Raw genomic sequence first — 111,569 nt, forward strand, 5'->3', positions numbered from 1 at the left:
TTGCGATGCTCCCCCACAGCCTGAACGGCGTGGGAGGTACCCCCAGCACCGGACGCCGCGAGCTTTCCGGCAAACCTTTCCGGTCACAGCACTAGGCGGCGCGGCTGGGCCGCGCGGCCCGGACTCACGGCTGCCACACGTACCGCACGTCCGGCTCCCGCTCCTCGTTCCCGCTGCCGTCGGTGTACTCGGCGGCCTCGAAGCCGTGGCGCTCGTAGAAGCGGTGGGCGGGACGGTTGACCTGGAAGGTCCACAGGGAAAGGCCCCGCGGCCTGCGCTCCTTGGCGAGGGTGACGAAGCGGTCGCCGAGGCCGCGCCCGCGCCAGTCCGGGGCGAGGTACAACTGCTCCAGCATGTCGTCGTCGAGCACCATGACCCCCACGACGCCGCTGCCATCGCCGGCCTCGGCGACCCAGGTCTCCCGGTGCGGCACCACCACCTCCCGGAACCAGGCGCGCACCGCGTCGTCGGAGTGCGGCCTCACGACGCCCGGCAGCGCGGCGGCGAAGGACCGCAGCCACACGTCGGCGGCATCCCGCGCATCCGCCGCACCGGCCCGCCGCAGCACGACACCACTCACCACACTCACGCTCACGCCCCGTCCCCTTCTTCCGCCTCCGGCACGACCGCCGACTTCCCGATCATGCGCGCCCGCCCTCGATGGCGCAGCCGAATTATCTGCGGGACCTGGACGTGGTTCACCGGAGCCGCGAAGGCCCCTGACCGGCATCACCGCCGGTCAGGGGCCCCTTCACGCGATCAAGCAGCCGTCAGCCGTCCGACTCCGGCGACGGGATGTACGCGCCCGGCACGTCCTCCGGCGTGAAGATCTTCTTCTCGCCGGGGTACGGCTTGCTCCACCCGTGCGTCTCGTACCACGTGAAGTGGTTCATCTGAGCGGGGTTCGCGAAGTCGGGCTTGGCGTTGGGACCGGTCAGCCGCTGCTTCGACTTCCAGTTGTCCCACTTCGCCGCGACCACCTGCTGGTCCGCCGGCACCGTCGCGGGCGCCACGGCCGCCGCCTTGGGGTTCTGCGGCGCCGGGGTGTCCAGGCCGCAGGAGGGTGCGGTCTTCACACCATCGGTCAGCGGGGTCCGGTTGGGCAGAGCGGTGAACGGCGTGAAGTCCGGCTGCTCGGTGAACGCCCCACGCATCGGGCTGGCCGCGCTGTCCTTCTGGTTCATCGGGTGGATCCCGAGGATCTGCTCGATGGTGCGGATCATCGTGATCTGCGAGTAGTAGCGGCTGTCGACGGCGCCGCGCTGGGCCCAGGGGCTGATGATCTGGATCGGGGCACGGTGGCCGTCGACGTGGTCGAGGCCGGCCTGGGAGTCGTCCTCGACAACGAAGATCGCCGAGTCCTTCCAGTACTTGCTGTGCGAGATCGTGTCGACGATCTTGCCGACCGCGAGGTCGTTGTCCGCGACCTGGGCGGACGCGCTCGCCGGACCGCCGGTGTGGTCGCTGGAGAGCCAGAACATGTTCAGGTTCGCCGGCCCGTTCTTCTCGAAGTCACGCTTCCAGATCTGGGCACGGTAGACGTCCGGGACGCTGAGGTCGTACTTCGGGAAGCCGGGCACCGACACGTCGTTGAGCGACGGGATCGGCGAGGACGACTTCAGGGTGTAGGCGGTGTCCTGACCGTTCGCCTCCATGTTCTTGCTGTCGCAGTACAGGTTCTGCCAGGTCGCGTCCGCCGGCTTGGTCAGGAACTGGTGGAACTCGCCGAAGTTTCGCACGGTCTTGCCCGCCGCCTGCGCACCGCTCCAGATGAAGCCGGTCCGCTGGTGGCCGAGCGCGTCGTCCTCGGTGTCGTAGCTGCGCACGTACTCACCGGCCGAGGACTCGGTGTACTCCGGGTTGTCGGCCTGCATCAGCCAGTTGTGACCCTCGGCGGAGTTGGTGCCGATGTCGTACGTGTTGTCGTACAGCCCGAACTGCTTGGCCAGCGCGTGCTGGTTCGGCGTCACGTTCTCGCCGAACTGCGTCAGCGACGGGTCGCCGTTGCCCTGCGGGATGTCGCCGAAGACCTGGTCGTAGGTCCGGTTCTCCTTGACGATCATGAAGACGTGCTTGATCGTCGAGGGGTCGCCGAGCTTCGTCGGGACCGGCACCGGGGTCCGGCCCAGGCCCTTGCCCTCGGCCAGCTTGACCGAGCCGTTGGTCCAGCCGTTCCGCTTGAAGATCTTGGCCGTCTCGGACTTGATGACGTGGTCGTCCGGCAGCGTGAACCGCTGCACGCTCGACGTCGTGTCGTGGGTGCCGTGCCCGGCGCTGTTGGTGGGGCGGCGGGCGTCGATACCACGGGTGTTGGAGACCACTACCTCGTTGCCGACGGTGGCGATCTCCGCGGGGACGTAGTCCGTCGGGAGCAGTCCGACATAGCTGACCGGCTCCTGCGGGGACGTGTACCGGTAGACGGCGACCGCGTTGGCGCCGCCGAGCGTCACCAGCAGATGACCGTCGTCGGTGAGCGTCACCGCGTTGGGGTGGTAGCCCACCGACGCCTCCGGCCACGGCTGGGTGGCAATGGTCTGCACGACCTCGTTGAGGTGCGTGTCGATGACCGACACGTCGTTGGTGGCGGTGTTGGTGACGAACACCGCCCCCTTCTTGGCGTACATGGCGGTCGGGTGCAGACCGACGTCGATGCTCCCGACGGCGGCGGTCGGGTCTGCCAGGTCGATGACGCTGACCGTGCCCGTGGTGGTGGCACCGGTCTTCGGGTCGGCCGGCACCTGGGTGCCGTACGAGTTGATCGTGGTGTCGCCGGACTTCGCCGGACGCCCGCCCTCGTTGCTGACGTAGAGCTTGGTGCCGACCTGGACCATGCCACGCGGGGCGTTGCCCACGGTCCAGCTCTGCTCGATGGCCCCGGTCGCCGCGTTGATGGCGACCACGCGGTTCTGGCCGTTGACCGCGGAGTACACGGTCTTGCCGTCGGCCGAGAACACCGCAGCACTCACGAGCGCGCGCTTGGACCCGTCCTTCGGGATCGGGATGAACGTCGGGTTGGCGACGGTGCCGTCCGGGTTCACGGTGAACTTGCGGTAGCCGTCAGCCTGGCCCAGCCACAGCTGCGAACCGTCGGGCGAGTACGTGGGGCCTTCCTGGCCCACGTCGTTGCCGCTGATGCGCAGGTCCGCGGCCGCGTTGTTGCCGACGAGCTGCTGCACCTTCCAGTTCTTCAGGTCCACGATGGCGAGTGCCATTCCACCGTCGGTGACCGAGGCCGCGACGTGGGTGCCGTCCGGGCTGACCGAGGACGACATGATCTTGCCGTTGTTGATGACGAGGCGCTCGCCGATCGGGTCGATGTACTGGTCGCTGGAGACGAGCTGGCCCAAGGCGGTCGTCTGGCCGACCTGGTCGGTGCCGAAGTGGTTTGTCGCGGCGAAACCGATGCCGGTGCTGACGGCGAGGACGACCGCGGTGGCGGCTGCCGTCATGACGGTTCTCCGGCTGCCGGTCTGTCGACCGAGAAGGCCTGAAGCGTTCTTCCCGACATGCACGCGGCGGCGTGTGACCTGCATTTGAGTTATCCCTTCGGGGTGGTGGAAAGAAGTTCGACGTTGCCGTCGAACTGCCAGAGCGGGTTCGGTGTGTCCCCGGTAGGGGTCCGCACCAGGAAGTAGCCGTTCACTTCCTTCGGTCCGTCGCCGTCAGCCACGAACCGGCCGTCCGCGGTGACGTCGAGCTGGTAGATGGCCGTCCCCGGGGCGTCGACGCCGGGGAGATGCCAGGTGACGACGCAGCGCCAGTCGTTGCCCGGCCCCTGTGCGGTGGTCTGGCCGCCGCCCTTGTCGCACGCCGCCGTGACCCGCAGCTGCGTCTCGGTGACCTCCGGGCGGTTGAGCTGCTCGGTCTGCATGCGGTAGAGGTGCGCGAACGCCGTGGCGACCGACCGCTGCACCTTGTCCTGCTCGATTCCGGAGCCCGTCGACGGCGTCGCCACGGCGACGACCGCGACCGTGAGGGCGGTCAGCCCGGCCAGCGGCAGGAGTCCGGTGGTGATCGCGCGGCGCCCGGAGCCGTCGTAGGCCGGGTTGGTGAAGTCGCGCCGCAGGAAGAGCAGATACGCCAGGGCCGTGGCGGCCACCGTCCATACCAGGGCGACCACGATGCCGATCAGGAGCGGGCCGAGCTGCGCCGGGCTGGTGAACAGGCCGTTCCAGGAGATGAAGGCGTAGCCGGGCAGGGCGAGGCGCACGGCGACGGGTAGTGGCAGCATCTGGGCGAGCTGCATCGCGAGCGCGGCGAGCGCGGGCAGCAGCAGCCCCATCGGGGACCGGCCCAGCGCGACGGACCCGAGCAGTCCGATCGCGGCGAGGGCCAGGGTGGGGGCGAGGACGCAGAGCCAGGCGAGGAGGACCTTGCCGGCGGCGTCCGCCGGAGTCAGCAGGTGGCCGTCGAGGCCGACCAACGGCTGGTTGCCGACCGCGAGGACGCCGCCGACGGTGCTGGAACAGGCCAGTCCGGCCACGAGCAGCAGGATGACGGTGAGGCCGGCCAGCGCCTTCGCCGCGAAGATCCGCCGGGGCGAACGGACCGCCACGAGCAGGTGGCGCCAGGTGCCGAGCCGGTCCTCGGCGGCGAACACGTCGCCGGCGACCACCGAGGTCAGCATCGGGAGCGCCCAGGTGCCCGCGAAACCGAGCATCACCAGCGGTCCGGCCCACCCGGTGGCGTGCATCCAGCGGCCGAAGAGGGTGTCGGAGGGGAGCGTGCTCTGCAGGCTCACCGCGGCGACGAAGAGCGCGGGCACGATCCAGCAGGCGAGGACCAGCAGGCGGATCCGCCATTGCGAGACCAGCTTGACCAGTTCGAAACGGTAGGCGCGGGTCACCGGGACGCGGCGGGCGCCGGTGGCGCGCTCGTGTGTGGCGGTCGCGGTCATCGGCCGGCCTCCTGCTGCTCGGTCAGGGCGAGGAACGCGGCCTCCAACGGCGACACCACGGGGGCGAGTTCGCGCAACGCGATACCCGCGCCCACGAGCCGCGCCACCAGTTCGTCGAGAGCGGGCACCGGCGCGCGTACGACGAGCGTCTCGGCGCCGTACCGTGCCCCGGCGCCGTCGACGACGCGGATCCCGGCCGTGTCGGCGGCCAGTTGGCGGGCGGCCTGCGGATCGGAGGTGAGCAGCCGGTAGTCGAGTTCGCGGTTCTCGGCGGCCAGCTTGCTCAGCGGGCCGGAGAAGACGACCCGGCCGGTGGCGAGGATGGTGACCTCGGAGCACAGCGCCTCCAGGTCCTCCATGCGGTGGCTCGACAGCACGACGCAGGTGCCGTCCGCCGCGAGCCGGCTGAGGACTCCGTGCACGTGGTTCTTGCCGGCCGGGTCGAGGCCGTTGGCGGGTTCGTCGAGGACGAGCAGCCGCGGCTTGGTGAGCAGGGCCGCGGCGAGTCCCAGCCGCTGACGCATCCCGAGGGAGAAGCCCCGGGTCGCGTCGTCGGCGACATCGGTGAGCCCGACCTGGTCGAGCACGTCGTCGATCCCCGCCGTCCGCGCGTCGAGGCCGCGCAGAGCGGCCAGCGCGGCGAGGTTCTGCCGTGCGGTGAGCGAGGGGTAGAGACCGGGCCCGTCCACGAACCCGGCGACACCGTCGGGAGCGGCGAGCGCCCGCCCGACCGGCGTGCCCAGGATCTCGAGGGACCCGCTGTCGGCGACGGCCAGGCCCAGCAGCAGGCCGAGCAGTGTCGTCTTGCCGGCGCCGTTCGGTCCGACCAAGCCGTGGATCTTGCCGCGCTCCACGGTCAGATCGACGCCGTCGAGTGCGACGACATCGCCGAAACACTTGGTCGTCCCGCGCGCCCGGATCGCGAGGAGTGTGTCCATGAGTCCCTTCCTTCGCAGACCTCAAGGACCGTAGGGACGGCACACGACCCGGGCGGGGACGGTGAGTTGAACGCTCATGGAACGGAATGCAGCGATCGCGTCCACGACAACTCCCGTCAAGTTGACACGTATGCTGCCCACTTGGGGCTCGCACGGCATGCCGGTCATACGGGGCAGGCGCACTCCGCCCATACGGTCTTGCCGGGACCGGCAGGCCGGGGAACCACACCCCAGTCGTCCGCCAGGGTCTCGATCAGGAGCAGACCGCGCCCCGACTCCCCGTCAGGACACGGCTCCCCGCGTGCGGGCAGCCGCTCGGTACGGGTGTCCGTGACTTCGACGCTCAGGATGCCCCGGCTCTCCGCGAGCCGGAGATGGAAGTCCCGCCTGGGGACATGACCGTGCCGGACGGCGTTCGCGGTCAGTTCCGCCGTGACCAGGGTGACGGTCTCGTTCACGGACGAGGCGTACGGGTGTCCCCAGTCGTTCAGCCGGTGCGCCACCAGCCGGCGGGCCAACCGCGCCCCTCTCGGTGTCGACGTGAACCGCATCGCGAACTCGCGCACCGCCGCCGGGTCCCGCGGCGTACGCCCTTGTGGGGATGTTGCTGATCTCATGGGGTAAACGTTCGCTGCCTGTGCGTAACGTCGACCAGGTATGACGCTGCCACCGGCACCGGCTGTACGCCGCCGGTACGCGGCTGTACGCGCGTGAGGCGTGACCGGCCCTCCGCGCGGCGCGTTGGTCCCGCGAGCGGTCGTGGCGCGGGTTCGGTGTTCGGCGGGAGCGGTACGAACGGGAGGTGCCGGGCGTGGAGGAAGCGCAGGCGGAGGACGAGCGGGAGCGCGAGTGCGAGCCCGGTTCGGGGATCCTGCACATCTTCGGACGGCAGTTGAAGCTGTGCCGTGAACGGGCGGGGCTCGACCGGGCGGAGTTCGGTGGCCGGGTCGGATACTCGGCCTCGACGATCGCCTCCTTCGAGCAGGGGAGGCGGATCCCGCCGCCCAAGTTCATCGACCAGGCCGACGACCTGCTGAACGCCGGTGGGGTGTTGAAGGCGGGGAAGGAAGGGGTGGCTCGGGCGCAGTATCCGGCGTTCTTCCGGGATGCGGCCAGGTTGGAGGCCAAGGCGGCGGCTCTCCACGTGTATGCGACGAAGGCGGTACCCGGGCTGTTGCAGAGCGACGAGTACGCGCGGGCGGTATTCACCATGTGGCGGCCGCTGCTGGACGAGGAGACCATCAACGAGCGGGTCGTCGCCCGCCTGGCACGGCAGGAGATCTTCTCCCGCACGCCCATGCCCACCATCAGCTTTGTCATCGAGGAGTACGTGCTGCGTCGCCCGCTGGGCGGATGGGGCGTCATGCGAGGCCAACTGGAGCAGATCCTGCTGTGCGGTCAGCGTCGCAACGTCGAAATCCAGGTGATGCCGATCGAGCGGGAAGAGCATGCTGCATTGGAAGGCCCGTTCACCTTGATCGACACGTTGGAAGGGCAGAGGATCGCGTACGTGGAGGCGTACAAGGACAGTCGTCTCTACACAGAGCGGAGCTTGGTGAGGGAGATCGAGGATCAGTACGGCATCCTGCGGGCGCAGGCCCTCACTCCGCGCGAGTCGCTGGCCCTCGTCGAGAAGTTGCTGGGAGAGAAATGAACGCTGTACCCGAGTCGGCTTGGTTCAAGAGCAGCTACAGCACAGGTTCGGGCGGCGAGTGCGTCGAGGTCGCCTCCTGGTCGGGCGCCACGCACGTGCGCGACTCGAAGGACAAGGCCGGTCCTGCGGTGATCGTCGCGCCGGAGGCCTGGGCCGAATTCGTCGGGTTCGCCGCTCGGCACTGAACGTGGCGGTGCCCCGTGACCCTCAACCTCGGGTCACGGGGCACTGGCGTGCCTACGGCGGCGCTCGCGTGAACACGGGGTGTACGCGGATCGGTGCGGATGGTGCTCGTACCGCCCGGAAATGTGAAGTGGGACGCACCCTTGGTGGTGAACTGGTGTCACGTACGTCTCAGTAGGGTCACCAGGAGAGGCGTTCGCCCCCTGCATGGCGTTTAAATCTGCAAGTACAGCATTGAACGTGGAGGTGCAGGGTGAACGGGCGAACGGTGCTCGAGCGCTTTCCCGCCGGCGGTCCGCGCGGGTCGTGGCCGGCGGAGGAGTTCGCGCATGCGCGGCGTCTGGAAGGCCTGCCCGCCGAGGTTGTCATGGACCTCGCGACAGACACGTTCCTGGTGATCGTCCGGGGCGGAGAGTCCGGCGGTGGCGCCACGGTGTGACCCGTCGGCTTACCGGCCCCTCCGGTTTCCTTACGCGCTGACGGTGCGGGACCAGGCCGGCGTCGTCCCGGTGATCCGGCACAGGGCCAGATAAAGGGGGATCGGCGGGGTGTAGGGGATCGTGCCCGCCGGGCGGTGCACGAGCGTGGGCGCCGTCGGTGAGGCGGGGAGCGTCGCGCCCGGGGAGTAGTGGGCCGGGGCGGGCCAGCGCAGGGCGTAGTCGGAGTCGGCGGGGACGATCCACCACCAGTGCGCGCGGTCGGCGTAGACGCAGCCGACGCGGGGCAGCCGGGGCATCAGCTGAGGCCCGAGGTGGGCGGGTATGGCGACCGCGTCGCAGCCCAGGGGGACGGTCATGCCCTCGGGCACGGAAAGCCGCCGGGGTGCGCCGTGGGTTCGCAGACTGCGCCCCAGGCGTACGAGCGTGTCCAGGTTGAGCGACTGGCCGGAGCCGCCCAGGGCACCGGAGCCGGTCACAGCCATGCGGCCCCCGTTCCGTGATGTGCCTGCCGATGCGTCTGCCGGTGCGCCTGGCTGTGAGCCTGCGCTTCGTTCTTGTCGCCCGTGTCGCGGGCGGGGGCCGGCTTGGGGCGGGCGCCCCAGCCCAGGTCGCTCCGGGCGGGCGCGGTGCGGCGCGGCAGCTCCGCCCACACCACCAGGCCGGTGCCCTGCTCATGGGCTCCCCAGGCCAGGCACATGGCGTCGACGAGGAGCAGTCCCCTTCCGTGCTCCTCCTCGGGCTGCCGCGGCGACGGCTGCGGCTCACCCGGCGCGCACCCCTCGTCGCGCACGGCTATGCGCACCAGCTCGTCCTCGTCCTGCAGCTCGCACACGATCTGCCTGCTGGCGGTGTGCACGATGGCGTTGGTAACCAGCTCGGAGACGACCAGGGCCGCCGCGTCGCAGGTGTCCTCGCACACGGACCAGCCGGTCAGCCGAGTCCGGGTCAGGCGCCTGGCCCGCGCGGGGGAACCGGGGTGCGCGGCCAGCTCGAAACGGAACCGACGCTCGGCGACGGCCCCGCCGGGGCCCGCTCCCGTACTCGCGCCGCGGCTCAACTGGCTCGCGGCGGCGTCTGTTCCTAAGGGCGGAGACGGAATCACGCTTGCCACTATCTCCCCGCCGTGAACACTTGGCAAGTGGCACTCTGAAAAATGCAGAGTGTTGCTGACGCGCTCAGGGGCCATGGCACACTGCTCGCAACAGCACGTCGAGCGGCGCCAGTTGAGACCGCCGGCTCCGCCGGATTTTCGAACGGGTCTTCGAACGGCTGCCGAGGGCAGTGCGGGATTCATGACGGGAACCTCCTGAATCCTCACGTCCGTCCGTACAGTTCGCTCTTGGGTCAGTGGAGGTGGAGTGTGAGCGAGCCGCGGTCCGCGCCGACCGTCGGGCAGGTCGTGCTCGGCCGGCGCCTGTTGGACCTGCGGGAGAGCGCGGGGCTCAAGCGTGAGGAGGCCGCCCGCATCCTGCACGTGGCCCCCGCCACCGTGCGCCGGATGGAGATGGCCGAGGTCGCCCTCAAAATCCCGTACCTCCAACTGCTGCTGAAGGCATACGGCGTCTCCGACGAGGAGGCCGAGGCCTTCATGCGGCTGGCCGAGGACGCCAACCAGCCGGGCTGGTGGCAGCGGTTCCACGACATCCTGCCGGGCTGGTTCTCGATGTACGTCAGCCTGGAGGGTGCCGCCGCCCTCATCCGGTCCTACGAGCCGCACTTCGTCCCCGGACTGCTCCAGACCGAGGACTACGCGCGCGGAGTGCTCAAGTCCGGCGCCGTCGGCCAGACCAGCCCCGAGGACATAGAGCGCCATGTCGCGCTGCGCATGCAACGCCAGGATCTGCTCACCCGTCCGGACGCCCCCAGGTTCTGGGTGGTGATGGACGAGACCGCACTGCGCCGGCAGGTGGGCGACCCCGAGGTGATGCGTGCTCAGATCGACAGGCTGCTGGAAGCCGCGAAGCTGCCCAACGTGACGTTGCAGGTCGCCCCGTTCTCCGCGGGGCCGCACGCCGGCACGTACGGGCCCGTCGTGCTGTTCCGATTCGCCATGCCCGAACTGCCGGACATGGTCTACAGCGAGTACCTGACCGGCGCGGTCTACCTGGACGCGCGTCAGGAGGTGGCGAGCCATCTCGAGGTCATGGACCGCATGGCGGCGCAGGCCGCTACTGCACATCGCACGAAGGAGATCCTCCGGGATTTCCGCAAGGAGCTGTGAATGGAACGCATCACGTCCCAGCCCAAGCCGCGGCTGCGCCGCGGGATCTACAACGGCATGCCCGCCGGTGAACTCGGCAGCGAGGGCTGGCACAAGCCGTGGAGCGGGGGCAATGGAGGCAACTGCCTGGAGGCCATGAAGCTGGACGACGGCCGGATCGCGGTCCGTCAGTCCACCGACCCGGACGGACCGGCCCTCATCTACACGACCGACGAGATGACGGCGTTCATCATGGGCGCGAAGGCGGGAGAGGCGGACTTCCTGCTGACCTGAATGCCCCTGTCTGTTGGCTATCTCAACTCCCTAATCTTGGTACCGACTTGATCATGACCACTGCTCATTCCAGACGCTTACGAGGTGCCGTATGACCGAGATCGACACCAGCAAGCCGCACCCCGCGCGGATGTACGACTGGTATCTCGGCGGCAAGGACAACTACCCGGTCGACGAGGAGCTCGGCCGGCAGATGCTGGCACTCGACCCGCGGGTGCCGGTGATGGCCAAGGTCAACCGCGCGTTCATGCACCGGGCGACGCGGTGGCTGGCCGGCCAGGGCATACGGCAGTTCCTGGACATCGGCACGGGCATACCGACCGAGCCGAACCTGCACCAGGTCGCCCAGTCGGTCGCGCCCGACGCCCGTGTCGTCTACTGCGACAACGATCCGATCGTGCTGGCTCACGCGGCGGCCCTGCTGCGCAGCGCGCCGGGGGGCATCACCGAGTACGTGCAGGCCGACGTCCGCGACCCGGCCACGATCCTGGAGGGTGCGGGGAAGGTCCTGGACTTCGGCCAACCTGTGGCCCTGTCCCTGGTGGCGCTGCTCCACTTCATCACCGACGAGGACGGCGCCCACGACCTGGTCGCGCGTCTCCTCGCCGAACTGCCCTCCGGCAGCTACCTGATGATGACCCACGCCACCTCGGACTTCACCCCGGAGGAGTCGGCGGCGGCCACGGCCAGGTTGAAAGCGGGAGGTGTCACCCTCGCCCTCCGCACCCGCGAGGAGTTCACCCGCTTCTTCGACGGCCTGGAACTCGTCGACCCCGGCGTGGAGGTCGTCCACAAGTGGCACCCGGAACTGGGCGAACCGGTCCCGGGCCAGGACGACGGAGTCATCCCGGGCTACGGGGCGGTGGCTCGGAAGCCGTGACGGAGTGATGTCCGCGGCGCCCCGCCTGCCAGGTGGGGCGCCGTCGGCCAGGGTGGGGCGCCGTCGGCATCACACCCGCATCGGACGGTCGTACGGGCCGATCGGGGACGGGAGGCTCCAGGCACCCGTCAGGTGGTGGTCCACGGCCGCCGCGACCGCGCGGCCCTCGGCGATGGCCCAGACGATCAGCGACTGACCGCGGGCGGCGTCCCCGGCGGCGAACACGCCCGGGACGTTGGTCGCGAAGGCGGGGTCGCGGGCGATCGTGCCACGCGGGGTGAGCCGCAGACCCAACTGGTCGATGAGGCCGTCCTCCTGGGACGGGCCGGAGAAACCCAGCGCCAGCAGCACCAGATCGGCCGTGAGCGTGCGCTCGGTGCCCGGCAGCGGGCGCCGCGCCGCGTCCACCTCGGTCAGGTGCAGCTCGCGGACATGCCCGCCGGCGTCACCGGCGAAGCGGAGCGTCGACGCGGCGAACAGCCGCGCGTCGGCGTCCGCGACCGGTGCCGTGCCCAGGTCGCCCGCCTCCTGGTGCGCGGGCGACAGCCGGTAGATCTTCGGGTAGGTCGGCCACGGCTCGAGGTCCTCGTCGCGCTCCGCGCCCGGCTGGGCGTAGATGTCCAGCTGGGTCACGGACGCGGCGCCCTGCCGCACCGCCGTGCCCAGGCAGTCGGCTCCCGTGTCCCCGCCGCCGACGATCACGACGTGCCGGCCGGCCGCGGACACCGGGGAGGTCTCCATGTCGCCCTCACACACCCGGTTGGCCAGCGGCAGGTACTCCATCGCCTGGTGGATTCCGATCAACTCCCGCCCTGGTACCGGTAGTTCACGCCAGGCCGTGGCGCCCGTGGCGATCACCACGGCGTCGTAGCGCGCCCGCAGCTCCCCGGCCCCGACGTCCCGCCCGACCTCCGTCGACGTACGGAACTTCGTCCCCTCGGCCAGCATCTGCTCCAACCGCCGCTCCAGATGGTGCTTCTCCATCTTGAACGCGGGGATGCCGTACCGCATCAGCCCGCCGAGCCGGTCGTCCCGCTCGTACAGGGCGACCGTGTGTCCCGCGCGGGTCAGCTGCTGGGCCGCGGCGAGCCCGGTCGGCCCCGACCCGACCACCGCGACGGTCCGCCCGGACAGCCGGTCCGGCGGGCGCGGCGGGGTGAACCCCTCCTCCCAGGCCCGGTCGGCGATCGCGCACTCGACGTTCTTGATGGTGACCGCGGGCTGGTTGATCGCCAGCACGCACCCCGCCTCGCACGGCGCCGGACACAACCGCCCCGTGAACTCGGGGAAGTTGTTCGTCGCGTGCAACCGGTCGGCGGCCGCCCGCCAGTCCTCCCGGGACACCAGGTCGTTCCATTCGGGGATCAGATTGCCCAGCGGACAGGCCTCGTGGCAGAACGGCACCCCGCAGTCCATGCACCGGTCGGCCTGCTTGCTGATGATCGGAAGCAGCCCGCCCGGCACGTACACCTCGTGCCAGTCCCGCACCCGCTCCTCGACCGGCCTGCGGGGCCACTCCTGGCGGGGTGTGGTCATGAAACCCTTGGGATCGGCCATGGCCGTCCCCCTTGCCTCGGGCACCACCTCTTTCCGGCCACGATACGACCGCCACGCCCCAGGTGCAGGGCCCGGAATGCCCGTGGTACGGGGCGCGTGGAGCCGGACGTGTCCGTGGTGCGGGGGCGTGGTGCGGGGGGCGTGGTGCGGGGGGCGTGGTGCGGGGCGTGCGGAGTCGGGTCTGTCCGTGGTGCGGGGGCGTGGTGCGGGGCGTGCGGAGTCGGGTCTGTCCGTGGTGCGGGGGCGTGGTGCGGGGCGTGCGGAGTCGGGTCTGTCCGTGGAGCGGGGGCGCGGAGTCGGGTCTGTCCGTGGAGCGGGGGCGCGGAGTCGGGTTTGTGCGTGGTGTGGGGCGCGTGGCTGGGTGTGTCCGTGGAGCGGTACGCGTGGAGCCGGGTGTGTCCGTGGAGCGGTACGAGCGGAGCCGGGTGTGTCTGTGGTGCGGGGCGCGCGGAGCCGTCGGCTCGGGTGGGTGCTACGCGTGCGGGTTCTGCTCCCGCCAGGCCCGCAGCACCGAGTCCACGGCGGCCCTGATCCGCTGCCGGGCCTCGGGCCGTGCCACCCCGCTCATCAGCAGCCGGTCGTACGGCGTGTCCAGGTGGCGTACGGAGGCCGCCACCGCCGAGATGAGCGCGGTCTCGGACAGCGCGCGCCCCGACGCGCTGCGGCCGACCCGTCCGCTGCCGCGCAGGGAGGCGTGCCCGGCGATGGCCCGCGCGCGGTCCGGCGGGCAGGCGGGAAAGAGCCGCAGGATCTCCGCCGCGAACGCGTCCGCGAACCGTATGTCCTCGGCCGCCCGCCGCCGTGCGTCGCGCGCGCGGCGACGGCGCCGCGCCTCGGCGTCCGCCAGGCACCGCAGCTCCGCGCGGGTGAGCGCCGCCTCCTCGACGAGGATGCCCTGCCGCTCGTACCGGCTTCTGCGCCGGTTGAACCGCACCACCACCGCCGACAGCGCGCTCTCCTCCCGCGACCGGCGCGTCAGCGCGGTGTCGCCGCGCGGCAGGAAGACCAGGTGCCCGAGGTCGGCGCAGTCCAGGCACCGCGGCATCCCTTCCTCCAGCACGAGCAGCGGCAGCGGGCCACGCCGGCACGCGGCGCAGTGCTTGCGCCGCAGCGGCTGGAGGACGAGGAGGCCGTCGGACGGCCGGGGGACCGGGAGCGGGGCCATACGCGAGGCCATACGACGTACATTCCCGGGTGCGTACCCGGACGCTCCTCCCGCCGCACCCCGCTTCCAACCTGACGCATCATGGGCCGTGTGCGTCTTCAAGCGATCACCTGGGAACGGCTCGGCGACCTCCTCGCCGAGCGCCTGCTCGACCTGAAGCCCGCCGATGGCAGCCCCTGGCCGCGCATCGCCTTCGACGGTGCCCCTGCCGCCCTCCCGGGCGACCTGGCCCACCGCGTCGCCGAGGCGTTGCGGCCCCTCGGCCGCCCCGCGTTGGTCGTGGGCACCGAAGGCTTCCTGCGTCCGGCTTCCCTACGGCTGGAACACGGCCACCGGGACGAGGAGTCCTACTACAACGGCTGGCTCGACACCGGCGCCCTGTGGCGCGAGGTCTTCGGCCCGCTCGAACCCGGTGGAGACGGACGCGTCCTGCCCGACCTGTGGGACCCGGTCACCGACCGCGCCACCCGCAGCGCCTACGTCCAGCTCCCGCCCGGCGCCCCGTTGTTGCTGCACGGCCCCCTCCTGCTGCGTCACTGGTTCCCCTTCGACCTGACCGTCCACGTCCTCCTCTCCCCGGGTGCCCTGCGCCGCCGCACCCCGGAGGCCGAGCACTGGACGCTGCCCGCCTTCGAGCGCTACGACGCCGAGACCGACCCCGCCCGCACCGCCGACGTCCTGGTACGCGCCGACGACCCCCGGCACCCGGCCTGGAACGGCTGAGCCCGGGCCGGCGGCTCAGAGCCAGCCGTTGCGGCGGAAGCCGCGATACAGCGACACGCACACGGCCGATATCAGGCAGATGACCAGCGGATAGCCGTACCGCCAGTGGAGCTCCGGCATCACCTGGAAGTTCATGCCGTACACCCCGCACACCATGGTCGGCACGGCGATCACCGCGGCCCATGCCGTGATCTTGCGCATGTCCTCGTTCTGCGCCACCGTCACCTGCGCGAGGTGGGCCTGGAGAATCGAGTTCAGCAGTTCGTCGAAGGCGGCTATCTGCTCCTTGGCCCGGGTCTGGTGGTCGAGGACGTCCCTGAAGTACGCCTGTATCTCCGCGCCGACCACCTGCATCGGCCGGGCGGAGAGCTCCTCCAGCGGGCGGCCCAGCGGCACGACGGCCCTCTTCAGCTCCAGCAGCTCCCGCTTGAGCTGGTAGATCCGCCCCGGATCGACCCGCGCGCCGTCCTCCGCGAACACCTCGGTCTCCACCTCGTCGATGTCCTCCTGGAACGAGTCGGTGACGCGCAGGTAGTCGTCGACCACATGGTCCGCGATCGCGTGCAGCACCGCCGCCGGCCCCTTGGCGAGCTGCCCCGGATCGGACTCCAGCTCCTCGCGCAGCGGACCGAGCGAGCCGTGCCGGCCGTGCCGCACGGTGATCACGAAGTCCTGCCCGGTGAACACCATGATCTCGCCGGTGCTGACCACCTCGCTGGTCGCCGTCAGCTTCTCGTGCTCGAGGTAGCAGACCGTCTTGAACACCGCGAACAGCGTCTCGCCGTACCGCTCCACCTTCGGGCGCTGATGCGCCTTGACCGTGTCCTCCACCGCCAGCGGGTGCAGGTCGAAGAGGTCCGCGATGCCCGCGAACTCCTCGTCCGTCGGCTCGTGCAGCCCCAGCCAGACGAAACCGGCACGGGCCTTGCGCACCCGCGTCACGGCCTCCACGAGATCGCCGGCCTCCGGGATCCGCTCGCCGTCCTGGTAGGCCACGCAGTTCACCACGGAGGAGCCCAGCGGGGACCGGGCGGGATGGCTCAGGTCGACCCGGCGCCGCCCTCGGGCCAGCCGAGCCACCTTCCGCAGATTCCCCGCCATGGACATCCAGATCTCCTCGCGTGCACCTTTTGCCGCCTGGTCGAGCCAGTCTGCCAGGCTCACGTGAGCGCCGGGTAAGCCTGTGGAAACCGCACATTCCGCTTTGTTCCCGCCTGTGGACGGGCACGGTAGGCGCAGAAGGAGGCTGGGATGATCCCGGTATGACGCACAGCGACGGGCACCCGGACGGGCATTCGGGCGCGCACACCGACCAGGACAAGGGCTGGGACAAGGACGGGGACGAGGGCCGGGACGCGGGGCGGGGCGAGGGCCCGGGTGGAAGCCGATATCTGCTCGAGAACCGGCAGACCGAGGCCGGCGAGCGCTTCGACGCCTTCGCGACCCTCTTCGATCCCACGACGTTCCGCCACTTCGAAGGACTCGGCGTCGGACCAGGATGGCGCTGCTGGGAGGTCGGCGCCGGCGGTACCTCTGTCGTCTCCTGGCTGGCCGAGCGGGTCGGCCCCACCGGCACGGTCGTTGCGACCGACATCGACACGTCACTGGTCGCCGGGGCCGCCCGCCCGCCGGTGGAGGTGAGGGTGCACGACGTGGGCGCCGAGGAGCCGCCGGGGGAGGGCTTCGACCTCGTGCACGCCCGGCTCGTCCTGGTCCACGTGCCGGACCGGGAACGGGCCCTGCGGTCCATGATCAAGGCACTGCGCCCCGGCGGACGGCTGCTGCTGGAGGACGCCGACCCCGCCCTCCAGCCCCTGCTCTGCCCGGACGAGCACGGCCCGGCGGAGGAACTGGCCAACCGGCTGCGCCGCGGCTTCCGCCGCCTGCTGGCCGACCGCGGCGCCGACCTGTCCTACGGCCGCAGGCTCCCGCGCCTGCTGCGCGAGGCCGGCCTGCGTCAGGTGGAGGCCGACGCCTATTTTCCGGTGACCTCCCCGGCCTGCACCGCCCTGGAGTCCGCCACGGTCCGGCAGATCCGCGCCCGCCTCGTCACCGCGGGCCTGGCCACCGACGAGGAGATCGACCAGCACCTGGCCAACGTGGCCTCCGGCACCATGGACCTGACCACAGCGCCGATGATCTCGGCGTGGGGCACCAAGCCGTAGCACCTCGGGGCCACCGACCGGAAGGTCACCGGCTCTCGGAGGCATCGGAATGCCACCGGGCTCTCGGAGGCCTCCCGCCCACCCGCGCCACCGCGAGCGCGCCCGCCGCGCAGCCCCGGGCTGCCGCGGTTTGGGGGTCGGCGCCGGCCAGAAGGGCGGCGAGGAAGGCGCCGGTGAAGGCGTCGCCCGCGCCGGTGGTGTCCCGCGCGGTGGCCGGCACCGCGGGTACGTGGGCGCGGACGGCACCCGCGTGCGCCACCCGTGCCCCGGCGGCGCCCTGCTTCACGACCACCAGCGGGACGTGGCGGCTCAGCTCGGCCGCCGCGTCCGCCGGGTCGGGCAGGCCCGTCAGCAGACAGGCCTCGTCGCGGCTCGGCAGCAGCACGTCCACCCCCTCGATGAGCGAGAGGAACCGGTCCACGCCCAGCGTCACGAGGAACCCGGCCGACGCGGGATCCAGGCTCACCGGCACCCCACGTGCGCGGGCCGCCGCGACGGCGCTCGCCACCAGCGCCCGGCCCGTACCGGAGAACAGCAGGTAGCCCGACAGATGCAGCCTGGCCACCCCATTGAGCAGCGCCTCGGACCAGTCATCTGCCTCAAGGCGCAGCGAAGCCCCGCTGTCCGTGAGGAACGTGCGCTCGGCCGCCGCCGAGGAGTCGACGAGGCAGACCACCGTCCCGGTCAGCGCCTCGGGATCGACGACCAGGTGGGGGCGTACTCCCGAGGCGACCAGCGCCCGTTCGTGCCAGACTGCCGACTCCGCGCCCACCCGCCCCAGCAGCCGGACCTCCCGGCACCCGCTGTGGGCCGCCCAGCAGGCCACGTTGGCCCCCGCCCCGCCGGGCAGCATCCGGACCGCGGCGGAGGTGTCGGTGCCGGTCGCGAGAGGGCCGCGATGCCGTACGACGACATCCGTCACGACGTCCCCGACCACCAGCAGCGCCCCGCCCCCGCCGTCCGTCTCGGCAGGGCCCGTCATGGCAGGGCCCACGCCGCCGCGATCCGCGCCGCCAGCCGTACGTTGCCGCGCACCGCCGCCAGGTTGGCGCGCAGCGAGGCGCCGTCGGTGTGCCGCACCAAGTAGTCGAGCAGGAACGGGGTGACCGCCTGCCCCGTGACACCCTGCTCCGCGCACGCGTGCAGCGCGTCGGCGAGCACACGCGCGTGCAGTTCGGGATCCAACTGCTCCTGCCGCGGCACCGGGTTGGCGACGATCAGCGCCGACTCCGGCGCCCGCAGCGCGTTCTGCGCCCGCATCACCGCGGCCACGTCCTCCGGCGTCCGCAGCGTCCAGTCCACCGGATGACCGGAGTCGGACAGGTAGAACCCGGGGAAGCGGTCCGTGCCGTACCCGGCCACCGCGACCCCCAGCGTCTCCAGCCGCTGCAACGTCGCCGGCACGTCCAGGATCGACTTGACCCCCGCGCACACGACCGTGATCCGCGTGCGCGCCAGCAGCCCGAGGTCGGCGGACTCGTCCTGCGTCACCGTCCACTCCCGGTGCACTCCGCCGAGCCCGCCCGTGGCGAACACGCGGATGCTCGCCAGCGAGGCCAGCAGCGCCGTCGCCGACACCGTGGTCGCCCCGCTCGCCCCCGCGGCCATCGCGAGCGGCAGGTCGCGGTGGCCGAGTTTGCGCATCCCCTCCTCGTTCGCGACCCGCTCCAACTGCCCCTTGTCCAGGCCGACGTGAGGATGGCCGTCCAGCACCGTGATGGTCGCGGGCACGGCACCCTCCTGCCGCACCGCGTCCTCAAGCTCCAGCGCCACCTGGAGATTGCGCGGGCGCGGCAGCCCATGGGCGATGATCGTGGACTCCAGGGCCACCACGGGACGACGCGCTGCCAGCGCCTTCCGCACCTCTTCGGACACCACCAGCACGTGCCTGCCTCCCGTCTGTCGCGCTCTCCCCTCATCTCTGGCGGGTGCCGCACCGGGTCAAACCCTTGCGGCCCGTACCGCACGGCACCAGCCTGGACGCATGACCGACAACACGCCACGCCTCGACCATGTCGTCCTCTGGGTGCGCGACCCGGTCGCCGCGGCAGGCTTCTACGAGCAGGTGGTCGGCCTGGAGCCGGTCAGGGTCGCCGAGTTCGCCGCGGGCGAGGTGTCCTTCCCCTCCGTACGCCTGAACGAGGAGACGATCCTCGACCTCGCCCCGCTCGACATGGCCGAGCGCATGAACATGGTCCCCGGCGCGGCCGGCAGCGCGGGCCACCCCGTGAACCACGTCTGCCTGTCCCTGCCCGCCGACGGCTTCGACGCCCTGCGCGCCCGCCTGGAGGAGCACGCCGTCCCCGTCTCCGGCTTGTCCCACGACTCCTTCGGCGCGCGCGGCAAAGCCAGGCGCAGCTTCTACTTCCGCGACCCGGACGGCAACGTCTTCGAGGCCCGGCACTACGACCAGCACACGCGCGGTGACTAGTGCCCCGACAGACAACGTTCGCCCCGTCGCGACGCCCGGCACACTCCCCCGAGCTCTTCGAGCAGGGGGGACCCCCACTCGCCGCATCGCCCGAAAGCCCAAGTACGTCCAGTACGAGGACTTCCGGTCGGCACTCCCCCGAGCTCTTCGAGCAGGGGGGACCCCCAGAGCACGCACCGGACGCCGCTCCTTCACGGGCAAACGTTGCCTGCCGCGGCACTAGCGCACGCACGGTCCGGCACCACGAGGAGGGCATGCCCGGCCAGGTACTACGAGCAGTGCGCCTCGCGCCCGGCGCCTCAGAACAGCGGCTCGGGCAGCACGCCTTCCAGCGCGAGCAGCCTGCGCTTGGCCTCCAGACCGCCGCCGAAGCCGCCGATGCCCCCGTCGCTCTCGACGACCCGGTGGCACGGCACGACCACCGGCAGCGGATTGGCGCCCATCGCCGCGCCCACCGCCTGGGCGGCACCCGGCTGCCCCACCCGGTCGGCCAGATCGCCGTACCCGACGACCGTGCCGTACGGCACGCCGGACGCCAGTTCGCGCAGCACCTGCCGGTTGAAGCCGGAGATCAGCGACCAGTCCAGCGGTAGCTCGAAGTCCTGCCGCTCGCCCGCGAAGTACGCCCGCACCTGGCGTATCGCCTCAGCGAGCAGCGGGGAGCCGGGCGCCTCGACCGGCTCGGTGCCCAGCCGGGACGCCAGCCGGTCCAGCGCGCGCTCCCGTATCGCGTCGGTGGCATGGAAGACGACGTTGACCAGGCCCTCAGGGGTCGCGGCCAGCAGCAGGGGGCCGATGCCGGTACCGACGACGGCCCACACGACCCGCTGCTCGTCCGGTACGACCCGTTGCTCGTCCTGCTCGTGGCTGTCCATGCGATTACGGTACGGCCCGCCACTGACAACGCCCTCTGACCTGCGCGGCCGATACCAGACGGTCTTGGGCGATCAGACGGTCTTGAGCGCCGCGCGCACCACCTCCGGCTTGTTCGTGATGATGCCGTCCACTCCATAGCCGGCGACGGTCCGGGTGCCGGCGGCGGTGTTCACCGTGTAGGCGAAGATCCCCAGCGGGACGCCGTGCGGTCCCCGGTGCGCGCGGACGGCCGCCGTGTAATGCGCCGACAGCGTGCGGTAGGAGGGGTTGATCAGGTCCACGAAGGCCGCGTACCGGTGCAGGTCCGCCGTGTCCGGGTGGCCGAGGAAAGCGGTGCGGACGGCGGGCTTCAGCGCGTGTACGGTCCGTACGCTGGCGGCGCTGAAGCTCTGCACGATCAGCCGGCTCGCCAGGTGCCGGTGGTCGAGCCAGCCGTCGTTGGCGAGCACCTTGAGGGTCTGTGCCTCGATCCCCGGATACAACTCCGGGTTCTTGATCTCCAGGAGCAGTTTCTCGTGGTTGTGTTCGAGCCGGCGCATGTACTGGTCGAGCGTCGGCACGCGCGTGCCCGCGAACCTGGGGGAGAACCAGCTACCCGCGTCCAGGCGGGCGATCTCGGCGGCGGTGAAGTCCTTCACCTTCCACGGGGCCCGGCCGGGAAAGACCTGCTCGACGTTGGTCGTCCGCTTCAGGGTGGCGTCGTGGATGACCACGAGCTCGCCGTCCCTGGTGCGCTGCACGTCGTTCTCCACCCAGGAGAAGCCCAGCGCCGCCGCCTTGTCGACGGCGGGCAGCGTGTTCTCCGGGGCGTGGGCGGAGGCACCCCGGTGGGCGACGACCACGGGCTGCGGCCGGTGGGCGTCCGCGGCCCGTACAGCCGAGCTGGGCTGGAACAGGGCGACGGCCGCCGCGAGGGCGGTGGTCAGGGCGGCGACTGCGCGCGCGTGCATACGTACTCCTCGCGACGGGTGGTCACAGACAGTGCAAGAGTGACAGCACAGAGTCAACGAGGCGCTCTCGGAAGGGCCACGGGTGGAGTCACGGTCCGCACAGAGTCGACCGCGCCCGCTCACGGGTGCCGCACATCTGCGACGAGGCCGTGCTTCTTTGCCGGAAAGTCGTTCGGCCATTCCGGTGGCAGTCATACTCTCAGCGTCAACCCTGATCGCGTGGCGGTCCTGGGACGGGGGCATTCACGGATTTCCGGGACTTCAAGAGGGCGGAAGGGCAACCGCGCATGCACGGCACCGTCGATGGATTCAGCTACGGGCTCGTCACCCCGCTGGTGGCCTGTCTCATGGCCTGCCTCGGTGGGGCCCTGGGCCTGCGCTGCACCACCCGCGCCCTGCTCGTCGCCCGCTCCTGGCGCCCCGGCTGGCTCGCCCTCGGCTCGGCCGCGATCGGCTCGGGCGTCTGGACGATGCACTTCGTCGCGATGACCGGCTTCACCATCGAAGAGGCGTCGATCGGCTACGACCGGCCGACGACGTACGCGAGCCTGGCCGTCGCCATCGTCATGGCGGGGATCGGGATCTTCATCGTCGGCTACCGGGGCGCGACCGGCTCCGCCCTGTTCACCGGCGGCACGATCACCGGCCTCGGCGTCGCCAGCATGCACTACCTGGGCATGGCCGGGATGCGGCTCGACGGCACGCTCGAGTACAACACCCTCACCGTCGCGGCCTCCGTGGTCATCGCCGTCGTCGCCGCGACCGCGGCCCTCTGGGCGGCCGGGCGCGCGAAAGGGTTCCTCTGGAGCGTCGGTGCCAGCCTCGTCATGGGTCTCGCCGTCGTCGGCATGCACTACACGGGCATGGCCGCCCTCAGCGTCCACCTGCACGAAACGGGCGCCGCCGCCACCGGCGAGTCGTCGGCCGCCCTGCTCACGCCGATGCTGATCGGCCCGCTCCTCTTCCTCCTGCTCACCGGCGCCGTCGTACTGTTCGACCCGCTGATGATCACGGGCAGCTCCGATTGGACTCCCGTCGAGTACAAGCCGGGCGTGCCGGCGCGTGAACTCGTCGCCCATTCCGCCGGCCGCCCCCCGGCCGGCGCCCACCGCGACACCGGCCGCGAGACGGTCCGCGAACGCCCCCGCGCTTCGCAGAACCGCTGATCCGGACCCGTTGTCAGTGGCGGGTCGTACGGTGGATGTCATGCGGCCCGTCTCTCACATCGAACGCACGGTGGCGCCCTTCGAGGTCGTCAGCCCCTACCAGCCCAGCGGCGACCAGCCGCAGGCCATCGCCGAACTCGCCCAGCGCATCGAGGCAGGGGAGCCGGACGTCGTCCTGCTCGGTGCCACCGGCACCGGCAAGTCCGCCACCACGGCGTGGATGATCGAGAAGCTTCAGCGCCCGACCCTCGTCATGGCGCCGAACAAGACGCTCGCCGCCCAGTTGGCCAACGAGTTCCGCGAACTGCTGCCGAACAACGCGGTCGAGTACTTCGTCTCGTACTACGACTACTACCAGCCCGAGGCCTACGTCCCGCAGTCGGACACCTACATCGAGAAGGACTCCTCGATCAACGAGGAGGTCGAGCGCCTGCGCCACTCGGCGACCAACTCGCTGCTCACCCGTCGCGACGTCGTCGTGGTCGCCTCCGTCTCCTGCATCTACGGCCTGGGCACCCCGCAGGAGTACGTGGACCGCATGGTGCCCCTCCGGGTCGGCGACGAGATCGACCGCGACGAGCTGCTGCGCCGCTTCGTGGACATCCAGTACACGCGCAACGACATGGCCTTCACCCGCGGTACCTTCCGGGTGCGCGGCGACACCATCGAGATCTTCCCGGTCTACGAGGAGCTGGCCGTCCGCATCGAGATGTTCGGCGACGAGATCGAGGCGCTGTCGACCCTGCACCCCCTCACCGGCGAGATCATCAGCGACGACCAGCAGCTGTACGTCTTCCCGGCCTCGCACTACATCGCCGGCCCCGAGCGCATGGAGCGGGCGGTCAGGGGCATCGAGAAGGAGCTCGAGGAGCGCCTGTCCGAGCTGGAGAAGCAGGGCAAGCTGCTGGAGGCCCAGCGGCTGCGGATGCGCACGACCTACGACATCGAGATGCTCCGCCAGATCGGCACGTGCTCCGGCGTGGAGAACTACTCGATGCACTTCGACGACCGCGCGCCCGGCACCCCGCCCAACACCCTGCTCGACTACTTCCCGGACGACTTCCTGCTCGTCATCGACGAGTCGCACGTCACCGTGCCCCAGATCGGCGCGATGTACGAGGGCGACGCCTCCCGCAAGCGCACCCTCGTCGAGCACGGCTTCCGGCTGCCGTCCGCCCTGGACAACCGCCCGCTGAAGTGGGAGGAGTTCCAGGAGCGCATCGGACAGACGGTGTACCTGTCGGCGACGCCGGGCACGTACGAGCTGTCCCGCTCGGACGGTCAGGTCGAGCAGATCATCCGCCCCACGGGCCTGGTCGACCCGCAGGTCGTCGTCAAGCCCACCGAGGGCCAGATCGACGACCTGGTGCACGAGATCCGCGGGCGCGTGGAGAAGGACGAGCGCGTCCTGGTCACCACGCTGACCAAGAAGATGGCCGAGGACCTGACGGACTACTTCCTGGAACTCGGCATCCAGGTGCGCTACCTGCACAGCGACGTCGACACCCTGCGCCGGGTCGAGCTGCTGCGCGAGCTGCGCAGCGGAGAGTTCGACGTCCTGGTCGGCATCAACCTGCTGCGTGAGGGCCTCGACCTGCCCGAGGTGTCGCTGGTGGCGATCCTCGACGCCGACAAGGAGGGCTTCCTGCGCTCGGGCACCTCGCTGATCCAGACCATCGGCCGCGCGGCGCGCAACGTCTCCGGTCAGGTCCACATGTACGCCGACAAGATCACCCCGGCGATGGAGAAGGCCATCGAGGAGACCAACCGCCGCCGGGAGAAGCAGGTCGCGTACAACAAGGCGAACGGCATCGACCCGCAGCCGCTGCGCAAGAAGATCAACGACATCGTCGCGCGGATCGCCCGCGAGGAGGTCGATACCGAGCAGCTGCTCGGCACCGGGTACCGCAAGGGGAAGGACGGCAAGGGCGCGAAGACCCCCGTGCCGTCCCGCGGCGAGAACGGCGCCAAGGCCGCCGGTGCCGCCAAGCCGGTCAAATCCGCCAAGGGCAAGGCGAAGGAGACGGTGCCCACCGACCGTCCCGCCGCCGAACTCGCCGAGCAGATCGAGGAGATGACGGAGCGGATGCGCGCCGCCGCCGCCGACCTCCAGTTCGAGGTCGCGGCCCGGTTGCGCGACGAGGTCGCGGAGATGAAGAAGGAACTGCGCCAGATGCGCGAGGCGGGGCTGTCCTGACCGACTGCGCTGTGTTGCAAGACCGACACAAAGTGCGGACCCGTATGCGGCGCTGCCACTGCCTCTGCGTAGGGTTCGTGGCAGCCGCGGAACCGGCGGCGACAGGGGTGTAGCTCGAGAGGGGAATCAGCCGTGACCGTCAACTTGACCAAGGGTCAGGCCATCAGTCTGCAGAAGAACGACGGAGGCAGCCTGACCGCGGTCCGTATGGGTCTCGGCTGGCAGGCGGCTCCGCGCCGGGGCCTGTTCGGCTCGCGCACGCGCGAGATCGACCTCGACGCCTCCGCCGTGCTCTTCGCCGAGAAGCAGCCGGTCGACGTCGTCTTCTTCCGCCACCTGGTGAGCGACGACGGCTCCGTGCGCCACACCGGCGACAACCTGGTCGGTGGCGCGGGCCAGGGCGGCGACGACGAGTCGATCCTCGTCGACCTCCAGCGCGTCCCGGTCCACATCGACCAGATCATCTTCACCGTGAACTCCTTCACGGGCCAGACCTTCCAGGAGGTGCAGAACGCGTTCTGCCGCCTGGTCGACGAGACCAACGGCCAGGAGCTCGCCCGCTACACCCTGGCCGGTGGTGGCAACTACACCGCCCAGATCATGGCGAAGGTGCACCGCGTGAACGGCGCCTGGACGATGACGGCTCTCGGCGTCCCCGCCAACGGCCGCACCTTCCAGGACCTGATGCCGACGATCCTGCCGCACCTGTAGAACGGTCCGAGCGGTTCGGGCTGTCCGGACGGTCCGGCGAGCGGCGCACGACAGCACATGACACCAGGGGGACGAAGGCGATGACGGCCGAGCTGGTGCGGGGGCAGAACCACCCGCTCTCCGAGGTCCGCCTGGAGATCCGGATCTCGGCCGGCCGTCCCGTCGTGGCGGTGGCCACGCTCAGCGACGACAGCGGCAGGGCGCGGGGTGCCGAGTGGGTGGTGCACCCCGGCGCCCCCGTCCTGCCCGGTCTGGAGGTCTCGCGCCAGGCCGCCGCCGACCACCGGCTCGCCGTCGACCTGGGTGCCATACCCGAGGTGGTGCACCGCGTCGACGTGCTGCTGGCCCTGCCCGCCGCGGGTGGGGGCCCGACCCGGTTCGGCGCGGTCGCCGCCCCCTTCGTCGCGGTCACCGGCCTGGACGGCACCGAACTCGCCAGCTACACGATCACTGGTCTGGACGCCGAGTCCGCCGTGATCGCGGTGGAGCTGTACCGCCGCCAGGGCGCCTGGAAAGTGCGCGCCGTCGGCCAGGGCTACGCGGGCGGCCTCACCGAACTTCTCACCGACCTGGGGCTGAACCAGGCCGCTGAACTGGCCGGCGCCGCCGAGGAGGCGGTGGCCGAGGGACTGGCCCGCTCGGTGGCGGTACCCCCGCCCCGCACAACGGATGACGCCCGTTCCCACCAGGCCTCCGCGCCCGCCCCGCCGAACCCGGCTGCTTCCGTTTCCGCGCACGAGGGTTCCTCCAATGAGGGTTCTTCCCACGAGGGACAGGTCTCCGGGACTGCCGCACCTTCGGCTCCGCAGCCCACGGGTCCGGGGGGATCCGGAGGCGGGACCCCCGCGGCCGGACCATCGACGTCGGTGCCCGCGGGCGGAACCATCGACTACCGGCACCCGCGGCGACAGCCCGCGCCCCTGCCCCGACAGCCTTCGGCCCCGTCCGGACAGCCGGCGCCGCCGCCGGCCGCACCGGCCGCGAGTCCCGGCCATGACGCGCAGCCCGCGCGGCCCGTCGCGGGGGACGCGACCGGGTGGTCGATGGAGGAGCGGCTCTACAACCAGGTCTGGGGGATGTTCGAGGACCTGGCCCGCACCACGGCCGCCTACCGCAGCGCCGTCGACTTCGCCGAGTCGCGCATGGAGAAGGAGCTGGACCAGGTCCTGTCCGACCCGCGCAGCCGCATCGGCGGTCAGGGCGATGCCGCCCGGGAGGCGGCCCGTGCCAAGCACGCGCAGCTCGTCGACCAGGCCAGAGCGGCGCTCGACAGAGACCTGGCCCAGCTCACCGACGAGTCCGAGGTCGTCGAGCCGGCCCTGCCGGCGGCGTACGCCCGCTGGGACAACCCGGTCTGGCACGGCTACCGCGTGCCGATGGAGATCCCCATGGCGGTACGCCTCGGCGATCTCCATCTGCCCGAGGACCCGTCCTTGCGCATCCCCATGCTGATCCGGCTGCCGCTGGAGCGCGGCCTGTGGATCGACAGCGGCCGCTGGGCGTCCCCCGCCGAATCCTTCGCGGACGCAGGCGAACGGCGCCGCCTGGCGATGGAGGCGGCCGTGGCGCACGCGGCCCGGCTGATCGCCGTCTACCCGGCGGGCGAGTTCGGCGTCCATGTCATCGACCCGGCCGGATCCGGAGCGCAGGCACTCGCGCCCCTGGTGCGCACGGGTGTGCTCGCGGGACCGCCCGCGGCCGGCGCCGCCGGGGTCGCGGACGTCCTGAGCCGGCTCACCCAGCGGGTCGACCTGGTGCAGATGGCCGTGCGCGGGGGCGCGCCGGACGCGCTGCCGCCCGGCTTCGACGCCGCCGAACAGCTCCTGATCGTCAACGACTTCCCGCACGGATTCGACGACCGCGCCGTGACCCAGCTGCGCTACCTCGCCGACGAGGGCCCGGCCGTGGGCGTCCACCTGATGATGGTCGCCGACCGCGAGGACGCCGCCGCCTACGGCCCGTTGCTCGACCCGCTGTGGCGTTCGCTGATGCGACTGACCCCGGTGCCCGACGACCACCTCGCCGACCCCTGGGTCGGACACGCCTGGATGTACGAGCCGCCGGTGGTGCCGCCGGGCAGCCAGGTGCTCCAGTTGGTGCTCACCGAGGTCGCGACGGCCCGTCGCGACTGGAACCGCTGAGCCGCCGCGACTGAACCCCGAGTCGTCACGACTGGACCGCTGAGCCGCCGCGACTGAACCCCGAGTCGTCACGACTGGACCGCTGAGCCCGGGTACACGCCCCGCATCGCCCCTTCCCGAGGAATCGTAAACTCCTCTGACCTGCGATTTTGATCTTTTCTTTGCCTTACCCTTTACCATCCCTTGGTGATTCGGGTACCGTTTTGTCCTGTGAATGTCTCGTTGTCCCTGTGGGTCCTGACCATCATCGGCCTGGCCGCCCTGATCGCCGTCGACTTCTTCATCGGCCGCAAACCTCATGACGTGTCGATCAAGGAAGCCGGGATCTGGACGGCAGTCTGGGTCGTCCTGGCCGGTCTCTTCGGGCTCGGTCTGCTCGTCTTCGGCGGCGGCCGGCCGGCCGGTGAGTTCTTCGCCGGCTTCATCACCGAGAAGTCGCTGAGCGTCGACAATCTCTTCGTCTTCGTCCTGATCATGGCCAAGTTCGCTGTGCCGTCGCAGTACCAGCGGCGGGTGCTGATGATCGGCGTCCTCATAGCCCTGGTGCTGCGGGCCGGCTTCATCGCCGCCGGAGCCGCGATCATCGCGAGCTTCTCGTGGGTGTTCTTCCTCTTCGGCGCCTTCCTGATCTGGACCGCCTGGAAGCTCGTCCAGGAGGCCCGCTCCGGCGGGGACGAGGAGGAGGATTTCGAGGAGAACAAGCTGCTCAAGGCCGTCGAGCGCCGTTTCGGCGTGGCCGACCGCTATCACGGCACCCGGCTGTGGATCCGGCAGAACGGCAAGCGGGTGATGACGCCGATGCTGGTCGTGATGCTCGCGATCGGCACCACCGACATCCTGTTCGCCCTCGACTCGATCCCCGCGATCTTCGGCCTCACCCAGGACCCGTACATCGTCTTCACCGCCAACGCCTTCGCGCTGATGGGCCTCCGGCAGCTGTACTTCCTGATAGGCGGCCTGCTCAAGAAGCTGGTCCACCTGTCCTACGGCCTGTCGGTGATCCTCGGCTTCATCGGCGTCAAGCTGGTACTGCACGCGCTGCACGAGTCCGGCGTGCACGTCCCCGTGATCAGCATCCCGGTCTCCCTCGGCGTGATCTGCGCGGTTCTGGCCGTCACCACCGTCACCAGTCTGCTGGCCGCCCGGAAGCAGGCCGCGGAGGAGGTGCGGGAGACGGAGGCACGGGAGGAAGGCCACGAGGACGCGGCGAAGGACCGGGTCGATGCGTGAGTGCGAGCGGGAGCGCACCCGGCCCCTGATCGCGCATGCGAACGCTCTGGGACTCTGCGACGATCGCAGCATGATCACGCGGCTCAGGGGACTCTTGACGGCGTGGACGATCATCGTGCCGGTCCTCGCGGTCGTCCTGCTGATCCTCACCTGGGGGCGGTCCCTGCCCGGCGCGGTCGTCGGCGTGGCCACCCTGGTCCTCGCGGGCTCGGTCCTGGCCGCGGTGCACCACGCGGAGGTGGTCGCCCACCGGGTCGGCGAACCCTTCGGCTCCCTGGTCCTCGCGATCGCCGTCACCGTCATCGAGGTCGCGCTCATCGTGACCTTGATGGCAGACGGCGGCGACAAGTCCTCGACGCTCGCCAGGGACACGGTGTTCGCGGCCGTGATGATCACCTGCAACGGCGTGGTCGGACTGAGCCTGCTGGTCGGCTCCCTGCGCCATGGCACGGCCGTCTTCAACGCCGAAGGCACCGGCGCCGCGCTCGCCACCGTGGCGACCCTGGCCACACTCAGCCTGGTGCTCCCGACGTTCACCACCACCCAGCCGGGACCGCAGTTCTCGGGAGTCCAGCTCACCTTCGCCGCGATCTCCTCGCTCGTCCTGTACGGCCTGTTCGTGACCACCCAGACCGTGCGGCACCGCGACTACTTCCTGCCGATCACCCGGCAGGGCGAGGTGATCACTTCCGAGGACCACGCGGCGGCACCGTCCGCCCGCACCGCCTGGATCAGCCTGGGACTGCTGGGCCTGGCCCTGGTCGGCGTGGTCGGGCTGGCCAAGGGCGTGTCGCCCACCGTCGAGTCCGCGGTGGAGTCGGCCGGTCTGCACCACGCGGTCGTCGGCGTGATCATCGCCCTGCTCGTGCTCCTGCCCGAGACCATCGCCGCGCTGCGCTCCGCCCGGCGCGACCGGGTGCAGACCAGCCTCAACCTCGCGCTGGGATCCGCGATGGCCAGCATCGGCCTGACCATCCCGGCCGTCGCGCTGGCGTCGCTGTGGCTGTCCGGGCCGCTCGTCCTCGGCCTCGGCTCCACCCACATGCTGATGCTCCTGCTCACCGTGGTGGTCAGTTCGCTGACCGTGGTGCCGGGACGGGCCACGCCGCTCCAGGGCGGTGTCCACCTGGTGATCTTCGCGGCCTACCTGGAGCTGGCGATCAACCCCTAGGCGCACCGCCGTGCCGTGATAGACCGGGTCCGAGCGGCGGTCGCCCATCGGCCGCCGCAGGACGAACGGACCGGAGGAACCGTGCCCCGCACCCTGGCCAACGCCCCGATCATGATTCTCAACGGCCCCAACCTGAACCTGCTCGGGCAGCGGCAGCCGGAGATCTACGGCTCCGACACCCTCGCGGACGTCGAGGCGCTGTGCGCCAAGGCAGCCGCCGCGCATGGCGGCACGGTCGACTTCCGCCAGTCCAACCACGAGGGCGAGCTGGTCGACTGGATCCACGAGGCCCGGCTGAACCACTGCGGAATCGTCATCAACCCGGCCGCCTACTCGCACACCTCCGTCGCCATCCTCGACGCGCTCAACACCTGCGACGGGCTGCCGGTGGTGGAGGTGCACATCTCCAACATCCATCAGCGCGAGCAGTTCCGGCACCACTCCTATGTCTCCCTGCGCGCCGACGGCGTCATCGCGGGGTGCGGAGTGCAGGGCTATGCGTTCGCGGTGGAGCGGGTCGCGGCACTGGCCGGCGCACAGCGGGTGGCAGACGCGTAGCCGCCCGCCGCCGGGGCCGCCGGCCGAGGGCGGGACAGAGGTCCGGCGGCCCGTACCGCGCGGGAGCCGTCCTCCCGCGCGGGGCTGGCTCCAGTCGACTGCGCGACGACGCGGAGGGGGAGCGGGTGCGCGCCGCCGGTGTGTGCGCGGGGTTCACACGGGGTGCGCGGGGCGCTCGTCCCGGGAGCGGCGGGCGGCCGTACGCCGCCCGCTCGCCACCTGCCGCCCGTTCACCAGCCGCGCGCGTGCCACTCCGGCAGATGCGGGCGCTCGGCGCCCAGCGTGGTGTCGTTGCCGTGGCCCGGGTAGACCCAGGTCTCGTCCGGGAGAGCGTCGAAGATCTTCGTCTCCACGTCGTGGATCAGGCTGGCGAACGCCTTCGGGTTCTTGTGGGTGTTGCCGACCCCGCCGGGGAAGAGGCAGTCGCCCGTGAACACGTGGGGATGCCCGTGCGGGTCGTCGTAGACCAGCGCGATCGAGCCGGGGGTGTGGCCGACGAGGTGGCGGGCGGTGAGTTCCACCTGCCCCACGCGTACGGTGTCCCCGTCGCCCACGAGGACGTCGGTCGGCACCGGGATGCCCTCGGCGTCGTCCCGTCCCGCGTACGTACGCGCGCGCGTGGCCGCGACGACCTCCGCCAGCGCCTGCCAGTGGTCGGCGTGCCGGTGGGTGGTGACGACGGAGGCGATGCCGTCGTCACCGATCATGCCGAGCAGCGTGTACGCGTCGTTCGCCGCGTCGATCAGCAGTTGCTCGTCCGTGGCCCGGCAGCGCAGCAGATAGGCGTTGTTGTCCATCGGGCCGACCGCGATCTTGGTGATCATCAGGTCCTTCAGCTCGTGCACGTCCGCCGGGCCGCCGACCTTCACCTCTCCGCTGTACGTCATGGCCGTCAGCCTATAGCGGGGGCGGCCGCCCGGGGACCGCGCACGCGGCTACAGCGGCGGCAGCGCCGGGAGCGCGCCACCCGCCACCGCCAGGGCGGATCCGTCGCGGCGCCCCGCGAGCCAGCCGAGGAGGTCCGCCCGGCCCCCCGTGACGGTGACCGCGGGCTCGTCCGCCTCCCGGCCGGTGTCCCACGCGTGCGTGCCGTCCGTCAGCCGGGCCGGCGGCACGTCAGGGTGCCCGGAGAACCGCTGGGCCAGGAACTCGATCTCCCGCTCGACGAACTCTGCCGGCAGGTCCTCGAGCTCGTGGCCGATGCCGAGGTCCACGTGGTGCAGTTCGACCTCCACCCAGCGCCGGAAGGGCACCCGGGACGCGGAGTCGGTGACGCCGTTGCGCAGCTCCACGGTCCGCGACCAGTCCGCGGGTTCGGCCGCCGTCCGCTGGAAGCGGGCCGCGGTGTCGCGCACGTCGGTGAGCTGGACGTCGAGGGGGCGCGGGGCGTCCCGCTCGATGTCGGCGTCCCGGGCCTCGGCGGACGCGTACATGGGACGGCCCTCGAAGACGTTCACCAACGCGTCCGCGTTGCGGGCGAGGTGGGCCAGGATGTGGCCCCGGGTCCAGCCCGGCAGACGTGACTGGTCGGTCACAGCCGCGTTGTCCATCTTGCCGACAGCGGTCAGCAGTCGTTCGGTTGCGTCCTGCACAGACGCCAGGTCGCGCGCGTGATCCATCATGACGCCGACCCTAGCCCCGCCACACCTTCGGGTGAAGGCGGTGAAGGACGGCCGTAAATCGAATGTACGTGCTATAAGGTCGGGGGTGGCATCGGGCATGCTGGAGAGCCGGGGATTGTTGTGTATCCGGGTGCATCCGGGAATCCCGCCCGGCGTTGTCAGTGGCTCCCCCTAGTCTGAGAAAGCACGGGGGCCCCGCCCCTGTCACTTCTCTCAAGAAAGGTGCGGACCGGCGTGGCCGACCGTCTCATCGTCCGTGGCGCGCGCGAGCACAACCTGAAGAACGTCTCGCTCGACCTGCCTCGGGACTCGCTCATCGTCTTCACGGGCCTGTCCGGGTCGGGCAAGTCCTCCCTGGCCTTCGACACCATCTTCGCCGAGGGCCAGCGGCGCTACGTGGAGTCGCTCTCCTCGTACGCCCGCCAGTTCCTCGGCCAGATGGACAAGCCGGACGTCGACTTCATCGAGGGCCTCTCCCCGGCGGTCTCCATCGACCAGAAGTCGACCTCGCGCAACCCGCGCTCGACGGTCGGCACCATCACCGAGGTCTACGACTACCTGCGCCTGCTCTTCGCCCGCATCGGCAAGCCGCACTGCCCCGAGTGCGGCCGCCCGATCTCACGGCAGTCGCCGCAGGCCATCGTCGACAGGGTGCTCGAGCTGCCGGAGGGGAGCCGCTTCCAGGTGCTCTCGCCGCTGGTGCGCGAGCGCAAGGGCGAGTTCGTCGACCTCTTCGCCGACCTCCAGACCAAGGGCTACTCCCGGGCGCGCGTGGACGGCGAGACCATCCAGCTCTCCCACCCGCCCACGCTGAAGAAGCAGGAGAAGCACACCATCGAGGTGGTCGTCGACCGCCTCACGGTCAAGGACTCCGCCAAGCGCCGCCTCACCGACTCCGTCGAGACCGCGCTCGGCCTGTCCGGCGGCATGGTCGTGCTCGACTTCGTCGACCTGCCCGAGGACGACCCCGAGCGCGAGCGGATGTACTCGGAGCACCTGTACTGCCCGTACGACGACCTGTCCTTCGAGGAGATGGAGCCCCGTTCCTTCTCCTTCAACTCGCCCTTCGGCGCCTGCCCCGAGTGCACCGGCATCGGCACACGCATGGAGGTCGACCCGGAGCTGATCGTCCCGGACGAGGAGAAGACCCTCGACGAAGGCGCCATCCACCCCTGGTCGCACGGGCACACCAAGGACTACTTCGGACGGCTGGTCGACGCCCTCGCCGACGCCCTCGGCTTCCGCACCGACATCCCCTTCGCGGGCCTGCCGCAGCGCGCCAAGAAGGCCCTGCTCTACGGCCACAGGACGCAGATCGAGGTCCGCTACCGCAACCGGTACGGACGCGAGCGCGTCTACACCACGCCCTTCGAGGGCGCCGTGCCGTTCGTCAAGCGCCGGCACAGCGAGGCCGAGAGCGACGCCAGCCGCGAGCGCTTCGAGGGGTACATGCGCGAGGTGCCCTGCCCCACCTGTGAGGGCACGCGCCTGAAGCCGGTCGTCCTCGCGGTCACGCTCATGGACAAGTCGATCGCCGAGATCTCCGCGATGTCCATCAGTGACTGCGCGGACTTCCTGCGCGGGCTGAAGCTGGACGCCCGTGACAAGAAGATCGCCGAGCGCGTCCTCAAGGAGGTCAACGAGCGGCTGCGGTTCCTGGTCGACGTCGGCCTCGACTACCTCTCGCTGAACCGCGCGGCCGGCACGCTCTCCGGCGGCGAGGCCCAGCGCATCCGTCTGGCCACCCAGATCGGCTCCGGCCTGGTCGGCGTCCTGTACGTCCTGGACGAGCCGTCCATCGGCCTGCACCAGCGCGACAACCACCGGCTGATCGAGACCCTGGTCCGGCTGCGCGACATGGGCAACACGCTCATCGTCGTCGAGCACGACGAGGACACCATCAAGACCGCCGACTGGATCGTCGACATCGGCCCCGGCGCGGGTGAGCACGGCGGCAAGGTCGTGCACAGCGGCTCCCTGAAGGAACTGCTCGCCAACGCCGAGTCGCAGACCGGGCAGTACCTGGCCGGTAAGAAGGCGATCCCGCTGCCCGACATCCGGCGCCCACTCGATCCGTCCCGGCAGCTCACCGTGCACGGCGCCCGGGAGAACAACCTGAAGGACATCGACGTGTCCTTCCCGCTCGGCCTGTTCACGGCGGTCACCGGTGTCTCCGGCTCGGGCAAGTCGACGCTGGTCAACGACATCCTGTACACCCACCTGGCCCGCGAGCTGAACGGCGCCCGCAATGTGCCCGGCCGGCACACGCGCGTGGACGGCGACGACCTCGTGGACAAGGTGGTGCACGTCGACCAGTCGCCCATCGGCCGCACCCCGCGGTCCAACCCGGCGACGTACACCGGCGTCTTCGACCACGTCCGCAAGCTGTTCGCCGAGACCACCGAGGCGAAGGTCCGGGGCTACCAGCCGGGCCGCTTCTCCTTCAACGTCAAGGGCGGGCGCTGCGAGAACTGCGCGGGCGACGGCACCATCAAGATCGAGATGAACTTCCTGCCGGACGTCTACGTCCCCTGCGAGGTCTGCCACGGCGCCCGCTACAACCGGGAGACCCTGGAAGTCCACTACAAGGGCAAGTCCATCGCCGACGTGCTCAACATGCCGATCGAGGAGGCGACCGAGTTCTTCGAGGCGGTCCCGGCGATCGCCCGCCACCTCAATACCCTCAAGGACGTCGGCCTCGGCTACGTTCGGCTGGGACAGTCCGCGACCACCCTGTCCGGCGGTGAGGCACAACGCGTGAAGCTCGCCAGCGAGCTGCAGCGCCGCTCCACCGGACGCACGGTCTACGTCCTGGACGAGCCCACCACCGGTCTGCACTTCGAGGACATCAGCAAGCTGCTGAAGGTGCTGTCCGGACTGGTCGAGAAGGGCAACACGGTCATCGTCATCGAGCACAACCTCGATGTGATCAAGACCGCCGACTGGGTCGTCGACATGGGCCCCGAGGGCGGCGCAGGCGGCGGCCTGGTCATCGCCGAGGGCACGCCCGAGGAGGTCGCCGGCGTCCCGGCCAGCCACACCGGGAAGTTCCTGCGCGAGATCCTTCAGCCGGACCGGATCAGCGACGCCGCCTCCTCGGCCAAGGCCCCGCGCGGGACCGCCGCCAAGAAGGCCGTCGCGGCCGCGTCGACGACCCGCAAGACGGCCACGGCCAGGACGACGACCAAGGCCGCCAACAGCACGGCGAGCAAGAAGGCGACGCCCGCGAAGAAGACGACGCGGGCCCGCAAGGCCTGAGACACCGTCCGGCAGGCAACCGCGCCCCGCGGGTACTCCCGCGGGGCGCCGCTCGCTCCGGAGGTCTACGGCGCGCCCACCTCCGCCGCGTAGGGCGGCTCCGCTCCCGCGCGCGAGCAGGTGATCGCCGCCGCGCAGGCCGCGAACCGCAGCAGCCGGTTCCAGCCCGAGGCGCCGAGGCCCGCAAGGCCCTCGGGGGAGAGGGCGTCCTGCACGGCCAGTGCGTGCAGCAGGGCGGCGTTCACGGTGTCGCCCGCGCCGATGGTGTCGACGACGTCGACCTTCTCGCCCGGCACGGAGTACTCCGCGCCGTCCCGGGTGTACGCGGTGAGCCCGTCGCCGCCGTGGGTGATCACCACGGCGGCGGGCCCGGCGGCCAGCCACTCGCGCGGAGTGCCGCCCAGCCACCCCGCGTCCTCTTCGGAGAGCTTCAGCAGCGACACCGAGGGCAGCCAGCTCGCGAAACGCGCCCGGTAGGCGTCCGCGTCCGCGATCAGGCCGGGCCGGATGTTCGGGTCCAGCGCGGTGAACACACCCTGGACGGACGCCGTCCGCATCAGCTCCTCGTAGGCGCTCGCGCCCGGCTCCAGCACCAGCGAACAGGTGCCGAAGGACACCGCGCGGGTTCCGGCGGGGAGGGCGGCGGGCACCGTGAACAGACGGTCGGCGGTGCCCTCGACGTAGAACGAGTACGCGGCGGAGCCGTCGCTGCCGACCGTGGCGACCGCCAGCGTGGTCGGCTCGGCGCCGCGCTGCACACCGGACACGTCCACCCCGGCCCCCCGCAGCCCGTCGAGCAGGGCGTCGCCGAAGGCGTCGTACGACGTGCGGGAGCAGAACGCCGTGGGTGAGCCGAGGCGGCCCAGCGCGACGGCCGTGTTGTACGGGCCGCCGCCGAGTGCCGGTCTGAGGTCCGCGAGGGCGCCCCTTCCCCGCGGTACCAGGTCGATCAGGGCCTCACCGGCGACGACGATCACGAGTCGGTTCCTCTCTCGGACAGCTCGGGCCGGGAAGCTATCCCATTGCGCGCCGGAGGTAAAACGCCGGCCCGGGTCGTCCGCGTCCGTCCGTCCGACCCGCCCCCGTCCGGTCCGGGACCGGTGGGTATCGTCGGCGTTGTCCAGCCCCTTGACCAGTGGAGGCCTTCATGTCCGGCCGCCCCTCCGCGAGCCGCCGCACGATCCTGCGGGGAGCGGCCCTCACCCCCGCCGTCGCGCTCGGGCTCACCGCCTGCGGACCGATCGGCGGCGGCGTCACGACCCCCGCCACGCCCACCGCGCCGGTCGACCTCGGCGCCGAGAGCGAGGTCCCCAAGGGCGGCGCCAAGCTGTACCGGGACCACAACGTGGTGGTCAGCCGGGACGCGGACGGCACCCTCAAGGCGTTCAGCACGATCTGCACGCACGCGCAGTGCCCGATCAACAAGCTGCAGGGGACGAAGCTGATCTGCCCCTGCCACGGCAGCGAGTTCGACGCCACGACCGGCGAGGTGGTGCGCTCCCCGGCAAGCGCGCCGCTGCCCGAACTGCCCGTGCGCGCCGAGGGCGGCAGGCTCGTCGCCGGATCCGGCGCCTGACGTCCGCCGCCGGCCGGCCCGCTCACTCCCAGTCCCAGCCGACCCCCACGGTCCCCGACCGCACGCGCGGCTCCACGAGGTGCACCGAACGGTGCCGCTCGCTCACCGCCAGCTCCCGGCGGCCGCTGCGCGGAGCCGCCGCCGACGCCTGAGTGAACCGGTGGCAGCGCACCGGCAGGGTGCCGGCGTCGAACCGCACCTGAAGGGCGTACTGGCCGCCGGCGGAGGCGAACTCCCGGACGTACTCGCGCGTCGTCCCGGCCGTTCCGTCCTCCACGCCGTGCCGGAACAGGAACGTGTCGCCGGCCCGCAGCCGGGTGTCGAAGAGCAGTTCGGCCACCAACACCCCGGTGTCGTGGTGCCGGCGTATCCGCCCGGTACGGCAGTTCTCCAGGGCCCGCACGGTCATCCGCTCCGGCGCGCACCCCGGATCGCCGTGGTGGACGGCCACGAAGCGGTCCACGCCGTCCCGGTGGGCGCGCACGATGTGCTGGGACTCGCGGCCCGCGAGTTCGCGGCGCGCCCCGATCAGCACCCGCTCGTGGTGCCCGAGCACGTGCAGCCCGCCGCCGGGCGGGCAGTCCAGCTCCGCCAGCAGCCCGCCCAGCACGTCGGAGGCCCGGACCAGGGAGCGGTAGGAGCGCACGGCGGGCCGCCCGCCGGCCGCGTGCTCGTCGGCGTCGGCCAGCAGCCGGATCAACGACTCGTCCGGCAGCCGCAGGATCTCCTCCAGCGCCCGTACGGCCCGCAGCGACTCCGGGCGCTGCGGGCGCCGGGCGCCCTGCTGCCAGTAGCTGAGGCTGGTGACGCCGACCTTCACTCCGTAGCGCGTCAGATGGTGCTGCACGCGCTGCAACGGCAGTCCGCGGGCGGCGATCGCGGCGCGCAGCGCCACGTGGAAGGGGCCGCCCCGCAGGGCCGTGTCCAGTTCCGCGGTGGCGACATCCGCCTCCTGTGTGGCGTGCGGCATGCGCGGGCCTTTCTGTGAAGGTGCGGGCGGCTCGGCGGACCCTTCACGCGGGTCGTCGGGGCCGCCCCGTGCGAAGGCAGGGTTCTTCACATCCGTACGCCGTCGTTCACGGCCCCGAGTTCCCCCGCATTGAAGCGTGTTGACCAAGTCCCGACAACACCTGAGACCCGACAGGAATGCGCTCCTGGCCAAGGAAGCAGCCCTGGCCGGGGCGCGCCGCTGCCCGGGTCGTGGAGGGCCGCCGCGGTGTCGGTGCTCGACAGTAGGGTTGAGACATGGCCGACCCCTCCAGCTACCGCCCCAAGCCGGGAGACATCCCGGACTCACCCGGGGTCTACCGGTTCCGTGACGAGTACCGCCGGGTCATCTACGTCGGAAAGGCCAAGAGCCTGCGCCAGCGCCTGGCGAACTACTTCCAGGACCTCGCGAACCTCCACCCGCGCACCCGCAGCATGGTCACCACGGCCGCGTCCGTGGAGTGGACGGTGGTGTCCACGGAGGTCGAGGCGCTGCAGCTGGAGTACTCCTGGATCAAGGAGTACGACCCCCGGTTCAACGTCAAGTACCGCGACGACAAGAGCTACCCGTACCTCGCGGTGACGATGAACGAGGAGTTCCCGCGGGTGCAGGTGATGCGCGGCCACAAGAAGAAGGGCGTGCGTTACTTCGGGCCGTACGGGCACGCGTGGGCCATCCGCGACACCGTCGACCTGCTGCTGCGCGTCTTCCCGGTGCGCACCTGCTCGGCCGGTGTCTTCAAGAACGCCGCCCGCACCGGCCGCCCCTGCCTGCTGGGCTACATCGGCAAGTGCTCCGCGCCGTGCGTCGGCCGCGTCTCCGCCGAGGAGCACCGCGAACTGGCCGAGGACTTCAGCGACTTCATGGCCGGCCGCACCGGCACGTATCTGCGCCGCCTGGAGAAGCAGATGGCGGAGGCGGCCGAGGAGATGGAGTACGAGCGGGCGGCCCGCCTGCGCGACGACATCGAGGCCCTGAAGAAGGCCATGGAGAAGAACGCGGTCGTGCTCGCCGACGCGACCGACGCCGACCTCATCGCCGTCGCCGAGGACGAGCTGGAGGCCGCGGTGCAGATCTTCCACGTGCGCGGCGGGCGGGTGCGCGGCCAGCGCGGCTGGGTGACCGACAAGGTGGAGGATGTCACCACCGGCGCTCTCGTCGAGCACGCCCTGCAGCAGCTGTACGGCGAGGAGAGCGGGGACGCCGTGCCCAAGGAGGTCCTCGTCCCGGCCCTGCCCGACCCGGTCGAACCGGTCCAGGAGTGGCTCGCCGAGCGCCGCGGGTCGAACGTCTCGCTGCGCATCCCGCAGCGCGGCGACAAGAAGGCTCTCATGGAGACCGTGCAGCGCAACGCCCAGCAGGGGCTCGTCCTGCACAAGACCAGGCGCGCCTCCGACCTCACCACGCGCTCGCGCGCCCTGGAGGAGATCGCCGAGGCCCTCGACCTGGACAGCGCCCCCCTCAGGATCGAGTGCTACGACATCTCCCACCTCCAGGGAGACGACGTGGTGGCCTCCATGGTCGTCTTCGAGGACGGCCTCCAGCGCAAGAGCGAGTACCGCCGCTTCCAGATCAAGGGCTTCGAGGGCCAGGACGACGTCCGCTCCATGCACGAGGTGATCACCCGTCGCTTCAGGCGCTACCTCGCGGAGAAGGAGAGGACCGGCGAGTGGGCCGACGGCGAGGACGTCGCCGTGGACGGCTCACCCGACGGCTCGCCCGACGGCGCACCCGGAGGAGCCGTCGGCGCCCTCACCGAGGACGACGGCCGCCCCAAGCGCTTCGCCTACCCGCCCCAGCTCGTCGTCGTCGACGGCGGGCAGCCCCAGGTGGCGGCCGCCCAGCGAGCCCTGGACGAACTCGGCATCGACGACATCGCCGTGTGCGGACTGGCCAAGCGGCTGGAGGAGGTCTGGCTGCCCGGCGACGACGACCCGGTGGTCCTGCCCCGCAGCAGCGAGGGCCTGTACCTGCTGCAACGCGTGCGCGACGAGGCCCACCGGTTCGCCATCACCTACCAGCGCACCAGACGGGCCAAGCGCTTCCGCGCCGGGCCCCTGGACGACGTGCCCGGCCTCGGCGAGACACGCAAACAGGCGCTGATCAAGCATTTCGGCTCGGTGAAGCGGCTGCGGTCCGCGACAATCGACCAGATCTGCGGGGTACCCGGTATAGGCCGTAAAACGGCCGAGACCATCGCGGCGGCACTCGCCCAGGCGGCCCCGGCCGCACCCGCCGTCAACACGGCGACTGGAGAGATCATGGAAGACGTGGAAGAAGCGCCGCCGGCGACTACGGCGGGCGACGCGGAGACGCCCGTGCCCACGGGCGTTCCGGACGACCGACGGGGGCAGGAGACATGACCGAGCACGACGCACGGCGAAGCGCCGAGCGAGATCAGTCCCACGAGGGACCGCGCGAGGAACAGCACGAACGCGCGTCCAAGGAAAACGGAGCACAGGTGAGTACGGGCATCGACACAGCCGGCGTCCCCGACACGGCCATTCCCGAGCTGGTGATCATCTCCGGCATGTCCGGGGCCGGCCGGTCCACGGCCGCCAAATGTCTGGAGGACCTCGGCTGGTTCGTCGTCGACAACCTGCCGCCGGCGCTGATCCCCACCATGGTGGAGCTCGGTGCCCGCTCGCAGGGCAACGTGGCACGCATCGCGGTCGTCGTCGACGTCCGCGGCCGCCGCTTCTTCGACAACCTGCGCGAGTCCCTGGCCGGCCTGGAGGCCAAGAACGTCACCAGGCGGATCGTTTTCCTGGAGTCCTCGGACGAGGCCCTGGTGCGCCGCTTCGAGTCGGTGCGCCGGCCCCACCCGCTCCAGGGCGACGGCCGCATCGTCGACGGCATCGCCGCCGAGCGTGAGCTGCTGCGCGAACTGCGCGGCGACGCCGACCTGGTGATCGACACCTCCAGCCTCAACGTGCACGAACTGCGCGCCAAGATGGACGCCCAGTTCGCCGGCGAGGAGGAGCCCGAACTGCGGGCCACCGTGATGTCGTTCGGCTTCAAGTACGGTCTGCCGGTCGACGCCGACCTGGTCGCCGACATGCGGTTCCTGCCCAACCCGCACTGGGTTCCCGAACTGCGCCCGTACACCGGCCTGAACGACGAGGTCGCCGCGTACGTCTTCAACCAGCCCGGCGCCAAGGAGTTCCTCGACCGCTACGCCGAGCTGCTGCGGCTCATCTCGGCCGGCTACCGGCGCGAGGGCAAGCGGTACGTGACCATCGCGATCGGCTGCACGGGCGGCAAGCACCGCTCGGTGGCCGTGTCGGAGAAGCTCGCCGCGCGGCTCGCGGCCGAGGGCGTGGAGACCGTCGTCGTCCACCGGGACATGGGGCGCGAGTGAGTGGACGTACTCCGCGGCTGAGCAGGCTGCGCCGGGTGGTGCCGGAGGGACGTTCGGCGCGCCAGGCGATCGCGGCGCGCGCGGGGCGCCCGGCCGAGGCCCGGGGCGGCCGGGCGCGCCGCCGCGGCGCCCAGCCCAAGGTGGTCGCCCTCGGCGGCGGCATGGGCCTGTCCGCCTCGCTCGCCGCACTGCGCCGGATCACCGGCGATCTCACGGCCGTCGTCACCGTGGCGGACGACGGGGGCTCCAGCGGGCGCCTGCGCGACGAGCTGGGCGTGCTGCCGCCCGGGGACCTGCGCAAGGCGCTGGCCGCGCTGTGCGGCGACGACGACTGGGGCCAGACCTGGGCCCGAGTGATCCAGCACCGCTTCACCTCCCAGGGCGACCTGCACGACCACGCGGTGGGCAACCTGCTGATCGTCGCCCTGTGGGAACAGCTCGGCGACCACGTCCAGGCGCTGGACCTGGTGGGCAAGCTGCTGGGGGCGCACGGGCGCGTGCTGCCCATGTCCGCCGTGCCCCTGGAGCTCCAGGCCCTGGTCAAGGGGCATGATCCGGAGCGGCCCGAGGAGGTCGACACCGTGCGCGGCCAGGCCACCGTCGCGCTCACCTCGGGCGAGGTGCAGTCCGTGCACCTGGTGCCGCTCGACCCTCCCGCCGTGCCCGAGGCCGTCGACGCGGTCCTGGACGCGGACTGGGTGGTGCTCGGACCCGGCTCCTGGTTCTCCTCGGTCATCCCGCACCTGCTGGTGCCCGAGCTCCTGGACGCGCTCACCGAGACCAGGGCCCGCCGGGTGCTGTCCCTGAACCTCGCGCCGCAGCCGGGAGAAACCGAGGGCTTCTCCCCGCAGCGTCATTTGGAGGTTTTGGGACGACACGCCCCTAAACTCGCCCTGGACGTGGTGCTGGCCGACGAGGCCGCCGTGCCCGACCGCGAAGTGCTGACCGAGGCCGCCAAGCGGTTCGGCGCCGCGGTCGAGCTCGCGCCGGTGGCCCGGAGGGACGGAACTCCGCGGCACGACCCGGAGCTGCTGGCCGCCGCGTACGACCGTATTTTTCGGATGCATGGAAGGATCGGCCCATGGCGATGACGGCAGCGGTGAAGGATGAGATCTCCCGGCTCCCCGTCACCCGGACCTGCTGCAGGAAGGCGGAGGTCTCCGCCCTTCTGCGGTTCGCCGGCGGCCTCCACCTGGTCAGCGGGCGGATCGTGATCGAGGCGGAGCTGGACACCGCCATGGCGGCACGGCGCCTGAAGCGGGACATCCTGGAGATCTTCGGCCACAGCTCCGAGCTGATCGTGATGGCGCCGGGCGGACTGCGCCGCGGCTCGCGCTACGTCGTGCGCGTCGTCGCGGGCGGTGACCAGCTGGCCCGCCAGACCGGTCTGGTCGACGGTCGGGGCCGGCCGATCCGCGGCCTGCCGCCGCAGGTGGTCTCGGGGGCCACCTGCGACGCGGAGGCCGCCTGGCGAGGTGCCTTCCTGGCCCACGGTTCACTCACCGAGCCGGGCCGCTCCTCCTCCCTGGAGGTGACCTGCCCGGGCCCGGAGGCGGCCCTCGCGCTGGTCGGTGCCGCGCGCCGGCTGTCCATCGCCGCGAAGGCCCGCGAGGTGCGGGGCGTGGACCGGGTGGTGGTCCGCGACGGCGACGCGATCGGCGCCCTGCTGACCCGTCTGGGCGCCCACGAGTCCGTGCTGGCCTGGGAGGAGCGGCGGATGCGCCGCGAGGTCCGTGCCACGGCCAACCGCCTCGCCAACTTCGACGACGCCAATCTGCGCCGCTCGGCCCGCGCAGCCGTCGCGGCCGGCGCGCGGGTGGCCCGTGCCCTGGAGATCCTCGCCGACGACGTTCCCGAGCACCTCGCCGCCGCGGGGCGCCTGCGCATGGAGCACAAGCAGGCCTCCCTGGAGGAACTGGGCGCCCTCGCAGACCCCCCGCTGACCAAGGACGCGGTCGCCGGACGCATCCGCCGCCTGCTGGCCATGGCCGACAAGCGGGCCTCCGACCTCGGCATCCCCGGCACCGAGGCGAACCTCGCCGACGAACTGGCGGACAACCTGGCGGGCTGACCGCCACGGGCCGGCCGACCGGCCCGGCCCCATGTTCCGACCGGCCCACGTCCTGACCGTTCCCGACCGCCCTGCCGCCTCCGGCCGGCCGCGTCCTCCCGCCACGGGTCGGTCGGCACCACCCGACCGACCCGTGCCGGCCGCCATCGGCGTGCCGCCTCACATCGATCGTCACCGCACCCCGACCGGCCACCATCGGCCAACCAGCACCGGCTGGTTGGCCGATGGTGGCCGGTCGGTTGATATGGGACTACCGACAGTGACCAGCCCGGGTCGGCCGACGCGGGTCGGCGACGGTGCTTGACAGGCCGCTTCGGCCGTCGAGGGCAGAGGTGGCCGGGGCATGGACGGGGCGGTGGGGACACTCCGACGCAGAGGTGGCCCCGTGGGGGAATTGACGGGTTTGCCGGAAGTCCGGATTGGTCGGAGATCACGGCATTTCACAAGTGAGCTGAGGTGCTCACGAACGAGTGACCAACACGGTCAATTGGTATGGGCAATCCATAGCGAAATCGGGTGATCCCGGCAGCCTGCGCGAGGGGTTCGGGCCTTTGTCGAAGCAGTGCTGTCCAGGACGCGTCCGGATGTCACTTCGGAGGCCTTGGAGGGGTAGGGTCGTGGGTGGTCGGGGACATCCCAATACAGCTCGCCGGCGTCGAAACCGGCGTACCAACGAGGAGATCGGTTCGTGACGATCCGCGTAGGCATCAACGGCTTTGGCCGCATCGGTCGTAACTACTTCCGCGCGCTGCTGGAGCAGGGTGCTGACATCGAGATCGTGGCTGTCAATGACCTGGGTGACACCGCGACCACCGCTCACCTGCTGAAGTACGACACCATCCTGGGCCGCCTCAAGCAGGAGGTCTCCCACACCGCCGACACCATCACCGTCGACGGCCACACCATCAAGGTGCTGTCCGAGCGCAACCCCGCCGACATCCCCTGGGGTGAACTCGGCGTCGACATCGTCATCGAGTCCACCGGCATCTTCACCAAGAAGGATGACGCCGAGAAGCACATCGCCGGCGGCGCCAAGAAGGTCATCATCTCCGCTCCGGCGAAGAACGAAGACGTCACCATCGTGATGGGCGTCAACCAGGACACGTACGACCCGGCCAGCCACCACGTCATCTCCAACGCCTCCTGCACCACCAACTGCGTGGCGCCGATGGCGAAGGTCCTCGACGAGAACTTCGGCATCGTCAAGGGTCTGATGACCACCGTGCACGCGTACACGAACGACCAGCGCATCCTGGACTTCCCGCACAAGGACCTGCGCCGCGCCCGTGCCGCCGCCGAGAACATCATCCCGACCACCACCGGCGCCGCCAAGGCCACCGCCCTGGTGCTGCCGCAGCTCAAGGGCAAGCTGGACGGCATCGCCATGCGCGTCCCGGTTCCCACCGGCTCGGTCACCGACCTCGTCGTCGAGCTCTCCCGCGAGGTCACGAAGGAAGAGGTCAACGCCGCCTTCCAGAAGGCCGCCGAGGGCGAGCTGAAGGGCCTCCTGGACTACACCGAGGACCCGATCGTCTCCTCGGACATCGTCAACGCCCCGGCGTCCTGCACGTTCGACTCCTCCCTGACCATGGTTCAGGACGGCAAGAACGTGAAGATCATCGGCTGGTACGACAACGAGTGGGGCTACTCCAACCGCCTCGTCGACCTCACGGTCTTCGTCGGCAACCAGCTCTGACCGGCAGGGCAGGCACCTCGATGTGAGAGCAGGGCTCGGGCGGCGCGCCAAGCGCCGTCCGGGCCCTGACGCACGTGCAGCGGGCCGAACGACCACAACCCGCCCACGTGCGGATCGATCAGCCCTCGTACGATCAAGAGCCCCCTCCTCAGGAGTCCCACCCCATGAAGACGATCGACGAACTTCTCTCCGAAGGCGTGGACGGCAAGCGGGTCTTCGTCCGCGCCGACCTCAACGTGCCGCTGGCCGACGGTGTCATCACCGACGACGGCCGCATCCGCGCCGTCCTGCCCACCGTCAAGGCCCTCGCCGAGGCCGGCGCCAAGGTGGTCGTCGCCTCCCACCTGGGCCGCCCCAAGGGTGCCCCCGACCCGGCCTTCTCGCTGCTGCCCGCCGCCGAGCGGCTCGGCGAACTCCTGGGCGCCCCCGTGGCGTTCGCCCAGGACACCGTCGGCCCGGCCGCCCACGCCGCCGTGGACGGCCTTCAGCCCGGCCAGGTCGCGGTCATCGAGAACCTGCGGTTCAACCCCGGCGAGACGTCCAAGGACGACACCGAGCGCGGCGAGTTCGCCGACCGGCTCGCCGCCCTCGCGGACGTGTACGTCGGCGACGGATTCGGCGCCGTGCACCGCAAGCACGCCTCCGTCTACGACCTGCCGGCCCGCCTGCCGCACTACGCCGGCTACCTCATCGCCACCGAGGTCGGTGTCCTGAAGAAGCTCACCGAGGACGTCCGGCGGCCCTACGTCGTCGCGCTCGGCGGCGCCAAGGTCTCCGACAAGCTCGCCGTCATCGACGAGCTGCTGGGCAAGGCCGACCGGCTGCTCATCGGCGGCGGCATGGCGTACACCTTCCTCAAGGCCCAGGGCCACGAGATCGGCACGTCCCTCCTTCAGGAGGACCAGCTCCCGGCCGTCAAGGAGTACATCGAGCGGGCCGAGAAGACCGGTGTCGAGCTGGTCCTGCCGGTGGACACGCTGGTCTCGCCCGAGTTCCCGGACCTGAAGGCCAAGGCCCCGGTCCACCCCGCCGCCGTCGCCGCGGACGCCATGCCGGCCGGCCAGCAGGGCCTCGACATCGGCCCGGAGTCCCGCAAGCTGTACGCCGCGAAGCTCGCCGACGCCGCCACCGTCTTCTGGAACGGCCCGATGGGCGTCTTCGAGCACCCCGACTTCGCCGAGGGCACCAAGGCGGTCGCCCAGGCCCTGGTCGACTCGGACGGCTTCACCGTCGTGGGCGGCGGCGACTCCGCCGCGGCAGTCCGTACGCTGGGCTTCGACGAGACGGCATTCGGCCACATCTCTACCGGCGGCGGCGCCTCCCTCGAATACCTCGAGGGCAAGACGCTCCCCGGCCTCGCCGCACTGGAGGACTGAAACCGTATGAGCACGCGCACGCCGCTGATGGCGGGCAACTGGAAGATGAACCTCAACCACCTCGAGGCCATCGCGCACGTCCAGAAGCTCGCCTTCGCCCTGGCCGACAAGGACTACGAGGCCGTCGAGGTCGCCGTCCTGCCGCCCTTCACCGACCTGCGCTCCGTGCAGACGCTGGTCGACGGCGACAAGCTCAAGATCAAGTACGGCGCCCAGGACGTCTCGGCGCACGACTCCGGCGCGTACACCGGCGAGATCTCCGGTCCGATGCTGGCCAAGCTGAAGTGCACCTACGTGGTGATCGGCCACTCCGAGCGCCGGCAGTACCACAACGAGACCGACGAGCTGGTGAACGCCAAGGTCAAGGCCGCCTACAAGCACGGCCTGACCCCGATCCTGTGTGTCGGCGAGGAACTGGAGGTCCGCGACGCGGGCAACCACGTTCAGCACACGCTCGCCCAGGTCGAAGGAGGTCTGAAGGACCTCCCGGCCGAGCAGGCCGAGTCGATCGTGATCGCCTACGAGCCCGTCTGGGCCATCGGCACCGGCAAGGTCTGCGGCGCGGCGGAGGCCCAGGAGGTCTGCGGCGCCATCCGCGGCAAGCTCGCCGAGCTGTACTCGCAGGAGGTCGCCGACCAGGTGCGCATCCAGTACGGCGGCTCGGTGAAGTCGGGCAACGTCGCCGAGATCATGGCGCAGAAGGACATCGACGGCGCCCTGGTCGGCGGTGCCTCGCTGGACTCGGACGAGTTCGTCAAGATCGTGCGCTTCTCCGAGCAGTGAGCCGGGTCCACCGCGGGCACTGAGCCGGGCCCGCCGTGAGCGGCGGGCCGGGCCGTGAGTATGCGTGGGCGGCGATCCGTCGTACCCTTGCGGGGGCATGGTAGGCATGACCTGCCACACCCCGTCGTCCATCCGAATCCGAGGAAGTTGGTCCAGCCGTGGTTTTGGGGTTCTCGATCGCCCTGATCGTCTTCAGCCTGCTGCTGATGCTGCTGGTGCTGATGCACAAGGGGAAGGGCGGCGGCCTCTCCGACATGTTCGGTGGCGGTATGCAGTCCTCCGTCGGCGGCTCCTCGGTCGCCGAGCGCAACCTCGACCGCATCACCGTGGTCATCGGCCTGCTGTGGCTCGCCTGCATCATCGTGCTCGGCATCCTGATGAAGTCGAGCAGCTGACGAGCGGCTGCCCGTCGGTCGGGACCGCACATTCCACACGTATGGCCTCATGGTCGGTACGCGCTCCTGAGCGCGGCCTATCATGGGGCTTGCGTCTGTGTGGGAGCGGTAACTCCCATCATTGGACGCGCGTTGGGCCTTACGTAGACTGAGGCGCTCGCGGCGGAGCGGAGGCCGACTCGCTTCGCGGCACCATCACGCAGGGAGTTACGACCGTGGCAAGTGGCAACGCGATCCGAGGAAGCCGGGTCGGGGCGGGGCCGATGGGCGAGGCCGAGCGTGGCGAGTCCGCGCCGCGTCTGCGCATCTCCTTCTGGTGCTCCAACGGACACGAGACCCAGCCGAGCTTCGCCAGCGACGCGCAGGTTCCCGACACCTGGGACTGCCCGCGCTGCGGCTTCCCGGCCGGTCAGGACCAGGACAACCCGCCGGCCCCGCCGCGGACCGAGCCCTACAAGACGCACCTGGCCTATGTGCGGGAGCGGCGCAGCGACGCGGACGGCGAGGCGATCCTCGCCGAGGCGCTCGCCAAACTGCGGGGCGAGATCTAGGACTTGAGGTCCGGTCGGCCGCCTTCGGGTGCGGGGCCGGACCTGTTGCGTATCCGGGCGGACCGGCCGCCGCGGACCGATTGTCAGTGGTGCCCTCTACGGTTTGCGCATCGGTGAATCGTGAGGCGGGGGAACCATGACAGGGGTCGAGGCCGGGCGCGAAGCCGCCGACGCGGGTGCGCCGGCGTGGCGCGGTGGATTCGGACAGCTGTGGAGTGCCGCCGTGCTGTCCAGCTTCGGCGACGCGCTGCGTACGGTCGCGCTGCCGCTGCTCGCCCTGTCCCTGACCGACGACCCGCTGCTCATCGCCTCCGTCACGGCCTGCGGCTATCTGCCCTGGATCGTCTTCGGGCTGCTCGGCGGCGCCGTCGCGGACCGTGTGGACCAGCGGCGCGCGATGTGGGCGGCGGACACGGTACGGGGCCTCCTCGTCGGCGGCTTCGCCCTGGCGGTGGCCCTCGGGCACGCCTCGATCGGCCTGCTGATCGCCCTGGCTTTCGCGCTGACCACGCTCCAGACACTCTTCGACAACGCCGCCACGGCCCTGTTGCCCGCCCTGGTGGGGCCCGAGGCGCTCGGCAGCGCCAACGCCCGTCTGATGACCGGGCAGCGCCTCGCGGGCGGGCTGCTGGGCGGCCCGGTCGTACCCCTGCTGTTCGCCGCGGGGGCCGCCGCGCCCTTCGCGGCCGATGCCGCCACCTTCCTGGTGGCCGCCGCTCTCGTGGCCTCCCTGCGGGTCCCGGCGCCCGAGCGGCAGCCGAGACCGGCGGGCAGCACGCTGCGGCGGGAGATAGCCGAGGGGCTGCGCGCCCTCGGGCGGGACAGGGCCCTGCGCGGGCTGTGCGCCGCCACCGCGCTGTGCAACGTCGGGATGGGCGCGCTCATCGCCACCCTGGTGGTCGTCGTGACCGGCTGGCTGGGCGCGGGCACCAAGGGGTACGCGGCGGTGCTGACGGCGTACACGCTCGGCAGCCTGGCCGGGGGAGCGGTCAACCGGCGGATCGTGGCCCGGCTCGGGCGGATGCGGGCCGTGGTGCTGGCCGGCGTGGTGCAGATCGCCGCGCTGGTGGTCCTGGGACTGGTGCCCAGCCTGGCCGCCGCGGTGGCCGCGCTGGCCGTGTTCGGGCTGATGGGCATGGTGTGGAACGTCAACACGACGACATTGATGCAGCAGCGCAGCCCCGCCGGGATGCTGGGCCGGGTCAGCGCGGCCTTCCGCACCCTCGCGGTGGCCGGGGCGCCGCTGGGCGCGGTGCTCGGCGGGGCCGTCGCCGCCGTGTGGGGGCCGAACTGGCCGGCGCTGCTCACGGCCGCGTTCTTCGTCCTTTCCGTGGCCGCGCTGATACCCGCGCGCCGTGCCGACGTACTCGTTGTTACGCCGGACGACGGCGTGACGACGACTCATGTCACCCGCTGATCAACTAGGTTGGACCGGCAGCGGGGCAAGGACGCAGGACAGCTAGGAAAGAAGGCTGAGGTCCGAATGAACGCAGACGCCCGTACCGGGCTCAACCAGAGGCCCGAGTGGACCGCTCTGGCCAGGCACCATGAGGAGCTCGCCGACACCGGTCTGCGGGATCTGTTCGCGGCCCACCCGGAGCGCGGCGAGGCGTACGCCCTCCAGGTCGGTGATCTGTACGTCGACTACTCCAAGCACCTCGTCACCGACGAGACCCTGCGGCTGCTGCGGGAGCTGGCCGCCGCGACGGACGTGTTCGGGCTGCGGGACGCCATGTTCCGCGGTGCGAAGATCAACGTCACCGAGGACCGGGCCGTGTTGCACACGGCGCTGCGCGCGCAGCGGGACGCGGTGGTCGAGGCCGACGGGGAGAACGTCGTGCCGGGGGTGCACGCGGTTCTCGACAAGATGAGCGACTTCGCCCACCGGGTGCGGTCGGGGGAGTGGACGGGGCACACCGGCAAGCGGATCCGCAATGTGGTCAACGTCGGCATCGGCGGCTCCGATCTGGGCCCTGCGATGGCGTACGAGGCGCTGCGGGCCTACACCGACCGCGGGCTGGCGGTGCGGTTCGTGTCGAACGTCGACGGCGCGGATCTGCACGAGGCCGTGCGGGATCTGGACGCGGCGGAGACGCTGTTCGTCATCGCGTCCAAGACGTTCACCACGATCGAGACGATCACCAACGCCACGTCGGCGCGCAACTGGCTGCTGGGGGAGCTGAAGGCCGGCCCGGAGGCGGTCGCCCGGCACTTCGTGGCGCTGTCGACGAACACGGAGAAGGTGTCCGATTTCGGCATCGACGTCGAGAACATGTTCGAGTTCTGGGACTGGGTCGGAGGCCGGTACTCGTACGACTCCGCGATCGGCCTGTCCCTGATGATCGCGATCGGGCCGGACCGGTTCCGGGAGATGCTGGACGGCTTCCGCCTCGTCGACGAGCACTTCAGGACCGCGCCGGCCGAGTCCAACGTGCCGCTGCTGCTAGGGCTGTTGGGGATCTGGTACGGCAACTTCCACGACGCGCAGTCGCATGCGGTGCTGCCGTACTCGCACTATCTGTCGAAGTTCACCGCGTATCTGCAGCAGCTGGACATGGAGTCCAACGGGAAGTCGGTGCAGCGGGACGGGGAGCCCGTGGAGTGGCAGACCGGGCCGGTGGTGTGGGGGACGCCGGGCACGAACGGGCAGCACGCGTACTACCAGTTGATCCACCAGGGCACGAAGCTGATCCCGGCGGACTTCATCGGCTTCGCCGAGCCGGTGGCCGAGCTGAGCGGTGAGCTCCGGGCGCAGCACGATCTGCTGATGGCCAACTTCTTCGCACAGACCCAGGCGCTGGCCTTCGGTAAGACCCCGGAGGAGGTACGGGCGGAGGGGGTGCCGTCGGAGCTGGTGCCGCACAAGACGTTCCGCGGGAACCACCCCACGACCACGATCCTCGCGCGCGAGTTGACTCCGTCGGTGCTGGGGCAGTTGATCGCGCTGTACGAACACAAGGTGTTCGTCCAGGGCGCCGTCTGGAACATCGACTCCTTCGACCAGTGGGGAGTCGAGCTGGGCAAGGTCCTCGCGAAGCGGGTGGAGCCGGCTCTGACGGAGGGCGCGGAAGTGGAGGGTCTGGATCCTTCCACGACGACCTTGGTCGCCAAGTACCGGGCCCTTCGCTCCCGCTGATCCTTTTCCCACCCACCCGTTTCGCTGGAGCGGAGCCCCCGGGACCCCGGGACCCCGGGCTCTGCGGACCCCGGGCCCTCCGGGGCTCCGCCCCAGCCCCCGCCCGGACCCCTGGGTGTTCAGGCCACCGCTGACAACGTGTCTGCCAGGCGGCGGTGGGCGGCTCTGGTGGCGGGGAGGGTGGAGAGGGCCGCGGCGCCCAGAGCCGCCGAGGTGATGAAGAGGAGGAGCAGGAGCGGGGAGGGGGTTCTGGCGATGCCGGCGCCTATGCCGCTGGAGTGGCCCTGGGCGTTGATCAACCAGTTGGACAGGGGGAGCGCCAGGGCGGTGGCGGCGGCCGCGGAGGCCAGGGCCGTGCAACTGGTCGCGGTCACCGTGATCGCGGTGATCTGGCGGGGGGAGAGGCCGATGGCCTTCAGGGCCAGGAGGTCCCGTTCGCCCTCGCGGATCGTGCCGCCGATCGCGGAGAGGAGCTCGATCAGACCGATCAGGGCCAGGACGCAGATCAGGCCCACGATGACCGCGCGCATCGACGACAGGCCGTCGGCCGGGTTGGTCACCGGATGGACGTCCAGGTGGCCGTGGGCGGCGGCGGACAGGGCGGTGGCGACGTGGCGCGGATCCGTGCCCGGATCGAGGCGGAGCTGGTAGAAGGTGGGGCTGAGGTTCGGGTCGTTCTCGTGCAGGGTGTCCAGGGACGTGGAGATGACCCGGCCGGCGTTCTCCGGCTCGATGCTGCGGCCGACGATGTGCAGGATCTGCGGCTGGTCGCCCACCGTCATGCGCACCCAGTCGCCGACCCGGACGTCGAGCAGGTCCAGCAGGCCCTGCCCGGCCACCGCCTCGTCGGGCCCGTCGGCGCGGCGCCCCTCGGCCAGGGCGAACGGGTAGGGAGCCTCGCGGGTGCCCAGGCCCCGCAGGGCGATCGTGGCCGTCTGGCCGGGGACCAGGGCGGCCACCTCCACACCGGGGTAGACGGCGGCGACTCCGGGTTCCCGGTCCAGCAGCTCCCGCGTCCCGCCGTCGTTCAGGGTGCTGTCGGGGCGGACGGTCAGCGCGGCCGGCAACCCCAGCTCCTCCGGCCGGTTGTGGAAGCGGTCGATCGTGGTCCAGGCGCTCATCGCCACCACCATCAGCAGCAGCGGCAGCGCCAGCCGTCCCACCGTGGCGAAGGTGCGCGGGCGGCGGGTGAAGGCCCGGTGCCAGCCCAGGACCAGCGCGGGCGGCAGACGCAGCCCCAGCGCCCTGCGGGCGACCGCGGTCAGCCCGCCGCCCGCCACCGCCGCCGGGTGCGGCACCGGGACCGGCGGCACCCGTCCCGCCCGCCACGCCGCGAGCCCGGTCACCGCGCCGATGAGCAGCACCGCACCCACCGGGACCGCGCCCATCGCCACCGTGTGGCCCGGCAGGCCCTGCCACACCCCGACGGCGTCGCCCAGCCGGCCCGGGATCCGCGCGCCCAGCCCCTCGGTCAGCACCACCGCGGCCACGGCGCCCAGCACGGCGTACGCCACATGCTGGAGCAGGAAGATCCGGACCACCTGGGCGGGCGTGAAGCCGATCGCCTTCAGTACCGAGATGTCCCGCAGATGGCCCCGGATGCGGGTGCCGATCGCGCCGTGCACCGCCAGCCCGGCCGCGATCAGCGCGCCCAGCCCGAACAGGCCCAGCACCTGTCCGAGCAGCCGGTTGTCGCCCTGCGCCTCGGCCCGCGCCTGCTGCCAGGTGGACACCTCGCCGACCACGCCGGCGCCCAGCACGGTGACGGCGCGCTGCACGGTGTAGTCCGTGTCGTCGGGATCGGCCAGCCGCAGCCCGACCACCCGTCCGCCGGGCTCGCGCACCGCGGACGGTTGCGCCCACACCAGTCCGGGCTGCTCGCCGGGGCCGTAGCGGGGCTCGGCGCTGTCGGCGATGCCCACCACGCTCAGCGCGCGCCCGGTGCCGGGCAGGGCGAGCGTGTCCCCGGGCTCGGCCAGCAGCGCCCTGGCCAGGCGGCTCTCCAGGACCACGCCGTCCGGCTCCCCGGCGTCCAGCCAGTGCCCGGCGGTGAGCAGCGGGCGTCCCACGGCGGGCAGCGAGGGCGTGGCGCGCAGTTCCACGGTGGCGCGGGTGCCGCGGGAGACGACCGTGGCGGACTCGACGAGGTAGGCGTCGGTGACCGACTCGACGCCGTCCAGCGCGGCGAGCCGTCCCGTCTCGGCGGACCGCGCCGTGTGGAGCCACACATGGGCCCCGTGGGACTGGGTGAAGACCCGCTGCCAGGGGTTGGTCGCGTAGCCGAACAGCGCGGTGGCCAGCAGCAGCGAGGCGACGATGCCGGCCGTGGCCAGCACGATGAACAGCGCCTCCCCCCGGTGGGTGCGCAGATCGGAGTGCGCCCAGCGCAACGTGGCTCGCACCGGCCTCAGCCCCTCGGCCCGGAACGCGGGCCCGAGCACGCCGGGCGGCCGTACCCCGAGTACGTCAGGTGGGCGCACCCGAGGCACATCCAGTGGTCGTACACCGCACTCAGTCCCTCAGTTCCAGCACGCCCGAGATCCCCGTGCTCCGCGACGGCGTCGTTCCGTCCAGTTCCGCGTCGTCGGCGATCCGGCCGTCGAAGAAACTGATCACCCGGTCCGCGGCGCTCGCCAGCCGGGCGTCGTGGGTGACCAGCACGATCGTCTGGCCGCGCTGGTGGAAGCGGGACAGCAGCCGCATCACCTCGCGGGTGCCCTTGCTGTCGAGGCTGCCGGCGGGCTCGTCGGCGAGCAGCAGCGGAGGGTGGTTGACCAGCGCGCGGGCCAGCGCGACCCGCTGCTGCTCACCGCCGGACAGCTCGCCCGGCATACTGCGCTCCTTGCCCTCCAGGCCCAGCTCGGCCAGCAGTTCCTCCCGCTCGGCACGCGCCTGCCGCGGCGAGCGGCCGGCGAGCAGGGCGGGCAGTTCGACGTTGTCGGCGACGGACAGGTTGGAGACCAGGTTGAAGAACTGGAACACGATTCCGATGCCGTTGCGGCGTTCCTCGGCCCAGCGGGCCTCGCCGTAGGAGTCGGTGCACCGGCCGTCCAGCCAGATGCTGCCCTCGTCCGGCCGCTGCAGTCCGCCGAGCAGGTGCAGCAGCGTCGACTTGCCGGCCCCGGACGGGCCGGTGACCGCCACGAACTCGCCGCGGGTCACCGACAGATCCACCCCGCGCACGGCCCGGGCGGGCGCCCCCTGACCGTGGTGCGTCTTGACCAGGCCCTCGGCCCGCAGCAGCGCCGGAGCTCGGACGTCGCTCACTCCAGCCCCTCCAGTTCCTCCTGGCACCGCTCCAGCCAGTCCAGGTCGGCCTGAAGGTGCAGCATGGCGCCCTCGATCAGCAGTTGGGCGATTCGGTTGTCCCGGCTCTCGGCGGCGGCCAGCTTCGACAGGTTGCGCATGGTGTTGAGGTACTGGCGCCGCTGCTTGTTGATGAGCGCGATCTGGTCGGCGAGACCGGTCTGCGGGGCCAGGGCGAGCTTCATGAAGAACTCGTCCCGCACCCGCGGTTCGTCCTCGGGCTCCTCGAACCAGGCGCGCAGCGCCCCCCGCCCGGCGTCGGTGAGGTGGTAGATCTTCTTGTTGGGCCGGCTGGACTGCTCGACCTCCTCGCCCTCGATCAGTCCCGACTTCTCGAGGCGGCCGAGGGTCACGTAGATCTGGCCGACGTTCGGCTGAGGGTACGCGGAGCCCAGCAGTTGCTCAAGGTCCTGCTTCAGCTCGTAGCCGTGGGCGGGACCGCGCGCGAGAAGTGCCAGGAGGGGCAGGCGCACGCGTGCTCTCCTCCTAGGTCCTCGTCAGACGCGTCATGCGGGGTGTCTCCGGGTGGACGACGTGAGATTGACGCCAGGCCCTAGTATCGCCCATACCTAACAGGTATACATGGCCTGAGCCGGGCGAAGATGCCCGGCGCCGGTGTGCAAGGAGGAACCTATGCGGTGGATCCACGCCGCCGGTAGGGGCCTCCTCGTCCTGGTCGTGATCATGACCGGCTATATCTCCTCGGGTGCCCGGGCGGCCGAGGGGAGCGGCGAGGGCCGCGGCCCGCTCACCCTGGCCACCGCGGGCGATCTGACCGGCTACCTCGGCCCGCTGCTGGAGGGCTGGAACCGCACCCACCCCACCGAGAGGGTCACCCTCGTCGAGCTGCCCGACGCCGCCGACGAGACCCGGGCGCAGATGGCCACCGACCTGCGCGGCGGCAACCGCAGTCGGTTCGACGTGCTCAACATCGACGTGAACTGGACCTCGGAGTTCGCCGCCGCCGGCTGGATCCGCCCGCTGCCGCGCGAGCGCTTCCCGCTGGGGACCTTCCTGCCCCCGGTGGTCGACACGGCCACCTACGACGGACGGCTGTACGCGGTCCCGTACGTCACCAACGCCGGCCTGCTGCTGTACCGCAAGGACGTCCTGGCCAAGGAGGGTGTCCCACCGCCGCGCACCTGGGCCGAGCTGGAGCACGCCGCCCGGACCATCGCGCCGAAGTACGGACTGGACGGCTACGCGGGCCAGTTCCTGCCGTACGAGGGGCTGACCGTCAACGCGGCCGAAGCCGTGTACTCGGCGGGCGGCACGATCCTCGGCGACGAGGGCGAGCGTGTCACCGTCGACTCGGGCGCGGCCCGCGAGGGCATCGGCTTCCTGGCCCGCGGCTTCGCCGAGGGCTGGATCCCCAAGGAGGCGCTGACGTACAAGGAGGAGGAGTCCAAGCAGGCCTTCCAGGACGGCCGGCTGCTCTTCCTGCGCAACTGGCCCTACGCGTACGCCGTCGCCTCCGCCGAGGGTTCCGAGGTGGCCGGGAAGATCGGCGCCGTACCGCTGCCCGGACCCGACGGGCCGGGGACCAGTGTCCTCGGCGGCTCCAACCTGGCCGTCAACACGCACGCGCGGCACCCGGACTCGGCCGCGCGCCTCATCGCGTACCTCACCAGCGAGCCCGTCCAGCGCCAGGTGCTCACCGAGGGCGCGCTGCCGCCCGTGCGCGCGGCGCTGTACGAAGACCCCGCGCTCGTACGGCGGTTCCCGTACCTGCCGACCCTACGTGCCTCCGTGCTGGCCGCCGCGCCGCGCCCCAAGAGCCCGCACTACGACCAGGTCAGCCTGGTGGTGCAGGCGGTCGTGCACGACACGCTGGCCGGGCGGCAGACCCCCGAGGCGGCCGTGCGGCGCCTCGCGCGCGAGCTCGACGCCATCGCCGGGCGCTCGTAGCGCTCTTACTGCTCACAACGGAAGCCCGGTAGTAGTTACTTGTTAGGTAACGCCGCCATCACATCTGCGGTCATCCCGTCCGGACAAGTCTGGATATGAGCAGTCAACTACCCAGTAGCTTCTGTTTCGTTCGTTGACACCTTCGTGACACCGATACCTAACATGCATGCATAACTGCTGCCTTCACGGGAACAGGTCAATGGATTGAACAGGCATGGTTGGTGGCGCGACGCGGTGATCTACCAGGTGTACGTCCGCAGCTTCCTGGACAGCACCGGCGACGGCATCGGCGATCTCGCCGGGGTCCGGGCCGGGCTGCCGTATCTGAAGAAGCTCGGCGTCGACGGCATCTGGCTGAGTCCCTTCTATCCCTCCCCGCAGCACGACCACGGCTACGACGTGGCCGACTACTGCGGCGTCGATCCGCTCTTCGGTGACCTCGCCGAGTTCGACCTGCTGATGGCGACCGCCCATCGGCTAGGGATCAGGGTGCTCCTCGACATCGTCCCCAACCACTGCTCCAGCGAGCACCCGTGGTTCCGAGAGGCGCTCGCCGCCGGGCCCGGCAGCGAGGCCCGCGCCCGCTTCCACTTCACCGACGGCCGTGGCCCGGACGGCGCCGAGCCGCCCAACAACTGGCACGCCATGTTCGGCGGGCCCGCCTGGACCCGGATCACCGAGCCGGACGGCCGCCCCGGCCAGTGGTACCTGCACATGTTCACGCCCGAGCAGCCCGACTGGAACTGGCGCAACCCCGAGATCCCCGCCGAGTTCGAGCGGGTCCTGCGCTTCTGGCTGGACCGGGGCGTGGACGGCTTCCGCATCGACGTCGCCGCCGGCCTGTTCAAGCACCCCGAACTGCCCGACTCCCCGGACCCGGAGGCCGACGCCCGCACCCGCGACTCGGTCAACCCGCTGGCCTGGAACCAGCCCGAGGTCCACGACGTGTGGCGGAACTGGCGCGCGGTGTGCGAGGAGTACACCGCCCGCGACGGCCGCGAACGCCTGCTGGTCGGCGAGGTGTCCGTGCCCAGCGCCCGCGAGCACGCCAAGTACGTCCGCCCGGACGAACTGCACCAGGCCTTCTTCTTCGACCTGCTCAGCGCCCCCTGGGACCCCGACGCCTTCCGCAAGGTCATCTCCGAGGCCATGCAGGACATCGCCGGCACCGGCTCCACGGTCACCTGGGTCCTCAACAACCACGACCAGGTCCGCACCGTCACCCGCTACGGCGAGGCCGCCACGGAGGGCAGCGGACTCGGCGCCGCCCGCGCCCGCGCCGCCGCGCTGCTGATGCTGGCGCTGCCCGGAGCCGCGTACGTCTACCAGGGCGAGGAACTCGGCCTGCCCGAGGTCGTCGACCTGCCCGACGACGTGCTCACCGACCCGATCTTCCGCCGCACCGGAAGCCGCGCCCGCGTCCGCGACGGCTGCCGGGTGCCGCTGCCCTGGTCGGGGCAGGTCTCCCCGTTCGGCTTCACCTCCGGGACCCAGAGCGCCAAGCCCTGGCTGCCGCAGCCGTCGTACTTCGCCGAGTACGTCACCGAACGCGCCCTCGCCGACACCCGCTCCTTCTGGCACCTGTACCGCGACGGCCTGCAACTGCGTTCCGCCCTGCCCCAGTTGGGCGAGGGATCGCTGCGCTGGCTGGACACCCCGCCGGACGTCCTCGCCTTCGTCCGCGGCGACGGCCTGGTCTGCGCCGTCAACTTCGGTACGTCGCCCACGGCCGCGCCGGTCTCCGGCACCCCGCTGCTGGCCAGCGGCGACTGCCAGCCCGGGGCGCTCGCCGGGTCCACCGCCGCCTGGTGGATCACCGACGGCACCGACCTCTGAACCTCGTCAATTCCCCACCTTCCGAAGGGACATCAATGATGATGCGACGACGTACCACCCTGCTCACCGGCTGCACCGCCCTCGTCCTCGCCCTCGGCGCCACCGCCTGCGGCAGCGACGACCCCGTCTCCGCGGGCGGCGGCGACAAGACGCTCGACGGCCAGACGGTCACCGTGGCCGGCGTCTGGTCCGGCAGCGAGCAGAAGAACTTCCAGAAGGTGCTGGACGCGTTCTCCGCGAAGACCGGCGCCAAGACCCAGTTCATGTCGACCGGCGACAACGTCTCCACCGTCGTCGGCAGCAAGATCGAGGGCGGCAACGCCCCCGACGTCGTGATGGTCCCGCAGGTCGGCGTGCTCCAGCAGTTCGCCAAGAAGGGCTGGCTCGAGCCGCTCTCCGACACCACCCAGAAGTCGGTGGACGCCAACTTCGCACCGGTGTGGAAGAAGTACGGCAGCGTCGACGACACCCTGTACGGCCTGTACTTCAAGGCCGCCCACAAGTCGACCGTCTGGTACAGCCCCGACGCCCTCGACCAGGCCGGCGTCAAGCCGCCGGCGACGTACGACGAGATGCTCAAGGCCGGGCACACCCTCTCCGACTCCGGGCTTGCCGCCTTCGCGGTCGCCGGACAGGACGGCTGGACCCTGACCGACTGGTTCGAGAACATCTACCTCTCCCAGGCCGGTCCCGAGAAGTACGACGCCCTCGCCGCGCACCAGCTGAAGTGGACCGACGACAGCGTGGTCAAGGCGCTCACCACGCTCGGCAAGCTGTTCAAGGACAAGCAGCTGATCGCGGGCGGCCAGAAGGGCGCCCTCAACACCGACTTCCCGGGCTCGGTGGAGAAGGTCTTCGGGCCCAAGCCCGAGGCCGGCATGGTCTACGAGGGCGACTTCGTCGCGGGCGTCGCCCACGACCAGTTCGACCGGATCATCGGCAAGGACGCGGACTTCTTCCCGTTCCCGCCGGTCGACGACGGCAACGCGCCGGTCGTCAGCGGCGGTGACGCGGCCGCCGTCCTCAAGGACGGCAAGAACGCCAAGGCCGGCATGAAGCTCCTCGAGTACCTGGCCACCCCGGAGGCCGCGGCCGTGTGGGCCAAGGCCGGCGGCTTCCTGTCCCCGAACAAGAACCTCGACCTCGCCTCCTACGGCGACGACGTCACCCGCGCCACCGCCAAGTCCCTGGTCGCGGCGGGCGACTCCGACGCGGTCCGCTTCGACATGTCCGACCAGGCCCCGGCGGCCTTCGGCGGCACCAGCGGCGTGGGCGAGTGGAAGCTGCTCCAGGACTTCCTGCGCGACCCGTCCGACCCGAAGGGCACCGCGGCGAAGCTGGAGGCCGCGGCGGCCAAGGCGTACAAGAACCAGGGCTGACGCACCATGACCGCCACCACGTTCGCGAAGGAGAAGGGAGCGGGCCCCCCGTCGCCCGCCGCGCGCGCCGAGCACGTTCGGCGCGCGCGGCGGCGGGGCCGGGTCGTCGCGCTGCTGTTCGTCTTCCCCGCACTGCTGCTGCTCGGCGCGCTCGTCGTCTACCCGGTGCTGTTCTCCGTCGGCCGGAGCCTCTTCGACGCCTCCGGCACCCGGTTCGTCGGCGGGGACAACTACACCGAGATGTTCCGCGACCCGGCGACGCTGAAGGCCGTCCGGAACACCACGATCTGGGTCGTCGTCGCCCCGGCGCTGCTCACCGGGCTCGGACTGATCCTCGCCGTGCTGGTGGAGAAGGTCCGCTGGGCGACGGCGTTCAAGCTGCTGCTGTTCATGCCGATGGCCGTGTCCTTCCTGGCCGCCGGCATCATCTTCCGGCTCGCCTACGACGAGGACCCGGACAAGGGCGTCCTCAACGCCGCCGTGGTCTCCGTGCACGACGCCTTCAAGGGATCCCCGTCCTACCCGAGCGCCCGCGCCCGTGAGGGATTCGGGCTGACCCAGGGCCGGGACGGCTCGTACCTCACCGACGCGAGCCTCTCGCCGGGCGCCACGGTGACCCTGCCGATGGTCGGCGTGCTGCCCAAGGACCTGCCCGGCGACGCCGCGCCCGCCCGCCCGGTGGAGGGCGGGAAGGCCGGGGACGAACTGCGCGGAGTCGTCTACCTGGACTTCGCGCCCGGCGGAGGCGGCACCCAGGGCAAGGTCGACCGCGGCGAGAGCGGCTTGCCCGGCATGAAGGTCGAGGCGGTGCGCGACGGCCGGACGGTCGCGAGCACCACCACGGGCTCCGACGGCTCCTTCCGCTTCTCGGGCCTGACGGCGGGCTCGTACGAGGTGAAGCTGCCGCAGGCCAACTTCGCGCAGCCCTACCAGGGCATCTCCTGGCTCGGCCCGACGCTTGTCACCCCGATGATCATCGGCGCCTACCTGTGGATCTGGACCGGGTTCGCGATGGTGCTGATCGGCGCCGGGCTGTCCGCGCTGCCGCGTGACGCGCTGGAGGCGGCGCGCATCGACGGGGCCAACGAGTGGCAGATCTTCCGCCGGATCACCGTGCCGCTGCTCGCCCCCGTCCTCACCGTCGTCTTCGTCACTCTCGTGATCAACGTGATGAAGGTCTTCGACCTCGTCTACATCATCGCGCCCGGTCCGGTGCAGCAGGACGCCACCGTGCTGGCGACCCAGATGTGGCTGGTGTCCTTCGGCGGTGGCAACAACCAGGGCCTCGGCAGCGCGCTCGGCGTGCTCCTGCTGCTCCTGGTGATCCCGGCGATGGTGTTCAACGTCCGCCGTTTCCGAAGGAGTCAGCGATGAACGCGGTCAGGCGGGGCCTGGGCAACGGGCTGGTCCAGGCCGTCCTCGTGGTGATCGGCCTGATCTGGATGACCCCGCTCGCGGGGCTGTTCGTGTCGTCGCTGCGCTCGGCCCAGGACACCGCGAAGGGCGGCTGGTGGACGGCGCTGGCCAGCCCCGGGCAGTTGTCCTTCGACAACTACTCGGCACTGCTGAAGAACTCGGGCATCACCAAGGCCTTCTGGAACACGGTGCTGATCTCGGTGCCCACGACGGTCCTGGTCGTCGTCATCGCGGCGCTGGCCGGATATGCCTTCGCCTGGCTGGACTTCCCGGCCCGTGAGCCGCTGTTCCTGCTGGTGGTGGCGATGCTGGTGGTGCCGGTGCAGATCGGTCTGCTGCCCGTCGCCAAACTCTTCGGCCAGCTCGGCCTGTTCGGCACGATCCCCGGTGTGGTCCTGTTCCACGTGGCCTACGGACTGCCGTTCGCGGTGTTCCTGCTGCGGAACTACTTCGCCGAGATGCCGAAGGAGATGCTGGAGGCGGCCCGCATGGACGGGGGCAACGAGTGGCGGATCTTCACCCGGCTGGTGCTGCCGGTGGGGCGGCCCGCGATCGCGAGCCTCGCCATCTTCCAGTTCCTGTGGGTGTGGAACGACATGCTGGTGGCGCTGCTGTTCGCCGACACCTCCTCGCAGCCGCTGACGGTGGAACTCCAGTCGCAGATCCGGCAGTTCGGCAGCAACATCGATGTGCTGGCGCCGGGGGCGTTCCTGTCGCTGGTCGTGCCGGTGGTCGTGTTCTTCGCCTTCCAGCGGCACTTCGTGCAGGGCGTGATGGCGGGGTCGGTGAAGTGACGGCGACCCCTGGTCCGGCCTGAAAAGCAAAGTGCGGCGGCGGTGTTCCTCACCGCCGCCGCACCTTTCCGTTTACGCCGAGGCCGGTGGATACAGCGACCGTGGCAGCTGTGAGGCCGCTGCCGTGTCCAGGAGCCACAGGGTGCGGGCGCGGCCCTGGGCGCCGGCCGCCGGAGCCTGGATCTCGCCCGCGCCCGAGAGGGCCATCGCCACCGCGTTGGCCTTGTCCTCGCCGGCCGCCAGCAGCCACACCTCACGGGCCGAGCGGATGGCGGGCAGCGTGAGGGAGATGCGGGTGGGCGGCGGCTTGGGGGAGCCGTGCACACCGATCACCGTACGCTCCGTCTCTCGCACCCCCGGGTGCTCCGGGAAGAGGGACGCGACATGGGTGTCCGGGCCGACGCCCAGCATCAGGACGTCGAACGCCGGGACCGCGCCGTGGTTCTGGGGACCGGCCGCGCGGGCCAGTTCCTCGGCGTAGGCCTCCGCCGCCGCCTCGACGTCCGCGCCGTAGGGACCGTCCGACGCGGGCATGGCGTGCACGCGCTCGGGGTCGAGCGGCACGGAGTCGAGCAGGGCCTCGCGGGCCTGCGTGACATTGCGTTCCGGGTCGCCCTCCGGCAGGAAGCGCTCGTCTCCCCACCACAGGTCGAGCCGACCCCAGTCGATCGCGTCGCGGGCGGGCGCGGCCGCCAGCGCGGCCAGCACCCCGTTGCCGTTGCGGCCGCCGGTGAGGACCACGGACGCCGAGCCCGTCGAGGCCTGCGCGTCCACGATCCGGGTGATCAGCCGGGCCGCGGCGGCCTGCGCCATCAGTTCCTTGTCGTGGTGGACGACCAGTTGCGGAGTGCTCACTCGGCGGCCTCCTCCTGGGGGACGGGCACCGCGACCGGCTCCTTCGCGGACGCCTTGGAATCGTCGGACGCCCTGGCGCCGTCCAGCCGCTCCACGCCGAACCGCAGCGCGGACGCGTACGTGTCGTCCGGGTCCAGCCGCCGCAGTTCCTCCGCGATCAGCTCGGCGGTCTCCCGCCGCTTCAGCGCCACCGCCCGCTCCGGCTGCCCCTGGATGGACAGCGTCGCCAGCCTGCCGTCGGCCCGGTCCAGGGCGATCGGGCCGCAGCTGGTGTCCATGCGGACCGCGGTCAGACCGGGACCCGCGGACCGCGAGCGCTTGACCGGTACGTCCAGCCGGTCCGCGAGCCACATCGCCAGCAGCTCGCAGCTCGGGTTGAACTCCTCGCCCTCCACCTCCACGGCCCTGACCTCGCAGGTGACCTGGTCGAGGGCCGCGGCCAGCATCGAGCGCCACGGCGTGATCCGGGTCCAGGACAGGTCCGTGTCGCCGGGCGTGTACGCCTCGGCCCGCGCGGAGAGCTCCCGCACCGGCTGCTCGGCGGCGTAGGTATCGGTGACCCGGCGCTGCGCCAGGGCGCCCAGCGGGTCCTTGGCCGGTTCGAGCGGGGCGTTCACCGGCCACCAGACGACGACCGGCGCGTCGGGGAGCAGCAGCGGCAGCACCACCGACTGGGCGTGGTCGGCCACCTCGCCGTGCAGGCGCAGCACCACCGTCTCGCCGGTGCCGGCGTCCGCGCCCACCCGCACCTCGGCGTCCAGCCGTGAGGACGTGCGGTCGCGCAGGGTGCGGGCGTGCCGCTTGATGACCACCAGCAGGCGCGAGGGGTGCTCCCGCGAGGCGTCGCCCGCGGCCTTCAGCGCGTCGTAGGCGTTCTCCTCGTCGGTGACGATGACCAGCGTGAGCACCATGCCCACGGCCGGGGTGCCGATCGCCCGCCGGGCCCGCACCAGTGCCTTGTTGATCTTGCTGGCCGTGGTGTCGGTCAGGTCTATCTTCATGGCCGGCGCCAGCTCCGTCCGTCTCGTGCGAGCATCTCGTCCGCCTCGGCGGGCCCCCACGTCCCGGACGGGTACTGCGCGGGCCTGCCGTGCTTGTCCCAGTACGTCTCGATCGGGTCGAGGATCCGCCAGGACAGCTCGACCTCCTCGGTGCGCGGGAAGAGGTTGGAATCGCCGAGCAGCACGTCCAGGATCAGGCGTTCGTACGCCTCCGGGCTGGACTCCGTGAAGGACTCGCCGTAGGCGAAGTCCATCGACACGTCCCGGATCTCCATCGACGTGCCGGGCACCTTGGAGCCGAAGCGGACCGTGACGCCCTCGTCCGGCTGGACGCGGATGACGATGGCGTTCTGCCCGAGTTCCTCGGTGGCCGAGGTGTCGAAGGGGGAGTGCGGCGCCCGCTGGAAGACGACCGCGATCTCGGTGACCCGTCGGCCCAGGCGCTTGCCGGTGCGCAGATAGAAGGGGACACCCGCCCAGCGGCGGTTGTCGATCGCCAGCTTGACGGCCGCGTACGTGTCGGTCTTCGACTTCTTGTCGATGCCCTCTTCCTCGAGGTAGCCGATGACCTTCTCGCCGCCCTGCCAGCCCGCCGCGTACTGCCCGCGCACGGTGGACTTGCCCAGGTCCTTGGGCAGCTTCACCGCGCCGAGCACCTTGGTCTTCTCCGCGGCCAGCGCGTCCGCGTCGAAGGAGGCGGGCTCCTCCATCGCGGTCAGGGCCAGGAGTTGCAGCAGGTGGTTCTGGATGACGTCGCGGGCGGCGCCGATGCCGTCGTAGTAGCCGGCCCGGCCGCCGATGCCGATGTCCTCGGCCATGGTGATCTGCACATGGTCCACGAAGGACCGGTTCCAGATCGGCTCGAACATCGTGTTGGCGAAGCGCAGTGCCAGGATGTTCTGGACGGTCTCCTTGCCCAGGTAGTGGTCGATGCGGAAGACCTGGTCCGGGGCGAAGACCTCGTGCACGATCGAGTTGAGCTCCTCGGCCGACCTCAGGTCGTGGCCGAAGGGCTTCTCGATGACCGCGCGCCGCCACGAGCCGTGGCTCTGGTCGGCGAGCTGGTGCTTCTTCAGCTGCTGGATGACCACCGGGAAGGACTTCGGCGGCACCGACAGGTAGAAGGCGAAGTTGCCGCCCGTGCCCTGTGCCTTGTCCAGCTCCTCGATCGTGCCGCGCAGCCGCTCGAACGCGTCGTCGTCGTCGAAGGTGCCCTGCACGAAGCGCATCCCCTGGATGAGCTGCTGCCAGACCTCCTCCCGGAACGGCGTGCGCGCGTGCTCCTTGACGGCGTCGTGCACGACCTGGGCGAAGTCCTCGTTCTCCCAGTCGCGGCGGGCGAAGCCGACGAGCGAGAAGCCCGGTGGCAGCAGACCCCGGTTGGCGAGGTCGTACACCGCGGGCATGAGCTTCTTGCGCGACAGGTCGCCCGTGACACCGAAGATGACCAGGCCCGACGGCCCCGCGATACGCGGGAGCCGTCGGTCGGCGGGGTCACGGAGCGGGTTCGCTCCGGTGACGGAAAGGGGCGCCAAGGTTCTCAGTCCTCCGCGGGAGCGAGGCGCTCCAACTCCGCCTCGGTGGACTTGAGCAGGTCGTTCCAGGACGACTCGAACTTCTCGACGCCCTCGTCCTCCAGGACCTGGACCACGTCGTCGTACGAGATCCCGATCCCCTCCAGCGCGTCGATGTCCGCGCGGGCCTGCTCGTAGGTGCCGGTGACCGCGTCGCCGCGGATCGCGCCGTGCTCCTCGGTGGCCTCCAGCGTGGCCTCGGGCATGGTGTTCACCGTGTTCGGCGCCACCAGCTCCTCGACGTACATGGTGTCCTTGTACGCCTTGTCCTTCACTCCGGTGGACGCCCACAACGGACGCTGCTTGTTGGCGCCCTGCCGCTCCAGCGCGCTCCACCGGTCGGAGGCGAAGACCTCCTCGTACGCCTCGTAGGCCAGACGCGCGTTGGCCACGCCCGCCTTGCCGCGCAGCGCCTTGGCCTCGGCGGTGCCGAGCTCGTCGATCCGCCGGTCGATCTCGGTGTCCACGCGGGACACGAAGAAGGACGCCACCGAGTGGATCTTCGACAGGTCCAGGCCGCGCTCCCCGGCCTTCTCCAGGCCGCTCAGGTACGCGTCCATCACCGCGCGGTAGCGCTCCAGCGAGAAGATCAGGGTGACGTTGACGCTGATGCCCTTGCCGATGGTCTCGGTGATCGCCGGCAGGCCCGCCCTGGTGGCCGGGATCTTGATGAGCGTGTTGGGCCGGTCGACCAGCCAGGCCAGCTGCCGGGCCTCGGCGACCGTCGCCCTGGTGTTGTGCGCCAGGCGCGGGTCCACCTCGATGGACACCCGGCCGTCCTTGCCGCCGGTGGCGTCGAAGACCGGGCGCATGATGTCGGCGGCGTCCCGGACGTCCGCCGTGGTGATCATGCGGATGGCCTCTTCGACGGTGACCCGGCGGGCGGCCAGGTCGGAGACCTGCTGTTCGTAGCCGTCCCCCTGCGAGATCGCCTTCTGGAAGATCGTCGGGTTGGTGGTGACGCCCACGACGTGCTGCTGGTCGATCAACTCGGCGAGGTTGCCGGACGTGATCCGCTTGCGCGACAGGTCGTCCAGCCAGATCGCGACGCCTTCGTCGGAAAGGCGCTTCAATGCGTCTGTCATGGAAATTACATCTCCTACGGGTCGTATATGAGCGTCAGCGCTGGACGGCGGCGATGGATTCCCGGGCCTTGTCGGCCACGTTCTCCGCGGTGAAGCCGAACTCGCGGAAGAGCACCTTGGCGTCGGCCGAAGCACCGAAGTGCTCGAGGGAAACGATGCGGCCGGCGTCTCCCACGTACTTGTGCCAGGTCAGACCGATACCTGCCTCGACCGCGACGCGTGCCCGCACGGCCGGCGGCAGCACGCTGTCCCGGTACCCCTGGTCCTGCTCCTCGAACCACTCCACGGACGGCATGGACACCACCCGGGTGGGGACGCCCTCGGCCTGGAGCCGCTCACGGGCCTCCACGGCCACGTGCACCTCGGAACCGGTGGCGATCAGGACGACCTGCGCCTCGGTGTTCTGCCCGTCGGGCCCCTCGGCCTCGAACATGACGTAACCGCCGCGCGCGGCGTCGTCGTTGGGCTCGTACGTCGGTACGCCCTGGCGGGTCAGCGCCAGACCGTGCGGGGCGCCCTTGCCGAACTCCTTCGTCCAGCGCCGCAGGATCTCGCGCCAGGCGATCGCGGTCTCGTTGGCGTCGGCCGGGCGGACGATGTTCAGGCCCGGGATGGCGCGCAGCGAGGCCAGGTGCTCGACCGGCTGGTGGGTGGGGCCGTCCTCGCCCAGGCCGATGGAGTCGTGCGTCCAGACGTACGTCACCGGCAGGTGCATCAGGGACGACAGGCGCACCGCGTTGCGCATGTAGTCGGAGAAGACCAGGAAGGTGCCGCCGTAGACGCGGGTGTTGCCGTGCAGCGTGATGCCGTTCATCGCCGCGGCCATCGCGTGCTCGCGGATGCCGAAGTGGATGGTGCGCCCGTACGGGTTCGCCTCCGGCAGCGGGTTGCCCTCGGGCAGGAACGACGACGTCTTGTCGATGGTGGTGTTGTTCGAGCCGGCCAGGTCCGCCGAGCCGCCCCACAGCTCCGGGATCACGTCGCCGAGAGCCTGGAGCACCTTGCCGGACGCGGCGCGCGTGGCCAGGCCCTTGCCCGCCTCGAACACCGGGATCTTCTCGTCCCAGCCGGCGGGCAGTTCGCCCGCGGCGATCCGGTCGAACTCGGCGGCCCGCTCGGGGTTGGCCTCGCGCCAGACCTGGAGCGTCTTCTCCCATTCGGCCTTGGCCCGGCGGCCCCGCTCGACGGCGGCGCGGGTGTGGTTCAGGACCTCGTCGGAGACCTCGAAGTGCTGCTCGGGGTCGAAGCCGAGGACGCGCTTGGTGGCCGCGATCTCCTCCTCGCCCAGCGCCGAGCCGTGCGCGGCCTCGGTGTTCTGCGCGTGCGGGGCCGGCCAGGCGATGATCGAGCGCATCGCGATGAAGGACGGCCGGTCGGTGACGGCCTTGGCCGCCTCGACGGCCGCGTGGATCGCCTGCGGGTCGAGGTCGCCGTCCTCCTTGGCCTCCACGCGCTGCACGTGCCAGCCGTAGGCCTCGTACCGCTTGACGGTGTCCTCGGAGACGGCCGTCTCGGTGTCGCCCTCGATCGAGATGTGGTTGTCGTCCCACAGCAGGATCAGGTTGCCGAGCTTCTGGTGGCCGGCCAGCGAGGACGCCTCGGCGGAGATGCCCTCCTGGAGGCAGCCGTCACCGGCGACGCAGAAGACGAAGTGGTCGAACGGCGACTCGCCCGCGGGGGTCTCCGGGTCGAACAGGCCGCGCTCGTAGCGGGCGGCCATCGCCATGCCCACCGCGTTGGCGACACCCTGGCCGAGCGGGCCGGTCGTGGTCTCCACGCCCGCCGTGTGCCCGTACTCCGGGTGGCCGGGCGTCTTCGAGCCCCAGGTGCGGAAGGACTTCAGGTCGTCCAGCTCCAGCCCGAAACCGGCCAGGTACAGCTGGGTGTAGAGGGTCAGGGAGGAGTGGCCGGCGGACAGTACGAAACGGTCGCGCCCCGCCCAGTGCGGATCGGCCGGGTCGTGCCGCATCACCTTCTGGAAGAGGGTGTAGGCGGCGGGAGCCAGACTCATCGCCGTGCCGGGATGGCCGTTGCCGACCTTCTGTACGGCATCGGCGGCCAGGACGCGCGCGGTGTCCACGGCACGCTGGTCCAACTCGGTCCACTCGAGGACTGTGGTGGTCGGCTTGGTGCTCACCCTGGGTCAGGGCTCCTCTCCACATGTCGGATGCCGGCGTACGGGGGGACCGCGCACCGGTTTGCCGGCCTTCTCGGCGACGGCCGGCGTTGTCGAGCCTATCCCGTCAGAACGTGCGTTTTTCCGCGTCGTTCCAGAGTGCCGGGACTCTCGGAGATCCGCCTCCCCGCTGGTCGGAATCGCATTCGGCACATGAATACGGAGCTGCTCATTCGATCGCTCAGTCGAGCCGGATCGCGCCCTTCCGGAGGGCCTCGCCAACACGACCCGACCCCCGCGAATGTCCGGGTCTGGGCAACGTCTACAGTGGCGTGGTACGCGCGAGTCCTCACCGTCGGTTCACACGGGCGGCTCGCTGGGAGTCTCTGTCAGGGGTGTGCGTGACGGCCGTCGAATCCCGTCCAGCGGGGGTACTCGGTGCGAGCCAGAGCCCGAGTCACCGGCCGTTCGGGGCCCGTGTCAAGGCGTTTGTGGCGCTGACCAAGCCGCGGATCATCGAACTGCTGCTGATCACCACCGTTCCGGTGATGTTCCTGGCGCAGCGGGGCGTGCCCGACCTGGGGCTGGTCCTGCTCACCTGTGTCGGCGGCTACCTGTCCGCGGGCGGCGCCAACGCGCTGAACATGTACATCGACCGCGACATCGACGCGCTCATGGACCGCACCTCCCAGCGCCCGCTGGTCACCGGCATGGTCAGCCCGCGTGAGTGCCTGGCCTTCGGCATCGCGCTGGCGGTCGTCTCCACGCTGCTGTTCGGCCTCACCGTCAATTGGCTGTCCGCGTGGCTGTCGCTCGGAGCGCTCCTCTTCTACGTCGTCGTCTACACGATGATCCTCAAGCGCCGTACGTCGCAGAACATCGTGTGGGGCGGCATCGCCGGCTGCCTGCCGGTGCTGATCGGCTGGTCCTCGGTCACCAACTCGATGTCCTGGGCGCCCGTCATCCTCTTCCTCGTCATGTTCTTCTGGACGCCGCCGCACTACTGGCCGCTGTCCATGAAGGTGAAGGACGACTACGCGCGCGTGGGCGTGCCGATGCTGCCGGTCGTCGCCTCCAACAAGGTGGTCGCCCGCCAGATCGTGCTCTACAGCTGGGTGATGGTAGGGGTCTCGCTGCTGCTGACCCCGCTCGGCTACACCGGCTGGTTCTACACGGTGGTGGCGCTGGCGGCGGGCGGCTGGTGGCTGTGGGAGGCGCACGCGCTGCAGAACCGGGCCAAGGCCGAGGCGAGCGGCGCGAAGCTGAAGGAGATGCGGCTGTTCCACTGGTCCATCACCTATGTGTCGCTGCTGTTCGTGGCGGTGGCGGTGGATCCGTTCCTGCGCTGACCCCGCGTACGGGTCGTAGCGGTTTCCCCCGGGCGGGGTGCGTGGTCAAGGCCACGCACCCCGCCCGTCGCCGTTTGATCTACTCGTGGGTAGCATCCTGGCCATGGCAGACACGCAGCAGGTTGACCCCAAGGCCGAGCGCAGGGCCGCCCGCCTCGCCCGGCGGATCGGCTCCTTCTCCAAGGCCCACGGAGGCGCTGAGGGACAGGTCGCGTACCTCGGGGAGCGCGGCGCCAGGATCGTCCTGGTCGGCGAGGACGGCACCTGGGGCGACCTCGTGGCCCCGACGTACGCCATCGCCGAGCAGGCGGTGGAGAAGTCCGGGATCACCGTCCACGAGGCGTTCGACGGCGAGTTCGCGGCCAAGGTGCGGACGGGCCCGTACGAGTGGACCCGTATGGCGGGCCTCCAACTGGGCGGCCCGTCCAACGGCTGACCGGATCCGGACGACCCGGGTCAGCCCCAACACCTGACGGCCGGTTCACCCGTTAGGGCCTGACGGAGGCAGTGGGCCCAGCGTCGGGAGAGCCGGATGATCGAAACGCCGTCCCTCGTGGATCAGCACTGCCACGGGGTCCTGAGAACGGAGCTGGGCCTCGGCACCTTCGAGGCCCGGCTGGCCCGCACCGAGGGCTCGCCCGCGCCGGGCACCACGCTCTTCGACACCCAGACCGGCTTCGCCCTGCGCCGCTGGTGTCCGCCGCTGCTCGGCCTGGAACCGCACTGCCCGCCCGCGCGCTATCTCGCCCGGCGCCGGGATCTCGGCGTGCTGGAGGCCGGCCGCCGCCTGCTGCGCGGCCGCGGCATCACCACCTACCTCGTCGACACGGGGCTGCGGGGCGACCTGACCGGGCCCGGCGAGATGGCGGCCGCGGGCGACGCGGCCGCACACGAGATCGTGCGCCTGGAACCGCTCGCCGAGCAGGTCGCCGACACCTCCGGCACCGTCGATTCGTTCCTCACCAACCTCGCCGAGGCGGTGCACGGCGCCGCCGCGCACGCCGTCGCCTTCACCTCCGTGGCCGGCGTACGGCACGGGCCGGCGCTCGCGCCGGAGCCGCCCGGCCCGGGGGAGGTGCGGCGCGCGGCGGGCCGCTGGCTGGCAGGGCGGCGGGCCGGCGGGGAACTGAGCGATCCGGTGCTGCTGCGGCACCTGTTGTGGATCGCGGTGGCCTGCGGACGGCCGCTCCAGCTGCACGCGGGGCCCGGCGGGCCGGGCTCAGCCGGTACGGATCCGCTGCCGCTGACGGACTTCGTCCGGGCGACGGCGGGACTGGGCACGGATCTCGTCCTGCTGTACGGCCATCCGTACCACCGCCACGCCGCCCACCTCGCCGGCCTCTTCCCGCACGTCTACGCCGACTCGGGCGCCGCACTGGCCCGCACCGGCACCCGCGCCGCGACGGTCTCCAGCGGTGCACATGGGCTGCCAGAGCTGCATGTGGCGGGCGCACACCTGTTCAGGGAGTCCCTGGAGAGGGTGCTCGGGGGGTGGGTCGCCGAGGGCGCATGGTGCCCCGCCGACGCACAGCGCGTGGCGGCGATGGTCGCGGCGGAGAACGCGATGCGGGTGTACGGGCTGGGGTGAATCCCCGGCTGAACTTCGGTTGGACCCCGGCGCGGCCCGGATTCAGGCCTGGCCGGCCTTCGGCAGCCCGGCTCCGTGCCTGGCTGACCCCCGGCGGTCCGGCCTCAGGCCTTCGCCAGCGTCGCCTCGGTGGCGGGTCCCGGCAGGTCGGCGACCGCCTCCGGCCGCTCGCGCAGCGACAGCAGCACGCGCAGCACCCAGATCCACATGACGCACGAGCCCAGCATGTGCAGGCCGACCAGGACCTCGGGCAGGTGCGTGAAGGACTGGACATAGCCGATGGCGCCCTGGCCCAGCAGGATCAGGAACAGCTCGCGGGTCCGCGCCAGCGGGCCCCGCGGCGCGTCGACGGCCTTGAGGATGAACCACAGGGCGAACGTCAGCGTGATCACGATCCACGCCAGCACGGCGTGCAGCTTGGCGACCGTCTGCCAGTCGATCGGGATACGGGAGACCTCCTGGGAGTCGCCCGCGTGCGGACCGGCGCCCGTGACCACCGTGCCCACCGCGATCAGCAGCACGCTCGCGAGGACCAGGAACCACACCAGCTGCCGGATCGGCTTGCCGACCAGCGGGCGCGGCTCGGCATCACCCTCGCGGGTGCGCTGCCACATCACCGTGGCGACCGCGATCAGCGCCGAGGAGAGCAGGAAGTGCGCCGCGACTGTGTACGGGTTCAGGCCGACGAGGACGACGATGCCGCCGAGCACCGCGTTGCCCATGACCACCCAGAACTGCGCCCAGCCCAGCCGGGTGAGGCCCCGCCGCCACGGCTTCTGGGCGCGCGCGGCGACGATCGCCCAGCCCACGGCGGCGCACAGCACGTACGTCAGCATCCGGTTGCCGAACTCGATCACGCCGTGCACACCCATCTCGCGGGTGGTGGTCAGCGAGTCGTCCGTGCAGGTGGGCCAGGTCGGGCAGCCGAGGCCCGAGCCGGTCAGGCGGACGGCGCCGCCGGTGACGACGATGACCACCGCCATCACCAGCGCGGAGAGGGCCGCCCGCTGGACGGTCCTCGGATGCGGGGTCCAGCGTTCGGCGATGAAGGCGAGCGGGTTGCGCGCGGCGGACACGGCGTCGGCGCGGGTCAGGTTTGGCACGCGATCCATCGTAGGCGTCCGCTTGTGCACCGTTTCACGAGGGTCCATCGCGCCCTACTCCCAGCGGAAGAACTTCCCGGCGGCCGCGAGCCCCGCCACCGCCCAGACGGCGAGGACCGCCAGGTTGCCCCACGGCATCCCGGCACCGTGCTGGAGCACGTCCCGCAGTCCGCCGGAGAGCGCCGAGATGGGCAGCAGGCCGAGCACGTCCTGGGCGGCCTGCGGGAACTTGTCCAGCGGGACGACCACCCCGCCGCCGACGAGCAGCAGCAGGAAGACAAGGTTGGCGGCGGCCAGCGTGGCCTCCGCCTTCAGGGTCCCCGCCATCAGCAGGCCCAGCCCGGAGAAGGCGGCCGTGCCGAGGACCATCAGCAGGAGCACGGCGAACGGGTTGCCGCGCGGCGACCAGCCGAGCGCGAACGCGATCACGGTCAGCAGCACGACCTGAAGCACCTCGGTGACCAGCACCGACACCGTCTTGGCGGTCATCAGCCCCCAGCGCGGCAGCGGCGAGGCGGCCAGCCGCTTCAGCACGCCGTAGCGCCGCTCGAAGCCGGTCGCGATGGCCTGCCCGGTGAACGCGGTCGACATCACGGCGAGCGCCAGGACGCCGGGGGTGAGGAAGTCCACGGCCCTGCCCGCGCCGGTGTCGACGATGTCCACGGAGCTGAACAGCACCAGCAGCAGCGTGGGGATGACGACGGTGAGCAGCAGCTGCTCACCGTTGCGCAGCAGCATCTTCGTCTCCAGCGCCGCCTGCGCCGCGATCATGCGGGTCAGCGGGGACGCGCCGGGCTTCGGGGCGTAGGTACCGGTGGCGGTGGTCACGAGCGCAGCTCCTTGCCGGTCAGCTCCAGGCTGTGTTTTCCCGGGGGGCAACCCCCGGACCCCCGGCCTTGCTCCGTGTGAACCGGATTCATGAGCGCAGCTCCTTGCCGGTCAGCTCCAGGCTGTGTTGTCCCGGGGGGCAACCCCCGGACCCCCGGCCTTGCTCCGTGTGAACCGGATTCATGAGCGCAGCTCCTTGCCGGTCAGCTCCAGAAAGACATCCTCCAGGGTGTGCCGCTCCACGGAGATGCGGTCCGGCATCACGCCGTGCTGGGCGCACCAGGACGTCACGGTCGCGAGCAGCTGCGGGTCGACCTTGCCGACGACGCGGTAGGAGCCCGGGGTCAGCTCGGCGGCCGAGGAGTCGGCGGGCAGTGCCTTGAGGAGGGAGGCGACGTCGAGTCCCGGGCGGCCGGTGAAGCGCAGGGTGTTCTCGGCGCCACCGCGGCACAGCTCCTCCGGGGAGCCCTGGGCGATGACCCGGCCGGCGTCGATGATCGCGACGTCGTCGGAGAGCCGCTCGGCCTCCTCCATGTAGTGCGTGGTGAGAATCACCGAGACGCCGTCGGCGCGCAGGTCGCGCACCAGGTCCCAGGTGGCCCGGCGGGCCTGCGGGTCGAGTCCGGCGGTCGGCTCGTCGAGGAAGACCAGTTCGGGCCGGCCGACGACGGCCATGGCGAGTGCGAGCCGCTGCTGCTGGCCGCCGGACAGCCGGCGGTAGGAGGTCCGCCCGCAGCCGCCGAGCCCGAGCCGTTCTATGAGGGCGTCGACGTCCAGCGGGTGGGCGTGCAGCTTGGCGACGTGGCGCAGCATCTCGTCGGCCCGGGCGCCGGAGTACACGCCACCGGACTGGAGCATCACGCCGATACGGGGTCTGAGCTGCGCGGACTGTCTCACGGGGTCGAGGCCCAGGACGCGTACCGTGCCGGAATCCGGCCGCCGGTACCCCTCGCAGGTCTCGACCGTCGTCGTCTTGCCCGCCCCGTTGGGACCCAGCACGGCGGTCACGCCCGCCCGGGCCACCAGGTCGAGGCCGTCCACCGCGGTCTTCGCGCCATACCGCTTCACCAAGGCCTGGACCTGGACCACGGGCTCACTTCGCATGAGGCCAAAGTCTAGGTACGCGCCGGACGGCTCAGGCGGCCGGGTGCGGGAAGTCGTCCTCCCGGGGCCGGTGCACCGCGAGCCACCGCTCCGCGTACGCCACCGCGTCCGCCACGGGGAACAGCCGCGACCGGGCGGCGCCCACCGTCCCGCGGACCACCGGCCGGTCGCGTTCGAAGTCGTGTCCGAGGTCGTCGAACCGCTCGGAGGTGATGGACACGTCGGTGACGACCTCCCAGCCGTGCGGCCCCGGCCGGCCCACCTGGACGAGCGGCGCGGGGATCCGGTACTCGGCCAGGTGGAAGCAGGTGCAGGAGTCGTATCCGGCGCCCAGCAGCAGTACCCGGGCACCGAGCGCCTCCAGCCGGGCGAGCGGGCTGCGCTCGCCCAACCGGCAGTCGGTTGCGTGCCCGTCGACGATCCCGGCGGCGCGGGGGCCGATCGCCGCGAACGAGGTCTGCGGGTGCGCGCTGCGCAGAGCGCCCGGCCAGGTGCGCACGGTCTCCGGGATCACTCCGACCCCGAAGGCGGGGGTGATGCGGGGGTCGTAGGCGGGCATCGTGGCCCGGATGGTGTCCCACCATTTTTCGGGCACCGGCGGTCTGCTCCACCATGCCGGGTCGGAGAGGTCGCCGGAGTGGGTGGGGACCACGAGCGTGCCGTCGGGCCCGAGCGCGTCGAGCAGTCCCCGGACGACCGTGACCGGGCCGCCGCAGACCCAGCCGAGCGATCTGAGGGAGGAGTGGACGAGGAGGGTCTCGCCGGGGCGTACGCCGAGGTCACGCAGCTCTTCGGCGATCGTGTCCCGGGTGACGAGCGGGCCGGCCGGCGGGGGTGTGGGCATGGCCGGGCAGTCTGGCGCATCGCCCCGGCGGGTGCCACCCGTTTGATCGGTCGGAGATCGTTTCCGCAGGTGGGATTAGGTTTGCCTAAGTGATGCAGGGCACCGCCCGGGCGGACCAGCGCCGCTTGTCAGGTCTCGAGGAATTACGCAACAATGGCGTTGTGAAAAACGTCGGCGAGGCTCGGGAGACCCTCACGGGGGCTCCGCAGGAGGAGTTCGCGGCCGGGGTGCGCTCGGATCGTTCCACGCGCAACCGGGTCGTGCGGTCCATCCTGGACCACGGCCCGTCGACCGTCGCCGAGCTGGCCGGCCGGCTGGGGCTCACCCAGGCCGCCGTACGCCGCCACCTGGACGCGCTGGCCGCCGACGACGTGGTGGCGGCGCGGGAGCAGCGGGTGTACGGCGCGCGGACGCGCGGCCGGCCCGCCAAGGTCTTCGCGCTCACCGACTGCGGGCGGGACGCCTTCGACCAGTCGTACGACAAGCTCGCCGCGGACGCGCTCCGCTGGATCGCCGAGCGGGAGGGCGGGCCGGAGGCGGTCGCCGCCTTCGCCCGGGCCCGGATCGCCGCGCAGGCGGGCGCGTACCGCGAGGCGATCGAGGCCGTCACCCCCGACCAGCGCACCGAAGCACTGGCCAAGGCCCTGAGCGTGGACGGGTACGCTGCTACGGCGCGCGACGCGCCCCTCCCGCAGCGGGGTGAGCAGCTCTGCCAGCACCACTGCCCGGTCGCCCACGTCGCGGAGCAGTTCCCGCAGCTGTGCGAGGCGGAGACGGAGATCTTCGCCGAGCTGCTGGGTACTCACGTCCAGCGACTGGCGACCATCGCGCACGGCGACGGCGTCTGCACGACGTTCATCCCCAAGATTTCCCAGACCGATCACCAAAGCCACAACGCATCCGCAAGCACGGCCGGGAGGAACCCCGCATGACTCTCCCCACGGAGACTGCCCACCCCGAACTCGAGGGCCTGGGCAACTACGAATACGGCTGGGCCGACTCCGACACGGCCGGTGCCTCTGCCAGGCGCGGTCTGAACGAGGAGGTCGTCCGCGACATCTCGGCGAAGAAGTCTGAGCCGGAGTGGATGACCAAGCTGCGCTTGAAGGGCCTGCGGCTCTTCGAGAAGAAGCCCATGCCGAACTGGGGCTCGGACCTGTCGGGGATCGACTTCGACAACATCAAGTACTTCGTGCGCTCCACGGAGAAGCAGGCGGAGTCCTGGGAGGACCTGCCCGAGGACATCAAGAACACGTACGACAAGCTCGGCATCCCCGAGGCGGAGAAGCAGCGCCTCGTCGCCGGTGTCGCGGCCCAGTACGAGTCGGAGGTCGTCTACCACCAGATCCGCGAGGACCTGGAGGAGCAGGGCGTCATCTTCCTCGACACCGACACCGCCCTGAAGGAGCACCCGGAGCTCTTCAAGGAGTACTTCGGGACCGTCATCCCCGTCGGTGACAACAAGTTCGCCTCGCTGAACACCGCCGTGTGGTCCGGCGGCTCCTTCATCTACGTCCCGCCGGGCGTCCACGTGGAGATCCCGCTCCAGGCCTACTTCCGCATCAACACGGAGAACATGGGCCAGTTCGAGCGGACCCTGATCATCGTCGACGAGGGTGCCTACGTGCACTACGTCGAGGGCTGCACCGCCCCGATCTACAAGAGCGACTCCCTGCACAGCGCGGTCGTCGAGATCATCGTCAAGAAGAACGCCCGTTGCCGTTACACGACCATCCAGAACTGGTCGAACAACGTCTACAACCTGGTCACCAAGCGCGCCGTGGCCTACGAGGGCGCGACCATGGAGTGGATCGACGGCAACATCGGCTCCAAGGTGACGATGAAGTACCCGGCCGTCTACCTGATGGGCGAGCACGCCAAGGGCGAGACCCTGTCGATCGCCTTCGCGGGCGAGGGCCAGCACCAGGACGCCGGTTCCAAGATGGTCCACATGGCGCCGAACACCTCGTCCAACATCGTCTCCAAGTCGGTGGCGCGCGGCGGCGGCCGTACCTCGTACCGCGGCCTGGTCGAGATCGGCGAGGGCGCCGCGGGCTCCAAGTCCAACGTGCTCTGCGACGCGCTGCTCGTGGACACGATCTCCCGCTCCGACACGTACCCCTACGTGGACGTCCGCGAGGACGACGTGTCCATGGGCCACGAGGCGACCGTCTCCAAGGTCTCCGAGGACCAGCTCTTCTACCTGATGAGCCGTGGCCTCTCCGAGTTCGAGGCGATGGCGATGATCGTGCGCGGCTTCGTCGAGCCGATCGCCAAGGAGCTGCCCATGGAGTACGCGCTGGAGCTCAACCGGCTGATCGAGCTGCAGATGGAGGGCGCGGTCGGTTAAGCACCGACCCGGGCCGGCGAACCGCCGGCCCGTAGTCCGCCGTCGAGCCCATACGCAAGAAAGCGAGCAATACGACAGCCATGGCTGAGGCCCAGAACTCCCCCACCCTCGGATCCGCTCGGGCGGGGGGACCCCCATCGGTCGGTTCCACGACCGCCGGCCAGATCGCGGTCGCCGCCGAGTCGACCGTCGCCACGCGCATGAGCGCGCCGCCCTCGTTCGACGTGGCGGACTTCCCGGTCCCGCACGGCCGCGAGGAGGAGTGGCGCTTCACCCCGCTGGAGCGGCTGCGCGGTCTGCACGACGGCACCGCGACCGCCACCGGTGAGGGCGTCAAGGTGGACGTCCAGGCTCCCGACGGCGTCACCGTCGAGACCGTCGGCCGCGACGACGCGCGGCTCGGCAAGGCCGGCACCCCGGTGGACCGCGTCGCCGCCCAGGCCTACTCCGCCTTCGAGAAGGCCTCGGTCGTGAGCGTCCCCAAGGAGGCCGTTCTGACCGAGCCGATCCGCATCGCGGTGCACGGCGAGGGCGGGGTCGCCTACGGCCACCAGGTCATCGAGCTCGGGGCCTTCGCCGAGGCCGTCGTCGTCATCGACCACACCGGTGACGCGGTGCTCGCCGCCAACGTCGACTACCTGCTCGGCGACGGCGCCAAGCTGACCGTCGTCTCCATCCAGGACTGGGACGACAAGGCCGTGCACGTCGCCCAACACAACACGCTGATCGGCCGGGACGCCTCCTTCAAGTCGGTCGTCGTCACCTTCGGTGGCGACGTGGTCCGCCTGAACCCGCGCGTGACCTACGCCGGCCCCGGCGGCGAGGCCGAGCTGTACGGCCTGTACTTCACCGACGCCGGCCAGCACCAGGAGCACCGCCTGCTGGTCACCCACAACACCCCGCACTGCAAGTCGAACGTCGCCTACAAGGGCGCCCTCCAAGGCGACGAGGCGCACGCGGTGTGGATCGGCGACGTGCTGATCGAGGCCAAGGCCGAGGGCACGGACACCTACGAGATGAACCGCAACCTGGTGCTGACCGACGGCGCCCGGGTCGACTCCGTGCCGAACCTGGAGATCGAGACCGGTGAGATCGTCGGCGCCGGCCACGCCTCCGCGACCGGCCGCTTCGACGACGAGCAGCTCTTCTACCTGATGGCCCGCGGCATCCCGGAGCAGGAGGCCCGCCGTCTGGTGGTCCGCGGCTTCTTCGCCGAGCTGGTCCAGCAGATCGGTGTCACGGACATCGAGGAGCGCCTCATCGCCAAGATCGAGGAGGAGCTCGAGGCGGCGGTCGCATGAGCGGCGCATTCGTACGCGTCTGTGGGCTGAGCGAGCTGGAGGAGGACACCCCGAAGCGGGTGGAACTCGACGGCACGCCGGTCTCGGTCGTGAAGACCGAGGGGGAGGTGTTCGCCATCTACGACATCTGCTCGCACGCGAACGTCTCGCTCTCCGAGGGCGAGGTGGAGGACTGCCAGATCGAATGCTGGCTGCACGGCTCCAGCTTCGACCTCCGCACCGGCAAACCGTCCGGCCTTCCCGCGACGCGCCCTGTCCCCGTATACCCCGTAAAGATCGAAGGGGACGACGTGCTCGTCTCCCTCACCCAGGAGTCCTGAGGCACCCATGGCAACGCTTGAAATCCGAGACCTGCACGTCACCGTCGAGGCCGACAACGCCACGAAGGAGATCCTCAAGGGCGTCGACCTCACCGTGAAGCAGGGCGAGACGCACGCCATCATGGGCCCCAACGGCTCGGGCAAGTCGACCCTCGCCTACGCCCTCGCGGGCCACCCCAAGTACACCGTGTCCGGCGGCTCCGTCACCCTCGACGGTGAGGACGTCCTGGAGATGTCCGTCGACGAGCGCGCCCGCGCGGGCCTGTTCCTGGCGATGCAGTACCCGGTCGAGGTCCCCGGCGTCTCGGTCTCCAACTTCCTCCGCTCCTCCGCCACCGCCATCCGCGGCGAGGCGCCGAAGCTGCGCACCTGGGTGAAGGAGGTCAAGGAGGCCATGCAACGGCTCTCCATGGACCCGGCCTTCGCCGAGCGCAACGTGAACGAGGGCTTCTCCGGCGGTGAGAAGAAGCGGCACGAGATCCTCCAGCTCGAGCTGCTCAAGCCGAAGATCGCGGTCCTCGACGAGACCGACTCCGGCCTCGACGTCGACGCCCTGCGCATCGTGTCGGAGGGCGTGAACAGGGTCCGCGAGAGCGGCCAGGTCGGCACCCTGCTGATCACCCACTACACGCGCATCCTGCGCTACATCAAGCCCGACCACGTCCACGTGTTCGCCGGCGGCCGGATCGTCGAGTCCGGCGGCGCCGCGCTCGCGGACAAGCTGGAGAACGAGGGCTACGAGGCATACGTGAAGGGTGGCGCATCCGCGTGACACAGCTGCCGGGCCTCCTCGACACAGAGGCGATCCGCAAGGACTTCCCCGTCCTGGACCGGCTGGTCCACGACGGCAGGAAGCTCGTGTACCTGGACAACGCGGCGACCTCGCAGAAACCGCGCCAGGTGCTGGACGCCCTGAGCGAGTACTACGAGCGCTACAACGCCAACGTCCACCGCGGTGTGCATGTGCTCGCCGAGGAGGCCACGGCGCTGTACGAGGGCGCGCGCGACAAGGTCGCCGCGTTCATCAACGCACCGAGCCGCGACGAGGTGATCTTCACCAAGAACGCCTCCGAGTCGCTCAACCTCGTGGCGAACATGCTCGGCTGGGCCGACGAGCCCTACCGGGTGGACCACGAGACCGAGATCGTCATCACGGAGATGGAGCACCACTCCAACATCGTTCCCTGGCAGCTGCTGGCGCAGCGCACGGGCGCGAAGCTGAAGTGGTTCGGCCTTACCGACGACGGCCGCCTCGACCTGTCCAACATCGACGAGGTCATCACCGAGAAGACGAAGATCGTCTCCTTCGTGCTGGTGTCCAACATCCTCGGCACCGTGAATCCGGTCGAGGCGATAGTCCGCCGCGCGCAGGAGGTCGGCGCGCTGGTGTGCATCGACGCGTCGCAGGCCGCGCCGCACATGCCGCTGGACGTACAGGCCCTCCAGGCCGACTTCGTGGCCTTCACCGGCCACAAGATGTGCGGCCCGACCGGCATCGGCGTGCTCTGGGGCCGCCAGGAACTGCTGGAGGACCTGCCTCCGTTCCTCGGCGGCGGCGAGATGATCGAGACGGTGTCGATGCACTCGTCGACGTACGCCCCCGCCCCGCACAAGTTCGAGGCGGGCACGCCGCCGATCGCGCAGGCGGTCGGTCTGGGCGCGGCGATCGACTACCTGAACTCGATCGGGATGGACAAGGTCCTCGCCCACGAGCACGCGCTCACCGAGTACGCGGTGCGGCGGCTGGCGGAGGTCCCCGACCTGAGGATCATCGGCCCGACCACGGCCGAGGACCGGGGCGCGGCGATCTCCTTCACGCTCGGTGACATCCACCCGCACGACGTGGGCCAGGTCCTCGACGAGCAAGGCATCGCGGTGCGTGTGGGCCACCACTGCGCGCGGCCGGTGTGCCTGCGGTACGGAATTCCTGCGACCACGCGAGCGTCGTTCTATCTGTACTCCACGCCGGCCGAGATCGACGCTCTGGTCGAAGGCCTGGAGCACGTACGGAACTTCTTCGGCTGACGGGACGAGCGATCGCATGAAGCTGGACTCGATGTACCAGGAAGTCATCCTGGACCACTACAAGCACCCGCACGGGCGTGGTCTGAGGGATGGCGACGCCGAGGTGCACCATGTGAACCCGACGTGCGGCGACGAGATCACCCTCCGAGTGAAGTACGACGGCACGACGATCAAGGACGTCTCGTACGAGGGCCAGGGCTGCTCGATCAGCCAGGCCTCGGCCTCCGTACTGAACGAACTGCTCGTCGGCAGGGAGCTGGCCGAGGCGCAGAAGATCCAGGAGACCTTCCTGGAGCTGATGCAGTCCAAGGGCCGGATCGAGCCCGACGACGCGATGGAGGACGTCCTGGAGGACGCGGTGGCGTTCGCCGGGGTGTCCAAGTACCCGGCCCGGGTGAAGTGCGCCCTGTTGAGCTGGATGGCCTGGAAGGACGCGACGGCCCAGGCGCTGGGCGGCGCCGACGCCGAAAGGAAGACCGCATGAGCGAGACCGTGGAGATGAAGCCGGCCTCGGAGGAGGAGCTCCGTGAGGCCCTGATGGACGTCGTGGACCCCGAGCTGGGTATCGACGTCGTCAACCTCGGCCTGATCTACGGCATCCACGTCGACGAGTCGAACATCGCGACCATCGACATGACCCTGACGTCCGCGGCCTGCCCGCTCACCGACGTCATCGAGGACCAGGCCAAGTCCGCCACGGACGGCCTCGTCAACGAGCTGCGCATCAACTGGGTCTGGATGCCGCCGTGGGGCCCCGACAAGATCACGGACGACGGCCGCGAGCAGCTGCGGGCGCTCGGCTTCAACGTCTGAGATCCACGAGCGCACGACGAAACGGCGAGGTCCCCCGAAGGGCCTCGCCGTTTCGGCATTCGCTCGCGGGGGCCTGCGCCCTCTACGCAGTCGGTATGGCGCTGTTGCCGGTGCCCGAGGTGGTGCATTCGTCGATCTTCAGCAGTCCCGGGATAGCAGAAGCCCGCATGGACCCCGATGTGTACGGCCGTACACATCGGCGGATACGCTCGCCCTCATGGGATACGTGATGCTCGTCGGTGCCATCGCCGCGGAAGTCGCGGCCACGACGGCCATGAAGTACAGCGAAGGCTTCAGCAGGTTCGGGCCCTCGCTGGTGACCGTCGTCGGGTACGTCCTCTCCTTCGTGCTGCTCGCCCAGACCCTGCGGACCGTGGCCATCGGCACGGCCTACGCGATCTGGTCCGGCATCGGCACCGCGGCCGTCGCCGCGCTCGGCCTGGTGCTGTTCGGGGAGGGGATGAGCCTCGCCAAGGTCGCCGGGATCGTCCTGATCATCGGCGGAGTGGTCGTCCTCAGCCTGGGCGGGGCCCACTGATGGCCCGGCGGCACGACCCCGAGCGACGGCAGCGGATCATCGACGCGGCGCTCCGCGTGGTGGGCGCCAAGGGCCTCGCCGGGCTGACCCACCGCACGGTGGCCGCGGAGGCGGACGTACCGCTGGGCTCCACCACGTACCACTTCCGGACCCTGGACGAGCTGATGGTCGCCGCCCTCGGGCAGGCCAGCGACGGCTTCGCCAAGGTGATCGCCGCGCGCGGCGGTCTGGACGACCCGCGCACCGACCTCGCGGAGGCGCTCGCGGGCTGGATGGGGGAGTGGCTGTCCGGTGACCGCACCGGGGTGGAGCTGGAGTACGAGCTGTACCTCGCCGCCCTGCGCCGGCCGGCGCTTCGTCCCGTCGCCGCCGAGTGGGCCGAGGACGTCGCGACCCTGCTCTCCCGCCGCACCGACCCGACCACCGCCCGCGCCCTGGTGGCCCTGATGGACGGCATCTGCCTTCAGGTGCTGCTGACCGGAACCCCGTACGACGAGAGCTACGCGCGCGAGATGCTGACGCGGATGATCCCGCCGTCCGCGGACACCTGAGAGGGAGGCGGCGCACCCAGCGCGCCGCCTCCCGCGCGGGCCTCTGACCGGCACATGAGACGCCCATGGCACCGGTTCGCCGGTGCGCGCCGCCTCACGTTAGGTTTCCTTCTATGACCGACACGACTGCTCCCCGCACCACCGGCGCCGTGGCCGCCGGACTCGCCACGATCGCCGCCGACGGCACCGTTCTCGACACCTGGTTCCCCGCCCCCGAGCTGACGGACCAGCCCGGCCCGGCCGGCAGCGAGCGGCTGTCCGCCGAGCGGGCCGCGGAGCTGCTCGGCGACGGCGCCACCGCGGCGATCGGGCCGGACGCGCGCCGGGGCGTCGAGGTGGTCGCGGTCCGCACGGTCATCGCCTCGCTCGACGAGAAGCCGATCGACGCGCACGACGTCTACCTGCGTCTGCACCTGCTCTCGCACCGGCTGGTCAAGCCGCACGGCCAGAGCCTGGACGGTATCTTCGGCCACCTCGCCAACGTCGCCTGGACCTCGCTCGGCCCGGTCGCCGTCGACGACATCGAGAAGGTGCGGCTCAACGCCCGGGCCGAGGGCCTGCACCTCCAGGTGACCTCGATCGACAAGTTCCCGCGCATGACCGACTACGTCGTCCCGAAGGGCGTCCGCATCGCCGACGCCGACCGGGTGCGGCTCGGCGCGCACCTCGCCGAGGGCACCACCGTGATGCACGAGGGCTTCGTGAACTTCAACGCGGGCACCCTCGGCACCTCCATGGTCGAGGGCCGCATCTCCGCGGGCGTCGTGGTCGGCGACGGCTCCGACATCGGCGGCGGCGCCTCCACCATGGGCACGCTCTCCGGCGGCGGCAACGTGATCATCGCCATCGGCGAGCGCTGCCTGGTCGGCGCCGAGGCGGGCGTGGGTATCGCGCTCGGCGACGAGTGCGTGGTCGAGGCCGGTCTGTACGTCACCGCCGGCACCCGTGTGACGATGCCCGACGGCCAGATCGTGAAGGCGCGCGAACTGTCCGGCGCCTCCAACATCCTCTTCCGCCGCAACTCGGTCACCGGCGCCGTCGAGGCCCGCCCGAACAACGCGGTCTGGGGCGGCCTGAACGAGATCCTGCACAGCCACAACTGATTGTCGGCGGCCGTGACCTGCGGCCACCGAATCGATCAACGTCTTGACCTGCTGTCGAGCTGTCGGCATCTGTCGGCGTTGGTCATCGCTGAGCGCCCTTCCACGGCCCCAGGACGGCCCGGGAGGGCGCTCGTACGTTGGGCGAGATCAGCCCTGAGCACCGCATGAGGAGTTCAGGTCGACTGCACCGTGCGAGGGGGGAAGGCTGTGGGCACCTACCGGCAGACGGTCGTGGACCTGGACGCCTCAGCGGAGGAGGCGGTTGCGTGGGGTCAGCGTGGCAGGAACTGGTTGGAGGCGGAAGGCTTCATCCGTCCGGTGCCGTGGCAGGACGGTGGGGCGTATCTGGCCGGGCCGCGCTGGCGGGAGGCCGTCGACCTGGCTCCCTGGGACTGGCGTGCCCGGATCAAGGAGTTGGAGGAGGAGCCCGGCGACGAGCTGCAGGTCGTTACGGGTCGTACGGTCTTCTTCGCCGGCCAGGGCGATTCCCCTTCCGCGATCTGCCCCCGCTGCCGAAGCGCCACCACCGCCTGGTCCGGCGCGGCCATCGACACCTGGTACTCCACGGGCGCCGCCGATCTTGACTGCCCGGCTTGCGCTCATCGCACGCCACTTCCCGACTGGGAGTGGGCCAGCGACTACTTCGCCTTCGCCCACCTGGGCTTCCAGTTCGTCGACTGGCCGCCCCTTCACCCGCACTTCACAGCCGTCTTCGGACGGGTGCTGGGCCACCGTATCCGAGTGGTCACGGGGAAGATCTGAGAACCACATTTGGGGCGCACGAACCTGTAAGAAACACCCCATCTTGCCGTAACTCTGCTTCACTGATCGGCACCTGCGCCGGTACCCGAAGCACCGTCTCTGAGTAGGAGGAAGAGCCGTCGGCAACTGTCGTCGTCGGCCGCCCTCGGACGGCCCACAGACGGCCCGGCTCAGGGTCCCTAAAAGCCAGGGCTCCGTGTCAGCCTCTGGCCCGGGCACGGCGGAGCGTGTCGACGAGCGGGGCCGGGTAGGTACCTGACTCCGGCCCGACGAGGACACGACGAGGGGACCCGGCATGACGGCCACGGCCCTGTTCTGCGGAGACATCGCCTTCGATGTGGCGTTGCGCGTTCCCCACCACCCCGACGCAGACCAGAAGACGCACGCGTTCGAGAACCTGGTGAGCGCCGGTGGAGTGGCCGCGAACTCGGCGGTCGCCTGCGCCCGACAGGGCGTCGCCACGGCTCTGCTCGCCGTCGTGGGAGACGATGTGCTCGGCGCCTACGCGACGGAGTTCCTCGCGGCGAAGGGCGTTGACGTCATGGGAGTCACCACGACGCCGGGCATGACCGCGGTCTCCGTGTGCACGCTCGCCGACGACGGGGAGAAGCGGCTCGTCTACACCTCGTCCGTGTCGCAGTATCCGCCGCCGGAGCGGCTGCGCGACGCCGACCTAGACGGCGTCGACTGGATCCACACCTCGTGTCTGCACCCGGGGGCCGCCGCGGTGCTCGCGGAGCGGGCACGGGCCACCAGCATCAGGATGTCGATCGACCTGGAGCCCGCCGCGCTCGCGCACGGTACGGAAGCCCTCGCTCCGGCCCTGCACGGGGCGGAGGTCGTCTTCCTCAACGAGCAGGCCACTGAATCGATAGGCGACTTACGCACCTTCTCCGCTCGGCACCGTCTGAAGTCGGTGGTCTGCACCCGGGGCTTACGAGGGGCAGCGCTGATGACCAGTTCCGGCCGGATCGCCGTCGCGCCACCGCCCGCGGAACGGATCGTCGACACCACCGGCGCCGGCGACTGCCTGGCCGGCGTCTACATCGCACGCTCCCTGTCCGGCGCGGACCCGCTCGCGGCGCTGCGGGCCGCGGTGGCATCGGCGACCTCCGCCTGCGGCCACCTCGGCGCACAGGGCGGCTACCCGGACAGGAAGACGACGGACGAGCTCGTCGCCGAAGGCTGGCCCGAAGGGCTGGGGCCTAAGAGCCTCTAGCGCCACCGGCTGGATCCACCCATGGGAGCGAGGCCGGGCCCTGCGCCCTGTGGCCCACGGCTCGGCCACATCCTTTCGGGGAGTGGCTTCTTCTGTATCTGCGTGTTCTTCCTCATGGCGTCGGACGGTGGCTCGCTGTTGGGAGGTATCTCGCTGGAACTGCTCCTAGTGGGGATCGTCCTCTTCTTGATCGGAACTGTCCTGCGCAGCGTGGCCACCTTCCCGCACCGCTAGGTCGGATCGCGAGTGTCCGCAGACCCCCGTCCAGATGGCACCCTGAGGTCGGTGGAGTCTCAATGGCCGAGTCAAGCCGACGGGGCGCCGCCCATCGATTGTCTCGGACTCATCGCAAGTCGCGGACCCGCCAATTCTGCCCGGACTCTGCGGTCGGGTTCTGGAACCGAGGTTGACCTTGGCCGCCTCGACTCCCGACCCCCAGCTCCCGGCCCGCCCGTAACGGCCTCGCAACGAATCCACCCCACTCAGGGTGCCGAAGCCAGAGGACAGGGCATCGTGAGGGTGAGCGGTACGAGTCGGTGCCGTGTGGATCCGTAGAGATCCGATCTCAGGGAGTGGTGGCCATGTGCGCCTTCCGGAAACGAATGGACTGCAGTCCCCCGTGAGCTAGCCGGGACCAGCCACTGCCTCTGCCCTGTTCGGATGCGGCACCGCGGATACGGATACACCGTTCCAGCCGCTACGCCGTTCCATCCGACCGGTGTCCTTCTTCCGCTGGTTGGTTTCCCGGCAGCCCCGAAGTTGCCCCGTCAACTCTGGCCTGCCATCGGAGGAACCGCCGTGACCACGATCATCCTGCAACTCGCCGCCGGAACGCCCCAGGTCCTGCTCGCCATCATCGTCGTCCTCGCCATCACCTTCCTGCTCGCCCTCACCATCGCCACACGGGGAACCGGCCCGACAGAACGAGCAGCGGTCTTACGCGCCTTCGCACAACTCATCCCTCTACGCCGCAGATAGCGCCCCCGAGGCCAAGAGAAAGCCCAGGTCAGCGAAACGCTGACCTGGGCTTTCGGCGGAGCCGCCTTCGGGAGTCGAACCCGACCTACGCATTACGAGTTGTCCGATCTTGGTCCGGGGGTGTCCGCAGGTATCCGCGAAACGGGCTTCGGCCCTGACTAGAGCGTCTACCGGACCCCAGCGAACAGAAACGGTGGGACACGGAACGAGTGGCAACTGCGACCACAACTGACGTCACCTCAAGACGCGGACGTGCGTGGGGATCACGCCGCCCGCAGTCGTTCGTACGCTGCCCGCAGCCCGTCGGTCGTCTTGCGGTCGGCGGGGCACAGGGGGGCGCGGACCGGGCCTGCGGGCAGGTCCAGGTCGTTCAGCAGGGCCTTGACGGTGACCGTGCCGGGCAGGCCGGCGGACATCGTCGACTCGATCAGTTCGGTGGCCTGTTGCTGGAGCCGGGCGGCCCGGGCGGTGTCGCCCGCGTCGAACGCGTCGAGGATCGAGCGCAGTCGGCGCGGGACGAGGTTCGCGACCGTGCTGACGTATCCGGTGCCGCCCACCGCGTACAGCGCGAGGATGTGTTCCTCGCAGCCCGCGTAGTACGCCAACTCGGTGCGGGACAGAACCTTCTGGGTGCCGAGGAAGTCGTACGAGCAGTCCTTGACCGCCACGATCCGGGGGTGCGCGGCCAGCCGCAGCATGGTGTCCGGCTCGATGCGCGTGCCGGTGCGGCCGGGAATGTCGTAGAGCACCACCGGCAGCCCGGAGGCGTCCGCCACCGTGCGGAAGTGCTCCTCCACAGCGTCCTGCGGCGGCCTGCTGTAGTACGGCGTCACCACCAGCACCCCGTCGGCGCCCGCCTTCTCGGCGTCCAGCGCCAACTCGACGGTGTGCCGGGTGTCGGCGGTGCCCACGCCCGCCACGATCGAGGCGCGCTCCCCGACCGCCTCGCGAACGGCCCGGACCAGCGCCGACTTCTCGGCGTCCGTCGTGGTCGGCGACTCGCCCGTCGTACCGCTGAGCACGAGGCCGTCGCAGCCCTCGGTCACCAGCCGGTCGGCGAGCCGCTGGGCACCGTCGAGGTCGAGCGCGCCCGAGTCGGTGAAGGGCGTGATCATGGCGCACAGGGCGCGGCCGAAGGGAGGGGCGGGAGTGGCTGTGGTCGTCGTCATGGAAGCAGTGTCGACAGGGCGACCGTGAAGCTCCACTTAATTCCTCTACCGGATATCCGTAAGCAGAGCTGGAGCGATGGTGCCCTGTGTCCAACTCGCCCGTCATGCGTCACCATGGGCAGGAGGTCACCGACGTGCAGGCACGGGAGGCGTCATGAAGCTCGGCAAGGCACTGGCCACCGGAGTCGCGGAGGAGCGGTCGCCGGCCCGCGAGGAGGAGACCGGACTCCCCGAGGCGGTCCAGGAGATCCAGCGGATCCAGGAACCGCGGGCCGCCGCCACGCCCGAAGAGGCTCCGGCCGCCCGATGAGGCTGCGGCTGCCCGCGGAACGCCCCACGGAGCCGCCGACCGGATACAAGATCGCCCACCCGGTGCTGTCCCACGACGGCACCCGGGTCCACTTCACCGGTGTGTCGCTCGGCGGCGCACTGCCGTACGGCGTCGTCGCGGACGCGGCCTGCGTCTACGGCCGCCGGCACCGGCCACCGGCCCGTCTGTGCGACTGCGGATTCCACTGCGTGCACGAACGCGCCGCCGCCGAGGCCCTGCTGTGCACGGCCGAACACCGCAGTGCCGTCCTGCTGGAGGTCTCCGTCCTCGGCGCCTACATCCGCTACGAACGCGGTTTCCGCTACGCCCGCCAGCGGGTGCGCACGGCGGCGGTCGGCCCGTGCGCGTGCGGCGCGCCCGCCTCCGCCCTGGCCGACGCGGGCTGGGGCAGGCCCGGCTGGCGCGCGCTGACCGCCGTCTGCGCGGGCTGCCTGCGCGGCCGTACGTCCGTGACGCCCGCCGGCTTCGCCCGGCTGGCCGGGGACGGGCTGCGGGTCGTGGCGGGCGACGGCGGGTCGGCACCGGTCGCCGCGGCGGTTGCCGCGACCGGATCGCCCGCCGGGCCGCTCGCTGGGCCCGAAGGGCTCGGGGTGCCCGAACTCGTCGCGGAGGCCGCCCTGTTGCAGGCACGCCTCGACTGGTTCCAGACCCAGCTGGCCCGGCTCGGCGAGCGCGGGCCCGGCGGTACGGGCCAGGGGTAATCGCAGAGGTCCCGGGGTACCCGGATGGTCCGGACCGAGAGGAGGCGGACACCGTGACCGGGACGATCGATGTGAGGCCTGCGCGCGACCAGCGCCGCCCAGTGCGTGACCGCTCGGCGGACGACCGTTCACCGGCTGAACGCCCGGTGGCCGAACGCCTGCCGGCCGAACCGTCAGTGGGCGACCGTTCACCGACTGTGCCTGCGGAGGGCGAGCACTCGGTGGGTGAACTCGTCCACCGGGCCACCGAGCAGCTCTCCCAGCTCGTACGGCAGGAAATGGCCCTGGCCAAGCTGGAGCTGACCGAGAAGGGGCGCCGCATGGGACGCGGCGGCGGACTGCTCGGCGCGGCGGGCGCCGTCGGCTATGTCGGGCTGATCGTGCTCGCCGGCGCGGCCACCGCCGCCCTCTCGCTGGCGCTGCCCGTGTGGTCCGCGGCGCTCATCGTGGCGGCCGTGCTGTTCGTGGTTGCGGGCGTGCTGGCCGTCGTCGGACGTGCCCAGTTGCGCCGCGCCGCACCGCCCACACCGCAGGAGATGCTCGGCAGCGTCAAGGCGGACGTCGAAGCGATCAAGGAAAGGGCACACCACCGATGACGGACAGGACACAGGGGGACGGCGGCGCCACTCCGCCGGCGGGCGCGAAGGGCCCCGATGAGCTGAGGTGGCAGATCGAACAGACCAGGAGCCAACTCGGCGACACTGTCGAGGAGTTGGCCGCCAAGGCGGATGTGAAGGGCCGGGCGAAGGCCCGCGCGGCCGACCTGATGGACAAGGCCGGCGCCCTGACGGTCCAGCTGCGCAGCTCCGCCGCGCACGCCGGGCACGTCGTCCAGGAGAAGGCCAGCCATGCCGGCCACCGGACCCAGGCGGGGGCGAGCCGGACCGGGCACACCGTCCAGGAGCGGGCCTCGCGGGCGGGCCACACGGTTCAGGAACGGGCCATACGCGCCGGGCACACGGTCCAGGAGCAGGCGACCCGGGCCGGGCACTCCGCCCCGGTGAGCAACGCGGTCGAGGCGTACCGCCGCAACCCGCGCCCGCTGGTGATCGCGCTCGCGGCGGGTGCGGCGCTGGTCGCGGCCGGACTGCTGATCCGGCGCAGCCGCCGCCGCTGAGGCCGCCCGGTCCGGAAACGGCACACCGGGAGCACGCCACGTCGGGACCACCGGCTTCCTGAAGGCCGCTCCCACCCGAGAGGTGGGGGCGGCCTTCCCGTGCGCCCGGCGACCGACGCACCGGCCCACCGAAAAGTCGAACCGTCTGGACAAAAAAAGTTTTCGGTGGGAGGGTGGATCCCATGCTGGACGTCACCGTGATCGAGGACCCCGAGGCCGCAGCCGTCTCCCTGGATCCCATAAGGGCCAGGCTGCTCGCCGAGCTGGCGGCCGGCCCCGCCTCGGCCGCCATGCTGGCCGGTGCGGTCGGCCTGCCCCGGCAGAAGGTGAACTACCACCTCAAGACGCTGGAGCGGCACGGGCTGGTCGAGCTGGCCGGCGAGCGCCGCAAGGGCAACGTCACCGAGCGGCTGATGCGCGCCACCGCCGCGTCGTACGTCATCTCCCCGCTGGCCCTGGCCTCCGTGCAGCCCGACCCGGACCGCTTCCGCGACCAGCTCTCCGCGCGCTGGCTGCTCGCCCTCGGCGCCCGGCTGGTGCGCGACGTCGGCTCGCTGATCACCGGCGCGGCCAAGGCCCGCAAGCGGCTGGCGACCTACGCGCTGGACGGCGAGGTCCGCTTCGCCTCGGCCGCCGACCGGGCCGCGTTCGTCGAGGAGCTGACGGTGGGCGTCACCGCCCTGATCCGCAAGTACGACGCCCCGGACGCCGAGGGCGGACGCGACCACCGGATCGTCGTCGCCTTCCACCCCACGGTGAAGGAGAGGGCCGCGCCCGCCGTGGAACCCGAAGCCCAGTAACAGCCCAGTCCCCCCGGACCGTCACCGAGCAGGAGCCCGTCATGTCCAAGGAATTCGAGATCGTCCGTGAGTTTGAGGTCGACGCCACCCCCCAGGAGGTGTGGGAGGCGATCACGACCGGTACCGGTGGATACCTGTGGCCGATGGAGCCGCCGGAGCCCCGGGTGGGCGGCGCCGGACCCTTCGGGTCCACGGTCACCGCCTGGGACCCGCCGCACCGCTACACCAACCGCAGCGAGGACGTCGGGTTCCCGGTCCAGTCGCTCAACCAGCTCGACCACACCATCGAACCGCGCGACGGCGGCCGCCGCGCCTGGGTGCGGTACGTGCACAGCGGCGTCTTCACCGACGACTGGGACAACCAGTACGACGGCGCGAACAAGCACACCGACTTCTATATGCACACCCTGCGCGAGTACCTGACGCACTTCGCGCCGCGCCCGGTGGCCTTCGCGACCCTGGACGGCCCGGAGGCGTCCACCGCCCCCGACGCCTTCACGGCCGTGGGCCGGGCCCTCGGGCTCACCGACGACACGGCCACGGGTGCGCGCGTGACCGTCCAGGGGCCCCGGACGTTCGAGGCCGTGCTCGACTACCGCAGCCCGTACTTCATCGGGCTGCGCACCGACGACGCCCTCATCCGCCTCTTCGGCCGCAACCACTGGGGCGCCCCGGTCGGCGTCAGCGTCCACGACTTCGCGCCGGACGCCGACGCCAAGGCCAACGAAGTGGCCTGGCGGGAATGGCTGGACGGGGTCTGCGCCTGACGGCCGCCGACCCCGTCCTCAGGACACGCGGGTGTTACGGGTGGAACCGGAGCACCTGCGGGTCGTGGTCGCTGGTCTGGTCGTGGAACTCCGCGTTGACGTGCACGCTGTCGTAGTCGAGTTTCGGTCATGTACAGAACGTGACGGAAGGTGAACCGAACGGGATGGGTCGAAATCCGTCTAGGCTGAGCGGTTGAGTCGTCAGACTTACCGGCCCGTGGGCTTCCCACCCTCCGGGCCCCGGTCCGCTAGGAGAAACCAGCCGATGTCAGACAGGTCCTCGTTCCCGCCGGTGCTGCTCGCCTCCCAACCGGAGCTGGCCCGGGACGCGCTCGCCACCCCGCTGCTGTCCCGCGCCGCGCGGCTCGCGCGCTGGGCCGGAGACGGGACACGGGTCGACGCCGACGGCGCGCTGGCCGAGGAGCAAATGCCCGCCGCGGCCGAGGCGCTCGGCCTGAGCGGCGACGGCGCGGCGGCCGGGGCGAGCGAGGCCTGGCGGGTCGCCCTGGACATCGGGCTCGTCCGCATCGTCGACGAGGACGAGGGCGCCGTCGCGCCCGGCCCCGACCTGGCCCTGCTGACCGGCGGCTCCCCGCACGACGTGCTCGCGGTCTGGACGAACGCCCTCGAGGGCGTGCTGGCCGACGCGAGCGTGCCCGATCCAGACGCGCTGGTCGAAGCGGTGGGCCGGGGCGGCGCGGTCGACCTGTCCGGACTGGACTGGGACCCCGAGGCGGAGGCGGAGTTCCTCGACGGGGTGCTCGCCAACCTCTACCGGCTGACGGCCGGCTCGGACGGGTCCGGCGGCGGTCCGGTGCCGCTGCCCGTGCTCGCCGCCTCCATGATCGTGCCCAGCGACATGGGGGAGCCCACCAACGACATACTGGAGCAGGTCTCCGAGGCGATGATGCGGCTGGACGACCAGTTCCGGCTGCTGGAGCCTGCGGGCCTGGTCGAGTACCGGCCGGTGGACGAGGAGTTGATGACGGACGCCGAGAACGAGCCGTCGACGCCGGTCGAGGAGGTGGACGTCGCCCGCTACGGCATGGTGCGACTGACCCCGCTCGGACTGCACGGTCTGCGGGCCCGGCTGCTGGAGGCCGGCTGCCGGGCGCCGGTGATCGGCGAACTCGCGGACAAGGGCGCCGACGTGCTGCTCGACGGCACCGCCGGGTTTCCCCCGGCGGCCACGCACGCGGAGACCGAGCGGTGGCTGGCGAGCCGCGAACCTCTGTCTGCCGCACGGGAGTTGCTCGCCGCGGCGCGCGGCACGGACGCGGGAGCGCCGCTGCGGCGGCTGCGCTGCCAGCAGGCGCTGTCCCTGGTCGGAGCCGAGGCCGAACCGGCGCTGCGGGAGGTGCTCGACGACGCCGAACTGGGCGGTCTTGCCCGGGTCTGGCTGACCGAGCGCGGTCTGGCCGACGTGCCGCCGCCGTCCCAGGAGATGATCTTCTGGTTGACCATCGACACGGTGGCCGCCCAACTGGCGGCCGAGGGCGACTCCGAGGAGCTGCACGCCCTCGTCGAGGGGCTCGCCGAGCAGCACAGCGGCTTCTTCGCGGCGGCCTGGCGGGTGGACCACCCGCAGACGGCGGACGTGCTGGAGGCGATGGGACGGCTGCACCCGGACAAGAGGACCGCCAAGGAAGCACGCAAGGCGGCGTTCAAGGCCCGCTCCGCGCACGGCGGTTGAGCGGCAGACCCGGGCAGGCGGCACGTCGGGCGGCGCCGGAGGCGGGGGAACACGGCGCGTTCGGCGGCCGCCCGCGCGGCGGAGCGTACGCCCGCGCGGCCGCGGACCCCGGCCGGGGCGGCCACCCTCTCCCCCCGTGGGTACGGGTCCCGCGGTCATGGACCGGCCGCGACCCGCGCCCAGCGTGCGGGCCGCGGCCGTCTGGTCATGTGCCGCGTTGCGTCACTTGCTGACGGCGAAGCGCATCAGGGCGTGCTCGTCGCCCTGCTTGATCTTCCCCGTCTCGTTGATCACCTCGAGCTTCCAGGAGCCGCCGACCCGAATGGCCTTGGCCACGGCGCAGCCGTTGTCCTGGGTGAGCAGGCTCGGCCAGATGTCGGCGACCTGCTGGGAGGTGCCCCCGGTCGCGTCGTACACCTTGAAGCTGATGTTGCGCGCCTTCTGGAAGGAGCTTCCCTTCTTGAAGGCCGAGGCGATGAACACGATCGAGGTGATGTTCTGCGGTATCCGGGCGAACTCGACCGTCACCGTCTCGTCGTCGCCGTCGCCCCGGCCGGTCTGGTTGTCGCCGCTGTGCAGCAGCGAGCCGTTGCCCATGGGGTCCAGCGAGTCCAGGCCCGCCAGGCGCACCGGATCCGCGCCCTGCATGGCGACGGCGATCAGGTCGAGGTCGGTGCCCATCTTGCGGCGGAGCACGCCCATCACCCCGCCGGAGGTACCGCCGGTGGGGTCCCAGGACACGCCGATGGACATGTGGGTCACCCCGTCGAGGTCCGCCGGGCCGTCTTCTTTCGTCAGCGTGATCATCTGTGGTTCATCCTCCGGTGAAATGACTGCGACAGGCGAATTCTGTCCTACAGCGCCTGGGCCGCAGGCTTCACCATGTTCCGTACGGTGCGGGCCTTGACGAAGTCGCCCATGGCCGTCATCTCCCACTCGCCGGTGAACTGCCGGATGAGCTTGGCCATCATCACCCCGGTCTGCGGCTCGGCGTGGGTGAGGTCGAAGCGGACCAGCTCCTCCTCGGTGGTGGCGTCCACCAGGCGGCAGTAGGCCTTGGCCACCTCGGTGAACTTCTGGCCCGAGAAGGAGTTCACGGTGAACACCAGGCCGGACACCTCCTGGGGCAGACGCCCGAGGTCGACCACGATCACCTCGTCGTCGCCCGCGCCCTCGCCGGTGAGGTTGTCGCCGGAGTGCTTCACGGCGCCGTTCAGGATGGTGAGCTTGCCGAAGTAGCAGCTGTCGATGTGGTTGCGCTGCGGGCCGTAGGCGATGACCGAGGCGTCCAGGTCGATGTCGGCGCCGTGGTACGCCGGTTCCCAGCCGAGGCCCATCTTGACCCGGGCGAGCAGTGGGCGGCCGCCCTTGACCAGGGACACGGTCTGGTTCTTCTGGAGGCTGACCCGGCCCTTGTCCAGGTTGACCTTCCCGGCACCGGGAGTGGGGACGGCGGCCGGCGGGGCCGGGGGAACCGGAGGGGCGGCCGGGGGCTGGGCGGCGGGCGCCGGGGGCGGCGGGGTGAGTGGCTGGGGCGGGACGACCGGTTGCGGAGGGGCCACCGGAGCGGGGGCCGGTTCCTCCACGGTCACGCCGAAGTCGGTGGCGATGCCCGCGAGTCCGTCGGCGTACCCCTGGCCGACGGCCCGCGCCTTCCACTGGCCGCCCCGCAGATAGATCTCCACGACCACCAGCGCCGTCTCGGTACCGAGCCGCGGCGGGGTGAACGTGGCCAGCGGCGAGCCGTTGTCCGCGTCGCGGATGGTGGCCGTGGGCTCGATGCCCTGGAAGGTCTGCCCGGCGGCGTCCGGGCTGGCGGTGACCACGATCTTCTCGATGCCCGGCGGCACCGCGGTGGTGTCCACGATGATCGCGTCGGGCGCGCCGCCGCCGCCCGAACGGTAGGTCACGCCCGGCCCGGACGGCTGGTTGTAGAAGATGAAGTCGTCGTCCGAGCGCACCTTGCCGTCGGCGGTGAGCAGCAGGCCCGATACGTCCAGCCGCACCGGAGCGGCGACGTCCACCGCCACACACGCGGCGGGCAGAGGGATGTTCGAGCCGGGGGTCATAGCTGTCATGTGGGAGGTAACGACCGAAGGCGCTTTACCGTTCCCTTACCCGGCAGACGGGTGAAGCGGTGAAGCGCCCTCGCCGGCCGTGGCCGGTTCTCGCTACGGCACGACCAGGATCTTCCGCCCCACCCCGGACGCGAACTGCTCCAGAGCCTCCGGGTACCGCTCCAGCGGGATCCGGTCACTGATGAAGACCTCGGGGTCCAGCACCCCGGCCGCGAACAGCTCCGCGGCCCGCTCGAAGCTGTGCAGCACCGCCATGGAGCCGGTGATGGTGATCTCCTGGTTGTAGATCCGGTACGGGTCGATCATCACCCGGGTCGCGTAGTCGGCCACCCCGAACTGGAGGAACGTACCCGCCTTCGCCACCCGGTCCAGGCCGTCCTGGATCGCCGCCGCGTTGCCGGTCGCGTCGATCACCACGTCCCAGCCCTGCGGCCGGTCCAGCTCGTCCGCGTTCGCCGCGGACGCCGACACGCCCAACTGCCGGGCCGTCTCCAGGCGGGCCGGGTTCACGTCGACCACGTCCACGCCGGCCGCGCCGGTCCGCTTGGCCAGTTCCAGCATCATCAGGCCCATGGTTCCGGAGCCGTAGATCAGCACGTGCGAGGCGAGGCGCGTGCGCAGCACGTCGTAGCCGCGGACCGCGCACGACAGCGGCTCGATCAGGGCCGCGTCCTCGGTGCGGATGTGCTCGGGCAGCTTGACGCAGTTGGCGACCGGGGCCACGGCGTACCGGGCCGCGCCGCCCGCGGTGGTCACGCCGATCGCGGCCCACCGCTCGCACAGGTTGTTGTGCCCGTCGCGGCAGTAGCGGCACTCGTAGCAGTACAGCGACGGGTCGACCGCCACCCGGTCGCCGACCGACACCTCCGTGACCTGCGTGCCGACCGCGGCCACCTGGCCGGCGAACTCATGCCCGGGCACGATCGGCAGCTTGGGCGCGAACTCGCCCTGGAGGATGTGCAGATCGGTGCCGCACAGCCCGCAGGCCGCCACCTCGACGACGACCTCGCGCGGCCCCGGCGTCGGGTCGGGGACCTCGGTGACGACGGCGCGGCCCACGGACTCGATGACGGCGGCCTTCATTTCACGGCTCCCAACGACAGGCCCTGGACCAGTTTGTCCTGGGCGGCGAACCCCGCGGCGAGCACCGGCAGGGAGATGACGAGCGACGCGGCGCACACCTTGGCCAGGAACAGGCCCTGGCTGGTGATGAAGGTGGTGAGGAACACGGGGGCGGTCTCGGCGACCACACCCGTGAGGACCCGCGCGAACATCAGCTCGTTCCAGCTGAAGATGAAGCAGATCAGGGCGGTCGCCGCGATGCCGGGCAGGGCGATCGGGGCGACCACGCGGCCCAGCACGGTCGGCAGCCGGGCGCCGTCGATCTGGGCGGCCTCGATGATCGCGACCGGGACCTCGGACAGGAAGGACTGCATCATCCAGACCGCGATCGGCAGGTTCATGGCCGTGTAGAGGATGACCAGCGCCCAGATGTTGTCGAGCAGGCCGGTGTTCTTCGCGAACAGGTAGATCGGCAGCAGACCGGCCACCAGGGGCAGCATCTTGGTGGACAGGAAGAAGAACAGGACGTCGGTCCACTTCTTCACCGGCCGGATGGACAGCGCGTACGCGGCGGGCAGCGCGAGGAGGAGGGTCAGCAGGGTGGAGACCAGCGAGGCGGTCGTGGAGTTGATCAGCGCGGGCCAGGGACTGGCCCCGCCGGTCAGCCCGAAGAACTGCCGGTAGCCGTCCAACGTCAGCGCGGCGGCCACCGACGGCGGGTTGGTCGCCGCGTCCGCCTCGGAGTGGAAGGACGTCAGTACCATCCAGAGCAGGGGCAGCACGAACACGAGTCCGGCCAGCCAGGCGACGACGCCCAGGGCCGCACCCCGGAACCGGCCGCGCGGTTTGCCGTACCGCGGGGCGGTGGTGGCGGTGGCCATCAGCGGGACACCTCCTCACGGAACAGCGACGACACCACGCGAAGCGCGAAGGTCGCCAGGATGATCGAGCCGATCACGACGATGACGCCGGCCGCGGAGGCGAGGCCGTTCTCGTGCGCCTGATAGAAGGTCTGGTAGATCGTGTACGGCAGGTTCGCGGTGCCCAGGCCGCCGGAGGTGATGGTGAACACCGCGTCGAAGTTCTGCACGATGTAGATCGAGCCGAGCAGGACGCCGAGTTCGAGGTAGCGGCGCAGATGCGGCAGGGTGATGTGCACGAAGATCTGCCAGTCGCTCGCCCCGTCCATCCTGGCCGCCTCGAGCAGTTGTGAATCGCGGCTCTGCAGTCCGGCCAGCAGGATCAGCATCATGAACGGGGTCCACTGCCAGATCAGCGCGGCCTCCACCGCCATCAGCGGCATCTCGGAGATCCAGTCCGGCTGAACCGCCCCGTCCCCGCCGATGGCGTGCAGGATGCCGTTGAACAGCCCGTACTCCGGGTTGAACAGCAGGTGCTTCCACATCAGCGCGGCGGCGACCGGCACCAGCAGGAACGGCGCGATGAGCATGGTGCGCACGGCGGACCGGCCGCGGAAGCGGCGGTCGAGCAGCAGCGCCAGCAGCAGGCCGAGCAGCAGGCTGACCAGCACCACGGTGACGGTCAGCAGGATGGTCGTCCACACCGAACTGCGCAGCTCGGGGTCGCTCAGCACCTCGCCGTAGTTGGCGAATCCGGCGAAGTGGCGCCGGTCGGGGTAGAGCGCGTTCCAGTCGAGGAACGAGATCACCAGGGTGGCCACGAAGGGCAGTTGGGTGACGACGATCATGAAGAGCAGCGCCGGCAGCAGGGGCGCCCGGGTGGCCCAGGCACGCATGCGGTTCGGGCGCCGGGCCGCCGGCCGTCCGGAGACGGCGGCGGCGCGGGCCGGTGACGTCAGGGTCATGACCCCTCGTACTTCTGGGCGACGGCCTCGGCGAGCTTCTGGGCCTTCTTCAAGGCGCTGTCCACCGACTGGCGTCCGGCGATGGCGGAGCTGATCTCCTGGGAGACCTTGGTGCCCAGGTCGGTGAACTCGGGGATGCCGACGAACTGGATGCCGGGCGCGGGACGGGGCTGCACGCCCGGGTCCTCGGGCTTGGCGTTCGCGATGGCGTCCCGAGTGACGTCCGCGAACGCGGCGGCCTCCTTGCGGTACTGCGGGATGTCGTAGGTGGAGGCACGCTTGCCGGCCGGGACGTTGGACCAGCCGGCCTTCTCGCCGGCGAGCTTCTCGTAGTCCTTGCTGGAGGCCCAGGAGATGAACTTCCAGGCGTTCTCGGAGTTCTTGGACGCCTTCTGGATGCCCCACGCCCAGGTGTAGAGCCAGCCCGAGCCGTCGGTCTTCTCGACCGGGGCCGGGGCGTAGCCGATCTTGCCCTTGACCGGAGAGCCGTCGGCCTCCAGGGAGCCCGCTCCGGCGGTGGCGTCGTACCACATGGCCGTCTTGCCCTGGGTCATGTTGTTCAGGCACTCCGCGTAGCCGGACTGAGCGGCACCGGCCTCGCCGTGCTTGCGGACCAGGTCGACGTAGAACTGGGTGGCCTCCTTGAACTCCTTGGAGTCCAGGCGTGCAGTCCAGTCCTTGTCGAACCAGGTGCCGCCGAAGGTGTTCACCACCGTGGTCAGCGGTGCCATGACCTCGCCCCAGCCCGGCAGTCCGCGCAGGCAGATGCCCTTCATGCCGGAGCCGTCGATCTTGGCGGCCAGATCGGCGACCTGCTTCCAGGTGGGCTTGTCCGGCATGGTCAAGCCCGCCTTCTCCAGGACGTCCTTGCGGTACATCAGGAAGGAGGACTCGCCGTAGAACGGCTCCCCGTACAGCTTGCCGTCCTGGGCGGTGAGCGCCCGGGTCATCGGGGGGAGGATGTCGGCCTGGTCGAAGGCGGTGTCCTTCTCGACGTAGGCGTCCAGGGGGTGCAGCCACCCGTTCTTGGCGTAGATCGGGATCTCGTAGTTGCTCAGGGTGGCGACGTCGTACTGCCCGGCCTGGTTGGCGAAGTCCTGGCTGATCTTGTCGCGGACGTCGTTCTCCGGCAGGACGGTGAAGTTCACCTTGATGCCGGTGTCCTTGGTGAAGTGGGCGGCGGTCAGCTTCTGCAGCTCCACCATCTGCGGATTGTTCACCATCAGGACGTTGACGGAGCTGTCGCCGGCGGATCCGGACCCGCCGGCGCCCGAGCAGGCGGCGAGCGGAGCGATCAGCGTCCCTACCGCCGCCGCGGCGAAGAGGGTCCGTGGCGAACGTCGGCTCTGGGTTCGCATGGGTACTCCAGGAGATGTTGACACTAATGGGGACTTGAGGGTGACGAGAGCGCCTCGCGGGGCGGGTGGAGGGTGAGGTTCAGCGGGGTGCCGGGCGACTCGGCGGTCAGACCCGGATGACCTGCGGCCCGAGCAGGGAGTAGCGGTGTGCCTCGGTCGCCGGGAGCAGGGTGCTCGTCACGATCGCCTCCAACGCGCCGACTTCGGCGAACCGGCAGAAGCTGACCGCCCCGAACTTGGTGTGGACGCCCGCGAGCACCACCCGGCGCGCGGCCCTGACCGCCTGCGCCTTCACCTCGCTGACCGCCGGGTCGGGCGTGGTCAGACCGTGCTCGCGGGAGATGCCGTTGGCGCCGATGAACGCCAGGTCGATGACGAAACCGGACAGCATTTTTGTCGTCCAGTGGTCCACGGTGGCGAGGGTGCCGGAGCGGACCCGGCCGCCGAGCAGCAGCACGGAGATGGTGCCGGTCTCGGCGAGCGCGCCCGCGACCGGCAGGGAGGCGGTGACCACGGTCAGCGGCCGGTCCCGGGGCAGGGCCTCGGCGATGAGCTGCGGGGTGAAGCCCTCGTCGACGAAGACCGTTTCGGCGTCCCCGAGCAGTTCGGCGGCGGCGGTCGCCACCCGGCGCTTCTCGGGTACGTGGCTGGTGGCGCGGAAGGCCAGGGTGGTCTCGAAGCCGGCGCTCTCCACGGGGTAGGCGCCTCCGTGGGTACGGCGCACCAGACCGTGGTCCTCCAGGGAGCGCAGGTCCCGTCGTACGGTCTCCTTGGCCACGCCCAGGTCGGCGGCGAGCGCGGTGACGTCGACCGATCCGGTGGCACGCGCCAACCGCACGATTTCGCGCTGGCGCTCCTCGGCCGTCCCGTGGCTCATGGGTCGACCACCCGCTTCCTGGTTTCGATGCCCGTTCGGGCCCGGTGCGGCCCTTGCCGGATGTTCTACAGCGGGTGCGCGGTTCTGACCAGGCTTGTTTTGGGCTCGCTCCTGTCCGTTTACGCCCGTTCGGCTCGGGCGGTGCCCGCCTCGGACCTGCAGGGGGGTGTTCCGGGGCGTGGGAACGGGCAGCATCGATGCCCGAATACGAGAGCGGGCGGGCCCGTTCGGTGCCCGCCCGCCCTCGGCTGCGTCGATTTTCCGCCGGGTCAGTACGGCCAGATGGGCGGGTCCGTCACGAAGGGGCCGCCGATGTACACATGGGCCTTGTTGTCCGGGTCGAGCTCGCCCTGCTCGGCGATCAGCTTCTCGGCGTACTGCTCCGAGTCGTCCCGCGGCTCGTAGCCGAGCGCCCGCGCGCTGGTCAGGTCCAGCCACAGGCGGGTGTTGGCGGAGGCGCCGTGGACGACGGTGTGGCCCACGTTCTCGGCGGTCAGGGCCGCGTGGAAGAGGCGGGCGCCGTCGGCGGGGCTCATCCACATGGAGAGCATCCGCACACTGGTCGGCTCGGGGAAGCAGGAGCCGATGCGCACCGAGACGGTCTCCAGGCCGTGCTTGTCCCAGTAGAGCTGGGCGAGGTCCTCGCCGAAGGACTTGGACAGGCCGTAGAAGGTGTCCGGGCGGCGCGGGGTCTCGATCGGCAGGAGTGGCTCGCCGGGGCCGGGGTGCGGGGTGTGGCCCACCACGTGGTTGGAGGAGGCGAAGACGATCCGCCGCACGCCCTCCTCGCGGGCCGCCTCGTACAGGTGGTACGTGCCCTCGATGTTGGCCTTGAGGACCTTCTCGAAGGGGGCCTCCAGGGAGATGCCCGCGAGATGGACGACCGCGTCGACGCCCCGGACGGCCTCGCGCAGGGCGTCCCGGTCGGAGAGGTCCGCGACGATCGCGTCCGGCTCGCCCTCGATGGGCCGCATGTCCAGCAGGCGCAGCTCGTAGCCGTACTCGGGCAGCAGGCCCCGCATCAGGGTGCCGAGCCCGCCGGCGGCGCCGGTGAGCAGAACGGTGCGGGGAGCGGGCATCCTCGGTCTCCTTGCACGGGTCGGTCCTATGTGTGGACACGATTCACATGGATGGACACGCTATGAACAGTGTCCGTACCCCGTCAAGTGTGTCGTGAACTCGCGAAATCCGCTCCTGTGTTGCCAGTTTGCGCGCTTGACCTGCCCGAATGGGGGCTCCTAACGTGATCGCGTTCATGAACATGGACATTGCCCAGAAACGTGCACCCGCCCGGCTGATCGAGCGTGGCCGCGCGCTGCTCGACGAGGAGGAAGCGTGAAGACCTCGGCCTTCGTCTACCCCTGGGACGTCAACGGCGACCCCGAGGCGCCCGGCCGCCTGGCCGCCCTCGGAGTGGAGCAGGTGACGCTCGCCGCGGCCTACCACTCCACGCGCGCGCTGACCCCCCGCCACCCGCGCCACCGCGTGGTCACCGCCGAGCACGCCGCCGCGCTGTACCCGGTGGACGACCGCTGGGAGGGCCGGACGCTGCGCCCGTACCCGGCCGGCGACTGGGCGCCGGGCGACGCGTACGGCGAGGCGGCGGCGGCCTTGGCCGAGGCCGGGTTGGAGGTGCACACCTGGGTCGTCCTCGCGCACAACTCCCGCCTGGGCGCGGAGCATCCGGACACCTCCGTCGTCAACGCCTACGGCGACCGCTACCCGTGGGCGCCGTGCGTCGCCCAGCCCGCCACGCGCGCGTACTTGACCGAACTGGCCGCCGAGGCGGCCGTCCGGCCCGGGGCGCGCGGCACCGAGCTGGAGTCCCTCGGCTGGTACGGGCTCGCCCATCTGCACGCCCACGACAAGACCGCCGGGGTGGGTCTCGGGGACGCCGGGCAGTACCTGATGTCCCTGTGCTTCTGCCCCGCCTGCCGTGCCGGCTACGGCGAACAGGGCCTCGAACCGGATGAGTTGGCGCGGGCAGTGCGGAGCGCGCTGGAACCGGTGTGGCAGGGGGCGCCCTCCGACGGTGGCTGGGCCGGCGTGGTGAAACTGCTCGGCGAGACCAGGGCGGACACCACCCGTGCATGGCGCGACCGCACCGCCCGCACCCTCCAGGAGGCGGCGGTCGCGGCGGTCCGCGCGGCGGCCCCCGACGGCTTCCAGGTCCTTCTGCACGCCGACCCGGTGTCCTACCACTGCGGCGCCAACGCCGGTGTCGACCCCGCCCACATCCTGTCCGTGGCGGACGGCGTGGTGGTCCCCTGCACGGGCGGTTCCGGCCCGCTGACCCCGTTCGCCGAACAGGGCCGTCCGGGCGCCGTCCTGGCCGCCAACTTCACGATCGTCTCCGGCATGGGCGGCAGCCACGGCACCCTGGGCCGGGACGTCGCCCGGGCATGCGACCTGGGGGCGACGGAACTGCGGCTCTATCACGCCGGGTTGGCGTCGGACGGCGACTTGGCGGAGGCGCGCTCGGCGCTCGCGGGCCGGTGAAGCAACGCCCCCGACGCCACCAGCAGTCCCAGGCCCAGGACGGTCAGCAGCACGGGGAGGCCGACGGCGCCGACCAGGGCGGCACCCGCGGCCAGGCCGAGGACGTTGGGCACGAAGAGCAGGGTGTGGGCGGTGGCGGTCGCACGGCCGAGCAACTGTGCCGGACTCTCGCGCTGGACCGCGGTGAGCGCGGCGATCAGTACGCAGGGCAGACCCGCCCCGATCGCCGCGCTGCACATCAGGGCCACCGGGTCGGACGGGATCGCGCGCAGGGCCACGCCGACGGCCGTGAGGGCGATGCCGCAGGCCGCGAAGCGGCGGCCGCCCAGGCGGCGCAGGGCCGTCCCGGAGGCGAGGCCGACCGCGACCGAGCCTGCGCCCTGGACGGCGTACAGCACCCCGGCGTACGCGGGCGCGCGGCCGAGGCCGTCGACGACGGCGTAGACCAGCGCGCCGTTCACCCCGGTCCACAGCATCGTGGCGCCGCCGGCCAGTACCAGGGGCCGCAGCCGCGGGTGGGACCACAGGTGGCGGGCGCCCTCGGCGGTCTGCGTGCGCCAGGAGCCCTCGGGCCGGCGGGGCTTGTCCTCACGGACCCGCAGCAGTGCGTACAGGCCGGCGGCGAGCAGGAACGTGGCCGCGTCGAGCAGGGCCACGCAGCGGCCGCCGTACGCCGCGTACAGGCCCGCGCCCGCCAGCGGGGCCAGCAGCTTCATGCCCTCGTTGGCGGTCATCCGCAGCCCGTTGAAGTCGCCGAGCAGCTTCGGGTCGACGGCGGTGGCGACGAGCGCCGACTGCGCCGCGTCCTCCACGACACCCGTGGCGCCGTAGAGGAAGAGCACCCCGTACAGCACCCAGACGCGGCCGGGGGAGTCGAGGGTGAGGAGGGCGAGCAGGAGCGCCGCCAGCAGCAGGTTCGCGGCGATCAGCAGGGGGCCGCGGCGGACGCGGTCGGCGAGCGTGCCGAGCACCGGGCCGGCCGGGGTGGGCGCCCACATCGCCAGCAGGCACAGCGCGGCCAGCCCGTTCGAGCCGGTGAGGTCCTTGACCCACACCCCCGAGGCCAGCCACAGCGCCGACGTGCCGAAACCGGAGACCACCACAGCGGCCAGACACAGCCCCGCCGCGCGGTTCCGCAGCACCCGAACCAGGGTCCATTCAGTCGTCATACCGCCCGATCGTCACCCTAAGGCCCCACCCCACGGATCCGTCAGGTGCCGTAGAGCCCGGGCCCGCCCGGCGGACAATCCGCTGGTGGTCGTGGGTCATGTCACGGGGGTGTGGACGGGTGGCGAGTGGTGGGACCGGGGGCCTGAGCGTGGGTGTTGAGTTCCGGTCGGACGGGGTTGTACCAGGAGTCGTCGATCGCGCCGCCGGGGCGTGGTCGGGTTCCGGCGGTCCCGTTCCGGGACGGCTCGTGGCGGCCGGTCCTCGCCGGTCATGCGACTGAGGCGTGGTCGCGCACGGCTGGGCGGGTGGTGGGGGGAGTTCGTCCGTGGCGGGTGGCTTGCGTCGGTGCGGGCCGGAGGCCAGGGCGTGGGTGTCGAGTTCTGGCCGGGGCGGAGTCCGCCGAGGGCCGTGGGTCGCGCCGCCGGGACGCGGTCGGGTGACGGCGGTCCCGTTCCGGGGCGGTTCGTGGCGGGCGGTCCGCGTTGATGGGGTCCCGGCCGGCAGGTCGCCGTGTCGTGTGGGCGATGAGTTTTGGGGGCGGCGGCGGTCCACCTCCTGTACGTAAGAGCAAGAGTGGAGGAGCGATGACCGACACGATCCTTGATCTCGGTCCGCAGGCCCGTCTCGTGGCGCGGCTTGCCGAGGGTGTGCGTGAGGAGCAGCTCGGCGCGGTGACACCGTGCCCGGACTACGCGGTGCGCAACCTGCTGGGACACCTGATCGGCCTGGCGGTGGCCTTCCGGGACGCGGGCCGCAAGGACCTGGGCGTCACGACTGACACCAGCCCCGACGCCGCCGCGCCCGACCTCGGCCCCGGCTGGCGCGAGGAGCTGCCCAAGGCCCTCGACGAGCTCGCCGAGGTCTGGCGCGACCCGGCCGCCTGGACCGGCATGACCCGTGCAGGCGGCGTGGACCTGCCGGGCCAGGTCGCCGGGGCGGTGGCCGCCGACGAGTTGGTGATCCACGGCTGGGACCTGGCCCGCGCCACCGGCCAGGACTACGAGCCCGACCCCACCGCACTGCGGGCGTCGTACGGCTTCCTGCGCGCGGCAGCCGACGAACCGAACCGCGGCAACGGCCCGTTCGGACTCGTCGTCCCCGTCCCCGAGGACGCCCCGCTGCTCGACCGGGCAGTGGGCCTGAGCGGCCGCGATCCCGGTTGGAAGCCCTGAACGGCCGAGGGCCGGCAAGCATCAGTCCGAACACGAGCCGATCTGACCGGAGTTGCGGCGGCACACGCTTTCGGCCGCCGTGATCCCGGACCCCACGCCCCGCGACCGCACGCAGCGTTCGCGGGGCTTCTTCTTGCCGCTTGCCGCTCGGCGCCCAATCTCCGCGCGAGACAGCCCTGCCACGTGCGTTGTCACCCATGGCACGGAGGCAGGCCCACAGGTCGTGCGCACGCTCCTCGACGGTCCGTGGCCGGCCTACCGGCCGTCGACATCCCCGCCGAACCGCATCGCGAAGGCGAACGCCCGAAGCGCCTCACCACCCCCCACCCATTGCCGAGTTCGCGTGCCCCGCACCCGCCGTTCCTCGGCGCGATTTCCCGTGTCGGAGGCATTGACGAAACCCCGTGCCCCTCTTACCTTCATCGCGTCGTACTTCGTACGTCATATATGAGACGCGATACGCGAGATCAGAACTCGCGATCCGAGCCGTGATGTGATCGACGAGATCCGAGAGGCGCGCATGACCTCTGTGCCCACGCCGATCCCCTCCCGTACGCAGGTCGTACTGGAAGGGATCAAACACCGCATCCTCACCGGGCGGCTGACGCCAGGTCAGGCCCTGGTCGAGACCGAACTCGCCGCTCAGTTCGGGGTGTCCAAGACACCGGTGCGCGAGGCGCTGAAGACCCTGGCCGGGACCGGACTGGTCGTGATGAACCAGTACAAGGGCGTCACGGTGCGCGAAGTGGACGCGGACATGGCACGCGAGGTCTACGACGTGCGGCTGCTGCTGGAGCCGGAGGCGCTGAGGCGCTCGGTGCGCCGCGGCGCCACCCTGGACGCCGCCCGCGACGCGCTGAAGCAGGCCGCCGAGGCCGCCGACACCGCCGAACGCTCCCTCGCCAACCGCGAGTTCCACCGCGCCCTCTACCTGCCCTGTGGCAACCCGCTGCTCGGCCGGATGCTCGACGAGGTCCGCGACCAGGCCGCCCTCGTCTCCGCCGTCGCCTGGTCCGCCGACCCCTCCTGGGACCGGGAGGCCACCGAGCACCGGGAGATCCTGCGGCTCGCCCTGGAGGGCGACGCCGACGGCGCGGCCCGCGCCCTCCACGCCCACATCGCGTCGTTCGTGCAACGGGCCTTTCCCTCAGCGGAGTCGAAGGCCCAGGGAGAGGACGGTCAGGCATGACAACGGCGTTCGAGACCCAGCGGGCGGCCCTGGCCGACGTGGTGGCGATCCCGGTGACCCCGTTCACCGAGGACGGCGGCGTCGACAGCGTCACCTACCGGGCCCTGCTGCGCCGTCTGCTCGACGGCGGCATCACGACCCTCACGCCCAACGGCAACACCGGCGAGTTCTACGCCCTCACCCCCGAGGAGCGGCAGCAGGTCACCGAGATGACCGTCGAGGAGACCGGGGACCGGGCGAACATCCTGGTCGGCGTCGGCCACGACGTGCCCACCGCGGTCGCCTCCGCCCGGCAGGCCCACGAGCTGGGCGCGCAGATGGTCATGGTCCACCAGCCCGTGCACCCCTACGTCTCCCAGGGCGGTTGGGTCGACTACCACCGCGCGATCGCCGAGGCCGTGCCCGAGCTGGGCGTCGTCCCCTACATCCGCAACGCCCAGCTCCCCGGCGCCCGCCTGGCCGAACTCGCCGACGCCTGCCCGAACGTCATCGGCGTCAAGTACGCCGTACCGGACGCCAGCCGCTTCGGCGCCTTCGCCCGCGACGCGGGCCTGGACAGGTTCGTGTGGGTCGCCGGCCTCGCCGAGCCCTACGCCCCCTCCTACTTCTCCGCCGGCGCCACCGGCTTCACGTCCGGCCTGGTCAACGTCGCCCCGGCCGTCTCCGTCAGCATGCTTGAGGCGCTCAGGGCCGGCGACTACCCGGCCGCGATGAAGGTCTGGGAGCGGATCCGCCGCTTCGAGGAGCTGCGCGCGGCCAACGGGTCCGCGAACAACGTCACCGTCGTCAAGGAGGCTCTCGCCGCGCTCGGCCTGTGCCGCCGGGACGTGCGCCCGCCGAGCAAGCCGCTGCCGGAGAGCGAACGCGCCGAGGTCGCCGCCATCGCCGCCGGGTGGTCGATATGACTGCCCGGCCGGGCGACAGGCGCCCGGAGGACCTGCGCAGCCACCAGTGGTACGGCACCGACGGCCTGCGCTCCTTCAGCCACCGCGCCCGCACCCGCCAGCTCGGCTACCTGCCCGAGGAGCACCTGGGCAAGCCGGTCGTCGCGATCCTCAACACCTGGTCCGACATCAACCCCTGCCACGTCCACCTGCGCGACCGCGCCCAGGCGGTCAAGCGCGGGGTGTGGCAGGCGGGCGGCTTCCCGCTGGAGTTCCCGGTCTCCACGCTCAGCGAGACCTTCCAGAAGCCGACCCCGATGCTCTACCGCAACATGCTCGCCATGGAGACCGAGGAGCTGCTGCGCTCCTACCCGGTCGACGGCGCCGTCCTGATGGGCGGCTGCGACAAGTCCACCCCCGCCCTCCTGATGGGCGCGGCGAGCGTCGACCTGCCCACCGTCTTCGTGCCCGCCGGGCCCATGCTGCCCGGCCACTGGCGGCGTGAGGTCCTCGGCTCCGGCACCGACATGTGGAAGTACTGGGACGACAAGCGGGCCGGCCTGATCGGCGACTGCGAGATGGCCGAGCTGGAGAGCGGCCTGGCCCGCTCGCCCGGCCACTGCATGACCATGGGCACGGCCTCCACGCTGACCGCCGCCGCCGAGGCCCTCGGAGTGACCGTCCCCGGCGCCTCCAGCATCCCGGCCGTGGACTCCGGGCACGACCGGATGGCGGCCAGGGCGGGCATGACCATCGTCGAACTCGTCCGCAAGGACCGGAGACTGAGCGAGATCCTGACCCGCGAGGCGTTCGAGGACGCGGTCACCACCGTCCTCGGGCTCGGCGGCTCCACCAACGCCGTGATCCATCTGATCGCCATGGCGGGCCGCGCGGGTGTCCGGCTCACCCTCGACGACTTCGACCGCATCGCCCGCACCGTCCCGGTCCTCGCCAACGTCCGCCCCGGCGGCCGGACGTACCTCATGGAGGACTTCCACTTCGCCGGCGGCCTGCCCGGCTTCCTCTCCCGCATCCCGGACCTGCTCCACCTGGACCGGCCGACGGTGTCGTACGACACCCTGCGCGAGCAGATCGCCGGCGCGCAGGTGCACGACGACGACGTGATCCGGCCCCGCGGCAACCCGGTCGCGGACGAGGGCGGCGTGGCGGTGCTGCGCGGCAACCTCTGCCCGGACGGCGCCGTCATCAAGCACATCGCCGCCGAGCCGCACCTGCTCAAGCACACCGGCCCCGCCGTCGTCTTCGACGACTACCGGACCATGCAGCGCACCATCAACGATCCCTCGCTCGGCATCACCGCCGACAGTGTGCTCGTGCTGCGCGGCTCCGGCCCCAAGGGCGGACCCGGAATGCCCGAGTACGGCATGCTGCCCATCCCCGATCACCTGCTCAAGCAGGGCGTGCGGGACATGGTCCGGATCTCCGACGCCCGCATGAGCGGCACGAGTTACGGCGCCTGCGTGCTGCACGTCGCCCCCGAGAGCCACGTCGGCGGACCGCTGGCGCTGGTGCGCACGGGCGACCCGATCACCCTCGACGTCGAGGACCGCACTCTCCGACTCCACGTGGACGACGAGGAGTTGGAGCGCCGCAGGGCCGAGTGGACGCCGCCGCCCGCGCGTTACGAGCGCGGCTACGGCGCCCTGTACTCCGAACAGATCACCCAGGCCGACACCGGATGCGACTTCGAGTTCCTGGCCCGGCCCGGAAACGTGCCGGACCCGTACGCCGGGTAGCCGGCCCGGCCTGCCCGGAACGAACCGCCCCACCCTTGCCCCTCCGTCGAAGTGCTTCACCCACGTGTGGATAGCAAGCGCTTCCTATGGACTGCCGCACTGCCCCACTCCGAGGAGAACAGTCATGGCCCAAGCCGCAGCCGTGGCGAAACCGCCCGCGCCACCCCGGCGGCGCCGTGCCTCCGCCACGCCGCGCAGGCTTCCGTACCTGCTGATCGCCCCGGCCGCCCTGCTCATGCTGGGCTTCATCGCCTACCCGGTGCTCAGCGTCTTCTACTACAGCCTGCAGAACTACAACCCCACCAAGCCGTGGCGGAACGGATACGCGGGCTTCGACAACTTCGTCCACGCCTTCACCCAGGACCCCCAGTTCTGGGACACGTTGATCTTCAGCGCCAAGTGGGTGGTCGTCGAGGTCGGGCTGCAACTGCTCTTCGGACTCGCGCTCGCCCTGATCGTCAACCAGACCTTCGTGGGCCGCGGGCTCGGCCGGGCCCTGGTGTTCTCGCCGTGGGCCGTCTCCGGCGTGCTCACCTCCGCGATCTGGGTGCTGCTCTACAACTCCCAGACCGGCATCACCCGTTACCTCGCCGACATGGGCATCGGCTCCTACGGCACCAGCTGGCTGTCGGACACCTCCACCGTGTTCCCGGCGGCGGTGGTCGCCGACCTGTGGCGCGGGGTGCCCTTCTTCGCCATCCTCATCCTCGCCGACCTCCAGTCCGTCTCGACGGACCTGTACGAGGCCGCCGAGGTCGACGGGGCGAGCCGGCTCAAGCAGTTCTGGCACATCACCCTGCCCCATCTGAAGGACGCCATCGTCCTGTCCACGCTGCTGCGCGCGGTGTGGGAGTTCAACAACGTCGACCTGCTCTACACCCTCACCGGCGGCGGACCGGCCGGCGAGACGACCACCCTGCCGCTCTACATCGCCAACACCAGCGTCGACGCCCACAACTTCGGCTACGCCTCCGCCCTGACCACGGTGGCGTTCGTCATCCTGCTCTTCTGCTCGATCGTCTATCTGCGGCTGAGCAAGTTCGGAGGTGAGAAGTGATCACCGAGATCGCGCCCGCGCCCGAGCGCGTGGTGTCCGAGCCTTCCCGGCCGCGCGGCAGGCGCCGCGCCTGGGACGAGGTCCCGCGCTGGCACATCTATCTGCCGCTGTCCGTGTATCTGCTCTTCACCCTGATCCCCTTCTACTGGATCCTGCTGTTCGCGCTGCGCCCGGCCGGCTCCACCTCGCTGGTGCCCTGGCCGATGACCTTCGAACACTTCGAGAAGGTGTGGACCGAGCGGAGCTTCGGCCTCTACTTCCAGAACAGCGTGCTCGTCGGCGTCGCGACCCTGGTCCTCACCACGGTCGTCGCCCTGGCCGGCGGCTACGCGCTCGCCCGGTTCGACTTCCGGCTCAAGCGCGGCTTCATGCTCGCCCTGCTCTGCTCGCAGTTCGTGCCCGGCGCGCTGCTGCTTGTCCCGCTCTTCCAGATCTTCGCCAAGCTGTCGATGATCAACTCGCTGGGCAGCGTCGTCATCGCCGAGACCGTCTTCCAGCTTCCGCTGTCGATGATCCTGATCAGCGGCTTCATCAAGAACGTGCCCCCGTCCCTGGAGGAGGCCGCCTGGGTGGACGGCTGCAACCGCTTCTCCGCCTTCCGGATCGTCGTCCTGCCGCTGCTGCGGCCCGGGCTGATCGCCGTCGGCTCCTTCGCCTTCGTGCACGCCTGGAACCAC

The 111,569-nt window shown here is 71.0% G+C and carries 105 protein-coding genes (1 of these 105 running past the window's edge); 65 read left to right on the forward strand and 40 right to left on the reverse strand.

Going from position 1 to position 111,569, the window contains the following annotated elements; translation table 11 throughout:
• Positions 1-124 precede the first annotated feature (124 nt).
• From ACIQFZ_RS19610 to ACIQFZ_RS19630, 5 genes are all read right to left on the reverse strand, one after another.
• Positions 125-595 carry a GNAT family N-acetyltransferase gene (locus tag ACIQFZ_RS19610; RefSeq protein WP_376651415.1) on the reverse strand — a complete coding sequence of 157 codons (471 nt, stop codon included), beginning with the start codon at positions 593-595 and terminating at the stop codon, positions 125-127.
• A gap of 175 nt (positions 596-770) precedes the next feature.
• The gene (locus ACIQFZ_RS19615; RefSeq protein ID WP_402691778.1) at positions 771-3,533 is read right to left on the reverse strand and encodes an alkaline phosphatase family protein; all 2,763 of its coding nucleotides are present in this window, start codon (positions 3,531-3,533) and stop codon (positions 771-773) included.
• A gap of 5 nt (positions 3,534-3,538) precedes the next feature.
• Positions 3,539-4,897 (reverse strand): ABC transporter permease, encoded by a 1,359-nt coding sequence (locus ACIQFZ_RS19620; protein ID WP_402691779.1) that lies wholly within the window; start codon positions 4,895-4,897, stop codon positions 3,539-3,541.
• Entirely contained in the window at positions 4,894-5,835 is a 942-nt protein-coding gene (locus ACIQFZ_RS19625) for an ABC transporter ATP-binding protein (protein WP_383055972.1), read from the reverse strand. The genes ACIQFZ_RS19620 and ACIQFZ_RS19625 overlap by 4 nt, the downstream gene beginning before the upstream one ends.
• Before the next feature lie 164 nt (positions 5,836-5,999).
• Positions 6,000-6,452 carry an ATP-binding protein gene (locus ACIQFZ_RS19630; RefSeq protein ID WP_402691780.1) on the reverse strand — a complete coding sequence of 151 codons (453 nt, stop codon included), beginning with the start codon at positions 6,450-6,452 and terminating at the stop codon, positions 6,000-6,002.
• Between the two features lie 194 nt (positions 6,453-6,646).
• Here ACIQFZ_RS19630 and ACIQFZ_RS19635 point away from each other — a divergent pair, with 194 nt between their 5' ends.
• From ACIQFZ_RS19635 to ACIQFZ_RS19645, 3 genes are all read left to right on the forward strand, one after another.
• The gene (locus tag ACIQFZ_RS19635; RefSeq protein ID WP_402691781.1) at positions 6,647-7,489 is read left to right on the forward strand and encodes a helix-turn-helix domain-containing protein; all 843 of its coding nucleotides are present in this window, start codon (positions 6,647-6,649) and stop codon (positions 7,487-7,489) included.
• The gene (locus ACIQFZ_RS19640; protein ID WP_383055966.1) at positions 7,486-7,674 is read left to right on the forward strand and encodes a DUF397 domain-containing protein; all 189 of its coding nucleotides are present in this window, start codon (positions 7,486-7,488) and stop codon (positions 7,672-7,674) included. The genes ACIQFZ_RS19635 and ACIQFZ_RS19640 overlap by 4 nt, the downstream gene beginning before the upstream one ends.
• A gap of 251 nt (positions 7,675-7,925) precedes the next feature.
• Positions 7,926-8,111, forward strand: a complete 186-nt coding sequence (locus ACIQFZ_RS19645; RefSeq protein WP_365421327.1) for a hypothetical protein — start codon at positions 7,926-7,928, stop codon at positions 8,109-8,111.
• 30 nt (positions 8,112-8,141) lie between these two features.
• On the opposite strand, the gene ACIQFZ_RS19650 is transcribed toward ACIQFZ_RS19645, so the two are convergent.
• Both ACIQFZ_RS19650 and ACIQFZ_RS19655 read right to left on the reverse strand, forming a co-directional pair.
• Complete coding sequence (locus ACIQFZ_RS19650; protein ID WP_365421324.1) at positions 8,142-8,594, reverse strand: hypothetical protein; 453 nt, start codon at positions 8,592-8,594, stop codon at positions 8,142-8,144.
• Positions 8,585-9,223, reverse strand: a complete 639-nt coding sequence (locus ACIQFZ_RS19655; RefSeq protein WP_365421321.1) for an ATP-binding protein — start codon at positions 9,221-9,223, stop codon at positions 8,585-8,587. The genes ACIQFZ_RS19650 and ACIQFZ_RS19655 overlap by 10 nt, the downstream gene beginning before the upstream one ends.
• Positions 9,224-9,472: 249 nt before the next feature.
• Between ACIQFZ_RS19655 and ACIQFZ_RS19660 the strand changes: the two genes are divergently transcribed.
• From ACIQFZ_RS19660 to ACIQFZ_RS19670, 3 genes are all read left to right on the forward strand, one after another.
• Positions 9,473-10,333 (forward strand): helix-turn-helix transcriptional regulator, encoded by an 861-nt coding sequence (locus tag ACIQFZ_RS19660; RefSeq protein ID WP_361411466.1) that lies wholly within the window; start codon positions 9,473-9,475, stop codon positions 10,331-10,333.
• Entirely contained in the window at positions 10,334-10,606 is a 273-nt protein-coding gene (locus ACIQFZ_RS19665) for a DUF397 domain-containing protein (RefSeq protein ID WP_376651410.1), read from the forward strand.
• Between the two features lie 91 nt (positions 10,607-10,697).
• Positions 10,698-11,486: an SAM-dependent methyltransferase gene (locus ACIQFZ_RS19670; RefSeq protein ID WP_402691782.1), complete on the forward strand. Its 789-nt coding sequence runs from the start codon at positions 10,698-10,700 to the stop codon at positions 11,484-11,486.
• Between the two features lie 69 nt (positions 11,487-11,555).
• On the opposite strand, the gene ACIQFZ_RS19675 is transcribed toward ACIQFZ_RS19670, so the two are convergent.
• Both ACIQFZ_RS19675 and ACIQFZ_RS19680 read right to left on the reverse strand, forming a co-directional pair.
• A complete protein-coding gene (locus ACIQFZ_RS19675) occupies positions 11,556-13,043 on the reverse strand; it encodes a glutamate synthase subunit beta (RefSeq protein WP_365421314.1) in 1,488 nt (495 codons plus the stop codon).
• A gap of 472 nt (positions 13,044-13,515) precedes the next feature.
• Positions 13,516-14,208 (reverse strand): DUF2293 domain-containing protein, encoded by a 693-nt coding sequence (locus tag ACIQFZ_RS19680; protein ID WP_365421311.1) that lies wholly within the window; start codon positions 14,206-14,208, stop codon positions 13,516-13,518.
• Positions 14,209-14,289: 81 nt separating this feature from the next.
• On the opposite strand from ACIQFZ_RS19680, the gene ACIQFZ_RS19685 reads away from it, so the two are divergent.
• Complete coding sequence (locus tag ACIQFZ_RS19685) at positions 14,290-14,931, forward strand: uridine kinase (RefSeq protein WP_383055959.1); 642 nt, start codon at positions 14,290-14,292, stop codon at positions 14,929-14,931.
• Between the two features lie 15 nt (positions 14,932-14,946).
• Here the strand turns inward: ACIQFZ_RS19685 and ACIQFZ_RS19690 are convergent, their stop codons facing one another.
• Positions 14,947-16,038 (reverse strand): magnesium and cobalt transport protein CorA, encoded by a 1,092-nt coding sequence (locus tag ACIQFZ_RS19690; protein WP_402691839.1) that lies wholly within the window; start codon positions 16,036-16,038, stop codon positions 14,947-14,949.
• Between the two features lie 155 nt (positions 16,039-16,193).
• Here ACIQFZ_RS19690 and ACIQFZ_RS19695 point away from each other — a divergent pair, with 155 nt between their 5' ends.
• A complete protein-coding gene (locus ACIQFZ_RS19695) occupies positions 16,194-17,096 on the forward strand; it encodes a methyltransferase domain-containing protein (protein ID WP_402691783.1) in 903 nt (300 codons plus the stop codon).
• Positions 17,097-17,121: 25 nt separating this feature from the next.
• Here ACIQFZ_RS19695 and ACIQFZ_RS19700 read toward each other — a convergent pair whose 3' ends face one another.
• Both ACIQFZ_RS19700 and ACIQFZ_RS19705 read right to left on the reverse strand, forming a co-directional pair.
• On the reverse strand, positions 17,122-18,078 hold the full coding sequence (locus ACIQFZ_RS19700; protein WP_402691784.1) for a carbohydrate kinase family protein: 957 nt from the start codon (positions 18,076-18,078) through the stop codon (positions 17,122-17,124).
• Positions 18,075-18,980 carry a pseudouridine-5'-phosphate glycosidase gene (locus tag ACIQFZ_RS19705; protein ID WP_402691785.1) on the reverse strand — a complete coding sequence of 302 codons (906 nt, stop codon included), beginning with the start codon at positions 18,978-18,980 and terminating at the stop codon, positions 18,075-18,077. The genes ACIQFZ_RS19700 and ACIQFZ_RS19705 overlap by 4 nt, the downstream gene beginning before the upstream one ends.
• Positions 18,981-19,080: 100 nt before the next feature.
• Between ACIQFZ_RS19705 and ACIQFZ_RS19710 the strand changes: the two genes are divergently transcribed.
• Positions 19,081-19,527: a VOC family protein gene (locus ACIQFZ_RS19710; protein ID WP_365421288.1), complete on the forward strand. Its 447-nt coding sequence runs from the start codon at positions 19,081-19,083 to the stop codon at positions 19,525-19,527.
• A 299-nt stretch (positions 19,528-19,826) separates the two neighbouring features.
• On the opposite strand, the gene ACIQFZ_RS19715 is transcribed toward ACIQFZ_RS19710, so the two are convergent.
• Complete coding sequence (locus ACIQFZ_RS19715; protein ID WP_365421285.1) at positions 19,827-20,402, reverse strand: methylated-DNA--[protein]-cysteine S-methyltransferase; 576 nt, start codon at positions 20,400-20,402, stop codon at positions 19,827-19,829.
• A gap of 72 nt (positions 20,403-20,474) precedes the next feature.
• On the reverse strand, positions 20,475-21,353 hold the full coding sequence (locus tag ACIQFZ_RS19720) for a glycerophosphodiester phosphodiesterase family protein (protein ID WP_365421282.1): 879 nt from the start codon (positions 21,351-21,353) through the stop codon (positions 20,475-20,477).
• A gap of 287 nt (positions 21,354-21,640) precedes the next feature.
• Here ACIQFZ_RS19720 and ACIQFZ_RS19725 point away from each other — a divergent pair, with 287 nt between their 5' ends.
• The 7 genes from ACIQFZ_RS19725 to aroQ all read left to right on the forward strand — a co-directional run bounded on the left by ACIQFZ_RS19725 (position 21,641) and on the right by aroQ (position 30,527).
• The gene (locus tag ACIQFZ_RS19725) at positions 21,641-22,519 is read left to right on the forward strand and encodes an MHYT domain-containing protein (RefSeq protein ID WP_376651403.1); all 879 of its coding nucleotides are present in this window, start codon (positions 21,641-21,643) and stop codon (positions 22,517-22,519) included.
• Between the two features lie 40 nt (positions 22,520-22,559).
• On the forward strand, positions 22,560-24,716 hold the full coding sequence (gene uvrB, locus ACIQFZ_RS19730) for an excinuclease ABC subunit UvrB (protein WP_402691786.1): 2,157 nt from the start codon (positions 22,560-22,562) through the stop codon (positions 24,714-24,716).
• A 132-nt stretch (positions 24,717-24,848) separates the two neighbouring features.
• Positions 24,849-25,427: a TerD family protein gene (locus ACIQFZ_RS19735; protein ID WP_365423599.1), complete on the forward strand. Its 579-nt coding sequence runs from the start codon at positions 24,849-24,851 to the stop codon at positions 25,425-25,427.
• Positions 25,428-25,507: 80 nt separating this feature from the next.
• Complete coding sequence (locus ACIQFZ_RS19740) at positions 25,508-27,568, forward strand: TerD family protein (protein ID WP_402691787.1); 2,061 nt, start codon at positions 25,508-25,510, stop codon at positions 27,566-27,568.
• 210 nt (positions 27,569-27,778) lie between these two features.
• Positions 27,779-28,798 carry a TerC/Alx family metal homeostasis membrane protein gene (locus ACIQFZ_RS19745; RefSeq protein WP_365423605.1) on the forward strand — a complete coding sequence of 340 codons (1,020 nt, stop codon included), beginning with the start codon at positions 27,779-27,781 and terminating at the stop codon, positions 28,796-28,798.
• Positions 28,799-28,868: 70 nt separating this feature from the next.
• Positions 28,869-29,969, forward strand: a complete 1,101-nt coding sequence (locus tag ACIQFZ_RS19750) for an ionic transporter y4hA (protein ID WP_365423640.1) — start codon at positions 28,869-28,871, stop codon at positions 29,967-29,969.
• A gap of 81 nt (positions 29,970-30,050) precedes the next feature.
• Positions 30,051-30,527, forward strand: coding sequence for a type II 3-dehydroquinate dehydratase (gene aroQ / locus ACIQFZ_RS19755; protein WP_383055940.1), 477 nt, complete (start codon positions 30,051-30,053; stop codon positions 30,525-30,527).
• Positions 30,528-30,757: 230 nt separating this feature from the next.
• On the opposite strand, the gene ACIQFZ_RS19760 is transcribed toward aroQ, so the two are convergent.
• Positions 30,758-31,414 (reverse strand): MBL fold metallo-hydrolase, encoded by a 657-nt coding sequence (locus ACIQFZ_RS19760; protein WP_402691788.1) that lies wholly within the window; start codon positions 31,412-31,414, stop codon positions 30,758-30,760.
• Between the two features lie 48 nt (positions 31,415-31,462).
• Positions 31,463-32,149 (reverse strand): maleylpyruvate isomerase family mycothiol-dependent enzyme, encoded by a 687-nt coding sequence (locus tag ACIQFZ_RS19765; RefSeq protein ID WP_383055936.1) that lies wholly within the window; start codon positions 32,147-32,149, stop codon positions 31,463-31,465.
• A gap of 234 nt (positions 32,150-32,383) precedes the next feature.
• Between ACIQFZ_RS19765 and uvrA the strand changes: the two genes are divergently transcribed.
• Positions 32,384-35,407 carry an excinuclease ABC subunit UvrA gene (gene uvrA / locus ACIQFZ_RS19770; RefSeq protein ID WP_376651399.1) on the forward strand — a complete coding sequence of 1,008 codons (3,024 nt, stop codon included), beginning with the start codon at positions 32,384-32,386 and terminating at the stop codon, positions 35,405-35,407.
• Between the two features lie 65 nt (positions 35,408-35,472).
• Here uvrA and ACIQFZ_RS19775 read toward each other — a convergent pair whose 3' ends face one another.
• Positions 35,473-36,384: a carbohydrate kinase gene (locus ACIQFZ_RS19775; protein WP_402691789.1), complete on the reverse strand. Its 912-nt coding sequence runs from the start codon at positions 36,382-36,384 to the stop codon at positions 35,473-35,475.
• A 170-nt stretch (positions 36,385-36,554) separates the two neighbouring features.
• On the opposite strand from ACIQFZ_RS19775, the gene ACIQFZ_RS19780 reads away from it, so the two are divergent.
• A complete protein-coding gene (locus tag ACIQFZ_RS19780; protein ID WP_365423622.1) occupies positions 36,555-36,983 on the forward strand; it encodes a Rieske (2Fe-2S) protein in 429 nt (142 codons plus the stop codon).
• 22 nt (positions 36,984-37,005) lie between these two features.
• Here the strand turns inward: ACIQFZ_RS19780 and ACIQFZ_RS19785 are convergent, their stop codons facing one another.
• On the reverse strand, positions 37,006-37,953 hold the full coding sequence (locus tag ACIQFZ_RS19785; protein WP_402691790.1) for a hypothetical protein: 948 nt from the start codon (positions 37,951-37,953) through the stop codon (positions 37,006-37,008).
• A 275-nt stretch (positions 37,954-38,228) separates the two neighbouring features.
• Between ACIQFZ_RS19785 and uvrC the strand changes: the two genes are divergently transcribed.
• The 11 genes from uvrC to pgi all read left to right on the forward strand — a co-directional run bounded on the left by uvrC (position 38,229) and on the right by pgi (position 51,340).
• On the forward strand, positions 38,229-40,334 hold the full coding sequence (gene uvrC / locus ACIQFZ_RS19790; protein WP_376651397.1) for an excinuclease ABC subunit UvrC: 2,106 nt from the start codon (positions 38,229-38,231) through the stop codon (positions 40,332-40,334).
• Complete coding sequence (rapZ, locus tag ACIQFZ_RS19795; RefSeq protein WP_365423631.1) at positions 40,331-41,332, forward strand: RNase adapter RapZ; 1,002 nt, start codon at positions 40,331-40,333, stop codon at positions 41,330-41,332. The genes uvrC and rapZ overlap by 4 nt, the downstream gene beginning before the upstream one ends.
• A complete protein-coding gene (yvcK, locus tag ACIQFZ_RS19800) occupies positions 41,329-42,423 on the forward strand; it encodes a uridine diphosphate-N-acetylglucosamine-binding protein YvcK (RefSeq protein ID WP_365423634.1) in 1,095 nt (364 codons plus the stop codon). The genes rapZ and yvcK overlap by 4 nt, the downstream gene beginning before the upstream one ends.
• Positions 42,414-43,403 carry a DNA-binding protein WhiA gene (gene whiA, locus ACIQFZ_RS19805; RefSeq protein ID WP_141362000.1) on the forward strand — a complete coding sequence of 330 codons (990 nt, stop codon included), beginning with the start codon at positions 42,414-42,416 and terminating at the stop codon, positions 43,401-43,403. The genes yvcK and whiA overlap by 10 nt, the downstream gene beginning before the upstream one ends.
• A gap of 688 nt (positions 43,404-44,091) precedes the next feature.
• The gene (gene gap / locus ACIQFZ_RS19810; RefSeq protein WP_402691791.1) at positions 44,092-45,099 is read left to right on the forward strand and encodes a type I glyceraldehyde-3-phosphate dehydrogenase; all 1,008 of its coding nucleotides are present in this window, start codon (positions 44,092-44,094) and stop codon (positions 45,097-45,099) included.
• Between the two features lie 164 nt (positions 45,100-45,263).
• The gene (locus ACIQFZ_RS19815) at positions 45,264-46,475 is read left to right on the forward strand and encodes a phosphoglycerate kinase (protein WP_376553535.1); all 1,212 of its coding nucleotides are present in this window, start codon (positions 45,264-45,266) and stop codon (positions 46,473-46,475) included.
• A gap of 6 nt (positions 46,476-46,481) precedes the next feature.
• A complete protein-coding gene (gene tpiA, locus ACIQFZ_RS19820; RefSeq protein WP_383062748.1) occupies positions 46,482-47,258 on the forward strand; it encodes a triose-phosphate isomerase in 777 nt (258 codons plus the stop codon).
• A 158-nt stretch (positions 47,259-47,416) separates the two neighbouring features.
• Positions 47,417-47,653, forward strand: coding sequence for a preprotein translocase subunit SecG (secG, locus tag ACIQFZ_RS19825; protein WP_361411400.1), 237 nt, complete (start codon positions 47,417-47,419; stop codon positions 47,651-47,653).
• Between the two features lie 215 nt (positions 47,654-47,868).
• A complete protein-coding gene (locus tag ACIQFZ_RS19830; RefSeq protein ID WP_073952427.1) occupies positions 47,869-48,204 on the forward strand; it encodes an RNA polymerase-binding protein RbpA in 336 nt (111 codons plus the stop codon).
• Positions 48,205-48,340: 136 nt separating this feature from the next.
• Complete coding sequence (locus ACIQFZ_RS19835) at positions 48,341-49,621, forward strand: MFS transporter (protein ID WP_365425918.1); 1,281 nt, start codon at positions 48,341-48,343, stop codon at positions 49,619-49,621.
• Positions 49,622-49,687: 66 nt separating this feature from the next.
• The gene (gene pgi, locus ACIQFZ_RS19840) at positions 49,688-51,340 is read left to right on the forward strand and encodes a glucose-6-phosphate isomerase (RefSeq protein ID WP_402691792.1); all 1,653 of its coding nucleotides are present in this window, start codon (positions 49,688-49,690) and stop codon (positions 51,338-51,340) included.
• A 119-nt stretch (positions 51,341-51,459) separates the two neighbouring features.
• On the opposite strand, the gene ACIQFZ_RS19845 is transcribed toward pgi, so the two are convergent.
• From ACIQFZ_RS19845 to ACIQFZ_RS19855, 3 genes are all read right to left on the reverse strand, one after another.
• Complete coding sequence (locus ACIQFZ_RS19845) at positions 51,460-53,742, reverse strand: FtsX-like permease family protein (protein WP_402691793.1); 2,283 nt, start codon at positions 53,740-53,742, stop codon at positions 51,460-51,462.
• A gap of 109 nt (positions 53,743-53,851) precedes the next feature.
• Positions 53,852-54,607 carry an ABC transporter ATP-binding protein gene (locus tag ACIQFZ_RS19850; protein WP_383062754.1) on the reverse strand — a complete coding sequence of 252 codons (756 nt, stop codon included), beginning with the start codon at positions 54,605-54,607 and terminating at the stop codon, positions 53,852-53,854.
• A complete protein-coding gene (locus ACIQFZ_RS19855) occupies positions 54,604-55,119 on the reverse strand; it encodes a PadR family transcriptional regulator (RefSeq protein WP_361411392.1) in 516 nt (171 codons plus the stop codon). Before ACIQFZ_RS19855 ends, ACIQFZ_RS19850 begins: the two co-directional genes overlap by 4 nt.
• Before the next feature lie 160 nt (positions 55,120-55,279).
• On the opposite strand from ACIQFZ_RS19855, the gene ACIQFZ_RS19860 reads away from it, so the two are divergent.
• The 5 genes from ACIQFZ_RS19860 (at position 55,280) to ACIQFZ_RS19880 (ending at position 61,979) form a co-directional block, all read left to right on the forward strand.
• Positions 55,280-56,554 (forward strand): ABC transporter substrate-binding protein, encoded by a 1,275-nt coding sequence (locus ACIQFZ_RS19860; RefSeq protein WP_402691794.1) that lies wholly within the window; start codon positions 55,280-55,282, stop codon positions 56,552-56,554.
• A 204-nt stretch (positions 56,555-56,758) separates the two neighbouring features.
• Positions 56,759-58,390 (forward strand): alpha-amylase family glycosyl hydrolase, encoded by a 1,632-nt coding sequence (locus tag ACIQFZ_RS19865; RefSeq protein WP_383062760.1) that lies wholly within the window; start codon positions 56,759-56,761, stop codon positions 58,388-58,390.
• Between the two features lie 38 nt (positions 58,391-58,428).
• Positions 58,429-59,769 (forward strand): ABC transporter substrate-binding protein, encoded by a 1,341-nt coding sequence (locus tag ACIQFZ_RS19870; protein WP_402691795.1) that lies wholly within the window; start codon positions 58,429-58,431, stop codon positions 59,767-59,769.
• Between the two features lie 6 nt (positions 59,770-59,775).
• Positions 59,776-61,143: an ABC transporter permease subunit gene (locus ACIQFZ_RS19875; protein WP_402691796.1), complete on the forward strand. Its 1,368-nt coding sequence runs from the start codon at positions 59,776-59,778 to the stop codon at positions 61,141-61,143.
• A complete protein-coding gene (locus ACIQFZ_RS19880; RefSeq protein WP_365437479.1) occupies positions 61,140-61,979 on the forward strand; it encodes a carbohydrate ABC transporter permease in 840 nt (279 codons plus the stop codon). Before ACIQFZ_RS19875 ends, ACIQFZ_RS19880 begins: the two co-directional genes overlap by 4 nt.
• Before the next feature lie 72 nt (positions 61,980-62,051).
• Here ACIQFZ_RS19880 and pgl read toward each other — a convergent pair whose 3' ends face one another.
• The 5 genes from pgl to tkt are packed head-to-tail and all read right to left on the reverse strand — an operon-like array spanning position 62,052 to position 68,631.
• On the reverse strand, positions 62,052-62,792 hold the full coding sequence (pgl, locus tag ACIQFZ_RS19885) for a 6-phosphogluconolactonase (RefSeq protein WP_365777026.1): 741 nt from the start codon (positions 62,790-62,792) through the stop codon (positions 62,052-62,054).
• A gap of 38 nt (positions 62,793-62,830) precedes the next feature.
• Positions 62,831-63,835 (reverse strand): glucose-6-phosphate dehydrogenase assembly protein OpcA, encoded by a 1,005-nt coding sequence (opcA, locus tag ACIQFZ_RS19890; RefSeq protein WP_365777005.1) that lies wholly within the window; start codon positions 63,833-63,835, stop codon positions 62,831-62,833.
• On the reverse strand, positions 63,832-65,370 hold the full coding sequence (gene zwf, locus ACIQFZ_RS19895) for a glucose-6-phosphate dehydrogenase (RefSeq protein ID WP_365423525.1): 1,539 nt from the start codon (positions 65,368-65,370) through the stop codon (positions 63,832-63,834). The genes opcA and zwf overlap by 4 nt, the downstream gene beginning before the upstream one ends.
• Positions 65,371-65,375: 5 nt before the next feature.
• Complete coding sequence (gene tal / locus ACIQFZ_RS19900) at positions 65,376-66,494, reverse strand: transaldolase (protein WP_365423522.1); 1,119 nt, start codon at positions 66,492-66,494, stop codon at positions 65,376-65,378.
• Between the two features lie 34 nt (positions 66,495-66,528).
• Positions 66,529-68,631 carry a transketolase gene (tkt, locus tag ACIQFZ_RS19905; RefSeq protein ID WP_402691797.1) on the reverse strand — a complete coding sequence of 701 codons (2,103 nt, stop codon included), beginning with the start codon at positions 68,629-68,631 and terminating at the stop codon, positions 66,529-66,531.
• Positions 68,632-69,005: 374 nt separating this feature from the next.
• On the opposite strand from tkt, the gene ACIQFZ_RS19910 reads away from it, so the two are divergent.
• The 3 genes from ACIQFZ_RS19910 to ACIQFZ_RS19920 all read left to right on the forward strand — a co-directional run bounded on the left by ACIQFZ_RS19910 (position 69,006) and on the right by ACIQFZ_RS19920 (position 71,547).
• Positions 69,006-69,959: a heme o synthase gene (locus ACIQFZ_RS19910; protein WP_365777007.1), complete on the forward strand. Its 954-nt coding sequence runs from the start codon at positions 69,006-69,008 to the stop codon at positions 69,957-69,959.
• 103 nt (positions 69,960-70,062) lie between these two features.
• Positions 70,063-70,395, forward strand: a complete 333-nt coding sequence (locus tag ACIQFZ_RS19915) for a hypothetical protein (protein ID WP_365423514.1) — start codon at positions 70,063-70,065, stop codon at positions 70,393-70,395.
• 96 nt (positions 70,396-70,491) lie between these two features.
• Positions 70,492-71,547, forward strand: a complete 1,056-nt coding sequence (locus ACIQFZ_RS19920) for an amidohydrolase (protein WP_402691798.1) — start codon at positions 70,492-70,494, stop codon at positions 71,545-71,547.
• A gap of 104 nt (positions 71,548-71,651) precedes the next feature.
• Here the strand turns inward: ACIQFZ_RS19920 and ACIQFZ_RS19925 are convergent, their stop codons facing one another.
• The 4 genes from ACIQFZ_RS19925 to ACIQFZ_RS19940 all read right to left on the reverse strand — a co-directional run bounded on the left by ACIQFZ_RS19925 (position 71,652) and on the right by ACIQFZ_RS19940 (position 75,426).
• The gene (locus tag ACIQFZ_RS19925) at positions 71,652-72,659 is read right to left on the reverse strand and encodes a COX15/CtaA family protein (RefSeq protein WP_365423511.1); all 1,008 of its coding nucleotides are present in this window, start codon (positions 72,657-72,659) and stop codon (positions 71,652-71,654) included.
• Positions 72,660-72,704: 45 nt separating this feature from the next.
• On the reverse strand, positions 72,705-73,421 hold the full coding sequence (locus ACIQFZ_RS19930; RefSeq protein ID WP_365423534.1) for an ABC transporter permease: 717 nt from the start codon (positions 73,419-73,421) through the stop codon (positions 72,705-72,707).
• A 237-nt stretch (positions 73,422-73,658) separates the two neighbouring features.
• The gene (locus ACIQFZ_RS19935) at positions 73,659-74,582 is read right to left on the reverse strand and encodes an ABC transporter ATP-binding protein (protein ID WP_365423508.1); all 924 of its coding nucleotides are present in this window, start codon (positions 74,580-74,582) and stop codon (positions 73,659-73,661) included.
• Positions 74,583-74,613: 31 nt separating this feature from the next.
• Complete coding sequence (locus tag ACIQFZ_RS19940; protein ID WP_376651386.1) at positions 74,614-75,426, reverse strand: aminoglycoside N(3)-acetyltransferase; 813 nt, start codon at positions 75,424-75,426, stop codon at positions 74,614-74,616.
• 161 nt (positions 75,427-75,587) lie between these two features.
• On the opposite strand from ACIQFZ_RS19940, the gene ACIQFZ_RS19945 reads away from it, so the two are divergent.
• The 14 genes from ACIQFZ_RS19945 to ACIQFZ_RS20010 all read left to right on the forward strand — a co-directional run bounded on the left by ACIQFZ_RS19945 (position 75,588) and on the right by ACIQFZ_RS20010 (position 87,386).
• A complete protein-coding gene (locus tag ACIQFZ_RS19945) occupies positions 75,588-76,358 on the forward strand; it encodes an ArsR family transcriptional regulator (protein WP_365423502.1) in 771 nt (256 codons plus the stop codon).
• Positions 76,355-77,776: a Fe-S cluster assembly protein SufB gene (sufB, locus tag ACIQFZ_RS19950; protein WP_365423499.1), complete on the forward strand. Its 1,422-nt coding sequence runs from the start codon at positions 76,355-76,357 to the stop codon at positions 77,774-77,776. Before ACIQFZ_RS19945 ends, sufB begins: the two co-directional genes overlap by 4 nt.
• A gap of 80 nt (positions 77,777-77,856) precedes the next feature.
• Positions 77,857-79,077, forward strand: a complete 1,221-nt coding sequence (gene sufD / locus ACIQFZ_RS19955) for a Fe-S cluster assembly protein SufD (protein WP_365423496.1) — start codon at positions 77,857-77,859, stop codon at positions 79,075-79,077.
• Positions 79,074-79,397, forward strand: a complete 324-nt coding sequence (locus tag ACIQFZ_RS19960; protein ID WP_141362056.1) for a non-heme iron oxygenase ferredoxin subunit — start codon at positions 79,074-79,076, stop codon at positions 79,395-79,397. Before sufD ends, ACIQFZ_RS19960 begins: the two co-directional genes overlap by 4 nt.
• A gap of 7 nt (positions 79,398-79,404) precedes the next feature.
• Positions 79,405-80,169 carry a Fe-S cluster assembly ATPase SufC gene (gene sufC / locus ACIQFZ_RS19965; protein ID WP_361411354.1) on the forward strand — a complete coding sequence of 255 codons (765 nt, stop codon included), beginning with the start codon at positions 79,405-79,407 and terminating at the stop codon, positions 80,167-80,169.
• A complete protein-coding gene (locus tag ACIQFZ_RS19970) occupies positions 80,166-81,422 on the forward strand; it encodes a cysteine desulfurase (protein ID WP_383057372.1) in 1,257 nt (418 codons plus the stop codon). Before sufC ends, ACIQFZ_RS19970 begins: the two co-directional genes overlap by 4 nt.
• Positions 81,423-81,438: 16 nt before the next feature.
• Positions 81,439-81,906 (forward strand): Fe-S cluster assembly sulfur transfer protein SufU, encoded by a 468-nt coding sequence (sufU, locus tag ACIQFZ_RS19975; RefSeq protein WP_376402341.1) that lies wholly within the window; start codon positions 81,439-81,441, stop codon positions 81,904-81,906.
• Positions 81,903-82,235, forward strand: a complete 333-nt coding sequence (locus ACIQFZ_RS19980) for a metal-sulfur cluster assembly factor (RefSeq protein ID WP_100569477.1) — start codon at positions 81,903-81,905, stop codon at positions 82,233-82,235. The genes sufU and ACIQFZ_RS19980 overlap by 4 nt, the downstream gene beginning before the upstream one ends.
• Positions 82,236-82,452: 217 nt before the next feature.
• Positions 82,453-82,773, forward strand: a complete 321-nt coding sequence (locus ACIQFZ_RS19985) for a multidrug efflux SMR transporter (RefSeq protein ID WP_361411349.1) — start codon at positions 82,453-82,455, stop codon at positions 82,771-82,773.
• On the forward strand, positions 82,773-83,324 hold the full coding sequence (locus ACIQFZ_RS19990; protein WP_365423485.1) for a TetR family transcriptional regulator: 552 nt from the start codon (positions 82,773-82,775) through the stop codon (positions 83,322-83,324). The genes ACIQFZ_RS19985 and ACIQFZ_RS19990 overlap by 1 nt, the downstream gene beginning before the upstream one ends.
• A 113-nt stretch (positions 83,325-83,437) precedes the next feature.
• Positions 83,438-84,427, forward strand: a complete 990-nt coding sequence (gene dapD / locus ACIQFZ_RS19995) for a 2,3,4,5-tetrahydropyridine-2,6-dicarboxylate N-succinyltransferase (protein WP_361411345.1) — start codon at positions 83,438-83,440, stop codon at positions 84,425-84,427.
• A gap of 207 nt (positions 84,428-84,634) precedes the next feature.
• Complete coding sequence (locus ACIQFZ_RS20000) at positions 84,635-85,189, forward strand: hypothetical protein (RefSeq protein ID WP_402691799.1); 555 nt, start codon at positions 84,635-84,637, stop codon at positions 85,187-85,189.
• A gap of 295 nt (positions 85,190-85,484) precedes the next feature.
• Positions 85,485-86,408: a carbohydrate kinase family protein gene (locus tag ACIQFZ_RS20005; protein WP_402691800.1), complete on the forward strand. Its 924-nt coding sequence runs from the start codon at positions 85,485-85,487 to the stop codon at positions 86,406-86,408.
• Positions 86,409-87,206: 798 nt separating this feature from the next.
• Entirely contained in the window at positions 87,207-87,386 is a 180-nt protein-coding gene (locus ACIQFZ_RS20010) for a hypothetical protein (RefSeq protein ID WP_402691801.1), read from the forward strand.
• Between the two features lie 263 nt (positions 87,387-87,649).
• Here ACIQFZ_RS20010 and dapA read toward each other — a convergent pair whose 3' ends face one another.
• Entirely contained in the window at positions 87,650-88,555 is a 906-nt protein-coding gene (dapA, locus tag ACIQFZ_RS20015; protein ID WP_402691802.1) for a 4-hydroxy-tetrahydrodipicolinate synthase, read from the reverse strand.
• Positions 88,556-88,709: 154 nt separating this feature from the next.
• Between dapA and ACIQFZ_RS20020 the strand changes: the two genes are divergently transcribed.
• From ACIQFZ_RS20020 to ACIQFZ_RS20050, 7 genes are all read left to right on the forward strand, one after another.
• The gene (locus tag ACIQFZ_RS20020) at positions 88,710-88,865 is read left to right on the forward strand and encodes a hypothetical protein (RefSeq protein WP_365420942.1); all 156 of its coding nucleotides are present in this window, start codon (positions 88,710-88,712) and stop codon (positions 88,863-88,865) included.
• Positions 88,862-89,587 carry a hypothetical protein gene (locus ACIQFZ_RS20025; RefSeq protein WP_402691803.1) on the forward strand — a complete coding sequence of 242 codons (726 nt, stop codon included), beginning with the start codon at positions 88,862-88,864 and terminating at the stop codon, positions 89,585-89,587. Before ACIQFZ_RS20020 ends, ACIQFZ_RS20025 begins: the two co-directional genes overlap by 4 nt.
• Before the next feature lie 197 nt (positions 89,588-89,784).
• The gene (locus ACIQFZ_RS20030) at positions 89,785-90,183 is read left to right on the forward strand and encodes a phage holin family protein (protein WP_365777013.1); all 399 of its coding nucleotides are present in this window, start codon (positions 89,785-89,787) and stop codon (positions 90,181-90,183) included.
• Positions 90,180-90,704, forward strand: coding sequence for a DUF3618 domain-containing protein (locus ACIQFZ_RS20035; protein WP_383057378.1), 525 nt, complete (start codon positions 90,180-90,182; stop codon positions 90,702-90,704). Before ACIQFZ_RS20030 ends, ACIQFZ_RS20035 begins: the two co-directional genes overlap by 4 nt.
• Before the next feature lie 182 nt (positions 90,705-90,886).
• Complete coding sequence (locus ACIQFZ_RS20040; protein WP_365420933.1) at positions 90,887-91,504, forward strand: winged helix-turn-helix domain-containing protein; 618 nt, start codon at positions 90,887-90,889, stop codon at positions 91,502-91,504.
• Positions 91,505-91,545: 41 nt separating this feature from the next.
• Complete coding sequence (locus ACIQFZ_RS20045; protein WP_365420930.1) at positions 91,546-92,271, forward strand: SRPBCC domain-containing protein; 726 nt, start codon at positions 91,546-91,548, stop codon at positions 92,269-92,271.
• A gap of 265 nt (positions 92,272-92,536) precedes the next feature.
• Positions 92,537-93,964 (forward strand): hypothetical protein, encoded by a 1,428-nt coding sequence (locus tag ACIQFZ_RS20050; RefSeq protein WP_365420927.1) that lies wholly within the window; start codon positions 92,537-92,539, stop codon positions 93,962-93,964.
• A 222-nt stretch (positions 93,965-94,186) separates the two neighbouring features.
• On the opposite strand, the gene ACIQFZ_RS20055 is transcribed toward ACIQFZ_RS20050, so the two are convergent.
• The 8 genes from ACIQFZ_RS20055 to ACIQFZ_RS20090 all read right to left on the reverse strand — a co-directional run bounded on the left by ACIQFZ_RS20055 (position 94,187) and on the right by ACIQFZ_RS20090 (position 102,243).
• A complete protein-coding gene (locus tag ACIQFZ_RS20055; RefSeq protein ID WP_225074115.1) occupies positions 94,187-94,771 on the reverse strand; it encodes a TerD family protein in 585 nt (194 codons plus the stop codon).
• Between the two features lie 47 nt (positions 94,772-94,818).
• On the reverse strand, positions 94,819-96,033 hold the full coding sequence (locus ACIQFZ_RS20060) for a TerD family protein (RefSeq protein ID WP_402691804.1): 1,215 nt from the start codon (positions 96,031-96,033) through the stop codon (positions 94,819-94,821).
• Positions 96,034-96,135: 102 nt separating this feature from the next.
• Entirely contained in the window at positions 96,136-97,125 is a 990-nt protein-coding gene (locus tag ACIQFZ_RS20065; protein WP_365420924.1) for a zinc-dependent alcohol dehydrogenase family protein, read from the reverse strand.
• On the reverse strand, positions 97,122-97,985 hold the full coding sequence (locus ACIQFZ_RS20070) for a carbohydrate ABC transporter permease (protein ID WP_383057382.1): 864 nt from the start codon (positions 97,983-97,985) through the stop codon (positions 97,122-97,124). The genes ACIQFZ_RS20065 and ACIQFZ_RS20070 overlap by 4 nt, the downstream gene beginning before the upstream one ends.
• Entirely contained in the window at positions 97,985-98,929 is a 945-nt protein-coding gene (locus ACIQFZ_RS20075; RefSeq protein WP_402691805.1) for a carbohydrate ABC transporter permease, read from the reverse strand. Before ACIQFZ_RS20075 ends, ACIQFZ_RS20070 begins: the two co-directional genes overlap by 1 nt.
• Positions 98,926-100,287, reverse strand: coding sequence for a sugar ABC transporter substrate-binding protein (locus ACIQFZ_RS20080; RefSeq protein WP_365420915.1), 1,362 nt, complete (start codon positions 100,285-100,287; stop codon positions 98,926-98,928). The genes ACIQFZ_RS20075 and ACIQFZ_RS20080 overlap by 4 nt, the downstream gene beginning before the upstream one ends.
• Before the next feature lie 106 nt (positions 100,288-100,393).
• Positions 100,394-101,164 carry a DeoR/GlpR family DNA-binding transcription regulator gene (locus ACIQFZ_RS20085; RefSeq protein ID WP_225074110.1) on the reverse strand — a complete coding sequence of 257 codons (771 nt, stop codon included), beginning with the start codon at positions 101,162-101,164 and terminating at the stop codon, positions 100,394-100,396.
• Positions 101,165-101,433: 269 nt separating this feature from the next.
• Positions 101,434-102,243 (reverse strand): NAD(P)-dependent oxidoreductase, encoded by an 810-nt coding sequence (locus tag ACIQFZ_RS20090; RefSeq protein ID WP_365420913.1) that lies wholly within the window; start codon positions 102,241-102,243, stop codon positions 101,434-101,436.
• A gap of 256 nt (positions 102,244-102,499) precedes the next feature.
• Here ACIQFZ_RS20090 and ACIQFZ_RS20095 point away from each other — a divergent pair, with 256 nt between their 5' ends.
• A complete protein-coding gene (locus ACIQFZ_RS20095; RefSeq protein WP_402691806.1) occupies positions 102,500-103,663 on the forward strand; it encodes a hypothetical protein in 1,164 nt (387 codons plus the stop codon).
• Here ACIQFZ_RS20095 and ACIQFZ_RS20100 read toward each other — a convergent pair.
• A complete protein-coding gene (locus ACIQFZ_RS20100; protein ID WP_402691807.1) occupies positions 103,600-104,832 on the reverse strand; it encodes an MFS transporter in 1,233 nt (410 codons plus the stop codon). The genes ACIQFZ_RS20095 and ACIQFZ_RS20100 overlap by 64 nt on opposite strands.
• A gap of 585 nt (positions 104,833-105,417) precedes the next feature.
• Here ACIQFZ_RS20100 and ACIQFZ_RS20105 point away from each other — a divergent pair.
• From ACIQFZ_RS20105 to ACIQFZ_RS20130, 6 genes are all read left to right on the forward strand, one after another.
• Positions 105,418-106,005 carry a TIGR03086 family metal-binding protein gene (locus ACIQFZ_RS20105; protein WP_383057394.1) on the forward strand — a complete coding sequence of 196 codons (588 nt, stop codon included), beginning with the start codon at positions 105,418-105,420 and terminating at the stop codon, positions 106,003-106,005.
• A gap of 520 nt (positions 106,006-106,525) precedes the next feature.
• Positions 106,526-107,194 (forward strand): GntR family transcriptional regulator, encoded by a 669-nt coding sequence (locus ACIQFZ_RS20110; protein ID WP_365777018.1) that lies wholly within the window; start codon positions 106,526-106,528, stop codon positions 107,192-107,194.
• On the forward strand, positions 107,191-108,099 hold the full coding sequence (locus ACIQFZ_RS20115; protein ID WP_402691808.1) for a dihydrodipicolinate synthase family protein: 909 nt from the start codon (positions 107,191-107,193) through the stop codon (positions 108,097-108,099). Before ACIQFZ_RS20110 ends, ACIQFZ_RS20115 begins: the two co-directional genes overlap by 4 nt.
• A complete protein-coding gene (araD, locus tag ACIQFZ_RS20120; protein ID WP_402691809.1) occupies positions 108,096-109,835 on the forward strand; it encodes an L-arabinonate dehydratase in 1,740 nt (579 codons plus the stop codon). Before ACIQFZ_RS20115 ends, araD begins: the two co-directional genes overlap by 4 nt.
• Positions 109,836-109,959: 124 nt before the next feature.
• On the forward strand, positions 109,960-110,892 hold the full coding sequence (locus ACIQFZ_RS20125; RefSeq protein WP_365420892.1) for a sugar ABC transporter permease: 933 nt from the start codon (positions 109,960-109,962) through the stop codon (positions 110,890-110,892).
• Positions 110,889-111,569: the 5' portion of a carbohydrate ABC transporter permease gene (locus ACIQFZ_RS20130; RefSeq protein ID WP_376651371.1), read on the forward strand. 204 nt of this gene lie beyond the right edge of the window; 681 of the gene's 885 nt are visible here — the first part of the coding sequence; it begins with the start codon at positions 110,889-110,891; the stop codon falls past the right edge of the window. Before ACIQFZ_RS20125 ends, ACIQFZ_RS20130 begins: the two co-directional genes overlap by 4 nt.

The organism is Streptomyces sp. NPDC093064, assembly GCF_044754605.1.
Lineage (GTDB): Bacteria > Actinomycetota > Actinomycetes > Streptomycetales > Streptomycetaceae > Streptomyces.

What these genes read in the sequence shown, in the direction of transcription:
- ACIQFZ_RS19760 (WP_402691788.1), bottom strand. Translation starts at nt 31,414, where the DNA reads ATGACGTACAGCGGAGAGGTGAAGGTCGGCGGCCCGGCGGACGTGCAC.
- araD (WP_402691809.1), top strand. Translation starts at nt 108,096, where the DNA reads ATGACTGCCCGGCCGGGCGACAGGCGCCCGGAGGACCTGCGCAGCCAC.
- ACIQFZ_RS19740 (WP_402691787.1), top strand. Translation starts at nt 25,508, where the DNA reads ATGACGGCCGAGCTGGTGCGGGGGCAGAACCACCCGCTCTCCGAGGTC.
- uvrB (WP_402691786.1), top strand. Translation starts at nt 22,560, where the DNA reads ATGCGGCCCGTCTCTCACATCGAACGCACGGTGGCGCCCTTCGAGGTC.
- sufB (WP_365423499.1), top strand. Translation starts at nt 76,355, where the DNA reads ATGACTCTCCCCACGGAGACTGCCCACCCCGAACTCGAGGGCCTGGGC.
- ACIQFZ_RS19700 (WP_402691784.1), bottom strand. Translation starts at nt 18,078, where the DNA reads ATGACGGGCCCTGCCGAGACGGACGGCGGGGGCGGGGCGCTGCTGGTG.
- ACIQFZ_RS19625 (WP_383055972.1), bottom strand. Translation starts at nt 5,835, where the DNA reads ATGGACACACTCCTCGCGATCCGGGCGCGCGGGACGACCAAGTGTTTC.
- ACIQFZ_RS20045 (WP_365420930.1), top strand. Translation starts at nt 91,546, where the DNA reads ATGTCCAAGGAATTCGAGATCGTCCGTGAGTTTGAGGTCGACGCCACC.
- ACIQFZ_RS20060 (WP_402691804.1), bottom strand. Translation starts at nt 96,033, where the DNA reads ATGACCCCCGGCTCGAACATCCCTCTGCCCGCCGCGTGTGTGGCGGTG.
- ACIQFZ_RS19870 (WP_402691795.1), top strand. Translation starts at nt 58,429, where the DNA reads ATGATGCGACGACGTACCACCCTGCTCACCGGCTGCACCGCCCTCGTC.
- ACIQFZ_RS19960 (WP_141362056.1), top strand. Translation starts at nt 79,074, where the DNA reads ATGAGCGGCGCATTCGTACGCGTCTGTGGGCTGAGCGAGCTGGAGGAG.
- whiA (WP_141362000.1), top strand. Translation starts at nt 42,414, where the DNA reads ATGGCGATGACGGCAGCGGTGAAGGATGAGATCTCCCGGCTCCCCGTC.
- ACIQFZ_RS19990 (WP_365423485.1), top strand. Translation starts at nt 82,773, where the DNA reads ATGGCCCGGCGGCACGACCCCGAGCGACGGCAGCGGATCATCGACGCG.
- dapA (WP_402691802.1), bottom strand. Translation starts at nt 88,555, where the DNA reads ATGACGACGACCACAGCCACTCCCGCCCCTCCCTTCGGCCGCGCCCTG.
- tal (WP_365423522.1), bottom strand. Translation starts at nt 66,494, where the DNA reads ATGACAGACGCATTGAAGCGCCTTTCCGACGAAGGCGTCGCGATCTGG.
- pgi (WP_402691792.1), top strand. Translation starts at nt 49,688, where the DNA reads ATGAACGCAGACGCCCGTACCGGGCTCAACCAGAGGCCCGAGTGGACC.
- ACIQFZ_RS19875 (WP_402691796.1), top strand. Translation starts at nt 59,776, where the DNA reads ATGACCGCCACCACGTTCGCGAAGGAGAAGGGAGCGGGCCCCCCGTCG.
- ACIQFZ_RS19930 (WP_365423534.1), bottom strand. Translation starts at nt 73,421, where the DNA reads ATGATCGCGGCGCAGGCGGCGCTGGAGACGAAGATGCTGCTGCGCAAC.
- ACIQFZ_RS20100 (WP_402691807.1), bottom strand. Translation starts at nt 104,832, where the DNA reads ATGACGACTGAATGGACCCTGGTTCGGGTGCTGCGGAACCGCGCGGCG.
- ACIQFZ_RS20115 (WP_402691808.1), top strand. Translation starts at nt 107,191, where the DNA reads ATGACAACGGCGTTCGAGACCCAGCGGGCGGCCCTGGCCGACGTGGTG.
- ACIQFZ_RS19985 (WP_361411349.1), top strand. Translation starts at nt 82,453, where the DNA reads ATGGGATACGTGATGCTCGTCGGTGCCATCGCCGCGGAAGTCGCGGCC.
- pgl (WP_365777026.1), bottom strand. Translation starts at nt 62,792, where the DNA reads ATGGCGCAGGCCGCCGCGGCCCGGCTGATCACCCGGATCGTGGACGCG.
- ACIQFZ_RS19940 (WP_376651386.1), bottom strand. Translation starts at nt 75,426, where the DNA reads ATGCCCACACCCCCGCCGGCCGGCCCGCTCGTCACCCGGGACACGATC.
- ACIQFZ_RS19925 (WP_365423511.1), bottom strand. Translation starts at nt 72,659, where the DNA reads ATGGATCGCGTGCCAAACCTGACCCGCGCCGACGCCGTGTCCGCCGCG.
- ACIQFZ_RS20050 (WP_365420927.1), top strand. Translation starts at nt 92,537, where the DNA reads ATGTCAGACAGGTCCTCGTTCCCGCCGGTGCTGCTCGCCTCCCAACCG.
- ACIQFZ_RS20005 (WP_402691800.1), top strand. Translation starts at nt 85,485, where the DNA reads ATGACGGCCACGGCCCTGTTCTGCGGAGACATCGCCTTCGATGTGGCG.
- sufC (WP_361411354.1), top strand. Translation starts at nt 79,405, where the DNA reads ATGGCAACGCTTGAAATCCGAGACCTGCACGTCACCGTCGAGGCCGAC.
- ACIQFZ_RS19750 (WP_365423640.1), top strand. Translation starts at nt 28,869, where the DNA reads ATGATCACGCGGCTCAGGGGACTCTTGACGGCGTGGACGATCATCGTG.
- ACIQFZ_RS20080 (WP_365420915.1), bottom strand. Translation starts at nt 100,287, where the DNA reads ATGCGAACCCAGAGCCGACGTTCGCCACGGACCCTCTTCGCCGCGGCG.
- ACIQFZ_RS19650 (WP_365421324.1), bottom strand. Translation starts at nt 8,594, where the DNA reads ATGGCTGTGACCGGCTCCGGTGCCCTGGGCGGCTCCGGCCAGTCGCTC.
- sufU (WP_376402341.1), top strand. Translation starts at nt 81,439, where the DNA reads ATGAAGCTGGACTCGATGTACCAGGAAGTCATCCTGGACCACTACAAG.
- uvrC (WP_376651397.1), top strand. Translation starts at nt 38,229, where the DNA reads ATGGCCGACCCCTCCAGCTACCGCCCCAAGCCGGGAGACATCCCGGAC.
- ACIQFZ_RS19780 (WP_365423622.1), top strand. Translation starts at nt 36,555, where the DNA reads ATGTCCGGCCGCCCCTCCGCGAGCCGCCGCACGATCCTGCGGGGAGCG.
- opcA (WP_365777005.1), bottom strand. Translation starts at nt 63,835, where the DNA reads ATGAAGATAGACCTGACCGACACCACGGCCAGCAAGATCAACAAGGCA.
- ACIQFZ_RS19915 (WP_365423514.1), top strand. Translation starts at nt 70,063, where the DNA reads ATGGCAGACACGCAGCAGGTTGACCCCAAGGCCGAGCGCAGGGCCGCC.
- ACIQFZ_RS19860 (WP_402691794.1), top strand. Translation starts at nt 55,280, where the DNA reads ATGCGGTGGATCCACGCCGCCGGTAGGGGCCTCCTCGTCCTGGTCGTG.
- sufD (WP_365423496.1), top strand. Translation starts at nt 77,857, where the DNA reads ATGGCTGAGGCCCAGAACTCCCCCACCCTCGGATCCGCTCGGGCGGGG.
- ACIQFZ_RS19675 (WP_365421314.1), bottom strand. Translation starts at nt 13,043, where the DNA reads ATGGCCGATCCCAAGGGTTTCATGACCACACCCCGCCAGGAGTGGCCC.
- ACIQFZ_RS19615 (WP_402691778.1), bottom strand. Translation starts at nt 3,533, where the DNA reads ATGCAGGTCACACGCCGCCGCGTGCATGTCGGGAAGAACGCTTCAGGC.
- dapD (WP_361411345.1), top strand. Translation starts at nt 83,438, where the DNA reads ATGACCGACACGACTGCTCCCCGCACCACCGGCGCCGTGGCCGCCGGA.
- ACIQFZ_RS19630 (WP_402691780.1), bottom strand. Translation starts at nt 6,452, where the DNA reads ATGAGATCAGCAACATCCCCACAAGGGCGTACGCCGCGGGACCCGGCG.
- ACIQFZ_RS20090 (WP_365420913.1), bottom strand. Translation starts at nt 102,243, where the DNA reads ATGCCCGCTCCCCGCACCGTTCTGCTCACCGGCGCCGCCGGCGGGCTC.
- ACIQFZ_RS19720 (WP_365421282.1), bottom strand. Translation starts at nt 21,353, where the DNA reads ATGCACGCGCGCGCAGTCGCCGCCCTGACCACCGCCCTCGCGGCGGCC.
- ACIQFZ_RS20110 (WP_365777018.1), top strand. Translation starts at nt 106,526, where the DNA reads ATGACCTCTGTGCCCACGCCGATCCCCTCCCGTACGCAGGTCGTACTG.
- ACIQFZ_RS19685 (WP_383055959.1), top strand. Translation starts at nt 14,290, where the DNA reads ATGGGCCGTGTGCGTCTTCAAGCGATCACCTGGGAACGGCTCGGCGAC.
- ACIQFZ_RS20070 (WP_383057382.1), bottom strand. Translation starts at nt 97,985, where the DNA reads ATGGCCACCGCCACCACCGCCCCGCGGTACGGCAAACCGCGCGGCCGG.
- ACIQFZ_RS20065 (WP_365420924.1), bottom strand. Translation starts at nt 97,125, where the DNA reads ATGAAGGCCGCCGTCATCGAGTCCGTGGGCCGCGCCGTCGTCACCGAG.
- ACIQFZ_RS19880 (WP_365437479.1), top strand. Translation starts at nt 61,140, where the DNA reads ATGAACGCGGTCAGGCGGGGCCTGGGCAACGGGCTGGTCCAGGCCGTC.
- rapZ (WP_365423631.1), top strand. Translation starts at nt 40,331, where the DNA reads ATGACCGAGCACGACGCACGGCGAAGCGCCGAGCGAGATCAGTCCCAC.
- ACIQFZ_RS20085 (WP_225074110.1), bottom strand. Translation starts at nt 101,164, where the DNA reads ATGAGCCACGGGACGGCCGAGGAGCGCCAGCGCGAAATCGTGCGGTTG.
- ACIQFZ_RS19765 (WP_383055936.1), bottom strand. Translation starts at nt 32,149, where the DNA reads ATGATGGATCACGCGCGCGACCTGGCGTCTGTGCAGGACGCAACCGAA.
- ACIQFZ_RS19980 (WP_100569477.1), top strand. Translation starts at nt 81,903, where the DNA reads ATGAGCGAGACCGTGGAGATGAAGCCGGCCTCGGAGGAGGAGCTCCGT.
- ACIQFZ_RS19620 (WP_402691779.1), bottom strand. Translation starts at nt 4,897, where the DNA reads ATGACCGCGACCGCCACACACGAGCGCGCCACCGGCGCCCGCCGCGTC.
- tpiA (WP_383062748.1), top strand. Translation starts at nt 46,482, where the DNA reads ATGAGCACGCGCACGCCGCTGATGGCGGGCAACTGGAAGATGAACCTC.
- ACIQFZ_RS20055 (WP_225074115.1), bottom strand. Translation starts at nt 94,771, where the DNA reads ATGATCACGCTGACGAAAGAAGACGGCCCGGCGGACCTCGACGGGGTG.
- ACIQFZ_RS20020 (WP_365420942.1), top strand. Translation starts at nt 88,710, where the DNA reads ATGAAGCTCGGCAAGGCACTGGCCACCGGAGTCGCGGAGGAGCGGTCG.
- ACIQFZ_RS19785 (WP_402691790.1), bottom strand. Translation starts at nt 37,953, where the DNA reads ATGCCGCACGCCACACAGGAGGCGGATGTCGCCACCGCGGAACTGGAC.
- ACIQFZ_RS19670 (WP_402691782.1), top strand. Translation starts at nt 10,698, where the DNA reads ATGACCGAGATCGACACCAGCAAGCCGCACCCCGCGCGGATGTACGAC.
- ACIQFZ_RS19695 (WP_402691783.1), top strand. Translation starts at nt 16,194, where the DNA reads ATGACGCACAGCGACGGGCACCCGGACGGGCATTCGGGCGCGCACACC.
- ACIQFZ_RS19815 (WP_376553535.1), top strand. Translation starts at nt 45,264, where the DNA reads ATGAAGACGATCGACGAACTTCTCTCCGAAGGCGTGGACGGCAAGCGG.
- ACIQFZ_RS20040 (WP_365420933.1), top strand. Translation starts at nt 90,887, where the DNA reads ATGCTGGACGTCACCGTGATCGAGGACCCCGAGGCCGCAGCCGTCTCC.
- ACIQFZ_RS19920 (WP_402691798.1), top strand. Translation starts at nt 70,492, where the DNA reads ATGATCGAAACGCCGTCCCTCGTGGATCAGCACTGCCACGGGGTCCTG.
- ACIQFZ_RS19935 (WP_365423508.1), bottom strand. Translation starts at nt 74,582, where the DNA reads ATGCGAAGTGAGCCCGTGGTCCAGGTCCAGGCCTTGGTGAAGCGGTAT.
- ACIQFZ_RS19835 (WP_365425918.1), top strand. Translation starts at nt 48,341, where the DNA reads ATGACAGGGGTCGAGGCCGGGCGCGAAGCCGCCGACGCGGGTGCGCCG.
- ACIQFZ_RS19710 (WP_365421288.1), top strand. Translation starts at nt 19,081, where the DNA reads ATGACCGACAACACGCCACGCCTCGACCATGTCGTCCTCTGGGTGCGC.
- ACIQFZ_RS19725 (WP_376651403.1), top strand. Translation starts at nt 21,641, where the DNA reads ATGCACGGCACCGTCGATGGATTCAGCTACGGGCTCGTCACCCCGCTG.
- ACIQFZ_RS20105 (WP_383057394.1), top strand. Translation starts at nt 105,418, where the DNA reads ATGACCGACACGATCCTTGATCTCGGTCCGCAGGCCCGTCTCGTGGCG.
- ACIQFZ_RS20035 (WP_383057378.1), top strand. Translation starts at nt 90,180, where the DNA reads ATGACGGACAGGACACAGGGGGACGGCGGCGCCACTCCGCCGGCGGGC.
- ACIQFZ_RS19690 (WP_402691839.1), bottom strand. Translation starts at nt 16,038, where the DNA reads ATGTCCATGGCGGGGAATCTGCGGAAGGTGGCTCGGCTGGCCCGAGGG.
- ACIQFZ_RS19640 (WP_383055966.1), top strand. Translation starts at nt 7,486, where the DNA reads ATGAACGCTGTACCCGAGTCGGCTTGGTTCAAGAGCAGCTACAGCACA.
- ACIQFZ_RS20075 (WP_402691805.1), bottom strand. Translation starts at nt 98,929, where the DNA reads ATGACCCTGACGTCACCGGCCCGCGCCGCCGCCGTCTCCGGACGGCCG.
- ACIQFZ_RS19680 (WP_365421311.1), bottom strand. Translation starts at nt 14,208, where the DNA reads ATGGCCCCGCTCCCGGTCCCCCGGCCGTCCGACGGCCTCCTCGTCCTC.
- ACIQFZ_RS20025 (WP_402691803.1), top strand. Translation starts at nt 88,862, where the DNA reads ATGAGGCTGCGGCTGCCCGCGGAACGCCCCACGGAGCCGCCGACCGGA.
- ACIQFZ_RS20125 (WP_365420892.1), top strand. Translation starts at nt 109,960, where the DNA reads ATGGCCCAAGCCGCAGCCGTGGCGAAACCGCCCGCGCCACCCCGGCGG.
- ACIQFZ_RS19665 (WP_376651410.1), top strand. Translation starts at nt 10,334, where the DNA reads ATGGAACGCATCACGTCCCAGCCCAAGCCGCGGCTGCGCCGCGGGATC.
- ACIQFZ_RS19715 (WP_365421285.1), bottom strand. Translation starts at nt 20,402, where the DNA reads ATGGACAGCCACGAGCAGGACGAGCAACGGGTCGTACCGGACGAGCAG.